Genomic DNA, 115,343 nt, shown 5'->3' with positions numbered 1-115,343 from the left:
TGTAAAAAGTGGAAGGCCAGGGGCACGATATCATCCTTGCGCTCTCTCAGCGGCGGAATGATGGAGGTGATGGCATTGATACGCCAGTAGAGGTCATCCCGGAATTTCTTTTCCTCAATGAGGTGCTCCAGATCCTGGTTGGTGGCGCTGATGATGCGCACGTCGACTTCGATATATTTTTCTGAACCGATGGGCAGAAATTTCCCGGTTTCCAGCACAAACAGGATTTTGGCCTGGAGGGACAGCGGCAGATCGCCGATCTCATCGAGGAACAGGGTGCCGTGGTTGGCAAGCTGAAACAGGCCTTTCTTTCCCTTTGGGTTCGCCCCGGTAAAGGCGTGGGGCACATAGCCGAACAGCTCGGATTCCAAAAGGTTTTCGGGGATGGCCGCGCAGTTAATCTCAAGAAAAGGCTGATCCTTCCGCTTGCTGCAGTTATGAACATAGTGTGCGGCCAGAGATTTGCCGGTTCCCGATTCGCCTAAAATCAAAATGGAGGTTTTTGACTTGGCGGCGCGGCGGAGGGTCAGAAGCTCCTGGAGGTAGAGCTTGCTCTCCCCGATGATATCCTTAAAATTACTCTTGGTGTTTTCGGTACTCTGGTAGTAAATTTCATCATAGCTGCGGTCAAACTTTACAATGTTGTCCTGGGTGATGCCGAGAAGCAGGTCAATATCGTGATTTTCATCCAGAACAGGAATCGCGATGGTGGTGAGAATCTCTTTGGAAAAAAAGTGCATCTGGCGGTAAAAAAGGGTCCGTTTTTTTTCAAAGACCTCCTTATAAGCCGGCGGCGAGACAATGCCCTGCCAGATCCCCCAGTTTGAATAGGTTACAAGCTCCTCGGGCCTTTTACCATAGTGGCGTGTGATGGCAGGGTTTGCGTAGACGGTGTTGCCGTCGCGGTCGCTGACATAGATGCCCAGATAAAGGTGCTCCAGAACCCTTAAAAAAAATTCCTTTGGCAGACGGTCCAGATACTCCAGGTATTCCGGGCTGTGGTTAAAAGGGTTTTCCATGAAATCATCAGCCTCCTTTTGTCTAAAAATAAATACTGTCTATGTTTCTTTTTTATTTTTAGATAATTTTTTTATAATTATATCACAGATTCGGGTAAAAATGCGGGGATTTTGTTTTTCTCAAATTGGCACGATACTTGCGTTTATTAATAGCATCGAAACCATTACCGGTAATTACGAACAAGGAGAGAGAAATGGTAAAACTAACGGAATACGAAAAGCGGATGCTTGACGGTGAGTTTGGGGAGTTCAAACAGATCGCGCTGCAAAAGATCATTGAATACGCCCAGTCCCTCGGAGCACAGGAATTATGTGAGGTATCAAAAGCGACGCTTTATTTTGGCGCACACCCTTATCTGGAATCCCTGGGTTCGGAGGATTATGATGAAATATTTTCTAAGATGTACCTGTGCGCGGATAAAACGATCCCCATGGGTGAAATGGAAAAGGGGTGCTTCTGCCAGACCTGTGTCGCGCCCTGTGACCAGTATGTTTACGAGCCGCTGCACCTGGATAAGGCGCTGTTTGAAAAAAACAGAGAATTTCTTGAAATCACCAAGAAAGCAGGCGTGTCCATCACAGGCAGCTGCACCCCCTATCTGATCGGATGGATTCCTTTAAAGGGAGAACATTTTGTAACCACCGAATCCAGCAATGTGGTCATGTGCAACTCGGTCTTTGGCGCCTGCGGCAATTCGGACGGCATCGAGGCCGCGGCGTGGAGCGCGGTCTGCGGCAGAACGCCGCTCTGGGGAAATCATACCAAAGAAGCCCGCGTCGGCACCATTGTCTTTGAGATTGAATGCCCCTCGGAAACAGAGGTAGACTGGGACATCATCGGCTATACGGTTGGCCGCAAGCTGCCACCGCACGGTGTGCCGGTCATTGACGGCCCCTTCAAAAAGCCCAACCTCATTAAGCTCAAACAGTGCTTTGCGGCCATGGCCACCACCAGCGGCGCGGAAATGTGCCACATCGTGGACTTTACACCCGAAGCGCCGACCCGTGAGGCCGCCCTCGGCGGTAAAAAGGACGCGCCGGTCATAAAGATTACGCAGCAGGATTACGATGAGTCCTTTGCCATGCTGTGCGATAAGGGTGAGCACACCGTTGATTTCATCGCCCTGGGCTGTCCCCATTACACGCTGGAAGAAATCCGGGACGCAGCGCTGTATATCGAAGGAAAAAAAATCGCGGAGAATGTCGAGTTTGCGCTCTGGACAGACTACGCCACCAGAGAAATGGCGGTTCAGAATGGCTACTGCAAAATGATCGAGGACGCCGGGGGCTATATCATGACCAGCGGATGCCCTCTGGTCATTGGCAGCAAGTACTTTGGACACGCCCAGGGAATGGCAACAGATGGGGCCAAGCAGGCGCATTATATCCGTTCAGAGTTTACAAATCCGGTATATTACGGCGATAAATACGCCTGTATTGATGCGGCGGTAGCCGGAAAATGGTTGGAGGGAAAATAAATGGAAATTCTAACAATGTATGGACGCGGCGCGTATCACGGAGTCGCCGAAGGCGAGGCTTTGGTATGCAGGGAAAGTATTCAGGGCTGGGCCGGCGTCAGCGACACCACCGGAGAAATCATTGAAAAGGGCCACGCGGAGGAAGGGCAGAATATTAACGGGAAAATTCTGGTTCTGCCCTGCAGCAAAGGCTCTAACGGGTGGTCCTGCCACTTCCATTCGGCGATGATCTCCGGGTTTAAGCCGGCGGGCTGGATTTTCAGCAAGATGGATTCCCGCGCCGGTGTGGCAACGGTGGTCATCGGGTCACCTGCGGTGGCGGACATTGTCTCAGCCGACCCATGTGATGTGATCGAGACCGGCGATTGGGTTAAAATCAATGGCTTCGAGGGAATCGTAGAAGTCTATAAGAAGGAAAAATAATGCCGAGAGTCACCATACACGGGATTCCCTGCCAGTCTGCAAAAGCATTGGCGGAATCTGTCAGGGAGATTATTGTGGAGGTCGCTGAGACAAAGCCGGAGTATATCCACGTTTTATTTCAGCAGACCGTCCATTTGGATAAGATGGAAGAAGAAACGTGGATGCCCATTGCGGATATTTTATGGCTGGGGCGCTCTCAGGAAATCCAGGACCGGACCGCCAAAGCGCTGACAGCGCTGTTCAGGGATAATGGATTCAGGGAGGCGCAGGTGACCTTTACCGATCTGCCGGCCAGCTGCTTTTATGACAATGGGGAGCACTATTGAGTCTCAATGAAAAATTGAGCAGAAGGGGGAAGTTATGAATTCTAAAGCGCGTAAGTATGATTATATTGTTATCGGGATATCAGCCGTTATCTTCACGATCATTTTTGTGCTGAGCCAGATTGACCAGGAGGGCTTTGTCGCCGCGCTCAACAGCGTTGTCAATTTTCTGTGCGGCAATCTCGGGTGGTTTTTAAACCTCGCGACACTGTTGTGCATTGTTTTTGCACTCTATTTTATGTTTTCAAAATACGGAAAAATCCGGCTGGGCGGCAAGGACGCCAAGCCAGAGTTTAAGACCTTTACCTGGTGGGCCATGTCTCTGTGCGCCGGTATGGGCATGGGCATTGTGTTCTTCCCGCCCGCCGAGGTCATTGAGTATACCTTCAGGCCGGCCGTGGGTATTGGCCTCGAGGCAGGCAGCTACGGTGCCCTGAGCTGGGCCATGGAAAATACCATGATGCACTGGTCGCTGACCCTATACGGCGTCTACGTTATCGCGGGGCTTATCGCCGGTTATGTTTATCACAACATGAAGCAGCCCTTCAGTGTATCGGCTACCCTGTATCCGCTGTTTGGGGATAAGGTATACCGCTACCGCAGCTGGATTGACGGGGTGGTAACCTTTGCCATTGTCGGCGGTGTGGCCGGTTCCTTTGGCTATGGGATTCTGCAGGTTGCCAACGGCCTCAGCCAGGTGTTTGGCATTGGCGCAAATTATCTTTCCTATATTATTATCGGCATTGTCATCACCTTAATATACACGCTGTCAAGCGTCTCAGGCCTTAAGAAAGGCATTCAGTGGCTCGGCGACAACAACGCCAAGCTCTTTATCCTGATGCTTGTCTATGTGGTCATCTTTGGGCCGACAATTTTCTCCCTCTCGCTGGGCACAGAAACCACCGGCAGCATGATCACGCACTTCTTCTCAAACATGACCTTTAACGAGCCCATGGTGGGCGCAGACAAATGGTCGGTCTGGTGGAACTGGCTGTGGTACATTGATTTCTTTATCTTTGCGCCGACCACAGGCTTTTTCCTGGCGCGTCTGGGCAGGGGCAGAACCTTTAAGGAATTTATCGGCGTCAACATGATCGCACCCGGCCTGTTCGGCATGGTGTGGTGCTGGCTCTTCGGCGGACTGGCCGCCCACGAACAGTTCTTTGGCGGGCTGGACTTAAACGCCATTATGTTAAAAGACGGCACCGAAGCCGTTATGCTCACCCTGTTTGACAGCATGCCGCTTTCAAATGTCATGAAAGTTTTGATGATGATCATCATCGTGATTTCCTTTGTAACCCTGGCCAACGCAGTCACCTCAACGGTTTCTAAGATGAGCCTCAAGGGCCAGGATGACGAAGCGGAGGACAAGGACGCGCCAAAGGGCATTCAGATTTTCTGGGGCGTGCTCATGGGCGGTATCGCACTGCTGTTCCTGCTCTTAGGCGGTCTGGACGGCGCGAAAGCCGTCAAGCTGCTGGTCGGCTTTCCCATCGTATTTTTACAGGTGGTGGTAATCTTTGGCTTTGTCAAGATGTTCTGGTCCAAGCAGTATCTGGAAGTGGAAGAGATTGAAGGCAGAGACGTCGCCGAAGCGGCAGCCCTCAAGCGTGAAAAACGGGCTGAGGAAAAAAGACAGAAGAAAGAAATGAAAAAGAATAAAGCGAACAAAGGAGAATAGAAATTAAAATGAAGGATACTTTAGAGATAAGATGGCATGGCCGCGGCGGCCAGGGCGCAAAAACCGCGGCCCTGCTGCTGGCCGATGTTGCCTTTTCAACAGGAATGTACGTACAGGGCTTTCCAGAGTACGGCCCAGAGAGAATGGGCGCGCCGATCACCGCCTATAACCGGCTGAGTGAAAACCGGATTCGCGTCCACTCCAATATCTATGAACCCGACTACGTGGTCGTTGTCGACGAGACCCTGCTGGAATCGGTTGACGTCACAAAAGGGCTGAGCCCGGAGGGTGCGGTCATCATCAATACCAGCAGAGACAAAGCCGAGCTGGCGCCGCACCTCAAAGGTTATACCGGCAGCGTTTATACCATTGACGCCCGCAGGGTATCCATCCAGGCCCTCGGTAAATATTTTCCAAACACCCCCATGCTCGCCTCCATTGTAAAGGTGAGCGGGGTCATGGAAAAGGAAGCGTTTCTTAATGAAATGCGGCATTCCTTTGAACATAAATTCGCGTCGAAGCCAGAGGTTATCGAGGGGAACATGAAAGCCCTGTCCCTGGCGCTTGAGGAGGTAAAATAAATGGCATCCGATATTTCTAAATTAAACGAGAGCGTTAAATGGCAGGACCTCACAACTGGCTGCACGGTTGCCGGAAGCAAGACCTCAGAGGCCTTTAACACCGGCGAGTGGCGGGTGGATTCGCCAGAATACCTCCGGGATAAATGCAGGCAGTGCCTGCTCTGCGTGCCGGTCTGCCCGGACAGCGCCATCCCGGTAAAGGATGAAAAGCGGCAGGGTTTTGATATGGAGCACTGCAAGGGCTGCGGGATCTGCGCGAAGGTCTGCCCCTTTGAGGCGATTATCATGAAGGAGGGAGAATGAAAATGAGAGAACGCTTATCAGGAAACGAGGCCATTGCCATCGCGATGCGCCAGATCAACCCAGATGTTATGCCGGCCTTCCCCATCACGCCGTCCACCGAGGTGCCCCAGTATTTTTCAAGCTTTGTCGCAGACGGAAAAGTCGACACGGTTTTTGTGCCGGTAGAGAGTGAACACAGCGCCATGAGCGCAGCCATCGGCTCAGAAGCCGCCGGCGCCAGAACGCTGACCGCCACCTCATCGTGCGGTATGGCTCTCATGTGGGAGATGCTTTACGTGGCCGCCTCCAACCGGCTGCCCATTGCCATGGCGCTGGTCAACCGCGCCCTGTCCGGCCCGATCAACATAAACTGTGACCATTCCGACGCCATGGGCGCAAGGGACTCTGGCTGGATTCAAATTTTTGCCGAAAACAATCAGGAGGCCTATGATAATTTTATCCAGGCCTACCGCATCGCAGAGCACCCGGATGTGCGCCTGCCCATCATGATCTGCCAGGATGGTTTTATCACAAGCCATGCGGTTGAAAACATCGACCTGCTTGAGGACAATGCTGCGAAGGATTTTGTCGGAGAGTACACCCCCGACGAGTACCTCTTAAAGGCCGGCGATCCGCTGGCGGTCGGCCCGTACGCGGTGAGTTCATACTATATGGAAGCCAAGAGAGCCCAGCTTGAAGGGCTTAAAAACGCCAAGAAGGTGATCCAGTCCGTGGCGGATGATTTTGAAAGCATCTCAGGCAGAAGCTATGGCCTGTTTGAGACCTACCAGCTGGAGGATGCGGAATATGTGATGATCATTATGGGGTCGGCAGCCGGCACCGCCAAGGATACCATCGACGCGCTCCGCGCTGCCGGTGTTAAGGCGGGCATGCTGAAAATACGGGTTTTCCGCCCCTTCCCCTCAGAAGAAATCGCCGAAGCGATCCGGCACGCAAGGGTTATCGCCTGTATGGACCGAACCGAGAGCTACAACGGTTACGCAGGCCCCATCGCGGAGGACGTGAAAAACGCGCTTTACAATATCGGCGTGAACATCCCGATGATCAATTACGTTTACGGGCTTGGCGGCCGGGATGTTACTACAGAAAGCCTGGCATCTGTTTTTGACGACATCATAGAAGTCGGCAAAACCGGTAAAACCGGTGAAAACTACCGTTATTTATCGGTTAGAGAATAGGAGGATTGAGAATGCCGTACAATTTTAAGCAAACAATGAATAAAGAGGAGCGCCTTGCGCCCGGCCACAGAATGTGCGCGGGCTGCGGCGGAACCATTGCAGTCAGAAATGTTCTGCGCGGACTGCACGAGGACGACGAGGCAGTCATAACCTGCGCCACCGGCTGTCTGGAGGTATCCTCCTTTATGTATCCCTTCACAGCCTGGAAGGATTCTTTTATCCACAATGCCTTCGAGAATGCAGCGGCTACCTGCAGCGGCGTTGAGTCCGCCTACCGGGCGCTCCATCAAAAGGGAAAGGTCAAAGAGAACTATAAGTTCATTACCTTTGGCGGCGACGGCGGCACCTACGATATCGGCTTCCAGTCCCTCTCCGGGGCCATGGAGCGAAACCACGATATGGTGTACGTCTGCTATGACAATGAAGCCTACATGAACACCGGGATTCAGCGCTCCTCCGCCACCCCCATGTACGCGGATACCACCACGAGCCCCATCGGCAGAGAATCCGCCGGAAAGGAGCAGAACCGCAAGGATTTGACAGAGGTCATCGCAGCCCATGATATCCCCTACGCTGCCCAGACCACCTTTATCAAAAACTTTAAAGACCTCCACACCAAAGCAGAGAAAGCCATCTACACCCAGGGCGCGGCTTTCCTGAACGTGCTCGCACCCTGTCCCAGAGGCTGGCGGTACAATACGCCGGACATTATGGAAATCTGCAGGCTGGCGGTGGAAACCTGCTACTGGCCGCTTTATGAAGTCGTTGAGGGCAAATGGATACTCAATTATGAGCCGAAGAAAAAGCTGCCCATCGAAGATTTCCTGAAGGTCCAGGGCCGCTTCAAGCATTTGTTTAAAAAAGAAAACGAAGGACTCATTGAGAAAATGCAGGAAGAAGTTGACCGTAAGTGGGCGGCGCTTCAGAAAAGATGTAACGCGTAGGCGTTTTGACTCGATCCATTTTGCACAATTGCCCTCTTTTTAATTCATATAAACAAAAGATCCCAGAACAAAATGTTCTGGGATCTTTTGTTTATATGAAATCAGGGGCTTTCCTGCTCCACTGCTACAGGTGCGGTTCCTGCGTTGCCGTGGATATCGGCGAGGTGGAGTGTATAGGTATCCCCGGAAATGGGAAAGACCATAGTGCCGCTGGAAAGGTCAACCGACAGAGGCGCCAGTCTTTCGCCAGACGGTGTGGTCACGTAAACCGCCTCATAATCAATCTCCGAAGAATCAATTAGCATTATGGTAAAGGTGTCTGCCGTGTTGCTTATGGAAACCACAGACGGCGGGCTCTGGTCAGCAGGGGTGGTAGAAATCTGGGCGGCGGATGGCTCAGGGGTTTTAGGCCTGTTGAGGACGATGGCCGGAGCCAGCAGGAGACCGAGAGCCGCGCAGAAAGACAGGACGGCCACGGTGGCTTTCCTGCTTCTGGTCATGGATTTTTGCGGTGAAATTTTGGATTTATCCCCTGTAGCTTTCAAAATATTACTGAGGAGCTGCTCCTGCTGGGATTTGGTCAGCAGAAAAGCAGGAGCCGCCAGGATGCCGTGAAGCTCGCGAGCGGTCAGGTAATTTGCCATTTTTTTCCGGGCGTCCCGGATCCGCCGTTTTACCGTACTCTCTGACAAAGCCATTTCCTCAGAGATTTTCCGTATATTTTTATTCTCATAGTAGTGCATGACAAAAGCGTAGCACTCCTCCTCACTCAAGCTCCTCAATCCCTTGGCCAGGCACTCGGACCGTTCAAGCTTCAGGGCGTTTTTTTCAGGAATGTGTGAGGCAGTGCCTTCCTCAAAGGCTGACAGCGCTTCATCGCCCACACAGCCCTCCGTCTGGTAGAAGCGCTGCCGTTTATACATCAGGCACTGGTTAAAGGTCATGCGGCTCACATAAGCCAAGAATTTTTCAGGTTCCTTAATCCGTCTAATGTTTTGATACAGTTTAATATAGACCTCCTGAACGATATCCTCTGCCAAAAAAGGGTCGTTCATGATCAGGCAGGCATAGTGGTACTGCTGCTGGGAGGACAGACGGAACAGGTCACTGAAGGCCTCCCTGTCTCCTTGCTGTGCGGCAGTCACCAGTTTGTAAAGCGATTGATTATTGATTGTTTGCGCCATTTTTTTACCTCTCCCTTATGTCATAACTTTAGAAGTTTTTGAGCTCAAAGTCAAGCTGAAAAATATCGTCTTAGAGAATAAAATAAGAGCAAAGATATTGCACTAAAAAAAATACAGAATATTTAAAAAAATTGTGACCCGGTTTTTAAAAAGCCGTCATCATCTAAAGTAGAAGGGTCTGCTCTAAATAAAGGAAATAAATTAAAAGCTAGAAAAGGTGAAAAGAATGTTTATAATAAAGTATGGATAAAAAAATATGATTGATGAAATAAGATAAGCGCTGTGAGGAATATGAGAGAATAAAAGGAAAGGAGAACAGGGCGCTTTTGCGATACAGAAGCGCTGTGACAGAGATGAGAGGGAAACGTTTTTTGACACTGTGTTTGTGCCTGGTGCTGATGGCAGGCGTGATGCCATGGGCAGGGGGCACAGTGCAGGCGGCGGAGGAAGATTGGGATACCTACACCGCCAGAATTTGGGATAATACTGTAGCAGAGTTTGAATCCTATGGTTTAAAAGGCTGGACGGTTACGGACGACACTGTTCCGAAATGGAGCGGGGAAAAATCCAACCTATCGGCCGGAGATGAAAATGGAAGGCCGGAGAATAACCCGATGGTTATGCCAGAAATAGTAGATAGTGTATATGAAATATACTATCCCGAACAGCTTCGGTATGCAATGGAAGCCGTTTCAGCAAAGGGTGGAACAATCAACATCAAAAATGATATGGATTTAGGCGGAACAGACACCGATGGGACTAACTCCATAGAAGCAAAAAAGTGGACGGCCATAATACTAAGTTATGGTACAGTCATAAATGGAGAAGGGCATACCATCTATAATTTAAATGCTATAAATGCCGCGGGATATAATGATTATGCTGGATTTATCGGAGCCAGTGGAAGGATAACCAAGATTTCTGGCCTGCATTTTGTTTCAGCTAAAATAAATGGTGGAAACAGCTCAGCTTTATTTGGCCGTTTTTCTACTAATGCCTCTTATTATGGAAGTATTAGTAATTGCAGTTTGGAACACGCATTGATGGAAGTCGGAGGTACATCTGGCGGTTTAGTAGCAGGAACAGCACAATCTAGTGGGTTTGTAAATATTGATAAAGCCTACACAAAAAATGTTTATATTAAGGGAACAGGATGTATCGGAAATCTTTCAGGACCCTCTTCAGGAACGATCACCAATAGTTACGCTGTCGATGGGATTGTTATTGGCGCAGGCGATGCGGGAGGATTTAAATCTTGCTCTTCTAAATCAACATTGAAAAATTGTTTCTCGAATATAGCAATGTATGGAAAGACTGCGGTTGGAGCTTTTACAGGTGACGATTATGGCAGCAATTCTTTCACAAATTGCTATACTTCTGGAATTGTAGAAGGACAAACTAATGTAGGAGGATTCACGGGCTTAAGTAGTGCAACAAAAGACCTTAAGAGCAATTACCAAAACTGTTACTCTACGGCGATTACTGGTATGGAGCACAGTACTGGTTGTTTGGGTGGGTTCATTGGTGCTGCAAATAGTTATGTAAATTTTAATCCATGCTATGCAGTTGGTGAAGTCGGGAAATTAACAGGTGCCACTACTTACACCGGTGGGTTTTCAGGAAATAATGCGGGCAACGTGGCTAATTGCTATTATGATAAACAAATGTCTGGCATGAGGGAAGTGGCTGGAAAAACGGGTGTTGCAGGGAAAACAACCAAAGAGCTCACCGGCAAAAACGTCACTTATTTTTCAACAAACAAAAATTGGGTCTGCAAAGACAGCCTCTACCCCCAGCTCAAAGTTTTTGCGGATCCCGAAACAGTCAAACAGAACTTTGGCGACGAGCAGGCCGACCTGGTTATGGCCTACTCCGAAGCGTCGGTATCCACCGCCTTTTTAAGGGACAACACTGCGGCAGATGCCACAGATTATGATACGGTCCGCGACATTGCGGACATCTTTGAGCTTACCAACAACAAAAACGCGCCGGACAACAATGCCGTCTACGAGTGGCAGCACGACAGCGTCCGCCACCCGGACAATATCAAGAGCCTGGTCTCCCCCGGGGAAGATATTCTGACCATTAACCGCGACGAAAATAACGACCGGGTCACCAACATGGCGCCGGGCATCGGCTGGGTGCAGGCAAGCGCAACGGTGGGCGGCGTGACCGGTAACCGTGCGCTGCGCTTCTGCCCTACGGTCTCCCTGTCCCTGTCCACAGCCAACCCGGATATGGGTATTGGCTGTGATGTGCGCCTGTACCCCGCCCTCACAGAGGTGGATAGTGAAAGGTCCTATGACCATAAAAAAGGTGTCAATTTTATCAAAGCTACTGCGGCGGATCTGGCCGCCTATAACCCGGACGATCCCGCCACGGCGCTGCCGTCAGTGACGTATCCAGGAGACAACTATAAAAAAGTGCCGGTAAGCATCGGTGGGAAGGTCATTGGAGAAGTCAGCGTCACCATTCAAAAAATGAGCCTGGACGGAAAAACCACCGTCAAGGATATTCTGGACACCGGCGACCCGGACTCAGGGAGAAATGTCCAGGATTATGAGGATTTATTTAATGGCAGCACTCCTTTTACCGACAAAGATTACGGCACCTACACCATCACCTACAACTGGCTCATTGACAAAAAGCCCATGACAGCCAGCAAAAAGCTCTATGTGCTGCCTGGCGTCACCCTGAACTACTGCTATAATGACAGCGACGATACCACCGGCAGTGCTGGAAACCCTGTGGATGATCTTTTTGCCCAGGATACCGTGCGCATTGACGCGAAGGTGGTGGACGCCCTGACCGAAAACCCGACGGTGCCGGGAATGGAATTCCTGCTGCCGGCGGCAGCACCCACCCGCGCGGGTTACACCTTTGCGGGCTGGTCATTAAAGGCGGATTCCACGCCGGAAGATTATACGGCGGGAACCAGCGCCTTTAAAAAAGACTGCCAGATTACAGAGGACATGGGCAGCAGCGTGAATATTTACGCCGTGTGGCAGCCTCGGAAATACGATCTCCAGTTTAATTATCCGGTTGGCAGCTTTGAGGACAAAGCCCCGCAGACCTTAAGGGATGTATCTTATGACAAAAGTGTTAAAACCGACAATAAGGCTTTCCCGCAGGAGTTAAAGGTCAATGACGTGGATACCGGAGCCAACAGGATTTTTCTGGGCTGGTCAACTATTGACCCTGCGAATCCGCCGGTCGATCCTGAATCTGGGAAAGCCGTGGAAGCTGCGGTCAACTTTGACGAGAATACCGTTATCAACAAAACACAGGATGCCTTTAAATACAGCAGCTATTTTGAGAATGAAGGCGACGTCAATACGGTCATACCGGTCTATCCTGTTCTGAACACGGCTTTTGGTACAGCCACCTTTTACCAGAATGATGGCAGCCAGGAGGAGGACGGTTCCGCAAAAATCTATGAGACTCAGCAGAAAAAATACAATGACGTGGTAGTTCGTCCGGCCATCGCCCCGAGCCGTCCCGGTTATATTTTCCGCGGCTGGTCGGATGAGGCCCTTGCCCCCATCGAAAAAAATGAGCGCTTTGAGGAGGTGCTAAAATCTGGTGAGAGCAGTATCTGGCTGGGTGAAAACCAGAGCTACTACGCAGTATGGGAACGCGTCCCCTACACGGTTGAATTTTACAAAAACGACGGCGCCACCGGGGTGCAGCCCTACCGCAGCCTGAGTAATAAAACCTATGGCGACAAGCTGTCCGCCGCCGAACTGGCAGGCCCCAGCCGCACTGGCTATGGCTTTGCGGGCTGGTCGGTGAATAAAGACGCCTCCGTGGCAGATTTCACGGCCGACACCGCCATCGCAGGCAATACCACCCTGTACGCGGTCTGGAAGATCAATGAATACACAGTCACCTTCTATGTGGGTGAGGAAACCACAGCGGCCATTTTTGGCGCGCCGGTGACGGGTGTGAAGTACAACGCCAGTATTGCGCTGCCCCAGAATAGTCCGACTCGTGCAGGCTACAGCTTTGCGGGCTGGAAATATAAAGAAAACGGCCTGGAAAAAGATTTTACCGATCAGGTATCCATTATGAGAGATACCAGAGTTTACGCAGCCTGGACAAAAGCGGTCTATGATCTAGATGTGTTTTTAACCCCGGATTCCAAAAATCCGCAGACGCCTGACAAGACCCTTGCCGGTATCCCCTATGGTGAAACCTTGGGGAACCGTCTGCCCGCTGCGCCTTCTTACTGGACAGATAAAAGCGGACAGAAATACCAGTTTACAGGCTATGTGGACAGCAAAGGAAATTCGGTGACCGGGGAAACCGTGTATCAGAAAGGTGATCTGCCAGAGGACAGAGGAACCCTTACCGCCACCTATACCCAGAAGGTCTACGACATCACCGCTGAAAAATCCGGTTATGGCAGCATTGTTGACGGAACCGGCACCTTTAAGGCCGGTGACAACACCGCAGTCTCCTGGGCCCCGGATAAAGGGTATCAGGTGGGCAGAGTGCTTGTGGATGGCAGAGTAAGAGATGACCTGCGAAACGGCGGCAAGGCCGGCAGTGTGACCTTTGACGCCATTAACCAGAACCACCATGTCAGCATTGTATTTGAAAAAGAAACAGAGGCGCCCGAACCGCAGAAATGGTATACCATTTATACAACCAAAAACGGCGGCGGCGATGACTCTACCCTTACCCAGACCGCCACAGTGGAAGCTGGAAAAAATTACGAGGTAAAATGGCAGGCTGGTGAAGGCTACCGTGTAACCGGCATTACCATGGACGGAATAGAGCAGTCTGTCAGCGACAGCGGCTCTATCAGCTTTGCCCAGGTGAGTGGTGACCATGAGGTGGTGGTGAATTTTAAACCGGTGGCACCGGAGTTGGATACGGGCAAGACGCCAGGCTTCTGGACCATCACCACCCGCCAAACCGGCGGCGATCCGGCCCAGACTACCCTTACGCCGACCATGGTTGTGGTAAAAAACAGCAGTCCAGTCATTCAATGGGGAGTGGCAGAAAACAGTGGCTACCAGATCAAGCGTATTATCCTTGATAAGGACACTGCGGATGAGCGGGTTTTAACACCAGAAGAAATGGCGGAGAACAGCTATACTTTTGAAAAGATCAGCGGAGACCATACCGTAGATGTTATTTTTGCCAACGACAACGGCGAAGTGATCGATCCTGAGAAGAAGCTGTATAAAGTTGAGACGATTTTGACCGGCGGCCCAGGCAGCATCACAGGCTCAGCCGTGGTGCCCGAAGGCGGCAGCTACGAAGTAGAGTGGGCCGGCCCTGAAGACGAGCGCTATATTGTGGAGGACATTAAGGTAAACGGCGAGCCTCAGGAAACCACCAAAACCCAGGAGGTGTTTGAGAATATTCAGGAGGACAGCCGGATCGAGGTTAAGCTCAAACCAAACCTGCGGCACATCGAGACCGATAAGGTGGGCAGCGGCTCTATCTCGCCCAGCAAAACGGTTTTCTATAAGGAAGACTACACCGTCGAGGCCAAACCCCAGGAGGGCTGGTATCTGCGCCGTGTCGAATTTGATGGAGAAGTTAAAGAATTTGACGATCCCACCGCGGCTCAGGCAAAGGCATTCGATTTCTTTAAAGAGCATGTCGTTCAGGCTGATGATCTGATTCAGATAAACGGCGACGAGATTACGGTGCCGCTTCAGAGCATTGTAGAGGACCACCAGATCAGGGTAACCTTTGTGAAAAATGGCGAGGAGGAAATTCCGGTTGATGCGCTTTGCGGTGTGCGAACCAGCATTGTGGGCGGCCCTGGCACCATTGAGGGCGGCGGTACCTTCCTGAAGGGTGAATCGACTTTGATCACCTGGAGGGATATTGAGGAGCCTTTTATGATTGACAGCATTGCCGTAACGGTAGACGGTGTTCTGGACAGGGATTTATCCCAGGCTGCACAAAACGGCCGGCTGGCCCTGCCGAACCTTCAGAATGATTACGAGGTTGTCATCACCCTGAAGCATGGCGATGACAGTGAAAGTGAAGTTCCTCCAGATCAGCCGAAAAATACGCATGATGTGGTTACGCGCATCAGCGGTGCGCCGGGTGCGAGTATTACAGCTTCACAGCTTGGTGTGAATGAGGGCAACGATGTTCTCATCGAATGGCAGTATGACAATAATTTGTATGAGATAAAAGACGTTAAAATTGACGGACAGAGCCATCCTGAGCTTGCCACAGCCAACGGCTATACCTTTGAAGGGCTGTCCGGCAGTCATCTGATCGAAGTGGTTCTTGATGAAAGAGGCACAGAGATGCCAGAGCCGGAACCCGGACAGTTTACTATTGCCACCAGTGTGGCCGGCGGTGTGGGCGGCGTGATTGACCCGTCTGTTATTGTAAATGAGGGGGACAGCCGGAGTATTGCCTGGAAGGCCCAGGAGGGCTACCGGGTAGCTGCGGTGATTGTGGACGGCATTATCCGGGACGACCTGAGAGGTCTTGGAAATGAAGGAAAAGCCAGTTTTGAGGATATTCATGAAAACCATAGTGTCACAGTAATTTTCAAGGAAGAAAACACCACGGTGAAGCCTGAGCATTTCGTGATAGAAACCAGTATAGAGGGATGCGGAACCATTACCCCGACCAAAACACTCGACGCAGGAGCCGACCATGAGGTTCGTTTTACCCCAGATTCAGGATATAGAGCAACACGAGTCGAGGTTGATGGTGTGGTCTGTAACCATTATCTTGAAACAGGCAGTATTTTCTTTAAAAGCCTGTCCGAAAACCATCGAGTCAACGTAATTTTTGAAAAGGAAAGCGGTACTGTGCTGCCGCCAGACGATAATGACAGCAGCGATGAGAGTACGAGTGACATTCCCGATACTGTTCCCGGGAATGATTATGGCAGTGCCGGCGGTATTACTCCAGGGTATCCCGAGGTAAAGAACAGCGGTCACCCTGTAGTGACAGTGGGCAGCGTGGCGCCCTACACGGGAATTGTCAGTGATAACGTCAGAAGAAGCAGCGCTGCAGCCGGCGGTTCGACAAAGGGCTATACCCCGCTGCTCCAGCGCCTGCTTAATAAGATATACGGAGAAGGAAAGGACGGACTGTCCGGTGACGCCACATCTATGGCGTTGATTGACCTTCTTTCAGCGGCTCTGTGCCTGGCTATGACCGTGTGCGCCTTCTTTTTTAAAAAGCATTCGAGATGGATGACGCTGCTCATTTCAGTGGCCGCGGTTTTACTCTTCTTTGGCACACAGCCTCTGGTACTCATGTTTACCCTTGCCGATCGATGGAGCCCGGTATTTCTGTTGATGCTGTGCGCTTCGGCTGTTGCGATGTTGATGATGGGAGAAGAGAAGGAGGAAGAGCGAGGAGAAGAAATAGAATAAGCTGAATGGTGTACGGTTTGAAAACGGATTTTGTCGGCAGACAGAATCCGTTTTTCTTAAGCCGCCTGTCCGGAAGTCTGTTTCTGAGTTTTTGTGGTATATATAAAAAAACAGTTTGTTTTAAAAACGTGAAATTTCAGCGGAAGCTGCTGATGGAGGTAATCATGAAAGCCATTATCGTATCATCCTTTGGTGATGAGGAAGTATTAAAATATCAGGAAACAGCAACACCGGTTCCAGCAGCGCACGAGGTGCGCGTGAAGATGGAAGCCGTGGGTGTGAACCCTGTGGAGACCTATATCCGCTCAGGGCATTATCCGGCTTTGCCGACGCTCCCCTACACCCCCGGAAATGACGGCGCGGGCATTGTGGACGCAGTTGGCGAAGATGTGGAGCGTCTGAAAGAGGGAGACCGGGTATTTGTGGCGGCAGCGCTGGCCCGGCATAATTCCGGGACCTATGCGGAATATGTGGTCTGTGACGCCGGCGCGGTGCGCCCTCTGCCCGAGAGCCTTTCTTTTTCGGAGGGTGCCGCCCTCGGCACACCGGGCCTTGCGGCGACCTATGCGCTGTACTCAAAGGCAAAGCTAAAGCCCGGCGAAACGGTTTTTATCCACGGCGCCAGCGGCGGCGTGGGCTCTCTGGCCGTACAGCTTGCCAGAAGGACCGGGGCTTATGTGCTGGGAACAGCCGGTAATCCTGAAGGGATGGCGCTGGTTAAAAAGCTTGGTGCACACCGGGCCTTTAACCATAACAGCCCGGATTATATAGAGGCGATAAAACAGGAAACCGGCGGGCAGGGACCAAACGTTATTATTGAAATGGTGGCGAATGTCAATCTGATGAAGGATATGGAGCTTCTGGCAAAATATGGGCGGGTGGTCATTGTTGGAAATCATGGAACCATTGAATTTGACCCGCGGGCCGCCATGACAAAGGACGCGGTGGTGATGGGGATGAATATTGGCAATATGCCAGAAAAAGCTTATACCGCCAACCTGTATGCGCTGTCAGCAGCCATGGAAAGCGGCCTGCACACAGTCATCGGAAAGGAATTACCCCTGTGCCGGGCCGCCCAGGCCCATCGTGAGGTCAGTGAAGGAAAAAGCGGAAAGGTGGTCTTAAGATAAGGCGGTATCACCGGTATTTTTGGAGCTCTGTGAGCTCCTCCAGTCTTTTTAAGGCCTCCTGTTTACCGGCGGCGCTGAGCTGCCGGTAAAACTTCAGCAGAACAACCTCCTGCCCGGTAATAAGCGGGGAGTTATTCTGGCTGCGCTCAATGGTGACGTCATAACCCATGAGCCAGGCTTCGTTGACGTTCAGGGCCTTTGCCAGCAAATAAAGATTTTGCTGCTTGGGTTCAAAATTGCCGGAAATGTACTGGTTAATGGAAGATGAGCTGATGCCGGTTTTCCGCGACAGGTCGCTCTGCCGCATGTGGTTTATTTCTAAAGCCAGCTTGATACGCTGGCCAACGGTCTCACGCATAAAGAATTCTCCTGATGATCTTTTTCATTTATTATATGCTATTTTTTTTAAAATTACACTAAATAAAATAAAATTTTATAAAAAGTTAAATTATTATTGTAATTCAAAAAGAAATGTGCTATTATATAATAAAACTTATTAAAGTTTGAAAATCTGAGGAGCGTCATGTGTTTTAATTACGACAGATTATTGGAAAGAGTGATGGAGGTCTTTCGGGATAAAAGTGTTTTCGCTGTTAAAATGCAGATGAGCGAAGCTGTCTTGATCAGTCGGATTGAGAACGAGACTCAGTTCAGAAAGGAGGAGATTGACCGTGCGGTGGTGCTGTTAAACATTGAACACGAAAAAATAGCGGATTATTTCTTTGCGGTTGAAAACGATAAAAGGAGTAAATTTGAAAAAATGTGATTATAAACTTTGTGGAAATTTTGACGAGCGCTTTGGCAATAACTGCCGGGCCCTGGCCAGGATCATCCCGAAAGAAGAATGTTTTGCCCGAATGAGCCGGGAAACGGCCAGACAGGTAGACGAGGAGATACGGGATGCTCTGGAGATGGAAACAGCCAGGACAAACCGGCGTTATTATGAAAAGAAGAATGAACTGAAAAAAAAAGAATGAATCGAAAAATAAGAGTGAAGAGAAAAAGGGGAAATGAGCATGTATTCAGAAAAAACAAAATTCTACACGCATCCGGAGCTTGGCGTTCAGACTGTTGCCTTAAAGGAGGGTCAGGCCTACTTTATTCCAAAGGACTTTACGGCGCGCTTTGGCTATAAATGCAATGACGCGCTGGTTCGGAGATTGTGCAGGGCCCAGCGGATGCTGATGGTGCCTGTGGGGCCGGACACCAAAAAAATGCGGAAGGTGCTGGGCGTCCCCTGTCACGAGGCTCTGGCCATCGTTAATGACATTGCCCGCTATATTACGGAAAAGGAAGCCTACCGCCTGTGGTTTGACGAAATTCTGGAGGACTTTATGAAGCCGGAATTTAATCTGAAGGAGGAGCTGCTCAAGTGTATCCACCGTTACCACAGCAATGGCGGCGCGACCTTTACGGATATGGAACGTAACTTCGACCGCTACGGGTATGATTATCACGGCGATTGCAGCCTGGTGTTTGAAGCCTTTAACCAGAAGCCAGTGTATTTCTGGTCGGGCTGGAGCCGGCAGGCCTTTGAGGCTCTGGCGCAGCTGGTTGAGGAGGGCCGCATACAGAGGCGGTACACGGGTCCCCTGCCCTACTACTACGAAGGACGGGGCCTGACCATGCCGGTCATCCATGATATTGACGGCATTGCCGGCGGCGGCTGGCTGCCCATCGGCTTTGCCATCACCCCGGCGGGTGAGGCGGAGCTGGAAGCGGCTTAAAATTGAGAGGATAAAGGTAAAGGCCCTGTTTGTCAATTTCAAACAGGGCCTTTTGTAAAGTTAAAAAGCGGTATCCTACAGGATTGGCAGGAGTACGCATTTATACTGAGATACTGTTATTCAGCGGCTTCGGCGGCTTTCTGGACACAGGTGATGGCGTTCAGGCTGCGGGGATAGCCAATGTAGGGAAGGCACTGTGACACAACCCTTATCAGGAAATCCGGACTGTTTCCAAGGCGCATGTTTCCGGCGGCGTGTGAGGTAAGCTGTGGTTCGCAGCCGCCCTGGGCGGCCAGAAAACAAAAGGTGATCATTTCTCTCTGGGCGAGGTTCAGCCCGGTTCGCGTATAATAATCGCCGAAGCAGTTTGCCGCGAGCCAGCGGTTGATGTGGCCGCCCTTCCAGAAGTCTTTCATACCTTCGCCAAAGATGTCGGCCTGTGCCTGCGCGCCTTTCTCCAACCGGTTCTCAAGGGTGGTAGTGGCCTGTCCCTCGAGCGGCAGCCGGACGCCGCGCGCCAGCAGAATATCGTTGGTCGCGGTCAGGAACGGCAGGCTGCGCCCCATGCCCAGGTAGTCGACGGACTGGTAGACGGCTTCTTTTACCATCACCGGCGTCAGTCCGGCTTCCAGAGCCTCTGGCAGCATTTCGCGGTATTCGTCGACGCCCTGGCACCCCATGAGGGCGGACAGGATGGCCAGATACCGGGTGGACGGATCCAGCTGCTGTCCCGCCTCGCCGGGCACCTCCTCAAAAGCGAAGTGCTCGTAACGCGCCATAAATTCCGGGTCTGTTTCGTGTAAATTCATTTTAAACCTCCTGCCGGGTCAGCCGGCCAGCGTTTTGGAAACCTGTTCCAGATGCTCTCTGATGGCAATGTGCTGCGGACACGCCTGCTCACATTCGCCGCACTGGATACACTCTGCGGCGGCGGATTTGCCGTGTCCGCCGACCAGCCAGTTTTCCTGGCTTTTGGCCGCCTCTTTATTGCCGTAGAGGGTCAGGTAATTCATGGCGGTGAAGGAACCGGAGATTCCGATGTTTTGCGGGCAGACCTTTGCGCAGTAGTCGCAGGTGGTGCAGGGAATCAGCGGGATGGCCTCCAGTGCCTTCCGCGCCTTTTCCAGGGTTTCCCGCTGCTCGGCGTTCAGGCCGGTAAAATCTTTCATGCAGGTCACGTTATCCCGCACCTGTCCGGCGCTGCTCATTCCGGAGAGCACGGTGATCACACCCTCCAGGTCGGCCGCAAAGCGCACGCCCCAGGAGGCGGCTGAGGCGTCCGGTTCAGCAGCTTTCAGAATGGCTTCCACGGCCTCGGGCGGGGTGGCCAGCATACCGCCCTTTACTGGCTCCATGACGATGACGGGCTTGCCGTGCTTGCGCGCGGTCTCGTAGCATGCGCGGGACTGGACGGCCGGGTTTTCCCAGTCGGCGTAGTTGATCTGGAGCTGGACAAACTCCATTTCGGGGTGTGCGGTCAGAAGGGCGTCCAGCTCCTCTGGTGTCGAGTGAAACGAGAATCCAATGTGCCGGATCAGACCCTCCTGTTTTTTCTCCTGTATCCAGCTCCACATGTCAAAATCGTCAAAATACTGGGTGCGGGCTTCACCCAGGTTGTGCAGCAGGTAAAAATCAAAGTAGCCGGCCCCGGTCTGCCGCAGCGAGGTGTCGAACTGCGCCGTGGCCTCCTCGCGGGTTTTACAGTTGATCCATGCGGCGTTTTTGGTGGCCAGCTGGTATTTTTCTCTGGGATAGCGCTCTACCAGCGCCTGACGGATGGCGTCCTCGCTGCCATTGTAGGCCCAGGCGGTGTCAAAATAGGTGAAGCCGGCCGTCAGATACAGGTCGACCATTTCCTTTACCTGTTCCACGTCGATGACGCCGTTTTCCTGGGGCAGCCGCATCAGGCCAAACCCCAGCTTTTTAATGTTTTCTCCGAGATATGTCATGTTCGATACTCCTTCTGTTATTCAAAGTTTTTCCGAAGCGGCCGGGTATGGCCGCGCGCATTATTTAAGGGTGCTGTAGTGGGCGTCGTCCACGGGCTCAAGCCATTCGTTTGAGGCGGCCTCGCCGGGGACCTCCACCGCCAGGTGGGTGAACCAGCTGTCCTTTGCCGCGCCGTGCCAGTGCTTGACGCCGGCGGGGATGACTACCACGTCGCCGGGGTGCAGCTCACGGGCTTCCTTTCCCCACTCCTGGTACCAGCCGCGGCCGTCGGTGCAGAGCAGGATCTGGCCGCCGCCCTGACGAGCCTGGTGGATGTGCCAGTTGTTGCGGCAGCCCGGCTCAAAGGTTACGTTTCCGATGGGAACGCCCTGGGTGGTCAGCATATTCAGATAGCTCTGGCCTGTAAAATACGGTGCAAAGGCCTCGTTGGCCCCGCCCAATGGAAAGACGGGCTGGTGATTGTTTTCTGGATTCATTTTCAGTGCTCCTTTAAATTAAATTTTTATTTTCCGCTTAACGCTGTCTGCCTTTATTCATCTCATGCCGGAGGTAGTCCAGCCGGCTCACCTGCTGTTCCCTGAAGTGGATCTCGTCCAGCGCGGTTCTGCGCTTTTCGTTGAGCATGCGCAGGCGCGCCTCCTCGGAGTTTTCCTCCTCCAGCAGCAGCTTCATGTACGCTTCGATCTCCTGGTTGGTAAAGCCGATGTCATGCAGGGTCATGATCATGCTCAGGCGCTCAATGTCGGTGTCGTCATACTGCCACGCGCCCATGACTTTTTTTACCTCGCCGCACAGCCCCCAACGCTCGTATTCCCGCAGAATTTTGATGGGAATGTTATATCGCTCGCTCGCTTCATCAATGGTCATTTCCGCACTCCTTCCCTGTGATGGTTTTAAACAAAACAAAAATAGGCGCCCCTTTCGGGAACACCTATATTTTATAGCGTATTTTCAGGTATGTCTAATGCTTGTTTTTCATTGCAGGCAATGCTTTTGACGTATTTCTTTGTGAAATCAATGAAGGCCGCTGTTGCGGGTGAGAAGGTCTGGGTTTTTTTCCAGGCCATGACCGAGCCGGAGTCCATTTTGGGAAAGACGGGAATAAAGCAGAGGCCGTCATAATGGCTGTCAAGCCTCAGGGTAAAGGCGACGCCCATCTTTTTCTGTACCAGGACCGCCAGGTTATACTGCAAATTGCCGGAGGCGACGATCTCGATCTGGTCGGCATACTCGCCGAACCAGTTGACCAGCTCATTCTGAACCAGCTCGCGCCTGGACGCGATGAGCGGAACATGGACCAGATCCCGGGGGGAGATAAACGCCTTTGACGAAAGCGCGCAGTCCTCGCGCATCAAAACGCCCCACTCTTCCCTGAGCGGCGTGCGGATAAACGCGTACTTCCGGATATCCACAGGCTCCAGCAAGAGGCCAAGGTCCAGGATGCCCTGTTCGATGCGCTCCTTGATGTTGTCCGCGTTTCCGCTGTAGATCTGAAACTGAACCATGGGATACTGCTCGTGGAAGGCGGTGATAAGCTCGGCAAGAAACTGGGTGCTGTGCAGCTCACCGCTCCCGATGGCGATCTCCCCGGTGAGGTGCTCCTCCTTGTGAAGAAATTCCCGCTTGGTTTTCTCGGAGAGCGACACGATTTCCTGGGCGCGGCGCTTCAGCAGCATGCCGTCGTCGGTCAGGACAATGTTGTGGTTGCTGCGCCTGAACAGCTTTACGCCGAGCTCGTCCTCCAGCTGCATGAGCTGTCTGGAGAGGGTGGGCTGGGTGATGTGGAGCAGGCTGGCTGCCCGGGTGATGTTTTCCTCACGGGCCACCATTAAAAAATAACTTAATACACGAAGTTCCATGGAGACACCCCTTTCTATATCTGAAATAATAGCACAGGAAAGGCGCCCTTTTCAAGAGGCGCCGGTTTTATAGTAATTGATTGACGACCAGGCCGGTCAGCAGGGCCCAGGAAATGACAAAAAGAAGATAGATGAGAAAACGCCGCAGGCCGAGGATGATCTTGAGCGCGCCGAGGTTGGTGATCTTGGTGGCAGGTCCGGTGATCATAAAGGCCGCCGCGCTGCCCAGGCTCATGCCGTCGTAAAGCCAGGCCTGCAAAAGCGGGATGGTGCCCCCGCCGCAGGCGTAAAGCGGCACGCCGATGGTGGCGGCCATGAGCACACCGAGGGCCTCACTGCCACCAAAGAGCCGCGTCAATATTTCAGGGGGAACATAGCGCTGAAACAGCGCGGAGAGCACCATGCCGAGCAGAAAGTACGGCCCGGTTGCCCGGAGGTTCCGGCCGAGATTCTTGAGAAAACGCCGCAAAATATCGGGGTCAGTATCCCGGCTTTTGGGCATGTCAAATCCGCTGAAGTTAAAAAACGGCCTGTCCGGATAGAAGCGGCGCAGAAGCAGCCCGGCAGCTGCGCCGCAGAGGAAGCAGGACACCAGGCGTATGGCCAGGGCGGCCCGACCCAGAGCCGCGCTGTAGATGATGAGCTGGGGGTTGAGCAGCACAGAGCTCATCATAAAGGCCGCGAGCCAGTCCTGCCGGACGCCGCCTTTGGCAAAGGAGGCCGCAATGGGGACAGTTCCGTACAGGCACAGCGGTGAGGCAATGCCCAGCGCGCTGGCGGCCAGAATACCGGGTATGCCCGGCGCCATTTTTCCGAGTGTGCTGAAAAGGCGGTGCATCGGGTCTTTCAGAAAAACGGAGATAAAGGAGCCGAGCAGCATGCCCAGCACCCAGTAGGGAAAAATCTGATAAAGCTGGAGACTGAAAAAGTACCAGAGGTACACAGCCTCACGCTGCAGGGTCTCAAGCATCAAGGCTGATGAGCTCATAGCTCCGGCTGCCGAGACCAATGGCCTCGGCGTGGGCCAGGGTCAGCAGACCGTTGCGCGACTCAATCCGGTTGATCAGGGACTGGCCGTCCGGGGCGCTGTACACCAGATCCACACAGGCCTGGTCCACGGCGACAGGGTCGTAGGAGGCCAGAATACCGATGTCGTGCATGTCTGGCTCGGCAGGGCTGGTGTCGCAGTCACAGTCCACAGAAAGCCGGTTCATGACATTGATGTACAGCAGCCGCCCGTCCAGGGCGTCGGTCACGGATTTTCCGGCCTCCGCCATGGATTCGAGAAAAGCGTCCTGGTCGCCGCTCCACATGCTGCCGCCAGTGCCCCCGCTGTGGATGTGGGCCTTGCCCTCGGCCGAGGCGATGCCGATGGAAATATTTTTGATGGCTCCGCCGTAACCGGCCATGGCGTGTCCCTTAAAGTGGGAGAGCACCACATAATCGGTGTAGTTTTCAAAGTTTTTGCCCACAAAGTTTTCACTCAGGTGACGGCCGCCTGTAACCGGCAGGGTCATCGAGCCGTTTTCGTCCAGAATGTCCACGTCGGCGATGGCCGTATAGCCGTGGTCCTCAGCCACCTGGTAGTGCATGGCCGTGCCGGCGCGGGCGCCGCCGTAAGCGGTGTTGCACTCCACGATGGTGCCGTTCAGGCTTTGGACGAGATCACCGATCAGGTCGGTGCGCAGGTAATTGCTGCCCGGCTCGCCGGTGGAGAGCTTGACCGCGATATTGCCGTCCGGGGAAGCCTCCAGGGCTTCGTAGACGGCCATCAGGCCCTCAGAAGTGATATCGGTTGTCATATAGACAGCCGGTGAATGACTGGTGTTTGGATTCATGGGGGATCGTTCTCCTTCATTTTGTGATTGGGCCGCTGGTTCGGTGCTGTTGTCTGGCTGTGTGTCCGGCGGGGTACAGCCGGCCAGCGCGGGACACAGCAGCAGCGCCGCGAGCAGAAAAATGCTTTTGGTTTTCATCTCTATCCTCTGCCCCGGGCTTAGAATTCAAAGCCGAGCTCCTGGATAAAGCTCTGAACCGCGCTGTCCGAGGTGTCAGCCTCTCCGCTTCTGACCGCGAGGCCGCCGCGCAGGTCTGCACCGGGAATGAGCGCGGCCATGTCCTGCTCGCTGCTGCCCAGTGCGCTGCCCCCGTGGGTGCAGAAGGGGATCACGGTTTTGCCGGAAAAGTCATATTCTTCCAGGAAGGTGGACATTGCCATGGGCATGGTGCCCCACCAGATGGGGTAGCCCACAAAGACAATATCGTAGCTTCCCATGTTATTCACATGGGTGGAAAGGGCCGGACGCGCGTTTTCATCCTGCTCCTGCTGTGCCCGGTCGGTCAGGGCGTCGTAATCCTCAGGGTAAGCCTCGGCGGTTTCCACCTGGAAAAGCGTGCCGCCGGTAAGGCCGGCGATTTTGTTTGCCACAGCTTCGGTGTTGCCGGTCTGGGTAAAATAGGCGATCAGCACACGGCTTCCGCCGTCCGCGTCCGCCTGCTCCTGCGAAGACGCGCTGGGCGAGGGGGTGCTTTCAGCCGTGTTCTGGCCGCCCGGGGTGCTGCTGCAGGCCGTCAGAGCCAGCAGTGTTATACCGGTGACGAGTAAAATCAGTAATTTTTTCATTTGAATACCTCCTGTTTGAATGCTTTAGCGCATTAACTTTCTACACTTTATCACTTGGAGTTCGCTTCAAGTCAAGGACCGGACGCGGCCGTCTAAAGTATTTTTTAAGAAAAAAGGGCTTCGCGCCGTCGCTGTCATTTTTCGATTTGAAGAAGCTCAATGCCCTCGTCCTGGCCCAGATTGCGGCTGTACTGCTTTTGCGCCGGGTTGTTCCAGTGCTCGTGGACGCCGAGGTTGGTGACGGGCTGGCCGTTTCCGTTGCGGTACACAGTGCCCGAGGGGGCTTCAGCTACCAGACCGGCCTCGTGCAGGTAGTTTTCCACATTGGGGTTATCCCTCAGAGCGCTGTTTCTTTCGGTGACGGTGGGTTCGTTTATCAGAAAGTCTGCGCCGACCGAGTCGATGGCCACCGGGTCCTGTGACAGAAAAACGCTGGCTGTGTAGCTGCCGTTAAAAGGCGCTTGCTGCCATTTCGAGTTGTCCCCGGTAATGGCGACGCTTTCGCCCGGCGCAGCGATGAGGGCGTCCAGCATATAGAGCATGGTTTTTTCGCCGGTCTGGTAATTGGCCATGAGGTCCACCAGCACGGTGTAGGCGTTCATCTGGCTGGCGGTCAGGTAGCGGTGAATGCCCGCCGCCTCCGGGGCGCGCATACGGTTGGCGTTCATGATGGTACCAAAATGGTTTTTGGCGCAGAGGGTAATACCATAGACATGGCCCTTCAGATTCGCCAGGTTGATGAGGTATCTGGCCTCAGTCACACAGGTGGGCAGGTAGTTGGTCTCGCCGCTCACCGGCGTCGACCAGACCACCGGGGCGCTTAAGTCCGCTTCGGCGTCATTTTCACCGAGAAGATCGCGGTACTGGAACCGGACGCCCTCCAGGACGCCGGAGCCGCACAGCTCCCGCATATAATCCGGAAAGGTACGCCCGGCGTCGTAGACCGTAATGTCCGCCGGGGATACACCGGCCTGGGTGACCAGCGAGGTGAGCAGCGCCCTCAACAGGACGGGATTGCAGTAGCTCTCCCGGGTTTCACCGCTGGTATCGTCGGCGTAGGCCCCGGAGCCATTCATATTGGCCTTGATGGCGAGCTTCTGGCCGGGCTGGTAGCCGCCGCTCTCGCCGCGGGCAGCATTGTGGGCGGTAAACAGCTTCTGCCAGCCGGCCTCCACGCTGGTCTCGCCGGCCAGGGAGGCGATGCCGTCATCCACCATGGTCTGGACAGCGTCGGTATCAAAGTGTCCGGGCTGCCACCAATAGCCCTCCCCGTCCCAGGTGACCGAATCCGGGTCATGAACCCAGGATACCCGGCCCGGCATGGCCCCGACGCCGGTGCCGTATGGGCTGTGCCGGGGGAAAACAGAATCGTGGTCAAAGGCCTCCCCGGCTTGGGAGGAAGGGGTGTCTGGCCTTACCGCGCTGCCAGAGGATGGAGCCTCGGCGCGCTGGCAGCCCGCGGTAAAAAGCAGCAGGGCGGCCAGGGCCAGAACGGTGCGTTTTTTCTTTTTGCAGTGCATGTGGGGTCTCCTTTCGGTGAAATGCCTGTCAGGCGGTATACTGGCCGTTACTCGCCCAGCTTTCGCAGCACTTTCGCGGGTACGCCGGCCGCGACGGCGTTGGCCGGAACATCCTTTGTCACGACAGCGCCGGCGGCGATCACCGCGTTATCCCCGATGGTCACACCCGGGACCACCGTGACATTTGCCCCGAGCCAGACGTTTTTTCCGATTGTGATCGGCGCGGGGTGCATGTCATGCCGTTTTTCAGGCGCAAAATCATGGTTCAGGGTGGCCAGCACAGCGTTATGGCCGATCAAGGCCCCGTCACCGATGGTAATGCCGCCCTGATCCTGAAAGCGGCAGCCGCTGTTGATAAAGACATTTTTCCCGACGGTGATGTTTTTGCCGCAGTCGGTATAGAAGGGCGGGAACAGGCCAAAGCTTTCATCCACAGGCTTGCCGATGAGCTTTGAAAACAGCGCCCGGAGCGCCTCGGGCTCATGGTAAGGGCCGTTGAGCTCGCTGGTGATCTCCAGGGCTTCCTGGCTCACCTTGTGCATGTACGCATGAGCCTCGGAGCCGCCTGTGATTGTTTCGCCGCGGTTCAGATGGTCTAAAAATTCTTTGAGATTCATGGAGTTACTCCTTTTCCAGTTGGTTTGATGGTTTTATTATATCGCCTCCTGGCTTGAAATAGCAAATACTTATAGTCTATATCCCTCCATACTTGACAAGCATATCTGGGCGCACTATACTGAAGCTATAAGGAGGTGTTTTTATGGAGGTAAGGGTTTTACGCTATTTTCTGGCCGTCGCGCGGGAGGAGACCATATCCGGCGCAGCAGAAGCGCTCCACGTGACGCAGCCCACGCTGTCCCGCCAGATGATGGAGCTGGAGGAGGAGCTTGGCAAAAAGCTTTTTATCCGGGGAAACCGGAGGATCATTTTGACAGATGAGGGCGTTTTTTTAAGGAAGCGCGCCCAGGAGATTGTCGATCTCGTGAACCGCACCGAGTCGGATTTCAGCGCACCGGATGAGATAATCAGCGGCGATGTGTACATTGGCGGCGGCGAGACCGACGCCATGCGCCTGATCGGCCGGGCGGTCCGGAAAATGCAGAGAGACTATCCCCATATCCGGTACCATCTCTTCAGCGGAAACGCCGACGATGTCGCCGAGCGTCTGGACAAGGGACTTCTGGACTTTGGTATTTTCATTGAGCCGGCGGACATAAAAAAATATGATTATATGCGCCTTCCGGCCGTTGACACCTGGGGGCTGCTCATGCGCAGGGACAGCCCGCTGGCCGCCCTGCCAAACATCCGGCCCGAGCATCTGAGGGGGATTCCCCTGCTCTGCTCAAGGCAGTCCCTCACCGAAAACGAGCTGTCCGGCTGGCTTGGCGGAAACGCTGAGAGTCTGGAGGTCGTTACAACCTATAATCTCATTTACAACGCGGCCATTCTGGTAGAAGAGGGCATCGGCTGTGCCCTGTGCCTGGACAAGCTGGTGAACACCAAAGGCAGCAGCCTCTGCTTTAAGCCGCTGGAGCCCCCAATGGAGGCCCGGCTGGATATTGTGTGGAAAAAATACCAGGTCTTTTCTAAAGCAGCCGAGAAATTCTTAAAGGTGCTTCAGGAAACGCTGGCGGCTGAAGAACAAAGCCTGTAAAGTCCTATCCGGTTTTAAGGAAACTCGCGGGAAAACGGCTGTTATGCAGAAAATGAATGGCTGGTCAGTCAATATAAGCATTTTACATTTAAAAAATACGCGCTATAATAAAAGTATCGCCAGTCAGGCCGCCCGGACGTTCTAAACAGGCGCCGGGCGGCAAAGGCGCAAAACAGGAAAAAGGAGAAAACAGAATATGAGCAAAATTTTAGTAGCATACTTTTCAGCAAGCGGCGTAACCGCAAAACTGGCAGAAAAACTCGCGGCCGCAGCAGGCGGAGACCTGCACGAAATCCAGCCGGAAACACCCTATACCACCGCGGATCTGGACTGGACCAATAAAAAAAGCCGGAGCAGCATTGAGATGAACGACAAGACCTTCCGCCCGGCCGTTGCCAACAGCGTGGCCGATATGGAAAGCTATGACGTGGTTTTTGTGGGCTTCCCCATCTGGTGGTATGTCGCCCCGACCATCATCAACACCTTTTTGGAGCAGTATAACCTCGAGGGCAAGACCATCGTGCCCTTTGCTACCTCCGGAAGCAGCGGAATGGGTAATACCAACGCAGAGCTGAAGGCCTCCTGCAAGGGAGCAGAGCTGAAAGCCGGCAAGCGCTTCAACGCGAACGCGGGTGAAAAAGAGCTCAGAGACTGGATCGGCAGCCTGGGGCTGTAAAGACCAGATGATCCGGTTGAAAATCCAGAGCAAACGGCAGACAATTTATTGAAACGGTAAAAGAGCCGATAACCCACAGGTTTTAACTCATGGGTATCGGCTCTTTTTATTTTAAGAAGTTTACCAGAATAATGGAAATCCCCAGCACCGAGAGCACCACGCCAGTGGCGCGGTTCAGGACAAGCGGGCTGGCCTTATTGGCGAACCTGGCCGCGATTCTGGCCCAGAGCAGAGTGGATAAAACACAGAAAACAAGACTCCAGACATCCGGCGCGCCGCCGATGGCAAAGTGGCTGACCGCGCCCGTAAAGGCAGTAAAGGCCATGACAAACACGCTGGTGCCCACTGCTGTTTTGAGCTCATAGCCCAGTACGCTGGTCAGGATCAGCAGCATCATCATACCGCCGCCCGCCCCCACAAAGCCGCAGATAAAACCAATGGCCGTGCCGCAGACCACCGACTGTACAAACCGTTTTTTCGGGCTTGTGTCCGTCATGGATTCCTTGGTAGTCATTACAGGCTTCACAATGAACTTAATGCCCAGCAGCAGCGTCATGAAAACCGAAAAGCCGCCCATGGCAGTGCTGGGAACAAGGCTGGAGACCCAGCTGCCCACCAGTGTAAAGCACAGCACAGCGGCCATCATGATCAGACCGTTTTTGATGTCCAGATTTTTATTTTTACCATAAGTGTACGCGCTTACCGCGCTTGCCAGAACATCGCTGGCGAGAGCAATGCCCACAGCCTCGTAGGCCGGCATGCCCAGAAAGGTGATGAGCATGGGACTGATAACCGCCGCCGCGCTCATGCCTGCAAAGCCTGTGCCCAGCCCCGCGCCGATACCAGCGATGAAACAGATCACAAATTTAAACAGCATGGACCTTCCCCCTCGTCTGTCTGAAAATTTGAATAATTATGCGTGTAACCTATATTTTATGCCTTAATCCTGGGTGTGTCAATGCAAAACTGCCCTCTTAATCCCTTTGCAAAAAGCCCTGGCAGGCCTTAAACTAAAATCACAGGCAGCGCGCAGACCTGAAAAAAACTTTTGGAGGCTGACAATGGCAGTAACAGCAAATGTAAAAAGCATTGGTTTGAAGATTGTTTCAAACTACGGAGAAAAAGACAGCAAAATCGTGAAAAAAACAAAAACCTACAACGATGTCAAAAGCGACGCGACCAATGAGGGCATTTACAATACCTATAAGTGGATCAAAAACATGCAGGAACCCATTGGTGAGTCCTGTACCAAGGTCATCGCCGAAGAGCTCATGGACATTGCATAAGGATAAGGGAGGAAAAGAAAAATGGCAGATGTTTCAAAAGATTTACAGTTGATTTATGAATTGGCCAACGGCAAAAACCATACCTTGACCATTCCGGATTACAAGGAAGGGATCACCGATACTGAGATCGCAGAAGGCGCGAACGGGATCCTGAACGAGGGGATCTTTGAGCCGGACGGCCAGCCGCTGGCCGCGCTGGTATCCGCAGTGCGCATTGATACCACCAAAACCGAAGTGGCCCTGGGTTAGGAAACAGAAAATGAAGGAAATCATCCGGGGCGCCGCCGCAGTGGCCGGCGGCACCCTCTCCTTTCTGTTCGGAGGGCTTGATGATTTGCTGGCCGTGCTTGCGGTCTTAGTCTGCCTGGACTATGTGTCCGGCGTTATCAAGGGAATTTACAGGCATGAGCTTTCCAGTGCGGTGGGCTTTTACGGAATACTGAAAAAACTGTTGATTTTTCTGGTGGTCAGCGCCGCCTTCATGGTCCAGCGGATCATAACGGCTGAGCTGCCCATCCGGGACATCACGGTGCTTTTCTACATTTCCAACGAAGGCATCTCACTGGTGGAAAACGCCGCAGAATTTATTCCCATTCCCGATAAGCTTAAGACCGTTTTGCAGGCATTTAAAGAGGATGAAGAGGAGAAAAAATGACCATTTTAGAGGTACAGAGAATTTTATCCCATCTGGGCTATGACCCGGGGGAGCACGATGGGCTGGACGGCCCGAATACCCAGACGGCCGTCAGAACCTTTCAGCGAAAAACAGGTATTGAGGCAGACGGCATTGTGGGGCCTGTCACCCGGGGGCATCTGGCAGAGGCCTATAAAAACAGCCCTGCCAGCGAACACTTTGCCATGAGTGAATACCAGTGTGACTGCGGCGGCATGTACTGCGCCGGTTTTCCTGAGCTCATGGAGCAGGCACTGCTGGCTCAGGTGGAAAACCTGAGAAACCGCCTGGGCCGCCCGGTTGTCATCACCTCCGGTGTCCGCTGTTCCCAGCGCAACCGTGAGGTGGGCGGCATCGAGCACTCAAAGCATAAGACCGGCTGCGCCGCAGACCTGTACTGCCCCGGCGTCCACTACTCCGAGGTGGCCGCCATCGCCAGAGACCTGGGCCTGGGCGTGATCGAGTATCCCGAGCAGTTATTTGTGCATGTGGAGGTATAGGGAAGAAAAAAACCGTGCATTGGAATCTCTTCCAATGCACGGGGTAAAAAACATAGACAAATTGCACAGAATTCTAATATTTTGTCCTGATTTCTATTGGGTGATGGAGATATATTGATTATTTGTGCTTGTAAAAGGGGTTGAACCTAATCGGGTTTCTGTATCTCCGACAAGCCAGTTGACGCGGCTGTTATTCGCAGGTTTTAATATTGTAGCTGTATCGACAACACAATTAGTGATAACAATCGCTTCATCGCTTCCTCCGACCAGCTGTCCGCCGATACCGCCTGTGCTGACAGTAAGAGTCGCTATATTAAAAGGCAGCGTCCCCTGGATCGTTCCACCCTGAACCGTACAGTTTGTAATTTCAGTGCCATAGAGCACAGTGCCCACAATACCGGCCACTTTGCGTACTCCTGAGACATTTACGTTAACAGCCTTACAGTTTTTAACAATTGTGGACCCGGTGTTTTCTCCGGCAAAGCCGAGAATGCCGCCTATGTTATCTCCGCTGTCTCTGTTAAAACCAGAAATTGAGGATTTGACAGTTGTATCTTCAACAGTACAGTCGGTTATTTTTACATAACCAGAACCGGCAATACCGCCTACAAAATTCGTGCCGGTAATGCTGGATTCCACAACGTGACAGTTTGTGATTCCCTTGGTGGTAAATGCGTTGCCGATTAGGCCGCCGACATACGAACCACCGGTGATATTGGCGCCACTGATTGTTACGTCTTTAAATTCAGGCTTTCCGGTAATATTTCCGAAGAGGCCGGCATTGTCAGAGCTTCCGGTAATTTTTAAGTTACTGATGGTTTTTTCATTGCCATCAAAGGTTCCGGCAAAGCCTTTGATCGGTGTCCAGCTTGAGTATGAAGATAAGTCAATGTCCGCGACAAGCTTAATGGTCTTACCTGCAAAGGTGTTTGCAGGTGTTCCTACAGATTGCTCGGAGACCCATTCCAGTTGAGCTGGTGTACTGATAAGGTAGGTGTTACTGTCATCAGAGTCGACCAACGGTTCGGTTCCTGCCGCCAAAGCGCCGAAAGGCACTGCCATACAGAGCAACGCGCTTATAATAAACGCAGCGAATACTTTCTTACCAAAACGTCTTGTTTTCATAATCTAAACCTCGTTTCTTTTATTTTGAAAAAGCGGCCTTTGGGTTTAAAATCAGGTTTTCATGGCCGCCTTGTTCAATCTAACCACACAATAACGCTCTAATTTGTCGGGGATTCCCAGCTTAAAACCGGATAATCGCTATTGAGGTTCCATATAATCGAAAAATCCCAGGAGCTCTCACTGTTATTTTGCAAATATTCAAAATTATTTTGGATTTTAAACGCATCAGCACTTAATACACTATAAAGAGAAGTAGTACTATTGATGGAATCTTCACCGATTCCAACTGCATTTTGTGGATTACTATCAAGACAATAGACACCATTAAGCGTAGTATGATCAGCAACACCAATGATGCCGCCGTTTACCACTTCATCTGTAGCATTTACGGTTCCATGATTGTGGCAGCATGAAATGTTGATCGACTTTGTATTTCCAGCAATACCGCCCAAACCGCCTAAGACTTGTTTTAGTATATCTATTCCTATGTTGGTTAACTCGTCTGATAGGGTCGGCTCCCCATATTTGATTTCACCTGTGTTATAGCTGTCTGACAAAGAGCCGCCTTGTGTGTACCCAATGATTCCGCCGCTGGCGATGCCGCTGATCGTCCCCCGATTAACAGACTGGGAGATTTTCCCACCAGAGCTAAAACCTGTAATACCACCTGCGCACCCGCCCGTGACGGTTGCTTCACTGGAACATTTTGTAATGCTGCCGTCATTGTTTCCACAGATACCGCCTGCGCCAAGCTTGAGGTCAGAGTCAACCAATTTTGCCTCTTGCTGAGTGACGGTTACTCCGGCGCCTACCGTGCAGTTTTCGATTGTGCCAGTATTAGTATTATACCCCGCGATCGCGCCGCCATAAATTTGGAAATGGCCGATCGTTCCAGAGTCAATTACAACATTTTGTATGGTGCCTGCATTGTAACCAAACAGGCCGGAGATACTGTCTAAGTCTGTATCGCTCGTAATATTCTTAATGGATTGGCTGTTACCATTAAAGGTTCCTTTGAATGGTTTGTCGCTGTTTCTCCCAATGGCAACCCAGCGCTTATCGGTTAAGTCTATTGGTTTATTTAAGGTAACGGTTTTACCGCTGAAGTCAGTGGTTCCATCGTTCACTAATTGGGCGAGACCTGCAAGTTCAGCCTCATTATTGACTGTAAAATCTGTTTGGCTTTCATGACCTGTGTACCAGCTTGTATCCGGCTCCCAGGTATAGATAATATTAGTAAAGACCTTGTCGTGATAGTTGGGGGCAATCTTCACCGTTGCGGTGTTACCCGTCGTTCCTTGAATTACAGAAGAGACGGGTATCTGATAGGTGTTTTCAATACCGTCCACTTTGGTTATGGATGTGTTTTCGGCCTCTTGATTCCACACAATTGCTGTTGGTTGTACGGGGCTGGTGATGTATACGACATTATCCGCTTTAATTTGGATGTCAGTCACCGGGCTTTCCGCTGGCGTTACAGTCAGCGTTCCGTTGGTGTAGGCCTTGAACACATAATTTGCCGCGCTTCCCCCTGAAGGCACAATTGGATATGCTCCGACTTCTGCGGTTACGGTTATTTTACCCGGATTAGTAGGATCATTCGGCACATCGCTTTGCCCTTCGCAAGTAAATGTTGGAGGTTTATAATCTTTCGCTGAAATTGCAGTTTCATTGTTCACAAAGCCCTCTATCGTTCCATGATATGCGTAGGCGACAAATTCTGAATGGTAAACAAATTCATAGTCGTCTGCCTTTACGGTCAATGGTGCTTTGTTAATGGTAACGGTTATGTTTTCCGGTTGTTTAAGCGTGTAGTTAGCATTGCCATCACCGGCTAAAGAGTAGCCTGTAATAACTGCTTTATTATCTCCCGCATCTGCATTCTCAACCGTTGCCGCAGGAGAGTCTGCCTGTAACGTGATGTTTTTCTTATCTACATCCACCAAACCATTCAACTGCGCTGTACCGGTTAAGGTCACTTCAGTTTTTCCATCATAGGTTTTGTCCTGCGCGGTAAGGCCTGTAATTGTAAGCTCTTTTTGTGTGATTTTTCCGTTATTTACGGTTTCTGGCGCAGGAACCGCGTAAAGCGCCGCAGCATCACCTTCGACTTTATAAGACACCGTAACAGTTTTGTTATTGCCTGCGTTTGCGTTGTCATAAACAGCTTCGGCGGTTACGGTCAGTTTATCCTGATCTTGGGTGTTTATACCGCTGACAGTCCCTTTGGTTACGGCGCAGTGAGTTGTGCCGTCATAGATTTTTTCGCTAGTGATTTGTGTGCCGCTGACGGTTAATTGATAGAGCTTATTTCCTTCAATGGTACCACTGCCGCTGTAAGCCCCTTTTTGATCGATGCTTCCAGTGTTGATGATCTTTCCATTGTTGATGATGGAGCCCTCGTTGGTTAATGTTATATTTTCGGGAATGGTCAGTGTCTGCCCTTCTGGGATGGTCAGTTCAACGCCTTCCGGTATGGTCGCGTTACCTGTCAGATTCATTGAGCCTGTCAGTTCAATAGCCGGTGTCTGTATAAAATCACCAAGTTTGGCGCTTGAAAGAACAGACGATAGGTAGCCGGCTGTCTTAACGATGGTACCGTCGACCTTATTACCTGAGTATTGTACTTTTTCGGGATTATTGTCAATATGGATAAGTCCTGCCGCTCCTGAGCTGTTCGAATTTATTGAATCGGGTGACTTTTGGGTAAGGATTCCTGTTGTCGTACAGTTTTCAACTTTTGACCCAGCGGCGCCTTTTATCCATGAGCCGATTCCGGCCAGTTCGGTACCGCTTATACTACCGGTATTGGTGCAGCCTGAAATTTCGATTGCTAATTTTTCATAGGTCTCAATCGTTCCAAAAATTCCCCCGAAATGCCATCCTCTTGTCTGATTAAAATAGGATTGCGTATCATCATCGTCTGGGAGAGTGTTAAATTGATCAGCTGCCCAGAGAATATCGGCGGCGTTACTACAATTACGCACTTTGACAGTGCCGTTTTCAAGATCTTTTTGTTCCAGAGCGCCGATGATGCCGGCGGCCCCTGTGTCCATTGCGTTGATCTGACCGGAAAGGACATGACAGTTTTCGATTGATACTGCGTCGTAGCCAAAGCCGACAATTCCGCCAACACCGTAGTATCCGTTGATATCGATGTTTTGAAGCTGAACGTTTTTAATGGCTGCGTTGCTCACGTTGCCAAAAAGGCCGACAGAACACATTTTTTGAACCGGCTGAGATAAATTTGATATTACTTTATTGCCTCCGTCAAAAGTTCCGTTGAAGTAACAGATGGTTACCTTGCCCGCGGTTTGACTATAGTAATCTTTTTTTGAAATGTCTTCGCCCATAGCTGTTTTGCCAATGGCGGTCCAGCTTTTGCCCGATAAATCAATATCATTTATCAGTGTAAAAGTCTTGCCAGCCATATTGTTGGGTGCCAGAGCGTTGTTGTTCTGGTCTTTTGCATCGCCGTTAACCAGCGCTGCCAGACCGGCCAGCTGGGCTGGGGTTTTGATTTCAAAGTTTGTTTCTTCAGCGTTAAACCATGTGGTATCCACTTTGCTGCCATCCCAGGCGCCCACAGCTACGGCGGAGGTGGTGACAGCCTTTGAAATCCCGACAATGTTGGGATCGGTACTGCTTACCTCTGCCTGAATGAACTTGCCGATATCATTGGCGGTTACCGTATAGCTCGCTTTGTCAGCCCCGTCAATTTTTGTATAGGTGCCGTCTTTTGTATCACTGGCAAACCACTGATATTGAGTATCGTTGTCTGTGGCGTTTTTCACGCTGATGGTTTCGTAAACCTTTGGTGTTGTTTTATCCAATTCAATCTGGGCAATGTCTTCCTTGACAGTCAGAACACAGGTAGCGGTTTTTTGGCCGTCTGTCGTGGTGACGGTAATGTCTGCGGTTCCTTTGCCAATTGCTTCTATCGTACCGTCGGCATTTACGGTGGCCACGGCTTCGTTGCTGCTGCTCCAGGTAATGGTTTTGTCTGCTGCGTAATCTGGTGTAACGGTGGCGGTTAAAGCCTGGGTGTCACCAGCCTTTAGCTCCAGCGTGTTTTTATCCAGGCTTACGCCGGTTACTTTATTATCTAAGATACCGCTGAGCCTTGTGCTTGGACTGTCCTTATAATCGCCGGTTCCAGTAACGGTCAGTTGAAGGACCTTGCCGATGTCGGCCGCACTCAGGGTGTACACCGCGCTGGTTTCACCGGGGATCGGCTCAAAGGTGGTGCCGTCGCCTCTCAGCCATAAGTATGTTACTGTGGCATTTTCAGGAACCGTAGTGGCTGTGACCTGATGCCCGACAACGGCCTGATTGCTTTCAATGGTCAGGTTAACGGCGGTGACAGAGGTTTTTAAGACCAGCTTAACCATTGCATTGCTGATAGCCTCTGTTTTTGCCACGATTTCTTCCTGTGTGGTTTCGGGCAGTGTTTTTGCCGCTTCATAGGCCTCCTGGAAGGACTGCCAGCTGGATGCGGTGTGATCGCTTTCCTGCTTGCCGTCGGCTGTTTTTTTCATTTCAGCTAGCTTATCGGCTCCGGCAAAGATTAACTGTGCCTTTGCGGCGGCCATTTCTCCGAGGGCGGCGCTCACCTGGTCGGTTGAGGCCAGGGCGTCCGCTTCCACACGGACAGCGGTGTTGACAGCTGCTTGATAGTTGCTCCAGGTGCTTGCCCTATAGTCGCTTTCCTTTAACTTATAGACAGGATTTTGATGATTATCACCAATTTCGGCGGTGATGGCGGCGGTTAAAGCAGTTTTATTGGCGGTAACGGCCATGGTGGCCTCGCTTGTAACACTGCCGGTATAGTGTCCTCCGTCTTTTGCGCTTGCGGTAAGGGTAAGTTTTTTTCCGATATCGCTCTCACGAACCGTATAGGTGATGCTGTTTCCAACCTCCTGGCCGTCGGCTTTCCAGCTGAACAGGACATCGGATGCTGCGCCTTCTGGATTAACCGCGGTAAGGGAAAGAATTTCTCCGACGGTGACGGTTTTTCCGCTGCCGCTCATCGTAACATCTTTTAAGGGGGCGGTCACGCGGAGTGTGATGGTTGCCATAACGGAAGCGTCAGCGGGATTTTCCGGGATGGCCATGATGACTGTGTCACCCGGTGACTTCGCGGTAACCACGCCGTCTTTATCGACAGTGGCGATATTTTCGGATGAACTGCGCCACTTAATGTTTTTATTCGTGACGTTGTCCGGCTTGACAGTAACGGTTAAGGGCAGCCTGCTGCCGATCTCAATACTGTCGGCTGTTTTCTGAATAGCAATGCTGTCAACCGGAATGCTTTCCGGTTCTTTTTGATGGATGTTAACAGTGCAGGTAGCCTTGTGGTCCCCGTCCTTTGTCACAACGGTAATCTTGGTCTGTCCTTCTGCCTGGGCTGTGACCTTTCCATTCCCGTCAACACTCGCAATTTTGCTGTCCTCAGCATACCATGCGATGGTCTTATCTGTCGCGTTATCCGGAGCGATCTTCGCGGTGAGTACAGCACTGTCGCCAACGGTCATGTTCAGCTGGCTTTGATCCAGTGTGACACCGGTAACGTGAATCACCGCGGGCGTGGGTGTCGGTTCGGGCGTCGGCTGTGGCGTGGGTGTCGGTTCGGGTGTCGGCTGTGGCGTGGGTGTCGGTTCGGGCGTCGGCCGTGGTGTTGGCGTTGGGGTCGGCTGTGGTGCCGGTTCGGGCTGCGGGGCTGGTGGATTTACCTGGCCGCCGCCATTATTGCCATTGTCGGTGCCGGTGCTGCCGGACGTGTTATTGTTATTGCGGCTGCCGTTGTCGCTGCTGCTGCTGTTGCTGGTATTGGTGTTATCAGCCGGGGTACCAGTGGTGTCTGTGTTTTTGGCGGTATCCGTTGTACTGTTCACGTCGTTTCCGTTCGGGCTTTTGGCGATGGGATTGGCCGAAACTTTAACGTTCGCGGGCGTGATATTGCCCTGAATATTTTCTTCCCGGTTGGTAATGACATTCTCGACAATGCCCTCACCGTTAAGGTTCAGTGGGGTTTCTGTGGCCAATGTGCCGACTTTGGCGTCCTTCGCGATGTTTACCGTGCTGTCTTTGGCTTTATCGGTTACGATCAGCTTTCCAACTTCGGCGCCGCCGTTAAGGTGAATTTCTGATTTGGCGTTTACGTCAAGCTTGTCCACCTTAGCGTTGATGTCGAGTTTGGCGTCTTTGGCATTTTCCCCGATGACCAGTGTCTTAAGCGGGCTGTCAACAGTCATTTCGGCTTTGCCGTCCAGCTTGACATTTTCGACTTTGGCTTCCCTGGCGATGGCAATTGTACTGCCCTCTCCATTTTTGGCGATGGACAGTGTGCTCACCTGTCCGCTGAGCTCCAGCTTTGCGGGCTGGGCAACATTCAGTTCTGCTGCTTCAGATTCCCTGTCCAGGATAATTCGGACGTCTTTTTTGTTGACATTGATCTTCTTCAAAACGGTTTTTTCAAAATGGACGGAATTTGCGCCGCCGCCTTCAATGTCGGTGTCTTTGGAAATGCGGCTGTTGCGGATCATAACTGTGCCCTCACCGACGGCTTTGTCAATGGTCAGTGTGCCGGTGATGGTCGCGTTCTCTAAAACAACGCCATCCGCTTTGATCTGCACATCGCCGTAGGTGGCTGAATCGCTGTAGGTCCCGGCGGTGTCAAAGACCTTGGCTTCTGCCTGAGTGCTGTTTTTCCGGCCGCAGCCAAAGAACAGCAAAAAGACTGTAAGCACAGCCAGAAGGACGATTGCGATGTTTTTCTTTTTCATCTTTTTACCTCTCCTATAGGATTATTTTATCTATAAATTATGGGGCGATGCCCTTTATCAAAAAATATTGGGTTAACACTGCGCGTTTCTTTGAGAATACTTCTGTTTTTTTACGAAGGACTTCAGTTTTTTATTCCAGACCGCTTTTTCTTCAGGCGCGTCGAAGCCATAAAACCGCTGAAGGGTGTGGCGGTCAAGGCGTAACCAGAGGGATTCCTTTTCGCCGCGGGATATTTTTTCCGGCCCGCCGGCCAGCTGCTTATAAAGGATTTCTGGCCGCCATTCACAGGCGCTCGAATAATGCCGGTATTTTTGTGTCTCCCGCTCAAAGGCTTTGGGAGATTTTTCATAAAAAAGCTTCTTAATAATCAGTGTGGTTTCACCAAAATGGCAGGACTTCAAGCCGCACTTGTCCGTTATTACAGGAGAAGCGCCTAAATTTACCAGCACCTTATCCGCGGCTGGAAGGGCTTCGTCCCTCAGAAAGAGCTCGATTTTTTCGCAGGGGCGTATGTCCGGATAAGGGTACAGGTGCTTCAGGGAAAGGTCTTTGCCTAAAAGGCACGCGACGCCCTGCGTATCGAAGCGGTGAAGAACCTTTGCCAGTAAATGCTGCTGCGCCGCTTCTGCCAGAATGCTTTTAATTTTGCATTTACGTATTTCGGCCATTACAGAAGTCGGTGGTTGATCGTTTTCACTCAGGCGTTCCACACCATAGCCAATGAATGGCAGCATGGACAGGCGCTTTGCTGTCTGCCATAAAAGCTCCCAGTTTAAGCCTGCGGGCGGCGGATCTGGCGGCCGCGCGGCAAGCACCGAATCGGCCAGTTCGCGCAGATACCGCATTTCTGTTGCGTTCTCTTTCATACTGTCTCCTTAGTCCAAAATCGATTAAATATTTCTTTAACCTTGTTTGTTTATAATATTAGCTGTTTCCATAGATAATACGGGTGCAGCTCGTTTTTTATTCGTGGAATAATGTAATTCCACGAACTTGGCTGTCCCAGCCCTGTAACTATGGGGTTTTTCTGTTTTTTGACCAGAATTTGACCAGAATTTCAGAGGCTTTCGATTTTTGACATTTCGATGCGGTCCTGTTCATCAACAGCGTGTACATAAATTTGAAGGGTTATGCTGGGATTTGAATGTCCGAGGATTCTGCTCAGTGTTGAAATCTGCATGTTCCGGCTGGCCGCAATGGTGGCAAAGGTATGCCGAAGTGCGTGAAAATTGACACAACGGATTCCAGCTTGCTTCAGAACTTCTGAAAAATAGTTTTGGTAAGCTCTCGGGTCAAGATAAGAGCCCTGACGGTTGCTGAAAACAAAGCTTCCCTGAGAGATGCCACCGCTTTTTTCAAGGTTTTTCCGATATGAATATAACAGCGTGTAAATGCTGTCGTTCATGGGAATATCTCTTTCCGAACTGGCGGATTTTGTCCGGCCAAACACGATTTCGGTTTTTGCCCTTTCAGGCGATTCGGCCTTAACGCGCTGAAGCGAATGGCGGATATGGACGGTTCTTGACTCCAGATCAATGTCAGTCCAGCGCAGGGCAGCCAGCTCGCCCAGACGGATCCCTGTTTTTAACGCCAATAAGATGGCGCTGGCTCTTTTATCATGAAGCTTGTCCTCAAGCGTTTTTTCTAATTTCTGATATTCGTTCTGCTTTAAAAAATCGGGCTTTTTCTTCTGCCGGGGCGGGATCTGCACATTTTTACAGGGGTTTTTCTGGACCAGCTCCATTTCAAGCATTTTTTCAAAGAAAGATGACAGCAGCACAAGATGGATTTTTATGGTCGCGGGCGCCAGTCCTTTGTGGTGGTTTGCGTCGGTGCAGAGATAATGAATATAATCCTGGACCGTCTCCGCAGTCACTTCATTGACAGGGCAGTCGCCGAGCCGCGGTAAAATATGTTTATAAACGATGCTGCAATAGCGCGTGTAGGAGGAAGCTTTCACCGAAAACTTTTTGGACTCTTCCAGCCACTGCACAAGGCACTGCCGCAGCGGTGTGCTGCCCTGGGCCAATTTATCCAGCGAATAATTTTCTGCCATACTCTCTAAGCTTTCTACAGGCAGGTTTTTTCTTTTTTGTTTACGGATCAGGCGTTCAAGCGCTACTTTTTCTGAAACACTTTTTTCTGCTTCTTCCAAAAGCGCTACAATCTCCCGGTAAGTATCGGCGTAGATCGACCGGTAAATCGCCTTTCCATGAATTCCTTTATATCCAGTAATATAACGCCCCTCATAACGGTGATCGGAACGCTTGTATACATTTTTACGATGTTTTTTCATTACGATTCCTCCTCATACCATTTTTTTGACCAGATATACAATAATTATAAAACTTTAATAGCCATAAAAGCGCTACTCTTAAAGGCAAATTTCTGTGCCAAAAAGATTTTTACTGCAAATTTTTAAAATTAATGTACATTATTAATGAGAAAAGTGATATAATAAAAACAATATTTAATATTTTCTCTAAAGAGTGCCGTGTTTTTCGTTCGTGGAATTACATTATTCCACGAGCTTTTTATATCTCTGAGCGATAATTTCCCGTAAAAGGATGCGCCGAAAAAACAAAAAAATAAAAACCACAGCTGTATGATGACAACTGTGGTTTTTTATATTCAGAAGATTTTAGTCGTACTTTACAGCTCCTCCGCTGCGCCGGTTTTATTCAGAACAACCACAGCAGCGATAACCACTGCAATCCCCAGAATCTGAATCCAGGAAATGACCTGCCCAAACATAAAGTAGCCTAAAACCGCGGCGGTAATAGGTGAGAAGGCAGCCATCATATTGGTGATGGCCGGGTCCACCAGCGAGAAGGACTTGACCCAGACGTACTGGGTTAAAATCTGAGTGAAAATACCGTAGGCGGCAATGGTCGCCACGAGCAGTGCGATGTTCTGCACGGCGGCAATCTCACCGACAACAGCCCAGGGTGGGCACATTGTCCAGTAAATCAGGGCTGCGCCAAGGTTATAATAAGTGATCAGCACATCGTTATCGATTCCATTGTTAAGGGCCCATTTAAGCAGCAGGGCAATGGCGCAGTTGCAGAACCAGTCTACCGCGATCCAGAGAAGCCCCATGGGACTTATGAAAGCGTCGGGCGAGAAAACATTCAGAACCATGACCATCCCCACAACGGCCAGAGAGAGAGAAAAAAGCTTCCCTTTGGTGATCTTATATTTGAAGATAAAAGAGGACAGCAGCATTAAAATAAAGACATGTGAAAAATCCAGAGCTGAGAAAACCCCGGCGCCCATATAGTTTAGGCACATGGCATAGGAATAGTAGGTTAAAGCATTGACAATTCCGCCGCCAACCAATACGATTAATAGATGTTTCCAGCTGATTTTAAAAGCCTTTGGATTTTTAATCAGCGTTTTGATGCCATAAAAAACAATGATGATCATAGGGCCCAGTGAGGACACGGCAATGTCGCTCATGCCGAAATTTTTGAGCAGTGAGATAAAAATGCTCAGGGTTCCCCAGATAATCCCAGCCAACCCGCCGTACAAAATCCCTTTTGTCAGATTACTTCTGTTATCGTTCATTTTATCGTTCCCCCTACATAATTAAACTGATGATAAACGTCTCGAATTCTTTTTCCGAAAGGGACAGGCTCTCCCGGATCAACGCCTGGTATTCCTCAGGATACGCCTGTATTAACGCTTCAAAGCTTTTGGTTTCTTCAGACATGTGTGTTCTCCCCCTTAATATTTTCCATATTCTCGAACAAAGTGCAGAACGGCTTTCATTTTTTCGGGTGCCGCCTCGTTTATGTGAAAAGGCGCCTTGTTAAAGCCAAAATAGAATTGCCCATGCCCCATACCAATGTCCATGAGCTCCTTTGCCTTATCCAGACATTCCTGAAGAGAAGCGTGTGTCAGATAATCCAGAGGATAGGCGCAGGATATCATGTTTTTTCCTTCGAAAATTTTGAGCGTTCTGGCGAAGTCCTGCTTCTCAAAGGAAAGGATCACTTTGTGCTGCGGCAGCTCGGCGTAATAATCCAGGTATCGTCCGTCGGTGTAATCGCCCTGGAACTGCAGATAAAGGGTGTGCCCTTTCTCCGTAAGGGTGTCGCAGACTTTCTTAAAGGTCGGCCAGAAAAATTTTTCAAAATTGCCGGGGCTGATCATGGGCGGCAGATGCACAAAGGCGCAGGCGCAGGACAAGCCGTCCTCGTCTACGGGAAGGGTGTTTTCGATATAGCGGATCATTACAGGCGCCAGCGCTTCGCAGGCAGCCGCCAGCGCTTCCTTTTTACGCCGCATGTCCAGGGAAATCTGGGTGAGTCCCCTGAGATGATCCCCGATCAAATCAAAGGGGGCATAAAACATGGAGCCGTAATAGATGGGAACCGCATGCTCATAGGTGATGGCAAAGAGCTGGTTGTAAAAATCTGTCATTTGGCTTTTTTCAAAAAGCATGGCCTGGGCAATGGCTTTTAGGGCATGCTCTTTGTTTTCTCCAAGGGCGCTGTACATTCTGGGCAGAACATTTTTTACAATACACGCCACAGGATCTGCGATGAGCTCGGGATATTCCGAATTACTCAGCGCCATCACCTCGGGGTGCTGCATCGTACCGTTTTCATGGTTTTGAACCCAGGTTCGGCTGCCCAGCAGAATACTTTTCTGAGGCGGTATCCAGCCGAGACCAAAGGTCGCGTCAATTTCAAAATCCTCCAGCACTTTTTCGTAGGCTTTTAAAATATCCGGATAGTGCCAGCTGGCTTTCATAAAATCCAGCTGGGCATATTCGCAGGCATAGCTTGTCTCAAAGTCCGCCAGTATGGGGACGTGTGTGGCGGCTTCGCCACGCATGGCATTCCTGATATTTTGAATGCGTTCTTCATAAATCATTTTAATCTCTCCCTGTAATTATATGCATATAATTTTATATGCATATAATATTATATCCTTCTGATATTTTTGTCAAGGGATTTTTATTTTTTATTTTTTTTACAAAAAAAGCATGCTATAATAAGCCAGAGGTGTATTATGGCCAATTACAAAAAAGGAACAGAAACAAAAACAGCGCTGTATAACAGCGCAAAGAAATTTTTTTATACAAAGGGTTACCACGAGACGACCATCAAGGAAATGGTCGTGGACGCTGAATCGAACCCTGGTTTATTTGTCTATTATTTCGAGGGCAAAGAGTCGGTGGCAATGGGGATTTTCCGGGAGTTTGCAGATGCGATTACCCTGGCCCTTAAGGATATCCTGGAGCCGCTGAAAGACGCGGGAAAGGACCTGCTTGTGGATATGGTGGAGTACCGGGCTTATTTTGAGTGCATTAACGCCAATCCGGAGATCATAAGGTTTTATAATGGTATTTCTGAGCTCGGCAGTTTTCCGAAGCTGGTCATCGGCTGGATGGATTTCTTTACTCACAAACGCTATGAGGACGGATTAAAATATGAGACAAATCCCATGATCTGTGACAAAACCTATTTTGACGCGGTCGCCTCGCTGACGGCCGGTATGCAGATTCAGTTTTTCAGGGATATTATCCAAAAAAATATCGACATCCCCTACGAGGACGCCATTGATATGTTTTTAACCGAATGCTACCGCTTTCTGGTGCCGGATAAAAATCAGGTTCAGGAAAATGTGCGGAACTCGCGGAAGGTAACAGAAGGTTTGAAATTTGAGGTGAGCGAATACTTCAAGGTAACGGTCACTGAAAAAAACAAAAAATAAAAACCACAGCTGTGATTTTTTCGCAGCTGTGGTTTTTTATGTAAAACCTTATTTCACAAAGGACTTCCCATAGAGGTCGATATTTTCTCCGGATGCGTAGAGCACGCTTTTGCCGACGGGCTCGTCCTTCATGGTGTAATAATAGGTGGTAAAACAAAATACCGGGTCGTTCTTATCCACCAGCAGCTTGTTCTGGATAAAGCGGTTCGGCGTATCCATGGTGATCTCAAGGACTTTTTTGATCTCGAAGCCATCGAGGATTTTGTTGATGGTCAGGAGGTTCTTCTCGGTCATATCTGCCATGCTCTCCGGGTTATAGCGTCCGTTTAAAAGCAGCGCGGTAATGATATAGCAGATCGGGAGAGTGTCGGAATACAGAATCTGGCGCAGCTCCACGGCTTTCATTTCCTGTCGGATCTCCCGCATTTTTATGAGGGACAGGCTGATATCCTCAACGCTGATCTCGGTGATCTCCTCGTTAATGTTGGCCTGTGGGGCAAAGCTGATAAGGTACTGCTCCTTTTCGCATTCCCGCACAAAGGTCCCTACCCGCTCCACAGCGCTCAGATAGCCCTTATTGATTAAGGAAGAAATGCTCTTGCGGACAGTGACGATGCTGGTGTTGTACTTTTTAGCCAGCTCGGCATAGGTGGGGAGCTTTTCTCCGGGCTTCAGGTTGCCGTAGTGGATGTCATCCATGATATCGTTGATGATCTGGTCGTATATTTTTACTTTCATTGGTGTCACCTGCTTTGGCCTTTAGGGAAGATAGGTAATGCCGGTCAGTTTACAGCATTCTTTTCTTATATAGAGCTTGCGCATGCCCAGGGGATCGTCGTTATCCATGAGGTTTTGGGTAACCTGCATGACGGGCGTGTCCTCGGGGATGTTGAGCTTTTCCGCGGCCTGGGCATCACAGCCCACAGCCTCAATGTGGATACGTTCCTGGGTGATATAGAGATGATTGCGCTGGTTGACGATTTCGCTGAAGCTGTTGTACTCAAAATCGTCGTTCCAGGGTGAAATGCCGGGAAAATAAGGGATAAACTGGTTGTCGTAAATGACGGGCAGATCGTCCTTGAACAAAAGCCAGTTGATGAGCACAATGCGGGAATCGGGCGCGACCCGCAGATGATAGACGAGCTCAATGGTGGGCTTGATAATCTCTGAGCCCAGCAGCTCCACGCGGTTGTAGGGCTCCTTTAAAATATTCTCGGGCTTCAGGGAGAGGACAAACTTGTCGTTGGTTTTTGCCAGCACATAGTTGCCCTTGCCGGGAATGGTGTACACATAGCCCTCCTCGATGAGGTTGCGCAGGGCGTTGCGGATGGTGATCCGGCTGACCTTAAACTCCTCGGCCAGGGTGTTCTCCGGCGGCAGCGGCGTATCGGGCAGATAAATGCGCTGCTTGATTTTGTTTTTTATTTTATCGCAGATTTCGTCGTATTTATAGCTTATGGGAAACGCCCCCTTCCATCCATTCCCGGCAGAGGTTTACGCCCTCGTAAACATCCTTGGTAAAAGCGTCGGCGCCCACATACGCCACAGCGTCCTTGTGGGTTGACAGGCCGCCGAGGATGATCTTTACCTCATCCCGCAGGTTTTCCTTTACCAGAAGCTCGTTGGTCTCTTTCATGTATTTTACGCCGTTGGCCATGATCGAGCTGATGGCAATGACGTCGGGATGGGATTTTTTGGTTTCCGCCACGATTTTTTCCGGTGAGATGTCAATGCCCAGGTCGATGACCTTAAAGCCGGACATCAGCGCCGCGCTTTTAAAAATGGATTTGCCAATGTCGTGGAGGTCGCATTCGATGGTGCACAGCAGAATGGTGCCGATGGCCTCCTCGGGGTTTTCCTTCTCGAGCTTCAGGCAGTCGAGCTTCAGGATTTCCTCAAAGATAATGCCAGCCATCATGAGGTCGGTGACGCCGTAGCGGCCGGTCTCAAAATATTTGCCTACCTCGTCCAGACCGGCCTGGACGGATTCGATGATCTGCATCTGGGAGGCACCCTCCTTTACGGCGTAGCGTACCAGCTTGATGACCTTTTTTTCTTCGAGCTTTTTAACAGCGGTTACGATGGATTCTAGCAATGGAAATGCCTCCTTTTTAATCAATGAATTCTCTGGGCAGGCAGCCTTCAATGAGCTTTTGCTGGGCCTGTGTCAGCGGCGGCGCGGTATAATTTTCAAGCCGTTCATGGACAATGGCGTCGCTGGCTTCTAAAATGGTGTGTTCACTTTCCGTGTTCTTAAAGGGATAGGGATGGTAATGCTTCCGGATAAGGCGCAGGTTGCTCATATTGATATAATTATCGGTGCACCCTGTCTCCTTGATGGCGTCTTTCATCAGGGTGACGGCGTTGACCTCAAAGCCGTTCAGGTAATGCGTCACCGTATCGTATAAGGCCTCGTCCAGAATGTACTTATTGTAGTTGATGGTGTTGAGCGCGTCCTCCATGCCAAAGGCGTGCATGATGCAGTCGACGCCTGAAAACAGACAGGAAAAAAGATTCATGAAGCTCTCGGCGCCGCTCTGGTAATCCAGATATCTGGAATCGGTAAAGACCCCGCCGGACCGGGTGGGAATCTCGTAGAACCGGCCCATTTCTGCCGCGGCCATGGTGAAGAGCGCAGTGGTCGGCTCGCCGGGTGAGGCGTCTGCGTTAAAGGGATTGACGCCAAAAAGCGGAAAGCCGTAGACGATGGGGAGCCCGGGCCGCACCATCTGGGCCAGCACAATACCGGCCAGCACAGCGGCGTTGCTGATCAGAAAGTTGGACGTGGGCAGCGGCGGCGCGGTCAGGCCGCTCAGGCCGCTGCCGCAGGCCACCATCAGAGGCTGGTTTTCCTCGCCGTGCACCAGAATGACGTCCGCGGTGCCCTCGCCCATGATCAGCGGCGCCGAGATGTTGATGTTTCCGATGAGCAGATGGCTGTCCTGACAGTCCCAGAATTTCTGCGCGAAACGAATACTCTCCCGGGCTGACCGGCCGTCCTGGGTCATGGAAAAGGTAGGCTTGTCGGAGTATTTCAGGCACATGGCCATTTTGTAATTTTCTCTGAAGTCGATGGGAACATCCATGGGCTCAAGCACATAGGGGCAGGCCATGCTCATCTGCCCGCTTTCCTGGCTGAGCTTTGTGAAATTGATAAAATCCTCGCGTCCGGCCAGATGGCTGATGTTATTCTTCTTTGCATAGGTCGCACCGTAGGGCGGCATGGTGCAGGTCGTGCCGCCGCCCACCGTTACACGGTGTCCGGGCGTATTAAAGGTAAAGGAGGAGGGCACGTCGACAAGACGGTCTTCCACTATTTTAGGCGGGAGATAGACTTTTTTGCCTTCGAGCTTTGCGCCGTTTCTCTTAAAGGTGCTTCTTGCTTTTTCAGAATGAACAACAATACCTGTATTTTCCAAAATGTCCAGAGAATACTCATGAATTTGCTGGCATTCTTCTTTTTCAGAAAATGAATAGCGTAGTTTCATGGATGACCTTCCTTTTAGTATAACCGAAAAACAAAAAATAAAATCTGATACCACTAATGATATCAGATTTTATCCGAAAAATGAATACTAATAGAAGTTTAATTAAAATTTTTCGTCTTCAGGCAGATAGCGGTTCAGGATATCCTTCTGAGTCTTGGTTAAGTCAGGTAATGTATAGCCTGCGACACGTTCTTCAACTTCTTTGCTGGCACGTTCGCGGAGATCGCCGATTTCATCGAAGATCGGCTGCGGATTGCCGGCCTGGCGGTTAAAGAGCTTGGTTATCCAATGTTCCTGGCGGTATTCCTTCGGCGTTCTGCCGGACAGGTAGTTGCCCAGAGGACCGGCCTTCTTGATGGCGTCAAATACTTTTTCAGCCTTGACATCGGAGATGTCGATGCCTTTGTTGAGACGCAGTAAGATACGGTTGACTTCTTCGTCGAGAACAAATTTTTCGTAGCTGCCCAGCGCGTAGGACTGGAGGATACCGGCATGGTTCAGGACAAAGTCGGATTTTCCGAGATAAGTGGTCATAAGGATCATGAAGCTTTCAACGCCAGCCTGGTAGTCTGGTTTCAAGGAGTCGGTACCGGCGATACCGGTTCTTACAGGCAGCTGGTAGTAGCGGCCAAGGGCCAGAGAGGCCATCTGGATCAGCTGGGCTTCTGGTGCGCCGATGGAGCAGGCGACACTGCGCATATCGGTAGCCGTAGAAACGGTTCCGTAGATAACAGGGTTGCCAGGATTGATCAGCTGGGTTAAGATGATGCCGGCCAGAATGGTAGCGTTGTTCTGGATAACAGAACCGAGCAGAGCGGCCGGAGCGGTCAGGTTGGTCATGGAGCAGGTAATGATGGTAACCGGCTGTCCTTCTTCAACCAGACCCATGATGTTGTCAAGAACTTCATAGGAATAGCCAAGCGGTGACAGTGCGCAGGTGTTGGTTAAGAGCACCGGGCGGTCCCAGATGTCGTAGAATTCTTTATAAAGATTTGCGATGTCCTTGGCTTCCTGTTTTAAGCTTTTGCCCCGGACGTTCATGCTGTTGGCCACATTGCCGTAGGTTGGCTTCTGGGAGTATTTCAGGCACATGGCGACCTGCGGCAGATAGAAATCTTCCTTGGTCTTGTCCAGATCCGGTGTGTCGTAAGCGGAGTTGTTGACAAAGTCAGTGACTTCGCTGGTATCCATTAATTTCAGGAATTTAACCATATCGTCTTTTTGTGCAACGCGGTATTCATCGTCTTCAAATAAGAATTTCGGCGGACCGTAGCATCCGACAGTTTTTGGTTTATAGCGTTCGCCGATTTTGGTTTCGCCGGCCGCGGTATAAATCGTAAAGGTTTTTGGTGCGGTTTCAAGGGCTTTGTTCAAAAGATCTTCATCAATCTTTACAATACTGCCTTCAACGGTTGCGCCGTGTTTTTTAAAGATTTCCAGTGCTTCTGGACAATCGAAGGAAACCCCTACTTCCTTCAAAACGCGCAGCGAATATTCGTGTAATAATTCAACATCTCTGGTAGAAACATATTTGTCATAAAATCTTCTGTTAACGTACATAATACACCTCCAAATTTAATAAATACATGTATTTCACAAGCACAATATATCACGATATGGAAAGGTTGTCAATACTAAAAAATGGAAAAAACTAAAAATTATCGGTAATTTTCAGGGGCATTATTTCGTTATTTAGTAAAAAGCAAGGGTTTCTTCTATAGAAGTCCAGAAAGGGGCCCAGAAGAAGTGTCGTAAAAAATCTAAAATAATTATTTTTTTAGTTGACGGCTTAGATGAAAACGTGTTATACTTCGTTTATAAAAGACATGTATTTCACAAAAGCGTGTTTTTCTGCCCAACGCTTTGACCGACGTTGTTGTTTATCTCAGAATGGAGGCAATTATGAAAAAAATATTTGAGTCTGTAGATAAAACAATTTTTTTGGTAGCCGGAAGTATCACATTGTTACTTGCCATTGTCAGCATTGTTTTTACAGAACAGGTCGCAAGCATATTTTCTGGTATTTTTAATTTTTTTACTAACACATTGGGCTTTGCCTATATTGGCTTTGCACTCTTTGTAATTGTCGCCTGCCTGTTCGTCTCGTTCAGCAAATATGGAAAAATCCGGCTTGGCGGAGATGATGAAAAGCCTGAGTACAGCAATATCAGCTGGTTTTCGATGATTTTTGCGGCCGGTATGGGTATCGGCCTGGTATTCTGGAGTGTGGCGGAGCCCATGAACCATTTTATGGTGCCGCCCTTTGCGGATCCGCAGACGCCTCAGGCGGCTGTGCAGTCGCTCCAGTATACTTTTCTGCACTGGGGCGTGCATCCCTGGGCGTTATACGCGGCCGTTGCACTGCCCATGGCCTACTTTCATTTCAGAAAGGGCCTGCCCCTGCTGGTCAGCTCATCCTTTTATCCATTCCTTGGCGATAAGGCGCTGAAAGGTGGGTTTTCAAAGGGCATTGATACCTTTACGGTTATTTTGATTCTGATCGGTGTGGCGACCTCCTTTGGACTGGGGGCGCTGCAGATCCAGAGCGGCCTGGAATTTGTTTTCCATCTTTCGGGCGGTACGCTGCTGGCGGTAATTATTGTCATTATCTGTACGGTTTTGTTTGTGATTTCTTCGACGGCAGGTATCGACCGGGGAATGAAGCTGCTGAGCAATACCAACACGGTTATTGTGTTTGCGGTCATGCTGTTTGTCCTTTTGGCAGGACCTACACTGTATATTTTTAATATTACACTGGAGAGTGTAGGCGATTATATCTTTAACTTTGTGCCCATGAGCTTTTTCACAGACGCCAACGGTCTGGTGGCAGCACATACGGGCGAAAACTGGATTGGTAACTGGACGGTCTTTTACTGGGCCTGGTGGATTACCTGGACACCCTTTGTGGGCAGCTTTATCGCTAAGATTTCAAAAGGACGCAGCATACGGGAATTTGTGCTCGCCATTCTGGGCGTGCCGACGGTCATGAGCTGTATCTGGTTTGGTATTATGGGCGGCACCGGTCTGAGCATGGAGCTCACAAATCCTGGAAGCGTGGTTCAGAACGGCGTTGTGGACACCAACAGCTCGGTATTTCAGATGCTCAGCAATCTGCCGTTTTCCAGTATTATTTCTGTCCTTGTCATGCTGTCGCTGCTGGTCTTTTTCCTGACCTCGGCAGACGCCGGAGTACAGGTGGTGAGCACCATGAGCTCAAGAGGCAGAGAAAATTCTCAGAAGCTGATCAAGGTCATCTGGGGTGTGATCCTGGGTCTGCTGGCCATTATGTTTATTGTGACTGGAGGGCTCTCAGCAGTGCAGTCATTGTCCTTTGCGTTCAGCTTCCCGTTTTTGATTATTATCTGCGTGATGATGGCCGGATTTTTCAAGTACCTTAAGAAAGAGGAGTTGAAAAAGTAAGGCTGCCGTCAACGGAGCTTGAGCGGAGCTGACTGTTTGTTAAATTTGGAGGGATAATTATGGAATTAGATAAAAAGAAAAGAAATATTGTGCTTGTTGTTCTGAGTATGATCGCGGGGATCGCTTACCTGACGCCGCTGATCCGTTTTTCCTTTTATGATCAGATGATCGCAGCTTTGAACATTACCGATGTGCAGCTGGGGACCATCGCCGGAGTTTACGGACTCTTCAATGTTATCGGCTATGTGCCCAGCGGGATTCTGGCTGAAAAGTTCAACACGAAAAAGCTGCTGATCCTGTCCTGCGGGGCCATGTGCCTGATCACGCTGTGGTATTCAAGCTTTCCGGGCTACACCGCGCTGATCATCATTCACGCCCTTTACGGTGTCTTTAGTGTCGGGACCTTCTGGTCGCCTTACCTCAAGGCCATCCGAAACCTGGGCAGTGAAAATGAACAGGGACGTCTTTTCGGGATCAGTGAAGGGCTGCGCGGCATCGGACAGACTGCGGTCGCCTTCCTCTGCCTATGGGCCATGGGGCTTTTCGCCACTCAGGCGGCTGGCTTCAGAGCGGTCCTCTTAATCAACGCGGCGGCCTTTGCCCTGCTGACTGTTTTAGTGGTCGTTCTGGTACCGGATTTTGATAAGGGCAAAAAAGAACAGAACGCCAAGGCGGAAAAAAAGGAAAGCATGTGGAAAGCCTTTGGCATGTCCTCCACCTGGCTGTGTATTTTTGTGATCATGTGCGGCTATACCCTGTGGAACACCGCCAACGGCTACATGGGCACTTACTGTACCCGTGTACTGAACATTTCACCGGAGCTATCAAGTACCCTGTCCATTATCCGGAGCTATATCATCGTCTTTGTGGCCGGGGTTTCCGGCGGGATCATCATGGACAAGTTCAGCTATAAGGGCAAAGGCATGTTCTGGACCTTCCTGGCCACAGGCATCTGTGTGCTGGCGATTCTGTTTACCTCAAAGATCGTGGCGGTCTGTGTGGTCATCACCGTTATTCTGGCTTATCTGGTCAACGTGCTGAAATCCACCTACTGGTCTATCCTGGGTGAAGCAGGTGTGCCTTTGGCCATGACCGGTATCGCGACTGGGATTATCTCCTTTATCGCCCTGACGCCGGATATCTTTGTAGCGCCGATCATCAGCCGTTTCCTGGCCTATGGCGAAGCGGGCGGCAATGTAGAGCTGGGCTTTAACATGATGCTGATCTGGATGGTGGTCTGGGCAGTGCTCGGTGTGGTTTCCGCCATTTTACTCAAGAGACGCGGTGTTAAGACCAAACAGCTTGAGCAGGCACAGCCGGCAGAAAACGTGTAAAAGTATTTTGTGTGAGTCACTCTGAACCGGCCCGTGCAGGGACAAAGGAGGCTGTGAAAATGAACGAAAAAATAATCCGTCTGATTACGGAATATACTAAAGCCTATCCGGGAGTACGGCACACGGAAACAGCCTGGCGTGAGCCGGTCATTGGCTTTGCAGACGCGGACGATCCGCTGTTTGCAGAGCTCAAGAACATCATCGGGCCAAACCATGCCCTGCCCTCAGACATTGTCCCGGGCGCGAAATCTGTCATTGTCTTTTTTCTGCCCTTTGCAAAGGACATTGTAAAGAGCAACATTCCGGAGGAGGAAAGCTCCAGGGCATGGGACTACGCTTACATTGAGACCAACCAGCTCATCAATGACCTGAGTCAATACCTGTTTGATGCGATTACCGGAATGGGTTATCAGGCTTCCCTGCTGCCGCCCACCTATAACTATGACGCCGAAAAGCTCGTCAGCGACTGGTCGCACCGGAGTGTGGCCTACATTGCGGGCATCGGGAAGTTTGGCATTAACAATATGTTTATTACAGAAAACGGCTGCTGCGGCCGGCTGGGCAGCGTGATTACCGACCTGGCCTTAACGCCTGCGGCAAGGCCAGAGGAGGAATACTGTCTTTACAAAAAAGACGGCAGCTGCAAAAAATGCCTTGAAAGGTGTGTGAATCATGCTTTCGGCCTGGATAACGGCAGGGTGAGCTTTGACCGTTACAAGTGTAATGAACAGATTTATGAAAAAATCATACCGGAATACCCCATCGGTCTGGGCGATACCTGCGGAAAATGTATGTGCGGGGTTCCCTGTTCCTTTGGAATACCGGGAAAAAAATAAGACATAACCAATTTTACCTAGAAAAGGCCCCGGAATAACGCCCCGGGGTCTTTTGTATATTAGCGCTTTACACACCTCGTCCGTTATGCTTTAATAGAATGAGAGAAAACGATTGTAACAGGAGGGAAAAATGAACCGAGAAATCATCATCGGCGACTGGAAAATGCCGGAATGCGATACAGAAGCGTCCATGAACATGTGGGACGCAAGGGCCCATGAGTTTGCGAAGCAGAAAAGCGCAGAGGACAGCGACTGGGTGGCGGCTCTGGTTAAACGGCATGGCATGCTGCCAGAGGACGGCGCCTTTTTGGATGTGGGCTGCGGCGCGGGAAAATATACAGTCTATTTTGCAAGAAAATGCGCTGAGGCCTGCGGCACTGATTTTTCAGAGGAAATGGTTAAGAGCGCCGGGCAGCGGGCCAGAGAATCCGGCGTGGACAACGCCTTTTTCTCCCAGGATAACTGGCACACGCTGGAGCTGGCCCAAAAAGGCTGGCAGGGCAAGTTTGACTTTGTGCTGGCCAACATGACCCCGGCCATCCAGTCGGCAGAGACCTTTGAAAAGCTGAGCGAAGCCAGCTGTGGCTGGTGCCTTTACATTCATCCGGTTTTGAGAACCGGCTCGGTGGCAGACCGGCTTAAAAAGAAGATTTTCGGCAAGAAGCCAGATGCCCGATATCCCCAGCTTCAGTATGCCTTTAACCTGCTCTGGGAAAAGGGCCTCTTTCCCGCTGTGGAATACCGGGAACACAACTGGATTCGCAGCTTTGAGCTGGACAAAGCCATTGATATTTTCAAGAATGACCTGAGAAGCAAGAGAGCCCTGACCAGCGATGAGGAAGCCGCCATCGAAAAATACCTGATCGAGCACGCGGTCAACGGCATTGTGGAGGAAGAGGTAAGGACAACACAGTTTGCTTTGTATTGGGAGGTATAAAAACAGAAAAGGGCCGGTCCTTTAAGCGGGACCGGCCTTTTTGATAAAAAGATATAAAAATCAGGAGGATTTTTATAGAAATCTAAATTAAACCAATGAGCATCCAGTAAGGAACAGCAATAGCAAGGACAAAGACAAAGCTCAAAACCATCTTCGTTCCCCAAATTCTGGTAAAGTCTTTGCCACTGGTCAGATTATAGCCCATGAAAATAAGGACAAGGGCCCATTGATAGGGGAACAGGATTTCGGTGGTGGCGACATTTATTGTATAATAAATAACCAATGGACTAATCCCGAGACTGATGGCGATTTGTGTCAGGGGAACGGTAAGTGTTGCATAAGTTGCAAGTGGTGTCAAAAAAATCTTAGTGATAATGCAGACAACCCAAACGGCGCCAATGACGAAAAAGGCATTTTTACCCTGCAGCATTGGAAGGACAGCATTGGCCATAATCTGGCCTACGCCGAGAGAATTGGCCGCATATCCGATAGAAAGGCAGGCTGTGGTGAAAATAATCATTGTGAAATTGATCTTTCCAATATCCACGGGTTTACCTACATTAATACCAGGGAAGAAAAACAATAATGGGATGAGAGCAAATCCCCACCCGACGTCAATCTTATGAAAATCACTGGTCAGGAGAAAGATAAAAAGAATCGCAACGACAATAAGTGATTTTTTTTCATCCTTGGTTACTTTTCCAAGTTTTGCATATTCATCTTTTGCATAATCCTTGATATTGATGATTGTTTTAGGTTTACAGAGCTTAATCACCATAAAGATACACAGAACCAGCCAGAGAACAAAAGGAAGGTTGTTTAAAAAGTATTGAATCCAGGTAATATGGACTGGAGCAATTTCTTTTCCAAGAGATGGGATGATGGCAAAGGTCGGATTATAGAGAAAGAAGGTTGGAAACCATGAGGCAAAGAACCCTCCCATCATAATGCCGGCGCTTTCCCTTGATTTTTCAAAATTAAGCGCTTTGCAGATGCCAAAGCAAAGGGCGGCCATAGGGATATATGCCTGACCTGGAGCAATTAGATTTAAAATAACGCCAACAACGGCAAGCCCCCAAAGGATACCGCTGTATGTCCCGCCAGTTTTAATAATACTCCAATAGGCTATACGATTCAGCAGGCCTACCCGTTCCAGAACATTGGCAAGCAAGAAACCACCCATGAACATCCATGGGATATTGCTGAACCATGCTGCAAGGGCTACATTTGCTGCGGCGACACCGAGAAGAATGTAGGAAACAGGCAGGATAATGGCCACAACAAAGTTGGGCAAGATGTTGAAGGCGAAAAGCAGAATAGCGGTAAGGGTAATTGCTGAAAAAGTACGGAGCTGAGGCGTAAAGATCCCTTGTACTGGTATCAACATAACAATAATGGGTGCCGCAACAACGAAGATCCACATGACTAAAGTTTTACGATCCATTTTCGATGGAGCAGTATCGTTCATAATAATACCTCCGGGTTTAAATAATCGTAAAGATCATTCGATATAGCATGTCTTCATAGGATTGGAGCGTCGGAGTGATCGTATCTGCCAATTTGTCTTCTACTTCATTTTTTTTCACATTTTTCCAATTAGTATAAAGTGGAGAGTCAAAGGATCCGACAGTGGTATCTGGTTTAGGGTAATTATCTGCATTGACTGTTTTAACGGATTCTCCTGCATTTGGATACCAAGTATTTTCCGCAATATATTGAATTATAGCGGCATAATTTTCGATGTTGACTGTATCTAAAGACAGAGCGCTTTTATCGAAATCAAAAATATATCTTCCGCCTGGAGCAAGGATATCCACCATCTCTTTGGCTTTATCAATGCACTCTTGTTTAGTTCCTGTTTTGGTAAGCGTGATGGGGTATAAACCCGAAATAATAAATTTTTTTCCGAGCTTTTCTTTTATAATTTTGGGATCGCCGTATTCAAATTGAATCCTTGTATTTTCTGGAAGATCTTGAAGTAAATCCAGATAGCGCATCCAGTCATGCTCACAAAATAGTGAAGCGGTTTGTCCGTGTTCGGCCATGATATGAATAAATTTCGAGAAAGTAGGCCAGTATATTTTTTCAAAATCTTTTTTTCTTAAATACGTTCCAAGGTGCAAAGGCATGAAGACCTCGCCCAGCTTATTGACTTTTGCGGGAAGGCCCCTTTTTATCTGCATCGGGAGCATTGCTTCACAGGCCGCCATGATTTTTTCGGGTCGTTGTCGAACATCCATATAAATACCTTTAACGCCTCTCAGAAAATCTCCGATAAGATCAAAGGATGCCTGGCATAGCGTGCAGGAATCTGCAGGCGGCGTGTAGTAACCATATTTTTTGAAAACAGGCGCTTTTATAGAATTGAATTTTATCTGATGATCATAAAAGGCTTTCATTGCTTCAGCTAAAGCCATACCGGCACGCGGAGAGTCAGTATCTAAATTTTTGAAAATACGTGGCAGAGATTTTGTAATAATAAAAGTATAAGGATCCTCTATAAAAGCATCATATTCATCTGCTTTTAATGTTTCGAGATCAATATGCTGCATACAACCAGTTTGGCCCATTGAGTAGCCCTTTGAGCCAAGAAGCTTAAAGACAGCGGGATTTTTTAAAATGCCGCCCACCGCCGGCGTGTCGGATGGGATAAATGCACAGACACGGTCCATAGCCTTGGCTACACTTTCAGGATCGAGATCCCAAAGTGTTTTACCAACGGGGAATCCGGAATACTCTAATGCGGCTTCAAGCGTCATCGAAGCTTTGATGGGCACGCGCTTTGGGATTATTCCGCTATATACATCTTCAAATAATTTTGTTCTTTCCGCTTTTTTTGCCTGGGCATTTGTCATTGTTTGATCACTCATTTTGTTATCCTCGCATATTCAAATATTTTTTGTTTAAACTTGTTTTCCATTGCAATGGCTTGAGAGAATTATATATTATCTTTTAATTACGAATCAACGGGTTTGGGCGACTTGTCAATTTACAGCAGTTGACACTTAATTGACAGCGTATTCAAAAATATTAAGTCCGGTCGATTGGATGTCAATACGGGATAGAAAACAAAAGAAAATATAAAGAGCAGACTTGTAGATTCGTAAGAAAAAACACCTGGCGCGGGGTTGATACATTTGAAATAAACGGTTAGAGTGTTAAATCCAATTAATTGAGTACCTATACACAGGGAATAATGTGCCACCCATAAACATCCACGGTACCGTGCTTGTCCAGGGAGAAAATACCACCTCTGTGGGGGCAAGATTTGTGATATTATAAAATATAGGTAAAATGAGCCCGGTAATGAGCTGCGGAATATAACCAAAGGCAAAGATAAAAATCGCCGCCAAAGTAATGGCTGAGAAGGTCTTTATCTCATGAGTAAACACTTCATTTTGAGGTATCAGCATTATAAGCGTTGGAACAAGAAGCGTCACAAACCAGGACCATTTTTCTTTGTTAACAGCTGTGAAATGTTTTTTTAACGTAAATAGCGTATTCATTTACCTCTCCTTAAAATGGCATATAGCAGGCTGCCGCATATTCGTACTTTAATTTGATTTTACAAAGAAGCTTAAAAATCGTCAATGTACAGGATGGAATTGTCAATTTCTAAAAATTGACAGTTTGTGGACAAATTGACAGTGCACCAGAGCAAAGGAGGACTAATGGAAACGAATCAGGAATTATCGCGCTTGGGTTATTTGATGGACATATTTCATGTAAAAGGAATGGAGTTAGCCAATTATCTTCATGTGGATACCTCATTAATCAGCAAGTTGAAAACAGGAAAGCGAAAGCTTAATACAAATTCTGAAATATGTGATGAAATTATTGAGTTTTTTATCATGTTGGACAAAAGGTCAAATTACGCTTCGGTTAAAAGTGTGCTCCTGGAAGCGGGCCAGACAACAGAAATGACAGAAGCAGACGGATTGCCTGTGCTCCTTAAGCGTTGGCTTGTTGAAGAAAATGATACGAACAGCAGCTTTACAGATAAGACGGTCTACACAACAAAGGTTAAGATTTTTCAGGGGAAAACAGGCCGCAGAAAGGCGGCACAGGAATTGATTCAGTCCGTTTTATTGGAAAAAACAGCACAAGATGTTTTTGTACTGGACTGGACAGAGCATTACAGCTGGCAGTCAGAAGATACCGAGTTCTTTAAAGAATGGAAAAAGCAATATCTGAAAATTGCAGAAAAGGGCCACCGGATTGTTTTTTTAATTTCGCTGAATCACAGCATTGACTATCTGATTAACACCCTGCTTTACCGTCTCCCGATGCTGCTTACCGGCAATGTTCAGTATCTGTATTATCCGGTGTACTCGCAGCTTTTATATAAACATAACATTGTCGTTTTAAAGAATAAGATGGCGCTGGTAAAAATCACTGCAGACGAGATCACCCAGAAGGATATCACGCATATGTATACGGATTATCCAACCGTCAGGCATTATGAAGAATTGATTAAATCGGCCTATATGCTTTGCAAAAAATCCCATGAAGTGATCCACCATCAGGAGATCAGGGAACTGCTTAAAAAGCTTCCTTATAAATTGGGCAATACCTATGTCAAGACCAAGATGCCGTTTTCGCTTATTACAACCAGTCGGAATTTTCAGCAGCTTTTAACAAAAAATAATATAGAAGAAAGAGAAAAGAGAGCGTTATATGAAATTTATAAAACACATCATAAAAAATTCTCTGATGATCTTGGCAATTTTAAATATTGCATGTTAATTAATAAAGAAGCTTTAATACAGGGACTGCACAGCGAAGGGACAGAATTTCACGAAATGACATTGATAACGGGAAGAAAAATTGTTGTGGATAAACAGGACGTTTACAGACAAATTGAGTATTTAATATGGCTGCTGGTTACTTTCCCCAACTTTAAAGCAGCTTTTTATCGAAGCGGCCAGGAAAATCTTCTTGATGGTTTGAACCTGTGGCTGAATGAAAATGGACCGGTCATTATCAATCAGGAGATAGATGACGACTCGTCTGTTATTATGGATGAACCCTCCATTTGCACAGCTTTTTATGTTTATGCTGAAAAGTACTGGTATTCGATACCGGCGGTTGAAAGAGAAAAAGAATCTGTTATCAGACAGCTGAAAAATATGTTGCTGAGCGAGAGAAAGACGAATAGAATTTTGCCAGTCATTGACTTACAATAGGACTTCCGATATACTTGAAGTTATCAGATAACAAGATTGGAAAAACGAGGCGTTAGGATGAAAGACAAGCACAAGCATTCCGGGAAGCTGATCAATGGTATCATTGCCATCGTGACGGTTCTGGCTGTCATTGGCGTTTCTTTTACATATGTGAAATCCGTTGAGAAAAAGGTCTCGGAGGAAACAGGCCAGTATCTGGAGGAGGTTGGAATCCAGAGCGCGGCCCTGATCAAGCAGAAATTTGACGATGATCTCGAAAATCTCAAGTCGGCGGCGGCAGTCATTGGCGCGACGGATCTGGCCTTGAACGACGATGCGATTATGACGTCTCTGCGGCAGATCGATGAAGCCCTTGATTTCAGAAATGTGGCGGTAGTCGAGCCGGATGGAACGGCCTATGAGATCATGGACAATGAGGTTTATACCTTTGAGGTAATGGATAAAGAGCATTTCCGGTATGCCATAGTCGGGGTGCCGTTTATCTCAAACCCGACAGTGCCGGAGGATCATTCGGAGGAGTCAATCGCCTTGGCTGTCCCGATTTACCGGGATAACGCGGTCATTGGCGTGATCATGGGGCGGTACTATCTGACCGACCTGACAGAGCTTTTGAACGTCGACACCTTTGACGGCAAGGGCTACGCCTACCTGACCAGGCGTAACGGCGAGGTTTTTGTCACCTCAAATAATGAGAACGCGGACCGGACATTGAAAGATATAAACACCGATTTCGAGGATTCCTACTTTGAGGATCCCTTTGCCCTTCAGACCATGCAGATCAATATGCTGGAGGGAAAAAGCGGCAGTGTTGACTATGTGTGGAACGGTACTAAGCGCATCATGCGTTACCTGCCGGTGGGCATCAATGACTGGTATCTGCTTTCAGTGGTGCCAAACGAGGTGATCGAGAGCAAGGCGACCGGGCTGGTCATGCAGGCGGCGGTTTTCTGCTGCATTCTCTTTGGTGTATTTATCGTGCTCAGCCTCTACGTTCTTGGAATCCAGAAACGCAAAAATGAGGAGCTCCGGAAAACCCACCGGGAGCTCGAAACCAATGAACGCCGTTATGAAATCGTGATGGCCCAGTCGAAAGATATTATTTTTGAGTGGGATATAAAAACCGGGCACATTTACCACTCGGATATGTTCAGGCAGAAGTTTGGCTTTGAGTCTCCTGTGGAGCGTTTCCCCGAGGCGGTCGTCGAGTGTCAGGGCATACCTGAAAGTGATGTGGAAGTGTTTTTGCAGACCTACAGGAAAATTGCCGATGGCGAGCCCTATGCTGAGGGTGAGTTCCGGGTGTATGACAGCCGCCGCTGCCCAATGTGGTGCCGGTCACGGGTCAGCCTGATTGTTGACGAAAACGGAGAGCCCAGCAGAGGGGTCGGTATCCTCATGGATATCGATGAGGAGATGCAGGAAAAGGAAAAGATGATGGCGGCGGCTGAAAAAGATTTTCTGACCCAGACCTTCAATAAGGGAGCGGCAGAAAGCCGTATTCAGCAGTGGATGAAGGAAAACGAAGGCAAACAGAAGGCCGGGCTGCTGATGATCGACGTGGATGATTTCAAGCAGGTCAACGATACCTTTGGGCATATCTCCGGCGACCGTGTGCTGCGGGAGGTTACCAAAAAAATCTCCGGTATTTTCAGAGAAAGCGATATTGTGGGGAGAATCGGCGGCGACGAGTTTGTCGTGCTGATGAAGAATATTCAGGATACAGAGGCGGTGACCAGAAAGGCGCAGGAGATCATCCAAATCTTTGAGAACTGCCGTGTCGGGGTGCAGAAAAAGTACAGCATTTCCGGCAGCATCGGTATTGCCCTGTTCCCGGAAAACGGAACGACCTATAAAGAGCTTCTGGGCAACGCCGATCAGGCGCTGTACTTTGCAAAGGCCCACGGAAAGAACCAGTTCATTTATTTTAAAAAGGAATAAAATAAAAAGCTTCGCGGTCAGGCGGAGCTTTTTTTATTGGCTAAAAATCATGTTCAATGGGGCCTGTATGGTTGATCTGGCTGTAAGTAATCTGTATGTGGCACTGCGGCGGCGCTGTGGAAATACTGCCTGGCCACCGGAAGTGGTTCGCATCCTCAAAGGGCAGGTTGTTTAAAAGCGCGTTGACTGTATCCAGATAGTAAGAGAAATTTCCGGAAATGGTCAGAGACTTTTCAGGATAGTCACCGTAGGTCCAGTCTGCTTTTAAGCTGTCACGTCCTTCCAGCACTCTGCCGCTGTTTTGCAGAAAGGGGCTGTAAAAGTCCTCGCTTTTTACGGTACGCTCAAGGGTAACCGGTTTTGAAGCGTTGACGGGGCTGGGCTCGGGCATCAGGATTGTTTTTCCATAGGCTTTAAAAAACTCAGGATCATTTAAAAACAGGATACCGTCAATGGCGTGCAGCGTTTCTGGATCATTGGTTTGCAGTGTATTGTAGCTGCCGTCCCCCTGAGGCAGACTGAACAAGACCTGACCGTCCTTAATGGACAGAAACCGGTATTCTCCGCCGCTGTTGAAGGCGGCGGTTTTATGCAGCCGGTCCACTGCGATGTCAAGGGAAGCGCTATTGCCTTTTGCCACAACATTCACCCAGTTCCAGAAGGGCAGCGCCTCCAAAGAAGAAAAGTCCAGAGTGTTTTCAGGAAAGCCGTCAGGCAGATAGAGGCGGATAGAATAATTTTTGCTGCTGTACAGGCTGTCCTTCATCCAGGACATAAAGGTGTCCTCTGCGTCTGCTGAAGCCTGCTGAGGCGCGTCGCCTTTGTCCTCTAAAGCTACCTGATAGACGAAATAGATAAAAAATGCTGTGAGAATCACAGCCAGGATAAGCCGCGTGATAAGCATCCGTTTTTTCATTTTTTTAGTGTCATAGCTCATGTCACACCTCCGTATGAAAAGCATATCATAAAGAAAAGCGGCTGACAATGGCAGAGTACGAAGAAATAAGAAGAAAGATTGTTAAAAACAAAACATAATTATTTTTAAGAAAAATAATTTTTTATGTAAAATGATTTACTTTTATTCTATCCTGTGCTAAGATTAAACCATTACAAAAGCAAGGGGATTTAAGATGTTCACAGAAGCGGAAACAAGAAGATTTTTATGGGAAATCGGGCGGGGATACCGGTATGAAAGGATTCCTGAAAAAGCCATTGATATCTGGTACCCAGTCTGGATCGAGGCAGTATCTGAAAACAGAAATATGAAGCAGCATAATTTTTCGGCCTGTTTTCGAAGATCTGTCGAATTGGGGCCATATATTAATCCCAGAAACTGGATTGTCGATTTTGAGGAGGTTTTTTTATATTCAAAGGCGAAAAGGGCGGATGAGAGGTTTCATTTTTGTACAACCATGTTAGAGCGCTTTTGCGGCAGGCCCAACCCTGTAAAAGCCGTACAGTACCAGCGCAATTTAGCTGAGCTTTTTTACTGTACCGGGGACAGCCGTAAAGGCGAGGCGCTTTATCAGAAGATTATAAAAAAAGAAAAAACAAATGTCTGGAATTGGTCGGACTATGCTTCTCATTACTGCTCCGGGCCTTTCAGGGATTACGGAAAAGCCCTGTCGATTTGCGCCCAGGGGATTGACGCCATTGACATGATAGACGAAAAGCCCGCCTGCTTTTTTGCGAGGGAGACCCTCTATAAAAAAACAGAGGAAATTTATACGCTTTTGGGAAGAGAAAAAGAAGCCAGTGAATGGAGAGAAAAATATACGGCAGAGCGACAGAAAGAAGCGGTCTTTTGTTTGAGAATGGAAGAAGAAAAGAACATCAGAAGCTTTCTGAAAAAGCCAGCGGCAAAACCGCGTGTGCAGTGGGAGGAGCCATCCCCTGCCCTGCTGGCGGCGGGAAGCAGTATCTGAGACGCGTACTGTTGTTAAGTTGTGCAAAACAGGAATTAAAAGTAAGGAGAGAAAAATGTTTACAAAAACGGAGACTGAAGCATTAATTGGGGAAATGGAAAAAGGCTATTATTATGAGGATCATGATGTTGATAAGGCGCTGGATATCTGGTTTCCGGTCTGGAAAAGAGCTGTTGAAAAAAACAGGAAAATGCGAAGCCGGAAGTTTTTAGACTGCTTTAATCCTGAGTTTGGACTGGAGGATTACTCCTATATCCATAATTGGATCGGTGATTTGGAATGCGCTTTTTTAGGCACCGGGAAGGAGTGGGCGGAAGAACGGATTGAATTTTGTACCACCATGATGGAAAAATTTGAGCAGGTGGGGAGCATGGGAAGCCTTCAGAGCAATCTGGCCGATCTTTATTACAAATCTCTGGATAAAAAAACAGAAGCGGACGCTCTCTATGAGGAGATCGTCAGGGAAAATCCTATAGACGTTTTTGGCTGGGCCAATTATGCCCGACTGTATGCTGAAGGAAATACACTGGATAAGGAAAAAGCCTACACGATTTATAAAAGAGGAATTGAAACGATTCAGGATATTAATGACATATATGAAAATCGTTTTGAGTCTGAAAAAGGAAATTTATGTTTTACAAATATTGACATACTGTATGGTGAAATTGCCAGCGTCTGCAAATCCCTTGGCAGAGAGGAAGAGGCAGATGAATGGTCAGAAAAGAGAAGAGCTCTTATCGAGAGCGGTCGAGAACGGTTAGCCGCCCAGGAGCCCGGCGAGCAGGAATTTATACAGCCAAAGCAGCCAGAGCAAAAGAAGGTTGCCAATGTGCCAAAGGTCGGCCGGAACGCGCCATGCCCCTGCGGCAGCGGGAAAAAGTATAAAAAGTGCTGTTTAAATAAAACGGATTAAATGATTTTTTACAAAAGCAGACCTGCTTTTGTATGGAGAAAACGCTCTGCAAGAAAATGAAGTGAAAGCGGCGGGAACGGTATCTGAGATTAAGCGACCATAGGATGAAGGGCAGCCTGCTGGGTGGCAGGCTGCTTTTTACAGGCTATTTATTTTTAATCTGAAGGTCCTTGGGAATATATTGATCAATAATCTTTTGCTGTATCCGGTCAAAGTCACCGGGCTGATATTCCGCTATGCGCTCAAGGTATTTTTTTCGTGCTTCTGCTTCAAGCGTTGGGCGTCCCTGAGCCATCCATTCCGCGGAGCTTTCCTTAAAGTATAAAGATGAGCGGTAGAAATCTTCCCGGTAGGCCCGGTCGGTTCTCGCCAGGTAATTCCCCGAGGGGCCTGCTTTTAGAATTTTATCGATTTTCATGCGTTTTTCATCAACTGCCACAGGTGCCAGCAATTTTAGAACAGATTGGACATTTTCCTCATCCATGATGAATTTTTCATAGCTGATGGTGTTGTAGGAATCCAGCACCCCCAGGGACTGGGCGACCAGATCCGGACTTGAATGGTAGGCAAAATAAAACATCATAAAGGCCTCTGCCCCACACTGATAATCAAGCTCCTTGGCGTCTGCCAGCCCGGTTGTGCCAAGGCTTGGCAGGCCATAGAAATCGGCCATATCCTTTTCCGCCATCATGCGATAGGGCGATTCGGGGGTGGCCACAACGCAGGAGGTATAGCGCAGGTCGGAAAGCATGGAAATCAGGCTGTACATAACAGGATTTCCTGGGTTGATGGTCTGGGAAAGGGTGATGATTCCGAGCTTTTCGGCATTGCCCTGAAGCAGGGTGCCTGCGAGGGTCGGCGGTGTTGTTAAGCCGGGCATTCCGGAGCCCTGTGCCCAGAGGAGCTGGTTGCAGCGGCAAAACGACAGCAGGGTTTCACATGTATCCTGGGTCAAACGAAAGGGTGACGCAGTGCTGATACAGATCATGGCGTAGACGTCCTCGTCACTGGCGCCGCCGTAAAACTGTTTGATCAGTTCAAAGCTCTTGTCCGAGATTTCGCCGCCTTCACAAAAGGTTTGAACGGGTTTGGTAGAGTAAGCCAGGGTGATTGCCAAACGCGTCATGGCATTGTCGAGGGGGGACAGCGGCAGGTCGCGCGGCCTCAGCATATTTGCCCCTACGGTCCGCATTAAGTCGCTGGTTTCATGCAGTATTGTGAAATCCACCATGTCCTTCATGGTCGTTGGCCGGTAGTGACCGTCCTCCAGGACATTCATAGGCCCAAGGGCCGGGGCGAGCTTTGTTCCGTCATCCCGGATACTGAAAGTCTTTCGCCCATCCCGACCATGAAGCTTAAAATCTTTGGGCGCCTGTTTTAAAGCGGCTTCAACCTTTTCGCGGGGGTAGTAAACACGCTGACCCTCAACGCGAAATCCTGCGTTTTTACATATTTCCAGGATTTCATCACTCTCGATGATTTCACCGTTATTTTCCAGCAGGTAAAGTGATTTTTCATGGATTAATTCCATTTCTGTTTTTGATAATACCGGTTGATATTTTGCGATTTGCATTTTTTCCTCCATAAAGTGATACTATTGGTGATTGCTTGTTTTTGTTTTTAGGATTGATTTTTTCAGAACAAAGGTTGCGGCGATTCCGACAACACAGGAAACCAGACACAGAATAAAGATCTGCTGATAGCCCGAAAAACCATTGGCGTCAATCATGCCGCCGCCGACCTTATAGAACCAGATGTCGCTGGAGTATCCCACACAGGAGACAAAGCCGGAGATGGTGCCAGTATATTTAGCGGAAATACCCGCCTCCGAAATCGGAATAAAGCTGCAGGTGACAGAAATATTATACAGCGCAGATACCAGGCATAATGAGGTAACAATAACCCAGGCAAGCGCTGGATTCAGCGGTGTGAAGAGAACCATCGCAAAGGCCAGGATTCCGATGACAAAGGCGATCCGTATGACGATCGACGATGCGCCGATTTTATCGCGGAGCCAGCCGGCCAGCGGGTTAGCCACCAGGCGCACCACCTGCTGCCGGAAAATGGCAATGACTGAAATCCAGGCCACAGGAACAGCAAAGTATTCGCTCATATAGGGCTGGAAATAGCTCTGGGAAGATTTTGGAATGTAGGCGCACAAAACAACAATGGCCATAATCCAGACAATGGGCATTTTTAATACCTTGCCAAGATCACGGAGATTGACTTTGCTTTCCTCAGTGCCTGTATCCGGCAGGGCTTCCTTTTCTTTGAAAATCGCAAAGAAGATAAGTGTCGGGACAGCAACGACCAGCGCAAAAAAGAGAATCAAAGCTTTAAAAGCTGTCACATTTTCGCCCAGTCCGCTGTATAAAGCGGTTGCGGCAAAGCCCTCCAGTGCGCCAAAGATACCGGAAAAGGCAAAGAATAATCCGTAGAGTTTTCCCTGCTCACTGTCATCCCCCATAATGCGGATAAATTTGATGATTGCACCCCAAAAAGTAAAAATGGTAGTGACGGCAAAGCCAAACTGAATAACAAGCATAATTGGAAGCGGAGGAATCAGCAGCATGCAGAACCCAAGGGCGGCTGTTCCTAAATAAGAGACTGTTATCAGGGTTTTAACACTAAATTTGTCTGAGAGATACCCGCCGGGAAAGTATAAAATAACGGATACAATCCCAAAAACAGTCATCATTGAGCCGATCTGTTCATTGGTAAAGCCAAAGGCCTGCTGTACAGGAATATAGTACGTTTCCAGCATATACGGGAACTGCCAGACGGCCCCGTAGCTGATGGTCACTAACAGAATGATGATCCACCTTTTCTTTTTAAAATCCATTTTCAGTGCTCCTCAATAAAAATATTTAACCGGTTATGCTGGTTATAATAATGCAAGTTGTGTGCCAAGCTTGTTTTTGGTAAATACATCATTAAAAGCTTTGCAAAACGAAAAAATAAAAATCAAAATGAAGGAATGAGCAGACTAAGCGGTATGCTCTTTTGTATTTTCGTACCGTTTATGGTACAATATGTTCCTATAATGGACATAGAGGTGCATGGAAAATGGATAAAAAATATAAACCGAGCAAAGAATATCTGGCCTATCTGGATTCATTGCCCAAGAGTTTTTTTGTAACGGTGCTTGAAAACAGTTATAATGAGCACATTGTTTACGATGCCGATGGAAAAATCCTTTATGTAAACCCCGCCTGCATAAGGCATTATGGCCTGAAACCAGAAGAGATGATCAACCGCAATAACGCGGATGTGTACCAGGGTTACTGGACGCCTCCGGGGCTTGATGTTTTTCACTCGAAAAAAGACACGGCGTTTCTGCGGCAGTACTTTATCCCTTCTGACTCTGTTTTTTATACGATTGGTGTCCCGGTTCTCAATGAAGAACATGGTATTGAGATGATTATCGGAACAGTGCAGGAGGAACCGGTAAAGGAATGGGATGTTGATTATAATAAAAAAATCCGGGCCTCTAAGAGTCATTTTAAATCGGAAGAGATTCCGTTGATCAGTGTTTCATATCAATATTGGAAGATTGTCAGTGAATTAAAAGAAGTATCAGAATCGGCCATTCCCATTATGCTTTTGGGAGAGTCCGGTACGGGTAAGACCTATATGGCAAAATATATTCATGAAAACAGCCACAAGGAAGGCCTCTTTATGGCTTTGAACTGTGCCGCTATACCGGAAGCGCTTCTCGAGTCAGAACTGTTCGGCTATGCCGGGGGTGCTTTTACCGGCGCCAGTAAAGCCGGTAAAGTGGGATTAATTGAAATGGCCAATGAGGGAACTTTGTTTTTAGATGAGATTGGGGATATGCCTTTGTCCATACAGGCAAAACTCCTGGATGTCATTGAAAATAAACGTTATCTGCCTGTGGGCAGTACAAAAATGAAATATGTAAACACGCGGATCATAACAGCCACCAACAAGGATATTGACCAGCTGGTCGCTGAGGGTCAATTCCGGGAGGACCTCTATTGGCGAATCTGTACCTTTAAAGCCATTATCCCGCCGCTGAGAGAACGGGTGAAGGATATCCTCCCTCTGGCGACTTTTTTCCTGAAGAATTTTAATCTGAGCTATAACAAGTCGAAAAGATTTTCAAAAGAGATCATTAATTTTTTCCAGGAATACCCGTGGCCTGGCAATATCCGGCAGCTTAAAAATCTGATCGAGCGCCTGGTGGTCACAGGACGGGGAAATGAGATTACCCTGAGGAACCTTCCAGACTATCTTTTAGAGGAAACAAAGCAGCTTCCGGACTACCAAAAATCCGGTATGGGTTTTAACAAACGGGTGGACGCCTTTAAAAAGGCGCTTGTACAAAAAGCGTATGAACAGTCCCCCACCATTAGAAAGCTCGCGCAGGCCCTGGAGGTAAGCCCGACAACGGCTCAAAGATTAATTGAGAAGTATTGTAAAGAGGCTCCTGCAAGCCCGCCGAAAAAATAAAAAAAGCAGCCGTGACGGGCTGCTTTTTTTATTTTTGGGCTTCTGGTATATCCTCAATCGGGTCAAAGAGCATCGTAGCGGATGATATTTTGAGTCTGCTGAAGAAGGAGTTCAGGCTTTTAATGGATATTTTAAAGATACTTATCCCTGATGGCATCCAGCTTTTCCAGCTTATCCTTGTCGATCGCGGGCTTTTCATAGGCTTCAAGACGTTCTTTTAGAATTTTATCCAGGCGGTCGTTAATACTCAGGTGCTCTTTTACATAATCGGCGTGAGACATGCGGTGTGAAAATTTCGGGAAGTGGTGCTCCTTCCGGTAGTTTTTGAGGGTGTCCTTATTTTTGACATAGGTCCCGTGGTGCCCCACGCTGGTGATCAGGTCAGCGGTGGTCGTTCTCAGATCGTCAACTGGCTTTACATAGGCCTGGACGTTCCGGACGGTTTCCTCATCCAGAATAAATTTGCGGTAATTGGCGCTGTTAAAGGTGTCCAGACTTCCAAACATAAAGGTGCAGGTGTCGGTTTGGGTGGCAAAGGCGTTTACAATTCCCAGGGTGCTTTCCATTGGCGCCTGAACGTCAAAGGCCTTGGCGTCAGAGCTGCCGGACGGCATCTCAAAGGGAATATCATAGTATTTTGCCATTTCGCGGCACATTGCCAGCATCTTAAAGGTTTCCGGCGCCCCGGTTGACAGCTGCAGCGTCCGCATGTCGGTGATGGCAGAATAGACCGAATAAATCATGGGCAGGCCTGGCGCCATAAGCTGCACCAGTGTGATCAGGGCCAGGTTTTCCGCGTTGGATAAAACCGTATCATCAATGGCCTTGAGCGGGCCGGTCATTCCGGCGGAGGAACAGGGAACACACTCGATGGGCTGCCTGAATTCGATGGCCTTGATCAGGGTATTTAGCAGGCTTTCCTCGAACCGCAGGGGCGAAATCGGACAAAGGGAGACGTACATTTTATTCACATCCTTCTGCTCGATTAAGACATCCAGAATTTCCTGAGCCATGCAGACATTTTCGACACAGGCGTTGGACAAGCCCATGGCTTTTGTGCAATGGGTAAAGTAGTCATAAACCGGCCGCATGATGCTTTCGTGCTGGGTTGCGTTTTCCACGGGAAAAATAAGGAGGGTGGAGCCCAGCTCGCAGACGTCGCTGGTCTGTGCCAGCTTGAAAAAGTTTTTCAGATCGTCAAAGGTCGCGTTCCGTCTGGTAAAATCGTCGTCGATTATAAAGGGTGAACAGGTATTCGGCGCCATGACCGGGTGATCATTATGGCCGATTTTTACTGAATGCTTCGGGTCAACGCCTTCCAGAATAAAGGCGCCGGGAGCAGACTGGATGGCCTTCTCAACAAGACTCGCAGGGATTTTGACAATATTTCCATCGACGGCTGCTCCGTGCTTTTTAAAAATCTCCAGGATCTCCGGATGGTTCATTTCAGCGCCGCAGTGCCACAATACATCCAGTGTTGCCTGATGGACGGCTTCAATCTGTTTTTTTGTTAATGGTTCGTATGTAAAATTCATGGTTTTTCCTCCCTATAGTGTTTCGCGGTATGGATGTGGAATATATTGGTTGACCAGCCGCTCCTGCTCGGCCGACAGCTTCGGCGGCTCATATGAAGCGATTCTTTTGGTGCGTTCTGCCGACAGGGTCTCGGTCAACGGCCGGCTGCCGGAATTCTGCCACTGGTTGGGGTCCTCTTTATTTAAAACCTTCGGCGAAAAGAATTCTTCCTTAAACATTTTGGGCGTCCTTCCGTGCAGGAAGTTTCCGCGGGGGCCGATCTCTGAAAGAAGGTCAAAGCAGGATTTTTCCTCAGCGGTATCGATGCCCCTCAAAAATCTGGCGGCCATTCGGTAGGCCTCCTCGTCCATCAGAAACTTGTCAAAGCTCATGACATTAAAGCTCCCGATTGTGCCGCAGCCATGAAGAATATAATCCGGCTTTATCTCGAGGGTGGCCATGCACATCAGCATGGACTCAAGCCCGGCCTGGGCGTCGCAGCTTTTGGCGTCGCTCAGCCCTCCGGCGGTTCGGAAGGGAACCTCGTAAAAATCTGCCAGCCCGGCGAGGGCATAGCTCACAAGGGCGGTTTCGGGCGAGCCGATGGATAGCTGCACCGTCCGGAGATTGGTCGAGGCTGAGGTGTTGCCGAAAACCATGGGATGGCCCGGCCGGATAAGCTGTGTGAGAACTGCACCGGCAAGAACCTCTGCGTTGGTCATGGCGATCATGGAGTAAACAGAGTAAGGGGCTGTCAGCATGGGCATGGCACAGGGCGCCAGCATCATGGGAATCCCGTGCTTTGCCATGATCATGAGTTTTTGCAGGGGATCGGTATCATAGCACAGGGGTGACAGCGGGTTAACAAGGTAGATGCCATGAGGTGTATCGTTTCCATAAAAACGGTTGATCAGCTCAAAGCTTCGGCAGTACATTGCCTCAAAATCGTAATCATGAGGCAGGCCCAGCGGGCAGGGATAAATCTCGAGGGTGGCTTTGTTTGAGTATTTGAGCATCATGGCGGTCTGGTAAAAGAGACGCTCGTCCTCGGTCATACTGTTTTCGTCTGAGAAGTAGTTGAGGTAATTGCTGGTAATAATATCGCTGGTATCCGCGAGTTTAAACATGTCGATGGTGTCGTCATTGGTGGTGCGGCGGATTTTTTTGCCGTCGTTGATATAGATATTTCCGCTGACGGGTTCCATGAGCATACTGCCTCCGCCAACGACGGTGGGGCCTGCCTGCGTGTACAGTTCGAAAGAAGCAGGAATTTTTTTCAGGGTTTCCTCGATAATGGACCGGTCAAAGAAAACTCTTTGCCCCTCAACACGGCAGCCGTTTGCCTTCAGGATTTCCAGTGCTTTTGGATGCTCGAACTGGATGCCGATGGCGTCCAGTATTTTTAAGGACAGCGCATGAATATTTTCGATGTCTGTTTTTGATAGGATGCGTTCGTAACTTTTCATGATTAAATTTCCTTTACGCGATCAATTTTCTGCTTTTTAACGCGTTTATAGAGAATAAACGCGGCCACGGTTCCGATGACAGCAAAGACAAGCATATAGATGAAAAGAATGTGGTAGCCCTGCGTGCCGGGATAGGTATCCAGCCATTTGCCGACCAGTGTATAGGCAAAGGCCTCGGGCATAAAGCCAATGACGGAGGCAAAGCCGATGGCAGCGCCGGTCAGGTGCATGGGGATGTTGAGTTCATCAATGGTGGCAAAGTAAATCCCGCGTGACATAAAGATGCCGATGGCCACAATAAACAGGGCCATGATGACCATTATCAGGTTGGCTTCACCTGTGGGAACCACTAAAAATCCAATTAAGCCCACGATGGCAATGACAAAGACAATGGCAATGACACGCGCGTTTGAGCCGGTTTTGTCCGCGATGAACCCGGATGCAATGCCGCCCACCACGCCGATGGCATAAAAGCGGATGAGATAAAGGGTCGCGCCCATCGAATCGCTCAGCCCAAAGAATTCGGTCATATAGGGCGTGAGATAGCTGAAGCAGGCGTACATGTTGTAGGATGAAAAGATGACCAGGGCAACGAGCCACATACCAGGCATCTTTATGATTTGGAGAACTTCCTTTCCCGACGCGCCTTTCTGACGCTCTCCGTCCTCCTTTTCGTATTTGATGAATAAAAAGGCGACCAGAGCGCCGATAAAGCATAAAACAGAGTAGGCGATAAAGACACCGCGCATTGCCCCCAGAGCAGCGCCCAGTTTATTGAAGATCCAGACAATGATCAAACCGTAAAAGACCGGAAAGAGCCCGCGCCCGGCTTCGAGAATGCCGAACAGACGGCCCTGCTCGGTGCTGTCCCCCAGCTGTCTTGTGGCCTTAAGCATGGCGGCCCAGAAAGGAAGGGTTATGGAGATACCCCAGAGGATATAGATTAACAGAAGAATCGGATAAGATGGAAAAGTGCTGATCCACAGCCCCAGCAGGCCGGTGGTGATGAGTGAGATAATCATTAAGATTTTTGCCGGATATTTGTCCGCAAGCCATCCCCCCGGAAAATAAGCGAGCATTGCTACCAGGCCGTAAGCGCTCATCAGCGTTCCCATCTGAGTGTTGTCGATTGAAAAAGCCTTGAGCATCAGATCATAATAACCATAGCTTAGATAAGGCAGCTCATAGACAACCGCACCGGTCAGGCAGAGTGCAAACAGCGTAAAATACTTTTTAAGATTTTGTTCCTTTTGCATGACGATTTCCCCTTATGAAATTTTTGTGTTGATCAACTGACTAAAGAATAACATATATTTAGCATTTAGTCAATAATAGATTGATTAAATAGTTTATATATTATTTTGCATATGATCAAATATATATTAATCAAAAAGCAAATATGCTATTGAGTTTTAGGATGGTTTCGATTATAATGAGAGTAGAATAACCTATACCTGATCATTACACACGATTTGGAACATGTGAGTGAGCGGTAGCAAGGAGAAGCCCAAATGCCACTGAGTAATTATTACGATACAAATATTCGAAAAGAAGAGCGGGTCACCGCGTCCTTTTATATTGATCCGATTTTTGAGATGTCATTTTTTCTGCATATTCTGACCAACGAGACCCACCATGTTTACAATAAAACCCTTTTTAAACGGCTGCGGAAAAAAATAACGCCGGAATTTTTAGAAGAAGTGCTGGCGCTGGATAAGGTCACCTGGAGCTGGACCTTTCCGCCGGAGATGATGCATTATCTGACCATTGATGAAGAGAATGAGCCCTTTGAGGTGATGATTGAAAAGATGGATCAGCTGTCAGACGCAAGCTACTGCGCTGTGGCGTTTCCCTATAATAAGGTCAGCCGGTCCACGCTGCACAGATGGATGAAGGAGCCTGAGCTTATCCTTGAAGTAGAGGACAGCTATCTCCCGGAATATGTTGATAAACAGACCTCCTATGATTTTCTGTGCCACATTGACAGCTACAGAAAACGCATCTCCAGTGTGCTTCGGGAGCTTTGGGAAAATGTTTTTAAGGAGGAATGGCCGGAGATTTCTGAGCTGCTGGCCCAGGAGCTGGACCAGAAAAAAGCGCTGTTTGAAAGAGCAGACCTTTCCACATTTATCAGTGCCATCCACCCCTGTATTTCCTTTCAAAACAGAAAGTATATCTACTCAGACAAGAATGAAAAGTATCCCGGTTACAACCATGTTTTTGAGGATTTTTTCATCAATATCAAGGTTTATGCTTCCCTGTTCTGCGCACCGCATTACTTTTTCACCAATGATCGGTTTAATCTGGTGCTGTGCTCAAATATTATTTTGGAAAACGAGGAGCTGGATAAAATTGTCCGAGAGCTTGTCCCCTATTTCAAGGCCTTTGCCGATGAGACCCGCCTGAAAATCATCTGCATGATTGCAGAAAAGCCGATGACGACCAAGATGCTGTCAGACGAACTCATGGTGTCTCCGGGGGCGGTATCACGCCATCTGAAGCAGTTGACCGGCCTTTCAATGACTGAGGTTCACAAGGTCCGCCAGGAAGCCTTTTACTCAATCAGTAAGAAGAAGCTGGACGATATTTTAAACCAGATTACGCTGGGGATAAAGTAAAGAAGACCGTCTGAATTAACCAGAAAATGTTAATTCAGACGGTCTTTTAAAGCAGCCTTTTATAAGAAGAGTAATCCAAAAATACCAATAATAAAAATTGTCAGGACAACCCTTATAAACCATAATATAATCAATTCATGTAATTTGATTGGAATTTCCGTGGATAGAATACAGGGAATAAAACCAGAAAAAAATACAATCATGGAAACAGGCAGTACGGCTAAAAAGTACCTTGTGGTCATTGCTAGCATAATTCCGTCTTGCAGTGCATTAGCGCCTACTGCGGCGGCTAGCATGGAATCAAGGATAGAAATACCACAGGCATCAATGGCTATAGCCATATCGGGCATTTTGACAAGGGACAGGAAGGGCCAGAATAGATAGCCGATCCATGTGAAAATTTCAGTATGTTCTTTAATAATTAATGCACCAGCCATAAAGAACATCCCGCTTGTTAACATGCCCCCAAGAACAAAAAGTGTGTCTTTTACCTGAAGCGCTATATTTTCAATCAGTGGTGTTGCAGTTTCAGCGGATTTAATACCTTCGAGAAACGCATTTTTAAAAACATTTGTTTTATACTCGGGTTCGGGATCGGGCGTCACTTTTGGATAGTAAGTGTTTTTTATATGGCGGAGCGGATAGATTCGGCATGTTATTGCGGTAATGCCAAAAGTGCAGATGACCGTCAGAATAAAATAAAGATTCCATTGATCCATAATGCCAACCATGTTGGCAAATACCATAAAGGTAACGATAGAAGCCGTTGCAAATCCGGTTCCTACGATTGCGGATTCTTTACCAGTACACTGCCCCTGCTTATACATTTTTTCAATGCCAATATGGCCAAGAGCAAAATTCCCGAAAAAGGCTGTTACTGCAACGATAGCTGTTCTACCCGGGATTTTAAAAACCGGACGCATGATGGGTCGCAGGAGTACGCCCAAAGCATCGGCAAGACCATATTCCAGTAAAAGCGGTAAGAATAATGAACCAATTAAAATCGTGATACCAACAGGACCGCCAAGTAAATTGACAGTGTACGGACCAATTTCAGGCTTGATTAAAAAATATGGACCAAATTGAAATACTGATGCCACGATCATTAAAAAGCCTAGAATCTTACAAATTGTCATAGCAACAGCTGTTTTGCTGCCTTTATAAGTTTTTCGAATGAGAAAAATATCAATCATACCAAAAAGTCCAATAAGTAATACAAAATAAGGTAAGAAATTACCAAAGAATTGACGGATAACCGTAATGATGATGTCGATTGGTATTTTTCTCCCGTTTCCAAAAGGAACTTGAATAAAGAAAAGAAAAATGCCTATCAGACTGAAACCAATAAATCGAACAGCGCCTTTTTTTTCGTTAAAATATTTTTTCGCTGCCATTTGCTCTCCTCCATGGTATTATCCTGGATAGCTGATTATGTAAGCTATCCAGGATTTTTAATTTTATACGTTAGAAAAATAACCAAACGAAAGAACCGATTAACAGGATGGTTAGAACAACTCTTATAAACCAAAGCATGATTAACTGATAAAATTTAATGGGAACTTCTGTGGACAAAAGGCATGGAACAAATCCAGAAAGAAAAACGATCATGCAGGGTGGAATTGCAGCGATGAGAAAACGAGTAGCAATGTCGATATTCTGACCGACCGCAACAACGACGGTAAACATGCTGTCTAGAATAGACATACCGCATGATTGCATAGCGACGGTGATATCCGGAATCTGTATAAGGGAAAGGAATGGCCAGAAAAGGTATCCGATCCAAGTTACAATAGGAGTATAAGTTTTTAAAATAAGGCCACCGGCCATAAAAAACATACCGGTAGTCATCATACCGCCAAGCATAGGAAGAATATTTTTTAACTGTGTAAGTTCTATTTTCCCGAGAGAAGGGGCGTTGTCTGCCTTTTTAACACCTTCAGCCCAAAAGTTTTTAAACAAGTTCGTTTTATATACTTTTTCTTCAATGGGTGTCACGCCGGGATAATAATCATTTTTAATATTTCGCAGTGGATAGATGCGGATTGTAATAAATGTTATGATTGTAACAGCTAAAGTGACAACAAGAAAATAGATATTCCAATAATTCATAATCTCCATCATATTGGCAAATACCATAAAAGTCACCAAAGAAGGAGTCGCCCATCCAGTTGCTATTATTGCAGCTTCTTTTCCAGTCACTTCACCATTTTTGTACATTTTATTAATCGCGATGTGGCCGAGTGAAAAGTTTCCAATATACTCAGTTACAGCAACAACGCCTGATTTACCGGGAACTTTGAAAAGCGGACGCATAAGAGGCCTGAGAAAAACGCCAATGGCGTCTGCCAAACCAAATTCCAGCAAAAGAGGAAGGAAGAAAGCGCCGATTGCAGCGACTAAAGCGACAGAGCCTCCAAGTATTTTCACGGTAGAAGGGCCAATATCTGGAGCCATCAAAAAGGAAGGCCCAATGTTAAACACGACCAAAACAATCATCAAAAAGCCAAGCGCTTTACAGATTGACATAATGATATTGGAGACTCCTCCTTTGTAGGATTTTTGTTTTATAAAAACATCATACATTCCGTAGATACCGATAGCCAGAACCAGATAGGGAAGAACCGGTGCCAGTGCTGTTTTGGCAATACCGACAATCATATCAATAGGAACGGTGCTTGTTTCACCAAAGGGAAGTTTTACAAAGAAAACAACAAGTCCGATCAAACTGAAAAGAACAAATTTAATCTTTCCGGTATTATTACGTTCAATGTTTTCATTCATTTTTTTCTCCTTATCTTGCCAGGAGCATGTACAATATTTTCAGGATCATTGCTTCTCGTGCTTCTTCGTTTGGCAAATCAATAAAATAGTCATTTTCCAGTGTTTCAAAAATAGTACCGTTAATTGAATCAAGCATGGTATAAACCTCCTCTAATAAATTCCATATTCAGTGACAAAATTATTAACCGCCCTTAAATTATCTGGGTTGCAATCCTGTAAGGACAGCAGTGAGCGATCAACACTAAAGATATATCCACCGCCGGGGGCACAGGTATCAATAACATGTTTAGCATAATCAATGCACTCCAGCTTGGTTTTATGGTTTAATATATTGGTGGGCATTCCGCCGATAACACACATTTTATTCCCGATAGACTTTTTGATTTCACTCAGATCGCCATGCTCAAACAAACCCGCGATTTTTCCATCAGGAAGGTCCTGAAGCATTTCAAGATAGGGTTCCCAGTTGTTTTCCATGAACAGAAATTGTGTATATCCTTTTGCAGTTAAAGTCTCAACCATTTTAATCAGATGCGGCAAATAGTATTTTTCAAAGTCTTTTGGTTTCAGATAGGTGGGGAGATGTAAAGGGCTGAAAATAAATCGGCCATCCTCAGGTGTTGTGTAAAATTCTGTTACAAGCTTTATTGTCCAGTCAAAAAGTGCGTCGCAGGCTTTATAAAACTCATCGGGATGTCTGCGGATATCGTTAATCGTTCCGACAAAATCACGGAGGTGATCAAGCATAATGTCAGGTGTTACATAGCAGGCAGCTCCAGTTAAAACGGGTATTCCCAATTCATTTTTCAGCCGATTAGTAACAGTGCCATTGAGCTCTGCGAATTTTTTGAATTCATCCATTGCGTCACACAGATTTTTGTAAGAAGTATTAAAATCCTGATTTAAAGCTGAATACTTTCTAGGAGCAATTGTTTTTGCGACAAAACCAAGAGGATCTTCTATTAAATCAGGGTATTCGTCAGGAGTCATAACCTCAGCCTTGCTTCCGATAACCTGCAAACCATTTTCGTTAGCGATGTAAGTGCCGCCAGTCCCAAGTCGGTCAATCATTTTAATAGGAAAAACATTTCCAAGACCATGTTGGCCGTCAAAGTAAATATCATCCTGATATTTTTGAAAAGCCTTGAAGTATAGGTCTGGACTCTCAATGAACGCTTTTTCTACGCTTATCCCAGCGTAATTTAAGTGCCAGGTTTCAGACATTGATAATATGGGGACACGATCGGGTTCTTTTCTTGAAAAAGCCATGTTTAACCGCGTCATTCGTTCTTCATAAATCATTTGCTCACCTCGTTTAGGATTTTTTAAAAATAAACTAATTAGTTTTATTTGATTATAGACTATTTTAAAGTAAATGTCAACGATTTCCTTAAAGCTTTTATATTTTGCGAAATGTTGTGTGGTTTGTTATAATTGTTTGCGTGAGGTGAGATATTTGAAAAAGGGCGAAGAAACAAAAAATAAAATTCTAAGCACGGCAAAAAAATTTTTTCATGAAAAGGGATATAAAAAAACATCGATGAAAGAAATTGCTGAGACCGTTGGTATTGCTCAGGGAAATTTGACCTATTATTTTCCGACAAAGGATTATCTGGTATCTGTAATATTCAACGATTATTTTTTAAGAATCAAGGATTATGCGGTTGAAAATATTCCTAAATGCAGAAATGCTTATTACAAGCATTTTTATGTTTCCATGATTTTTAATATCAATATCTTTGATGACCCTATCACAACGTCTTTTTATTATGAGACGCTGAAAAAGCAATCGGTTGATTTTCTTATGCATAGTAGCATCGATCTTGTTTATAGTGACTTTATTGAAATTTTTAATTTACCAATTACAAAAAAACAGTTTAAATACCTTACGGCTGCTGATTATGGAGCAAGAAGAGAAGTATTATTAAAATATATTGAAGATGATGCAAAAATGCCGCCAAAGGATCTGGTAGTTTTAATTTTGACAAATACCAGCCGTCTCTTGGGAATTCGGGACGTCGACCTTTTCCGTGCATCTTATGAGGCTTATAGACAGATTGACAGGTATTCCTTTTCGCATATACAGCTTCTTAAATAAAACACCTGTAAGTCAGGATAATTCCTGACTTACAGGTGTTTTAAATTTAACATTACTGTGTAAAGCTGCTGCGTCAGTGAACTGACCACATTAGCAGTTAATGTCAGCCAAAATCCGGATTGCGCTCCAGATCATAGGGGGTTGCCTGATAAACATAATAATTGAGCCAGTTGAAAAACAACAGGTTAGAATGGCCGCGCCAGCGCACCACCGGCTTTCTGGCGGGGTCATCGTCCGGGTAATAGTTGTTGGGGACATTGATGGGCCTGCCCTGGGAGATATCCCGGTCATATTCCTTTTTCAGGGTATCCCAGTCGTACTCGCTGTGGCCGGTGATAAATATCTGCCGCCCTTCTTTAGCGGTCACGATGTATACGCCCGCTTCGTCGGACATGGCCATCATGGAAAGCTCCGGTACCTTTTCGATGTCTTCACGGCGCACCTCGGAATGACGGGAATGGGGCACATAGAAAATATCGTCAAAGCCGCGGAACAGCGGAATATATTTTTCCTCGAGGTGGTGTTCAAAAACGCCGAAGAGCTTGTGGTCCAGATGGTGCTTTGGCACGCCGTAGTGGTGGTATAAAGCGGCCTGAGCGCCCCAGCAGATATGAAGCGTGGAGTACACATGGGTCAGGCTCCAGTCCATAATATCCACCAGCTCATCCCAGTAATCGACCTCCTCAAAGGGAAGGGTTTCGATAGGAGCGCCGGTGATGATAAGACCGTCAAAATATTCGTGGCGCACATCACTGAAGGTTTTGTAAAAAGTATCCAGGTGCGCCTGATCCGTGTTTTTGCAGTCGTGGGTATCGGACTGCAGAAGGGTGACGTCCACCTGAATGGGGGTATTGCCGATGAGCCGCAGCAGCTGGGTCTCGGTAACGACCTTGGTGGGCATGAGATTCATGATGGCGATTTTCAGAGGGCGGATATCCTGTGTAGTCGCCCGGTCCTGGTCCATGACAAAGATGTTTTCATTTTCAAGAATCTGAAAAGCAGGCAGGTCGCCTGGAATTTTGATGGGCATAGAGTCACTTCCTTTTTGTTTGATGTCGATTAAAACCGGGCTGCCGTGCCTTGCAGTCCGGCTCTTTTCGGATTCGCTTTAATTAAAAAGCGGTGTGGATAAATAACGTTCTCCGGTATCCGGCAGCAGGATCACAATGTTCTTTCCGGCGTTTTCCGGGCGTCTGGCAAGCTGGATGGCCGCCCAGGCCACAGCGCCGGAGGAGATACCGACCAAAAGCCCCTCGGTTTTGGTTAAGACGCGGGCATAGGCATAGGCATCCTCGTCCTTGACCGGGAGGATCTCGTCGATGATGTCACGGTCCAGAACGGCGGGCACAAAGTTTGCGCCGATGCCCTGAATGGCGTGGAATCCGGCGGGCTTCCCTTTTAACACCTGTGAGCCAAAGGGCTCTACGGCAATGATCTGGACATCCGGATTTTTTTCCTTTAAGCCTTTTCCAACCCCGCCGAGGGTACCGCCTGTACCGACACCAGCTACAAAGATATCCACCCTGCCGTCGAGATCGTCCCAAATTTCCAACGCGGTGGTTTTTTCATGGGCGATGGGATTGGCGGGATTTTCAAACTGTTCCAGAATAATAGAGTTTTTGATTTCGCGGTTAAGCTCACGGGCCTTATCGATGGAGCCCTGCATGGCCATGTCGCCGTCGGTCAGGACGATTTCCGCGCCAAAGGCTTTAAGCAGACTTCTCCGTTCGATGCTCATGGTCTCTGGCATGGTCAGAATGAGGTGGTAGCCCCGGAGGGTTGCCACCAGGGCCAGGCCGATGCCCGTGTTGCCGCTGGTGGGCTCAATGATGGTGCCGCCAGGCGCGAGAAGCCCCTTTTCCTCAGCGTCAAGGACCATGGACAGGGCGATGCGGTCCTTGACACTGCCGCCGGGATTAAAAAATTCCAGCTTGCCGAAAAGGCTGGCCTTCAACTCCTCCTTTTCCATCAGGTGGTTTAGTTTCAGCAGCGGAGTACCGCCGATGAGCTCGGTTAATTCTTCATAGACTTTCATATGCTTACACACTCCTGTTTTTATTCCTGTGAAAGTTTCAACGCGTCGTCAAGGGCCTCGATCAGGTCATCGGCGTTTTCCAGGCCGATGGACACACGGATCATGTCCTCGGTAATACCGGCCGCCAGCAGGGCATCGCCGGAAAGCTGCTGATGGGTTGTTGTTGCCGGATGGATAACCAGAGACTTGGCGTCGGCCACGTTGGCAAGATGGGTGAAAATCTGGATATGATCAATGAACCTGCGGGCAGCCTCAATGCCGCCTTTAATGCCAAAGGTGAAGATGGAGCCTGTGCCGCGGGGGAAATATTTTTGCGCCAGGGCATGGTATTTGTTGTCTGCCTGGTCGGGATAATTCACCCAGGTCACCGCTGCGTGGCCGGATAAAAAGTCGATGACCCTGCGGGTGTTTTCCACATGGCGATCCAGCCGCAGCGACAGGGTCTCAAGGCCCTGAAGCAGCAAAAAGGAATTAAACGGGCTGATGCAGGCCCCGGTGTCCCGGAGCATCTGGACGCGGGCTTTGGTGATAAAGGCGGCGTCTCCGGCGTCCCGGGTGTAGACAATGCCGTGGTAGCTTTCGTCCGGCTCTGTAAATTCTGGGAATTTTCCGCTTCCTGCCCAGTCAAAGGTGCCGCCGTCCACAATTATGCCCCCGATGGTGGTTCCATGGCCGCCGATGAACTTTGTCGCAGAGTAAACCACAATGTCTGCCCCGAAATCCAGGGCTTTAAAAAGATAAGGCGTGGCAAAGGTGTTGTCCATGATCAGCGGGATTTTATGCTCATGGGCAATTTGAGCGACAGCCTCAACATCGACGATGTTAATGCTGGGGTTGCCGAGGGATTCAATGTAGATGGCCTTGGTGTTTTCATTGACCGCGGCTTCAAAGTTTGCCGGATCGTCCGGGTCCACAAAGGTGGTTTTAATGCCAAATTTTGGCAGTGTTGCGTCAAGCAGGTTGAAGGTGCCGCCGTAGAGGGTCGAGGCCGCCACGATTTCGTCGCCGGCCTGGGCGATGGTCATGAGCGTCAGGGTGATAGCCGCAGAGCCGGAGGCGACCGCAAGAGCGCCCACCCCGCCTTCGAGGGCGGCCATGCGCTTTTCCAGCACATCGGAGGTCGGGTTCATGATACGGGTATAGATATTGCCGCTTTCCTTTAAGCCGAAGAGGTTTTCCGCGTGTTCGGTGCTGTCAAAGGCATAGGACGTGGTCTGGTAGATCGGCACGGCCACCGAATGGGTTACCGGGTCCGGGGTTTGTCCGGCATGAAGCTGAAGGGTTTCAAATTTCAAGTTTTTATCCATGATTTATCTCCTTAAGGAATGAAAACATATTAATTTAATAAGAATTATATGTAATATACCATTATTCAATATCCTTGTCAATGTAAATAATGCTTTACGGGTTTTTAAAAGTGCTGTATAATAAAATTTAAGGAAGCATTTGGACCTGAGGAATCCATTTGTGGAAGAAAGCCCGACGGAAAGCCCGGAGGGCTTTTTTTAGAATTTACGGAAAGAAGGTGACAGGAAATGATCAATACGCAGGGAAGGCTGGCCCGGGTAGCGACTGTTCCAGGCTCAGAAAAATGGGAGGCTGCCACTGCCAGGCAGCACACGCTGTATCAGAAGGAGGGCGATATCCGCACGCCCTTTGGGAGAGACTTTACCCGCATCCTTCACAGCACAGCCTACAGGCGTCTCAAGCATAAAACCCAGGTGTTCTTCTCGCCCGGGAATGACCACATCAGCACCCGTATCGAGCATGTGAACTATGTGGAATCCGTAGCGTCCACCATCTGTGAATACATGGGGCTTAACGTGGAACTGGCAAGAGCCATTGCCATCGGCCACGATCTGGGGCATCCGCCCTTCGGCCATCACGGCGAAAAGGTGCTCAACGATATTGTAAGGGATGAAAAGCTGTGGAGCGGCCAGAACGGCCAGTATTACTGGCATGAAAAAAACGGGCTGCATTTTGTGGATAATATTGAGCTGCTGGAAGGGCCGGACCGCAAAAAGTACAATCTGGACTTAACCTACGGGGTTCGAGACGGTATTATCGCCCACTGCGGCGAGGTCAGCGAAGCGGCGCTGTACCCGAGAGAAGAAGCCATTGACCTGTCAACCTTTAAACGTGTCAATCAGTTTTCACCCTTTACCTGGGAGGGCTGCGTGGTTAAGCTGGCCGACAAAATATCCTATCTGGGCCGCGATATTGAGGACGCCCAGACGCTGGATATCCTGAGCCGGGACCAGCTTGAGACCCTTGACGGTATTGTGGCAGAATATTTTGAACAGCAGGGCCAGTCCAGAGGAAATGTCAACAACACCACGGTCATCCATCTTTTGATCCTGGACCTCGGGAAAAACAGCTCCGTGGAGAACGGTCTGCGTTTTTCGGATGAGGGGTTTGAGGTTTTAAAGAATATCCAGGATTTTAATGTAAAAAACATCTACCACCATGAACGGCTAAACGGTTATAAGGACTATGGCGAGCTGATTATACACCGGGTATACGATGCGCTGAAGGAGCTCTACAATCAAGGCGAGATTGCAGGAAAGCTTCCTTATTTTAAAAAGCAGTTTCCCCTGTTGACCACAAACTTTCTGGACTGGATCAGCGACTACTGGAACCAGACCGACCGGCAGGCGTCCGGCTGCCTTCTGCAAAACAGAATCATCTACCATATCCCTGAGGAACCCCAGGATTTTTACCGGGCCATCATCGACTATATCTCCGGTATGACCGACCAGTTTATTGAAAAGATTTACCAGGAGCTGATTCGGTTTTGATGGAGGAATTTCCCAGGCGATAAAAAACGCCTAAAACCGGGAAGTCTGATGGCAGAAGGGGATTAGCCTCTGGATAAAAAGAAAATCTAAATCAAGCCAGAGTCTGGGAAAACACCGAGAAAATGGCCTGTTCAGACGGTTTACGCGAAATTGGATTATTAAGAATGACTTAGATGCTATGATGAAGGTTTAACATGAGATGTATTTAAATTGATTTTATCTCCCTTAAAAAATAATATTCATTAATATGAAGGTTTAACATGAGATGTATTTAAATTTGTGATTATGACCAAGCGCCAAGCGGCACATTACCGATGAAGGTTTAACATGAGATGTATTTAAATTCGACCTGGGCTTCGTAATAGGCAATCTGGTGTGCTTATAATATAGGGTAGCATTCAAAGCCAAGTGTAACAAGCAATTTGAGACGTTTAAAAGGTTAAAAAATAAATAAACATACTCACATTAAAAGAACTCACAGTATTCTGAAAAGTAATAAAAGTTATATTTATCAATTTAAAACAAAAACCGCCAGCTTCCACTGGCGGTTTTAAAAGCTTTTATTCTTCCTCGTGATGTTCTAACAAAGCTTCCTCCTGCTCGGCATAGAGGTCATCCAGCTCCTCATTAAGCAGCTGGTTTGCGAGGATAACTTCTTTAATTTTCTGAACGAGGCCAGAGGCGGTTAAGAGGCAGGCTGGGATGATGATGAACCAGAACATATGGAACATGCTGACTTCCCCGCCGGTAAAGAAGGTGTATATCAGTCCGCCAAAGCATCCGAGCATCAGGACAACGGTCACGATGAGGGTAGCGTTAAAGGACATATCCATAGTCAGAGCTACAAAAATGCACAGGATAAAAAGAATCAAGTAATCCAGAGCGATAAAACGTCCTGAGGACAGGGCGGTAAAGATGCCCATGCCCAGCATGGCGACAACAAATAGAATCAGACGCAGGGATACGGCGGAATACTTAAAGGCACCGAGGGATACGGCATCGACGTTTTCGTAGGTGACGTCATCCAGATTGTTGTCGGAGTATTCTTCGTCCGGGGCTTCATCCAGCGGACGTTCATCAAAGAAATCTTCCTTGGCGGCTTCCGTGGTATCTTCAAAAAAATCGGCAAAGGGATGGTTAGATTCCTCATCGGGAACCGCGTCCTCAGCGGTTTCCTGAAAAATTTCTTCATCTTCATCTGGAAGGGAATCTTCCCCGAAGTCTTTATCCTCTGGGAAATCCTCGGGCTCATCTTCTTCAAAAAGAACTTCCTCATCGGAGTGATCTTCTGAAAAGAAGTCTTCATCCTCAAAATCCTCATCGTCTTCAAAGTCATCGTCTTCAAAAAGTGCATCGTACTCGTCGCTTTCCGTTTCAGAGGAATCTGTATTATGGGTGGAATCTTCCTCGAAAGGCTCCTCGGCTTCGTCGACACCTTCAAAATCGGAGGCTTCTTCAATTTCGGGTGCTTCCAGTGGATTATCGTCAAGAACTTCCTTGTCGACGGCGGCCCTTGCGGCCATATAGCGGCTGTAGGGGATGTCCTCCATTAATTCTTCGGCTTCCTGCAGAAGCTCGTCGATTTCGGCCAGATCCGGCTCATCAACGCCAAGGGGACGTTCCATCGGCCCTTCATTCTGCTGGGATGTTTCTTCTTTTGCGAGAGGAGCAGAGCTGTCAGGAAGTTCGGCAGGTGCGGGCGGATCGGTGAACGCGGGCTCAGTGTCCGTAAGGGCCGGGGCACTGGCCTCGGGTGATTCTGGCTCGAAAATTTCCGGCTGGGAAGTCTCGATTGGCTCAGCCTGTGTCAGGACTACTGGTTCTTCAGGTGCTTCAAAGATTTCCGCCGGAGCTTCCGCTTCTTCTTCTGCGGGCTTTGTTTCCGGGGCCTTGAAGTTTTCGGCCTTTTTCATTTCGGACAAGGCTTCCTCCACGCCAAGAATTTCTTCGGTGTGGAAGCCGACAATACCGCTTTCGTGGGGCTTCTGCTGGCTTTTTAACACAGCCTGTTCAAAGAGATCCTCGGCAGGGTCCTCTAAATGATGTTCGGAAGGTTCCACGATTTTCTGTTTGATGGATTCTACGGGGATTTCCGTGGAATCGGTGAGATGGGATATTTTATGATCGATCCGGTCCTCAAAGGCGGAGAAAAGGGAAAAAAGATCTTTCTTTTTTTCCAGAAGCTCTTCGACTTCTCGGCTCTCTGGATTGCGTTTATCCATAGTCGATACCATGCTTTCGTTTATAGTTAAATTTATTATAACAAAAAGCTGAGCCAGAATAAAGTAAATTTACGAAAAAGTGACATCATTCGTATTTAAACTGTGAATAACTTATGGTATAGTAGTAGAAAATTGTACACAAAAACACTTGTTTTGCTCGGAAAAGAAAAGCCCTGAAATAAAGGAATTGAGGATTCGTCCACAGAACGCACACAAAAAACTGTGGAAATGTGGATAACTTTATAAAAAAGTAATAAACAGGCAGGCCTGAAAATGAAAAGCGGTGGATCACTCAATACAACGGTCTTTTTGTTAAAATTAGGACAATCTTACACAGGGTTATCCACAATAAGTGCATAAAATCGGGTAAATTGTGGATAACTTTTGTGGAAAACGGGTGTTTTTCAAAATATTGTGGTGTAGAAAGTGTAATGGAGCATAAATTGTGGATAACTTTATAAAAGAGAACGAGCGTTTAGAAGATTTGGGAATTAAGGGGCTCAGGATTATCCAGAACCCGGATTATTTTTGTTTTGGCATTGATGCGGTCCTTTTGGCATGGTTTGCGTCGGGCGCGGTGCGTAGAAAGAGCCGGGTGATTGACCTGGGAACCGGGACCGGGATCATTCCGCTGCTCTTATACGGAAGAACAGGCGTTGAGAAGATTCAGGCGCTTGAGATTCAGGAAAATATGGTGGAGATGGCGGGCCGAAGTGTGGCCTGTAATGGTCTTGAAGAAAAAATTGAGATTATTCACGGCGATATCAAGCATCCCGGTGAGCGAGTGCGACCGACCAGCTACGATGTGGTGGTCAGCAATCCACCCTATATGAAGGCAGGGCACGGGCTTAAGAATCCCATGGAAACCAAGGCCATTGCCCGCCATGAGATTTTATGCGGCATTGAGGATGTGGTGGTTTTTGCCAAACGGATGCTGAAGGACCGCGGGAAGCTGTTTTTAATCCACCGGGCGGACCGCCTGGCGGATGTTATGAGCGCGATGCGGGATCACAGAGTAGAGCCCAAACGCCTGCAGTTTATCCACCCCTATGTGGATAAGCCGGCCAATCTGGTTCTGGTGGAGGGTATGAAGGCGGGAAAGCCTTATCTCATTACAGAGGCGCCCATCGTGGTCTACGAAAAGGATGGGCGGTATACGCAGACGATCAACGCGATCTATGGAACGCCTGAGCCCTATGACCGGATCATCAAAAATAAAACAGCACCGGCCCAATAAAGCCCGGTGCTGTTTTTTATCCCAAACGTTTTTTGATCAGCCGGATATCGTCGCCGGCGAAGACAATGTTCAGGAAATTGCCGCGGATTCTGGAGGTCAGGCGTTCGTCGTAGTTCTCAAGGATCTGGGGCATGGTGAGGTTGGTGGATAAAATAATTTTTTTATGCTCCTGCAGCCGGGTGTTGATGACCTCGAAAAGCTGCTTTTTACTGAAATCCGAGTAAAACTCTGCCCCGAAATCGTCGATAATCAACAAATCAGCGGTAAAAAGTGGAGAATATATTTCATTAATGGGTATATTATCATTGAAAATTTTACTCTGAATATCCTGGACCAGGTGGGCGGCGGTGATATAGATAACATTATAGCCCTGGCTGATGAGGGCGTTGGCCACACAGTTGGACATAAAGGTTTTGCCCACGCCGGGTTTGCCGGTAAACAGGTAATTGTCGTTTTGAGCGTCGAAGTGAGTGCAGTAATGCTGCATTTTTTCCTTGAGACGGCACATTTTTTCCCGGGATGACCCATTCTGGGCTTCGACCGCTTCGTCGGCGTAATAATCCGGGTTAAAGGTGTCGAAATTCTCTGCCTGTGCATGGATGTTTAAATCATAGTTATTAAAGGCGGCCCGGATGAGTTCCTGTTTTAAACAGGAACAGACCTGTCCGTTTACGTAGCCAGTATCCTTGCAGACCGGGCAGTCGTAGCGGGGAGTCAGATAATCCAGGGGATAGCCGTTTTCGCGCAGCAGGGCTTCTTTTTGCTTTTTTAAGGCCTCGACGCTTTTGCGGAAGTCGGAGATGGCATTAGGATTTTTGCGGGAGACCTCGCGGGTCATGCGGATTCCCTGGAGGTTAATGGCATGGTCGAGCTCTGCGAGTCTTGGAATGGCCGCATAAAGCGCCTCCTGCTTTCTCTTAAGCTCAAGCTTACTGCGGAACTGCTTCTGCTCAAAGGCATCGTAGACTTTTTTGGTACGTTCATTCATTGTCGTCACTCCATAACCAGGCTTCGTCTAGTTGATCCAGCTCCTCATAGACCTTTTTGCGGTCTTCGCTGATCACGACGTCGCCCTTTGACTGATGATAGCCCTTTTTAGGCTCTGCGTTGATTTCTTCCAGGCTGGTATACCCCTTTTGGGACCAGCGTTTTAAAATGGCGTCAATGTAGCGGATATCCTGTTTGCTGGAACGCTGCATGGCCGCGGTGATAATGTCTGTGCCAAAGTGGTAGTCGTCCTCCCAGCCGATGATCATTTCCTTTTCCCAGGCGATGGGCGCCCGGCGGAGGCCGAGATATTTAAAAACATCATAGACCAGCTTCTGCTCACCCGCGCTTTTCCGGATATAGGCGTCGGCTTCGGCGGCCTCCCGGATGCCGGCCTTGTGCCAGCCCTCGGCCACGGATTTCAGGTAGCTGATGATCTGCTTTGCTGTGAAAGGCTTTTCCTTTTTGCCGATGAGGTTCATGGAATACTCTACCAGAAGAATGACGGTCTCGGGTGTAAAATGATAATCGGTGATCCAGTTTTTAAACAGCTGGGTTTCCTTCTGGGTAATGGTCCGGCTGCCGTACATCTGCTGTATTTTGGTGTACATGTGCGCAACGCGGGCTTCCATGCTGTCGGGGTCCTGGTTTTGAGGTGCCTCGGTCTTTTTCGTCTCCGCCTCTGCCTTGGTGTGGTGTGACATCAGCTTGGCGGAAATATTGTAATACGTTACGATAACGTCCTTTGTTCCAACGTATTCCAGGGAAAGGATACCCTCCTTTTCCCAATATTCCCAGGCCTTGATGACATCGCCCTCGGTCAGGTCAAAGAGCTTGCTGAGGGCCAGATTGTCAATGGGTTCGAGGGACTGGTTAAAGCAGTGCTTCAGCCCAAAGAGATACACCTTTACATAATCGCCCCGGGCACGGGGCATGTAATGGTTGATAAATATATTTTCGACCGGCGTCATGGCCATATTGTCGTTGTCGATGATAAACTTGAACTGATTCATTTGGAAAACACATCCTTGATCAAAGAGTGCTCTTATTATAGCACAAACTCCCACATTTTTTTATCCCAATTGTATACGAGTTGTAAATTCTTTCATTTATTGGCTTAAAAACGGGCGCTTTGGGTTGCCAATCAGTTTAGGTATGATATAATAACAAAGTTAAATGCGTGTGCGAAAGGAAGACTATTATATGGATACTTTTATCATTGAAGGAGGTCACCCGCTAAACGGTGAGGTGGCAATCTCCGGAGCAAAAAATGCAGTATTGGGAATTATCCCCGCAGCCATCCTTTGTTCCTGCTCAAGCAAAATCGATAATGTGCCCGACATTAAGGATGTCAACAAGATCGTTGCAATCCTGGAAAAAATGGGGGCAGAAATATATAGAGAAAATGATACTTTAATCATAAATACCGACAAACCGATCAATTACGATTGTTCAGAATATGAAGAAGAAACAGGAAAGATGCGCGCGTCTTACTATCTGCTGGGAGCGCTGCTCGGGCGTTACCACAAGGCCATTGTTCCGCTGCCGGGGGGCTGTAATATTGGAGACCGCCCCATCGACCAGCACATCAAGGGGTTTGAGGCCCTTGGGGCAAAGGTGCTCATTGAGCACGGCCAGGTTAAGATAACCGCGGACCGCCTGATCGGGGCAGATATCTATCTGGATGTGGTCAGTGTTGGCGCGACCATCAACATCATGCTGGCGGCAACCCGCGCAGAAGGGATGACCATCATCGAAAACGCGGCCAAAGAACCACACATTGTGGATGTGGCCAACTTCCTGAACCTGATGGGAGCAAATATCAAGGGTGCGGGAACAGATACCATTAAAATCAAAGGTGTGGATGAAATGCATGGCTGTGAATATTCCGTTGTACCGGATCAGATCACAGCGGGTACCTATATGATGGCAGCGGCCGCAACCTGCGGAAATGTCCTCGTGAAAAATGTCATTCCGAAGCACATGGAAGCTGTCACTGCAAAAATGCGTGAAATGGGCGTTGAAATCATTGAAGAGGACAATGGAATCCGCGTCATTGGAAAAGAAAATATCAAAGGCTGCAAGGTGAAAACATTGCCTTATCCAGGCTTTCCGACTGACCTGCAGCAGCCCATGGCCGTGCTCATGAGTATCGCCAGTGGGCAGAGTGTTATTACTGAGAGTATTTTTGAGAACCGTTTTAAATATGTTGATGAACTGCGCAAAATGGGCGCAGAAATCGCCATTAACGGCCGTGTCGCCAATATTACCGGCGTTCCGACCCTGTCCGGAACCAAGATTAAGGCAACCGACCTTCGCGCTGGCGCTGCCATGGTGATTGCCGGGCTTGTCGCCGAAGGAGAAACCCGCATCACCGATATCCAGTATATTGACCGCGGCTATGAGAAATTAGAAAGTAATATCCGGAGTCTCGGAGGGATTATCCGCCGCGAAGCCATCGAAAAGAAAGTCGAAGACTAAAAAATGAAAACACGAAAAAGACGCCGCATCCGGTTTAAACCGCGGTTTTACGTGTGGGTGGCGGCGCTTGCTGCCGTGCTCATGACGTCGGTCTTTTTCATAGCCACCCATCCGGCAAAGAAACTTGAGAAAAATTCTCAGGAAGCGCTTCAGGCAGTGGAAACCCTCCAGACTGCGCTGTCAAACGCGGCGGAGAAGGGCTCAAACGCCTTGCAGACGGAAGAAAATAAGGAGCTGGAGAGCATTAAGGAGCGTATCCGAAATGACGATACCGACGGATTAAAGGTCGTCTTTATGACCTTTGACGATGGTCCCGGCGAACATACCAATGAAGTGCTCGATATTTTGAAGAAATACCACATTAAGGCCACCTTTTTTACAAATGGCCGGGATAACGAAGTGGCCAGGGCCGCGTATAAGAGGATTGTGGATGAAGGCCACACCCTTGGAAACCACAGCTGGAGCCATAAATACGACCTTTATAAAAATCCTCCCGCCTTTTATGAGGATGTCGAAAAGCTGGATAAGTTTCAGCTTGAGGTGACGGGAATGGCCGGGATATCCCATATGTTCAGGTTTCCGGGCGGTTCGCTCAACGCCAACGCTACCTGTGTGCAGGGGATTCTGGACAGAGGCTACAACTATGTGGACTGGAACGCCTCAGCCGGTGACGGCGGCGGTAATCCTGCCAGCACTGATGTGGTTGTTAATAAAATTATGAGCGAGGTGCACCAGCACAATGTGAGCACGGTTCTCTGCCACGCAGAGCTGCGGGATACCACCCGGGCCGCTCTTCCACAGCTTTTTGATACGCTTAAAGCGGAAGGATATACTTTTTTACCGATGGAATCGGATCTCTCATATCCCAGACAGGTATAGAAAAAGAAAAGTTGAAAAGTTCTCCCGGACCGCTAAAGTCCGGGGTTTTTTGCTGTTTTTTAAAGGCAGTTGCGTTAAGTAAAGATTAAGTAAGATTCGATAACATGTAAGCAGCGACGCTTCTGCCTTAAAGCGCAGAAGAAGTTCTATTACCGATCGAATTTTCGATAGTAGGAGATTCGCATGAAATTTTGTAGTTTATATAGTGGAAGTTCTGGAAACAGCCTTTTTGTTTCACACAGCAAAACCAAGCTTTTGATTGACGCAGGCCTTAGCGGAAAGCGGATTGAGCAGGCGCTCTGTTCCATTGATGAACTGCCTGCCCAGCTCGGCGGCATACTGGTAACACATGAGCACCGGGACCATATTCATGGTGTCGGCGTGCTCTCCAGACGGTATGACCTGCCAGTCTACGCCAACTTTGCCACCTGGGAAAGCATGAGGGACTGCCTTGGAAAGATCGCAGAGCACAATGTCCGGGTTTTTGAAACCGGAAGGGCCTTTGTCATCGGCGATTTACAGATCGAAGCCTTCAACACCTCCCACGATGCAGTGGAATCGGTGGGCTTTACCATTGACAGCGGATGCAGCAGCGTGGGCATTGCCACGGATACGGGCGTCATCACGCCGGGGATTATGGAATCCCTGAAGGGCAGAGACCTCGTGGTGCTGGAATCCAATCACGATCCGGCCATGCTGGAAGCAGGACGTTACCCTTTTCCGCTGAAGCAGCGGATCAAGGGAAATCATGGGCATCTCTCCAATGAAATATGCGGCGAGACAGTCTGCACTCTGGTCAAGGAAGGCCTTGACAAGGTGGTGTTAGCCCATCTCAGCGAAGAAAACAATTATCCCCTTCTGGCTTACCAGACCACTGCGCGGATACTGGAGGCAGAAGGCATACAGCCCGGAGAGGATTTGTCACTGGTGGTGGCAGGCCGTAAAAACAGCAGTGAAATTTATGAACTGTAAAAGGACTTTCATCCAAAATCAAACGAGGTGAAAGAGAAATGTACGAAAATAATGAAAGACCAAAGAGAGGGTCGCATGTGCCGGCCGCCATCGCAGGCGGTGTGATCGGCGGGATCATCGTGGCGGTTATTCTCGTGGCGGTTCTGTACTTAACAGGTACCTTCGGCGGGGGGACCCGCACCGAGACTGTCGCAGGCCAGAAGGTCATTGTCAACGATGTGAATGTGGACTCTCAGGTAGAAGCCGTGGCGCAGGTGGTCCCGGAATCTGTAGCCGGAATTGAGACGACTATGACAGAGAACACCGTGATGGGCGCTCAGGAAGCGGTTGGCGTGGGCTCAGGCTTTATTGTGACATCCGACGGTTATATTGTCACTAACCAGCACGTTATCAGCGATAACCCAAAGGACATCAAGGTGTCGCTGGCCGATGGCAATAACTATACGGCTCAGAAGATTTGGGCGGACTCCAGCCTGGATCTGGCCATCATCAAAATTGACGCCAAGAATCTTCCGGCAGTTACGCTGGGAGATTCGGATAATCTCAAGGTCGGAGAGGTCGCCATTGCCATTGGGAATCCTCTGGGGCTGCAATTTGAACGAAGTGTAACAGCAGGGATCATCTCAGCCTTAAACCGCAGCCTGGTGGTTGACAGCAGCCTGGTGGCCGAGGACTTGATCCAGACAGACGCTACCATCAATAAGGGCAACAGCGGCGGACCGCTTGTCAACGCCAGCGGCGAGGTTATTGGTATCAACACCTATAAAAACGCCCAGGGCGAGGGCATGGGCTTTGCCATACCCATCAATGTTGTCAAGCCGATTCTTAACCAGGTGGTGACGAGCGGCAGCTTTACACCGACGGTGATTGGGATCAGTGGTTATGACAAACAGCAGGCCGCCTATTTCAGCGATGCTGAGCCCATTGATAAGGGAATCTACGTTGCCTCTGTACAGGCTGGCGGCGGTGCTGCCAATGCCGGTATCCAGAAAGGCGATATTCTTTTAACCATTGACGGAAAAGACGTCAACACCATGCTGAAGATGAAGGAGATTCTCTACGGACATAAGCCGGGAGATACGGTCAAGATCACCTATGAACGCGGTGGACAGACAAAAGAAGCCGATGTTACACTGCAATCTGGAAGCTGATGAAAAATTTATATATTAATTCCGGGGAACTGCCGCTTAACGCGGCAGTTCTTTTGTTTAACAGAAAAACAGGAGGAGACACATTATCAGGCCTTCGATTCGTTTGAGACAGGGCAGACCGTAAAAAAGCGGAAAACCACCACGGCGCGGGCTTTTTGTGCTGCTTGTTTCAGGGAAAGGGCAGGATAATCCGGCCTTTTTGCGTATCGGCAGAACCCTGGAAAACAGAAAGCTTGTTTCAAAATAAAGCCCGTTGTATTTAAGGGCAAAAAAGGCTATAATGGAGAAAATTTACAGTCAGGGTCGGCGCCAGGAGCCGGTCCGTTGTCAAATACCAGAGAAAGAAGGTATCTGGCCTGGCGGATAAAAACAATGATGAAATTTTCTTTTGTAACCATTCACGTCAATCATCTGGAGGAATCCATCCGGTTTTATGAGGAGGTTCTCGGCCTTGAGGTTTTACGCCGTTTTGAGGCTGGCCCGGGAAATGAAATCGCCTTTATGGGCAGCGGGGGAGCAGAGCTTGAGCTTATCGGAGACGCTCAGGAAAGCGAAGTCGGCGTCAATGAAAAGATTTCGCTGGGCTTTGAGATTGCCTCGGTGGATAAATGTATGGAAGCGCTCCGTGAAAAGGGTATTCCGGTTTTCAGCGGTCCCTTTCAGCCAAACCCCAAAACCCGGTTTTTCTTTATTCAGGATCCGGATGGCGTGATGGTTGAGCTCATTGAACAAAATTAATTTTTTAATCATGACACAGGATGTCAGGGTTTGTCTGGTATGATAGAGACAAATACAGAACATCAGGAGGAAGAGATGGAAAAATTTTGTCAGTCCTGTGGGATGCCCATGAGCGAAGACGTGTGCGGCACCAATGCCGACGGCAGCAAAAATGGCGATTACTGCCAGTACTGTTATGAAAAAGGCGCTTTTACAGCGCCGGATATGAGCATGGAAGAAATGATCGGGATCTGCGTTGGACCGATGGTAGAAAGCAACGCCGAAATGACAGAGGAACAGGCGCGTGAAATGATGAGTGCGTTTTTCCCGAGTTTGAAGCGCTGGAAAGCGTAACCCCAAAAGAATGCTGCATAAACCGGCGGCATTCTTTTTTATTTTTTGAAAACCCCTTTTCATTTGACAAAAGCGCAGCAACGCCATAAAATTAAGGTAATGCCAGAAATTTAAAGGAGACACCAATATGGAGCTGCCCACCCAGGATGAAATATTAAAGCTGATTTCCATTATTCAGCGCAAGACCCAGATGTATCTCAATAAGCAAACCAGTGAGCTGGGACTGACCAGCGGGCAGGCGCCCTTTATCATGATTACCTGTGAAAACGGGAAAATTCCGCAGAACCGTTTTGTCGAGCTGCTGGACATGAACAAAAGCACCGTGACCAAAATGGTGGCAAAGCTTGAGGAAAACGGCTACCTGACCCGGGAGGCAAACACCTGCGACAGCCGTTCCTTTGACGTTTACCCCACCGAAAAAGCCTATGAGGTTCTGCCGGAGCTGCAGCGTATCGGTAAGGAGTGGGTTGATGAGATCACAACGGGTATGACCGAAATCGAGAAAGCGGTTTTTTTCGATTTGTTGCGAAAAAGCGCCGAGCGCGCAGGGCGTTACTTTGACGATCACTAAAAAGCCAACACCGCGTTGGCTTTTTTTTATGTCCGGAATCAGTCCGCCTGCTTCAGCTGACGCTGGTATTGCCGGACAGCGGTGGACAGGGCAAAACAGAGGATAAAATACAGCAATGCCATGGTGCCCCAGAGATAGGAGGTATCCTTGACGGTTGTGACGGTCTGGGATAAAAGCGCGGGCACCATGTTTCGGAAGGCCTGGGGGCAGCGGGATACATTGGAAAAAGAAAAGCCGGCCATCCTAAAGGATGCCGGCCTTCTGAGACAGGAAACCTGTGGTAAACTCTGCCCAGCTGTAGTTGCTCATATACTCACCCGCGTAGCTGTTGATGGCGTGGGTATCGCCCTTTAGAAAATTATAATAATCGCAGTCCAGCTTTTCGGGGTCCACAGACAGGTAGTTGCGCTTTTTAATCAGAATTTCCTCGGCGTTGACAGCCTTGAACGTTTTTGTCATATCGGCCGCGACGGTCTGGAACTGGCTCTGCAGGGAGTGGGAAAGATCCCGGTCCTCCCAGAGGACAGAGATCAGCTCTGCCGTGGTGGAGCCAGAGCCCTTGCGGTCGATAAGGTAGGCGAAAAGTTCCTTGGACTTTGTGCGCCCAAAGCGCAGCGGCGCTCCGTCCACAAAAACCTCAAAATTGCCAAAGGTCTGTATCCGTACCCGTTTCGAGCTGTCGGCGGGCGGCAGGGCCAGATTGTCAATCTCGGCCTTTACAGCATCGACGGTGGGCGGCTTCAGCAGATAGCCGCTGGCGTGTACCGAAAAGGCGTCCAGGGCGTAGTCGGGAAAACCAGTAGCAAAGATGATTTTAACCGCGGGTGCGGCTTCCTTGAACCGCTTGGCCAGCTCAATGCCGTTCAGGCCATACATCTCAATATCCAGAAAGGCAATGTCTGCCGGATGGTCTTTCAGATAATCCAGCGCGGCAAAGGGGTCATCAAAGCCCTTGAGATGGCTGCCCGGCACAGCTTCCTTTAAAATTTTGAGCATATAGCCCAGGGCCAGGGCTTCGTCGTCAACTGCGATGATATTCATGTGGTGTTTCCTCCTTTTTGGGCAGAATAATGGTGGCGGTGGTGCCGCTGCCCGGTTCAGTGGTGATGGTCAGGCGTCCGCCGCACTGGCTTTCCAGACGGCTGCGGACATTGTCGATTCCAATATGGCTGCGGCCGTCCTCTTTTTTGACGGAAGGGTCAAAGCCCACGCCGTCGTCAGAAATACGCAGGATAACGGCGTCCTCTGTCTCCCGGGTCGACAGGGTGACCGTGCCGCCGGAAGGCTTTTTTGTCACGCCGTAGCGCACGGCGTTTTCGACTAAGGGCTGTACGGTCAGAGGCGGCAGGGAAAAGCTGCTGACGCCGATATCGTAGGCGATGTTTAGCCGTTTGCCGAAACGCATTTTCTCCAGGGACAGGTAGTTTTCGATATGGGTCAGTTCTTTTTCAAAAGGAATGACGCCTGTGTGGGAGAGTGAATCCAGATTGCCCCGGAGAAATCCCGCGAACTGCCCGACCGCCATCTCGGCCTGCGCCGGATCAATGGCGCAGAGCTGTTTGATGGCAGTCAGCGCGTTGAACAGAAAATGGGGCTGGATCTGGCTCAGCATGATGGCGATGCGGTTCTGTACCAGCTCTTTCTCCAGCGCCTGCGTTTTGCGGGCAGCGGCCAGAGTGCTTCTGGCATAGCGGACCATGTAGGAAAGCTGGGTGAGAATAAAGAGGGTAAAGCCGAGCTTGAAGAACAGGTTAAAGGGCAGAAAGCCCAGATAGTAATTCAGAATATCGCCGAATCCGATAAAGCAGATGCCACAGGAAAACAGAATAAAGCGGGTATCGCGCTGTGGATTATGGGCGTTTTCATAGATCAGGCTGAACAGGATGACAAGCACGGCCGCCGCGTCGAGCAGCGTCAGCGGGGTGAGCAGCTCATAGCCGTCCCAGATTCCCAGCGACTGGACCAGCAGAAAAAACAGCGTAAAGGAAAGCCCGGCATAAACGCAGGCCGAAATGGCGTAGCGGGCCCTGCTCTCTACAAAATCCAGCAGGTAAAGGCCGAGAAAGGGCATGATGAGGCTCAGGCTCAGAATATCCAGAATGTTGGTAAAAACATTGGTGGTGACCAGCAGCGAGATGATATGAAAATCCAGAAAAATCCACAGGCCGCTGGCGATGATAAACAGGGACAGGTGGAAAGGCGCCCAGCTTATCGGCGTTTTGATGATCTTCAAAATTATAATGGCGGCCAGCAGGCTCAGACCCATGAGCAGGATAAAACCGCCCAGCAGCAGGGAAGAGCCTGAGGTGGAGACCAGATCTCTGAACAGCACGCCCGAATCCCCCATAAAAAGGTTTTCAAGAAAAAGGTTAAAGGCCTGCTCGCTGTTGTTGCTGTAGACATTCTCCAGACGGATGGTAATCGTGTCGCTGGTGCTGATATTATCGGGCGCGAGGAGCACATCCCACTGGTTGCCAGGGGATTTTGAAAAGGACGGGTAAGTGCCGGGCTGGCCAAAGCTGTAAATCTCACGGCCGTTTTGATAAAACTGGACCCGGATATTGCTCACGCGCAGCAGAATGGGAGAACCGTCGTTAATGTCCTGGCTGAAGTGGCCGGTGAGTATAACCGAAGGGTTTGTGTCAGAGTTGATTTTCGTATCAGCCGTCAGAGGCTGCGGCGCGGCGGTATCGCTGGCTTGCCAGGTGCCGGTAAAGGTCAGTGGGTCCAGCACGGTGTTCAGCTCATCGGTCCGCTGCTCCTCCATGATGGCATAGGTTAACAGCGCGGCAGAGAACAGCGCGATGACCAGTGACAGGATTTTAAGTAAGGTGTTGGATTGCATAGAGTGTTCCCTTATCCCTTCTGTATTTACAGTGACGCCTGAAATGAAAGTTAAAAAGCAGTGCCCGAAATGCTCAGACACTGCTTTCTTCTAATCCGCGTAATTGTCAAAGTATCCCTGGATTAAAACAATGGGGGTTCCCTTGTCGCCGCTGCCGGTGGTTAAGTCGCACAGGCTGCCGAGCAGGTCGGTCAGGCGGCGCGGCGTTGTGCCCTGGGTCTCCATTTTTCCCACGAGGGATTCCTTGGGCTTGTTGGCAATGTATTCGGAAATCGCTGATTTAAGGGCGTCGCCGGATAAATCAGCAAAGTTATTGTCTGCCAGATATTTTAACTTGACTTCGTTGGGCGTCCCGTTTAAGCCGTCGGTGTAAGCCGGGCTGACAACCGGGTCTGCCAGCTCCCAGATTTTGCCGACCGGGTCCTTGAAGGCGCCGTCGCCAAAAACCATGACCTCAATGTTCTTGCCGGTAGCCTGGTGCAGTCTCGCCTGTACCTCGTGGACAAAATGCGCGCATTCCTTTGGAAAGAGCTTGACCTTTTCCTCGGTGGCCTTGTTTGAGCCCAGAAGGCCGTAGTCGGCATTGTAGCCGCTGCCGTCCACCGGTTCAGTCAGCAGATCATCCAGGCCCAGAACCGTTTGGGCGCCCGCGGCCTTTAACAGCCGTTTGGAGCGTTCACGGGTATGGATATCGCAGGTGAGTACGTGCTTTTCATAGGGCAGAATGCTGCGGCAGTCATTGGCAAAAATAAACCGGACCTCGGCGTTTTCCTCCTCGCAGAGCGCTCTATAATAAGAAACGTAATCGACGCCGGTAAAGGTGTGCGGGTTGCTTCCGAAAAGCTCACGGTAGCGGGCTTCGTCCAGCACGTCTGTCCAGGGGTTTACGCCCTTTTCGTCGAGCTGGTCAAGGTCGACCAGATGATTGCCCACCTCGTCGGAGGGATAGCTCATCATAATGGTCAGCTTTTCAGCGCCACGGGCAATCCCGCGCAGACAGATGGCGAAACGGTTGCGGCTCATGATTGGGAAAATCACGCCGAACTCGCCGTCTGGAAATTTAGCCTTTACATCCTTGGCGATGGCGTCGACACTGGCATAATTGCCCTGCGCCCGGGCGACCACGGCTTCAGTAATACCCACGACATCACGGTCGTTTAAATCAAAGCCCTCGTTCTGAGATGCTTCCAATACAGAATCGACCACGATGCCCGCGAGATCGTCGCCCTCTCGAATGATCGGTGCCCGTACGCCTCTGGATACGGTGCCGGTTGCTCTTGTCATATTGTACCTCCCGCGGCAATGCCGCTTTTTTATCAGAATAAATTAAAGGGAAAGCAGTGTCATATCCCCGATGCTCATACGCTTTCAAAAAGAATTATATTATAAAACTTCCGGCGTGTAAAACAATTATTGCGCCCAATTTAAAAAAGCGGCTCAACGGCCGCTTTTATTTTGTCTTTTATCTTCATACATTTGCCTGTCGATCTGATCGAAAAAAACCGCGGCGTCCATTTCGCCGGGATGGTATTCCTGAATGCCCATGCTGGCGTTGATGGAGAAACAGGCGTCACCCTTGTAAAAGAGATGCTCTTTGATATCGCGTGACAGGGCAGACAGAATGGGTCCGGTCTGCTCAAGGACGAGCCCCGGAAAAATCAGGATAAACTCATCACCGCCGATGCGGGCGGCCCAGCCGTTGCCGTTCGCCGCGGCGTCTGTGAGCATGGAGGACAGCTCACGCAGGACAACGTCGCCTGTCTGGTGCCCGTAGGTGTCGTTGATGATTTTAAAGTCGTCGATGTCCAGCATGGCGGCGGTGAAGGGCTGCTCGGCATTGACGCAGCGCGAGACCTCGCGCTCCGCGTAGTTTTTGTTGTAGAGGCCGGTGTAGAGATCACGGACAGACAGGTTGTTGAGCTCGGCGATCACGTCGGTGATGATCGTGTTGTCGCAGTGGCCTTCATCATTGATCATGAGGCTGGTCGTGACATCCCTGGCAAGCTCGAGAACGCAGCGGCGTCCGTCAACCGTGTATGGGGTAGAAAGGATCAGGAACACTTTGTTTTCCAGATACTCCAGCTTCACGACGGGCTCCTCAAGGCTGAGTGCGCGGATGGAGGAGCAGTTGTGGCAGGGGGTATTGCGTTGCCAGATGGCATAGCATGGCGTGTCCTGGGGCTCAAGGCAGGCATTTTTGCAGTTATAAACACAATAGTCCACGGGTGTAACAAAGCGGTAGTGGTCAAAAAAAGCCGCAGCGGACTGGTCGATCAGCTCGTGCAGCGTGGCATCGGAGTCTTTTATTTCAAACATGATCTTCTCACCTCGTGCCCGTCTATGACAGACGGACTGTTTTTTATCTGTGCATATAGTATCAGTGCGGCCGGTGAATGTCAATTAAAATCATTCTAAAAATTAAAGAATTCAGGCAACAGGTGTTTTACCAAAACCGGTATGTTTTTACCAAAATGTTTGCGGTCATCGTTGGTTTTCGTGATAGGATAAATAAAAGCTTATTATTCAGGAGGAAAAGAAATGGAACCTAAAGGAAAAACCCTCTTAAAGGGCGCGGGTATTATTTTTATGATATGGGGGATTCTCATCACGATTTTTGGGGTCGTGCTGTTTTCGACTGCTGCGATGCTCCAGCAGCTGGGAGACAGCCATGAAATCCAGCAGATTGCCACAGAGGGTGGACTCACAATGGAAGGACTCGTGCATACCGTCAATATGATGTCGGTATCGCTGATCGCCAATGGCGCCTGTATCATTATTCTGGGCATTCTGGGCATTATGTTCTGCAAAAGCATTGGAAAGGCGCGGTTTCTGCGGTTTTTAAGTATCCTGGTTATTGTGTTCAGCGCTGTAAATCTGGGGATGAGCATTCTCTACGGCTTAACCGCCATGATACCGCATATGGTCAGCATTGTTTTAGGCATTATCTATTTTATCGGCGCAGACCGGAATGTCAAAACCGTTGATCTGGGCACAGAGGCCATTGATCCTGAGGACGCCGACACGCTGGCAGAGCAGGAGCAGGAAACAGAAGAGACAGAGGAAGCGTAAGCCTTTGAAAAGATAAAGGGCGTCCGGGAATGCTGGCTGTATTTTACAGCCGGCATTATTTTATTGCGGTCAATTCTGTTAAAAAAGACAAGATCATGGTAAAATATAAGACAACAGCTTTCAGTGTGATATTTATATAATGGAGAAAGCTTTTCCAATAAAGGATGAGGATGCCAATGAGTTTATTACCGATGGATCAAAACCAGGAATTTCGGAGTCTGGCGGATGAGCTCTTCAGCCGCCAGTTTGAGCTGGACCCGCAGCTGGGCAGAGAGCTGGATGCGACAGCCAGAAAGAAAATGTACCAGAATGATGTGTATACCGTGGGAATGCTCTGCACAGCCCTGGCGCTTGAGGATGGAAAAATTTTTGAATCCTATGCCCAGTGGTTCTACCAGCTGCTATGTCCGCTGATTCCCTGTTATACAAGGGAAAGAATAAGAGATCTGCTGCTGGACAGCTATGCGCTGATGGAGGAATGTATGGAGCGGGTGGCCGCGCCTGAAAAGGGACCAGCGCTTAAGGAGATGCTTGATCGTGCGTCGCGCGCAACGGCGGAGGCATGTGAAAGGGACGGAAAAACGGTTGAGGCGACGCCCAGAAAATATGAAGCGGAAATTCAGCAGTATCTGGACAGCATCTTGAAAGCGGATACCAGGAATGCGGTATTTTTGATTCCAGAATATGTAAAGAAGGGAATTCCTCTGCCTGATGTCTATGTGGATATTGTGGGGGAATGTATGCGTGAGGTGGGCGAGCTGTGGCACCGCCATACAATTGAGGTTGATCAGGAGCATTACTGCACCTCGACGACCCAGATGGCGCTGGCTCAGCTGTATCCGGTCATTTTCAGTCAGGTGCGCAGGCCAAAAAAGATTCTGGTGGCCTGTGTCGGCAGCGAGCTGCACGAGCTGGCAGGGCGCATGGTAGCCGACCTCTTTGAATACAATGGCTGGGACAGTGTCTATCTCGGGGCGGCAGTGCCGGCGGAGTCCATCCTGTCGGCGGTCGAAGCGCACCGGCCAGACCTGGTTGCCCTCTCAGTGACAATGCCCCAGCATCTGCCAGTCTGTAAGGAAACAGTGGAGCGGCTGCGGAGCGCATGTCCGGATATTAAAATTGCGGTGGGCGGAAAAGCCTTTGAATGGACAAATGAAATCTGGAAGAACTGGAGAGTAGATGTATACACTCAGGATGCCAAAACTTTTGTAGCATGGGCAGTGGATACACTGCAATAAAAAAGATGATAGGATATTTTGCGTTATGTGATACACAGGGAAACGTCAACAAAGTCATACGGAGCGTACCGATGCATTTTGTCAATGAGGGGCAGAATATACGGCAGCTTTTTTCGGAGGATGAAAGCCTGGAGGCGCTGCTGAACCCAACGGCGGGCCAGGTGGTGTCCGCGAGCCTCAGAATACGCGGAGGTGAAGGCCGGTGTGTGTGGGCAGCTTCGAAGAGAAAAGGTGAGCAGCTGCTTTTTGCGATGTGGCGCGTCGAGGATGTCTCAGAGGTGCCCGGACTGATGAAGCTGTATGTCTCCATGACCGATGATCTGGAGCTGGTTCAGCAGGAGCCCTATGAAAGCAGCTACTACGAGATACAAAAGGTCAATAACCAGCTGATCAATTACCAGCGGGCGCTGACAAAAGCCAATGAAAGGCTGAGGATGCTGCTGGAGGAAGTGCGCGCGGCTAAGAGCACCATTGAGCTGCTGGAGCGCGACCCGGTTACCAGCCTTTACACGCAGAATGCTTTTTTTGACAGGGCGGCTGCGTTTCTGGAAGAAAACCCCCAAATGGATTTTGATATTATTGCGGTGGATATCGAGCGCTTTAAAATGGTGAACGATGCCTTTGGCAATGCTGCCGGCGATAAGCTCCTGACAGAGGTGGCCCTTTGTCTGCTGAACGCGGGAGAGGGAGAGCCGGCGCTGTTTGCCAGAGCCAGGGCAGACAAGTTTTACGCGCTTGTGCCCCGCTGCGAAAAAATCTATGACGCGCTGGACTGGCATCTGGGGTTTCTGGAGCAAAATCATCCCCTGCCCATGCGCCTTCAGGTTAAGCTGGGCATTTACCACATAGAGGACCGGACTCTTGGCGTTCCCAGAATGTGTGACCGCGCCGTGCTGGCGGCTGGCAGCATCAAAGGCTTCTTTGACAAAAGATGCGCCTTTTATGATGACTCGATCCGGGAGAAGATGATCATGGAGCAAAACATCATTGACACCATGACCGATGCCCTGGAGGAGGAAACGTTTCAGGTCTATCTCCAGCCAAAAGTAGAGATTGGCACCGGCAGGCTTATGGGGGCAGAGGCGCTGGTGCGCTGGCAGCACCCGCGGCTTGGAATGATCTCACCGGGAGACTTTATCCCGGTGTTTGAAAAGAACGGCTTTATTTATGCCCTTGACCAGTTTGTCTGGCGGAAAACCTGTGAGATCATGGGGCAGTGGAAAAGGGATGGAGGAAATTTCATTCCCATATCAGTCAATGTGTCCAGGGTGGACATCTATCACAGCGATCTGCCTGAAATTTTGGTAAAAATGGTTGAAGAAAATGGTCTGAAGCCAGAAGACCTGCACCTGGAGATTACCGAGTCGGCCTATGTGTCCGATTCAAAACAGCTGCTTTCGGTGATTGAGCAGCTGAAGGCCCGCGGCTTTGTCATTGAGATGGACGATTTTGGCAATGGGTATTCTTCGCTCAATACGCTTTCAGAGCTGCCCATTGATGTGCTGAAAATCGATCTGGAATTTTTGAGAATGCGTAAAAATGTCATGCGCCGGAAACAGATCATGCGCTTTGTCATCAATCTGGCCAGTGAGCTCAGGCTGCAGGTGATCGCGGAAGGCGCGGAAACCGAGGAGCAGATTGCCCTGCTGCGGGAAATGGGCTGCGAATACGCCCAGGGATATTTTTATGGAAGGCCCATGCCCCAGGAGGATTTTCAGGATTATCTCTCAAAACAGGAGATCAGCGAAGCCTTTGTGCCACGCCTGGAATAATGGAGCTCAATAAACAAAACGAAAGCCGTCTGCCCGGACTCGGTATCTGGGCAGACGGCTTTTTTAAAAACAGGAAAAAAATCGATACTTTTACAAAAGAAAAAATGTAAATATTTTCAGAAAGAAATATCCGTAAAATTTACTGAAAATTAGAAAAAATACAAAAATTTTGTTAAGATAATGCGTGTTTGATGTTGACATTCATTATAGAAGTTATATAATGACATTAAACAATGATTGACAATATTTCAGATACAAACAAAAGTAAAAGTCACAAAGGTTTGGAGGGATAAAAGATGAAAAAGGTCATTGATGACGAGCGGCTGATGGTTAAGATCTGCGATATGTATTACAATCAGGATTTAAATCAGAAAGTCATTTCAGCGCAGCTTGGCTTGTCCAGGCCAACAGTTTCCCGAATCATCAGTAATGGCAAGGAGCGGGGGATTGTAAAAATCATCATCGATAACCTGGAAGGCACCGACTATGTGGAGCTGGAAAGAGAAATCGAAAACCTGTATGGCCTGCGTGAGGTCATTGTCGTTGACACCAAGAAGGACATCGAAGATCAGAAAAATGAAATCGGCCGGGCAGCAGCCCAATATCTGGAGCGCGTGGTCAAGGACGGCAATGTCGTGGGCGTATCCATGGGGACGACCCTGGGATATATTGCCAGGCATGTTGTGGGAAACGCGACCAAAAACATCACCTTTGTACCGCTGATCGGCGGCATGGGCCATCTTCGGATGGAGCTCCATTCCAACTACATTGTAGAGGATCTGGCCAAGGTGTTTGGCGGAGAGTTCATGCTTATGCACGCGCCGGCAAGAGTTTCCGGCAAACAGATTAAAGAAGAACTTCTGAAGGAGGACGGCATCAGCAAAATTATCCGCATGGGTGACAAGCTGGATGTGGCACTGGTGGGAATCGGGGTTCCCAACAGCACCTCTGCCATTATGGCCACCGGCTACTATGACCGGGTGGAAATGAACAAAATGCGCGAAAAGCATGTCGCGGGTGACATCTGCATGCAGTTTTATGACATTAACGGCAGCACAACCCCCTTCAAGATTGATAATAACGTGGTCGGCATTGAAATTAAAAAGCTGCGCCGCGTACCGCATTCCATCGGTGTGGCCTGCGGCATTGAAAAGGTCGATGCCATCAAGGGCGCCATCAACGGCAAGTATATCAATACTCTGGTCACCGATGTGGAGAGCGCCAGAAAGCTGATTGAAGAATAGCCGTATTTTACGGTCATTATACTTTTAGATTTTTAAAATTAAAAGGAGAACCTAACAATGAATGAAATCCTGAACCTGGCCATTAACGAAATGGCAAATACTGAATTCGACTGCTCCTGTGGGAGACATCACAATTTTTCAATCCATGACATTGCTATCGGGAAGGGAGCGATTAAGGAACTGCCGCGTGTAGCCGAACCCTTTAAAGAAGGAAAAGTCCTCATCGTTTACGATGACAACACCTATAAAGCCGCCGGCAGGGAAGCAAAACAACTTTTGGACGACGCAGGCTTTAATGTCAAGGAATTATTGTTCGACCGTGGCGGAGAATTACTGATCCCGGATGAAAGTGTTGTCGGACGTATTCTTGAAGAACAGGAATTAGATGTCAGCCTGATGGTGGCCGTAGGTTCGGGGTCACTCAATGACTCGGTCAAGTATGTATCCTCCCGCACAAAGGTGCCTTACATTATTGTGTGTACCGCCCCCTCCATGGATGGCTATGTTGCCGATGGCGCGCCGCTGATCTGCAACGGTTATAAATACTCCTACCCGGCATGTCTGGCTTACGGCGTTGTCGGCGATACCGACATTATGAAGGAAGCGCCAATGGAATTAATCCATGCGGGCTTTGGCGACGTTGTCGGAAAGATTACCGCCCTGGCAGACTGGGATTTATCCGTTAAGGTCAATGACGAATACCGCTGCGAAACCTGCGTAGAGCTTGTACAGCGTGCCCTGGACAAATGCTTCAGCCAGGCAGAAGCGTTAAAAGAACGCAACGACGAAGCAACTTTATATTTAATCGAAGCCTTAACCCTGACGGGTGTGGCCATGGGGCTTGTCAATATCTCCCGTCCAGCCTCCGGCGCAGAACACATGCTGTCCCACTACTGGGAAATGGATTATATCGCAAGAGGCCTGACACCGATTCATCACGGCACCCAGGTTGGTGTTGCGACACCGGTTATCGCCATGTTCTTTGAAGAAATGGCAGATTTACTGCCCGAAGGAACCGGAGCGCTGTGTCCGCCGCACCAGGAAATCGAAGAGCTTCTGCGCAAAGCTGGATGCCCGGTAACACCAAAAGATATCGGCATTGACAGAGACTTGTTCCACAGAAGCCTGATTGAAGGCTACAAGGTGCGTCCGCGCTATTCTGTTATGGAATTTGCAAAAACCCACGGCCGTCTGGAAGAAATTGCAGACAAAATTACAAATACAATTTACGGAGAATAAGCATGCGATTTGAAAAAGACCAGGCATTAAATGATGTCAAACTGTTCGTACTGGATATGGATGGCACCGTCTATTTAGGCAACAACCTGATCGAAGGATCTCTTGACTTCATCCATAAGGTTAAAGATACAGGAAGAAGCTTTATCTTCTTTACCAATAATGCGTCCCGTGTGCCGTCTTTTTACAAAGACAAGCTGGCGAAAATGGGACTGGAGGTAGAAGAAAGCGATGTGGTCACCGCTGGTGACGTCACCGCAGAGTTTTTGAAAACCTACTACCCCGGCAAGCGTGTTTATCTGAATGGTACACCGCTTTTGGAAAACAGCTTTAAGGAAAAGGGCATCAACCTGGTTGATGACGAGCCGGATGTGGCGGTTCAGAGCTTTGACACGACCCTGACCTATGAAAAGCTGGACAAAATCTGCCGTTTTGTCCGCAACGGCGTCCCCTTTGTGGCTACTCATATGGACACCAACTGCCCGACAGAGGACGGCTTTATGCCGGACTGCGGCGCAATGTGCGACTTAATCACCTCATCCACCGGCGTTAAGCCCCGTTTCCTGGGCAAGCCTTTCAAGGAAACCGTGGACATGGTGCTGGAAATTACCGGCTTCAAGCGCGACGAGGTTGCCTTCGTCGGTGACCGCATCTATACAGATGTGGCGACCGGTGTTAAAAACGGCGCAAAGGGCTTCCTGGTACTCACCGGCGAAGCGGATATGCAGACCGTTGCCGAGTCCGAGGTTGAACCGGACTGCATCTACGATTCCTTATATGAAATGAGCAAGTATTTATAATGCTGAAGCCGGATTTCACCGAAGTCTGGCAGGAAGCACAGAACGTTAACGGGCGTTCGGCAACAGGGATGAGGAGTCTTCGAGAAGGATTTATCCTGAAAGGGTATAAAAACTTTCTTTAGAAGATACGGACTTTTCAAATCTTTATTGTCGAACTTCCCTTATCGTTATATAATAGGATATAGGATTATTAGTAAAGAAAACGGAGAGTGTCCAGATGAACGATGGCTTAAAGTATTTTATTTTTCTGGCTTTTGCCATGATGGTTCTGCAGAGTTTTTTATCCTATCTTCAGTACAGAAGCTACCAGAAAGCTGTGAGCGCCCTTCAGGGAAGGGGCTGGATCCTGGGCATTGGTATGCGCAAGGGGGGCTTCCATATAAAGGGCGGCGCCATTGTTGTGCTGGCCTGGGACCGGAAGACCAATCGGGTCATGGCCTGTAAAAGACTACAGGGCATTACCATGTGGAAGCGTTTTGAAGATGTGGAGGATTATAATGGCCTGACACTCAATGAAGTGCGCAAAATCGGGATCGAGGACGATCTTGCCGTCAACTCCCGGCTGCGCGAAAAAGAACCCTATAGTCCGCTGTTAGTTGATAAGCGCCGTAAAAAAGGCGCTCTCATACAGGCTATCGAAGCCATAGACAGGCGTCTCGCAAAAGAGATGGAAAAAGAGGAACAAAAAAAGGTCGTGCAGGATGACGGATTAGAACGGCAGGAGTTACAGGCACGGCTGCGCGCAAGACAGCGTGAAATCAGAGAAGAGCAGTCCGGCAAAGGCTGAGGGGCCTTTTACGGCTGTGTGAGGGGGCGGTTCATCTTCAGGTGAAGAACGAGTACAGAGAACGTGTAAACGTTGGCCGTAACGCATACGGCAGGTTTAATGGTTTTATTTATATGAGTATTTATTAATTTTTAGAAGGAGTGATTTTATGGAAGCTTTACAGACTTTCGGACAAGGCTTTATGGGCCTGTTCCAGAATGGCGCGAACTACTTTATCCAACTTTATGTCTTACAGTTACTGCCCTGGGTTATTATCATGATAACCTTTATGCATATTCTGTTTAAATTAATCGGACTGGAACGAATCGAAAAGCTTGTCCAGCTGTGCAACAAATTTTTCTTAACCCGCTGGATTCTGTCACCGGTGATCGCCATGGTATTCTCAGGCAATCCGATGACTTATCCCTATGCCCGTTTCTTACCGGAAAACCAGAAGGTAGCTTTCTTTGACCCTGGTATTTCTTTCTGCCACCCGGTTACCGGCTTATTCCCGCACGCCAATCCAGGCGAGCTTTTCGTATGGCTGGGGATCGCCAGCGGTGTCTACGTACAGGGCCTGCAGTTTGGTATCGGCATCGAATCCCTCGGTGGTCTGGCAGTGGAATATTTCCTGCTTGGTATGGTAATGGTACTGCTTCGCAGCATTTTCACCCAGGTTATTTACAATGCTAAGTACAAAGCAAAATACGGCCATGCACAGGGCTCAGAAACGGAGGCATAAACCATGTATAATGCAGTAAGAATCGAAAAAGGACATGGCGGATGGGGCGGACCGCTCGTTATCCAGCCAACGGAAAAGAAAAACAAAATTGTCTCCATCACTGGCGGCGGCATTGACCCGTTAAGCCGTAAGATCGCCAAGCTTACCGGCGCAGAAGCCATTGACGGCTTTTCAAACGGCGTGCCGGACGATGAAATGGCTTGCGTTATCATCAACTGCGGCGGTACCCTGAGATGCGGTGTATACCCGAAAAAAGGCGTTATGACCGTTAACATTACCCCGGTTGGCCAGTCAGGCCCTCTGGCAGAATTTATTAAAGAAGATATTTACGTCTCCGGCGTTGTCGAAAGCGGCATCACACCGGCCGACGGTTCAGAAGTCCCGGTTGAAGAGGACACGGCTGAAGAAGAAGTGGTTGAAGAAGCCGCTCCGGCAGCAGACGCTCCAAAAGAAAACTGGGTAGCACGCGGCGGTAAAGCCCTTGCTGGTTTTGCAACCAAATGCGTCCAGGGCGGTAAGGAAGCCATTGACATTACCATCAAAGACATCCTTCCGTTCATGGCTTTCTATTCACTGCTCATCGGCCTGATCGAGTTTACCGGCTTAGGCGCTTTGATGGGACAGTATGTTTATCCGTATTTAGGAACCCTTCCAGGTCTTTTGATACTGGTAATTATTTGCGCACTTCCTATGATTTCTCCGCTGGTAGGTTCCGGCGCGTTAATCGGCCAGGTATTATCCGTTTTGGTCGGCTACGGAATCATGATCGGCGCATTCCCAGTTGTTTTAGCACTTCCGGCTCTCTTTGCCGTCGATGCACAGGTAGGCTGCGACTTTATCCCGGTTGGTTTATCCATGGGAGACGCCGCGAGCGATACAGTAGACATCGGGGTACCATCTGTGTTATTATCTAGATTGTTCACAGGACCGATCATGGTGCTTATCGCATATTTTGTAGCAACAATGCTCTAGAATAGATTTTAAGGAGGAAGAATCATGGGATATAAATCAACCGTAACCGAAATCGGACCAATGGTGCAGGACTTTATCGGTGAAAAAATGATTATCGTCTTTAACGATAACGCACCCGCAGCCCTCAGAGAAATGGCTGTTCTCCATTCAATCGAAGAAATGGAAAAGGATATTGCCGTGAACGATATCATCGCCATTGGCGGACAGGAATTCGTGGTGACAGCTGTCGGCAGTGAAGCCAACGAAACATTCAGAACGATGGGACACTGTACTTTCTGCTTCAACGGAGGGGATACGGCGAAGATCCCAGGACACATCGAACTCCTTGGCGAAGGTATGCCGGAAATCACTGTAGGCTGTACCATCGAAATCATTCACACCTAAGAAAACGGAGAGGTAAATATGTATTCAAAAGAAACGGTTATTATCAATAAAACCGGTCTTCATGCAAGACCAGCGTCAGACTTTACCAAAAAGGCCAGCGGCTTTAAATCAGCCATCAATGTAAAAAACCTGGACGAGGATAAAGAAGGAAACGCAAAATCCATCATCGCGGTTATGGCAATGTGCCTGTCAAAGGGAACACGCGTTGCAGTAAGCGCTGAAGGCGACGACGAACAGCAGGCAGTCGACACATTGGTTGAGCTGATCGATTCCGGCTTCGGCGAAGAAGAGTAATCAATAGAAGAGTGCACGAAAGGGCTGGTAAAGCCCAGCGTGGCACTCTTTTTTTATTGCCCCAAAAACCCTGCGCCGCTTGTTTTTTTTTCGCCTTAAGCTTATAATGGATACATTAATATAAGGAATTCAAAAAGGAGTTAACATAAAATGCAAATATCCAAGCGTGTAATGGGCATGGGAGAGCCCGCCCTTTTGAAATATTATCCCCTGGTGGATAAAGCCGAGGCTGAAGGGAAAAAGGTTTATTACCTGAATATCGGGCAGCCCGATATCTGTACCCCGCCCAGCTTCATGAAAAAAGTTAATGAAATGAAGGAAAACGTTCTGGCCTACGCCGCTCCCGAAGGCGAAAACGCATTGCGGGAGGAAGCCTGCAAATATTACAGGAAATACGGCTTAACCTATCATAAGGGGGATATGCTCATCACGAACGGCGGCAGCGAAGCCCTGCTGTTCACCTTTCTGACCATCTGTAACCCAGGCGACCAGATTCTGACCCCGGAACCGCTTTACAGCATTTACAAAGAGATGGCCTCTGCCACCAGTGTTGATTTAAAAGGCATCAAAACCTACGCCGAGGAAGGCTTTGCCCTGCCAGGCAAAGAAGCCATTGAGGCGGCCATCACCCCGGCAACCCGGGCGATACTGATCACAAACCCCGGTAATCCGACCGGCAAAGTGTTCAGCAGAGAGGAAATCGAACGCGTGCGGGACATCGCCCTTGCCCATGAACTCTATGTCATTGCCGATGAAGTCTACCGCGAGTTTATTTATGACGGGTTAGAATATGTGAGCCCTGGCCATTATTCCGAGCTGGACCAGAACTGCATCATTATCGACAGCATATCCAAGCGCTACAGCGCCTGCGGCGCGCGCATCGGCTTCATCCTGTCAAAAAATCGTACCTTCATGAACCAGATCAAGAAACTCTGCCAGATGCGTCTGGCGGTCTCCAGCGTTGACCAGCTCGGCGCCGCCGAGCTTTTTAAGCTGGACACCAGCTTTTTTGACGACGTACTCAAAGAATATACCCATCGCCGGGACATCGTCTATGACTGTTTGAAAACCATCGACGGCGTGGTCTGCAAAAAGCCGACCGGAGCGTTTTACTATGTCGCCAAGCTCCCGACCAGGGATGCCTGCGATTTTATCGAATGGATGATCACCGACTTTGATTACGAGGGCAAAACCGTGCTGCTGTCTCCGGCCAATGATTTTTATATCCATCCTGAAGACGGCGCGGACGAAGTGCGCATTGCTTATGTTTTAAAGGATACGGATATGGCTGCTGCCGTAGAAACTCTGAAGCAGGGGCTCAATACCTATAAAGAAAAATTCCCGGAACGCTGTAAATAGGAGAAAATAATGGAAATCAAAAATCTACAAAAGGGACAGCCGTTTCTAGGCTATCTTTTCATCAAATCACAGGTAACCAAAACCGCTGCCAATGGCAGCCGCTATTTTAATATGAAGCTCACCGACACCAATTTTGACGAGATTGACGGAAAAATGTGGGATGTCAAGGAAGCCGACGAGGAGGAATTTGTCACTGGCAAGCTGGTGAAAATCAAAGGCGCTGTCCAGGAATACAACGGCCATCTTCAGCTCATTGCCAATCGTATGCGTCTGGCCAATGAAGGCGATGACGTCAGCATTGACGACTTTGTAGAGTGTGCCCCCAAAAATGTCAGCGACATGATTGAAGAAATCAACGCGGCCATTGACGCCTTTACAAATGAAGACATTAAAAATCTGACAAAAGCCATTTTTGAGGATAAGACCAAGGTGTTGTCCTATTTCCCGGCAGCCAAGTCCAATCACCATGCCCTGAAAGGCGGACTGCTCTATCACACCTACTCCATGCTGCAGATCGGGAAAAGCCTGACGCCGCTTTATCCGTTCCTCAACGCAGATTTACTGTATTCAGGGATCATCCTGCACGACATTGGCAAGATTACCGAGATGGAATCCGATGAAAACGGCTCAGTAAGCGACTATACTGAGGAAGGCAAGCTGCTGGGGCATATTGTTACAGAAATCGTAGAGATCGACGAATATGGACAAAAACTCGGCGTCAGCGAGGAAGTTCTGCTGCTCTTAAAACACATGATCCTGTCACATCATTACGAAGCCGAATACGGAAGTCCCAAGAAGCCGATGTTCCCAGAAGCCGAGCTGCTTCACCACATTGACATCATCGACGCCCGCATGAATACCATGGAAAAAGTCCAGAACAGCCTAGAACCCGGAACCTTCTCCGAAAAAATCTGGGGACTGGATGGCATCCAGCTCTATCGAAATAAACTGTGAGCACGTTATGCTATATAATGTAGAAAAAAGCAGATGACACCGCACGTCTGCTTTTTTTACGCCCAGGTTAAAAATAAATCAAAAAAGATTAAAATAATGGTCAAAAGCGCTTGACAAAGGGTAGCGACCGGGTTATACTAATTAAGCTGTCTCGGAGAGCACAGCACCGCAGGGTTTTCAGCCCAGCGCCAGAGAAATTTAAAAATAAATTTTAAAAAAGCGCTTGACAGGGAGAAAACAACGCGGTATAATAAAGAAGTTCGCTTGAGAAAGCCGAACATAAACTTTAATTTTTCTGAAGAGAATCAGCGGAGTGCAAGGCGCACGTTTGAACGCGTGAGGGAGCATACCGATGTATGTGACCGAACAAGAGAAAACGGGTAACGCAGCAATCGGGTGATTGTCGAAAGAAAAAAGGGGTCATAGAAAAGAGAATAGTACCATAAAACCTGAAATTCCAGCTGATGGAAATCAGCAAAGGATAAAAACGCAAGTGCGATGAACACTTCAAAAAAATCATCACATGAACCAGATCAAGAAGTCGAAAGGCTAACGATAAACTTTTATTGAGAGTTTGATCCTGGCTCAGGACGAACGCTGGCGGTATGCTTAACACATG

At 49.0% G+C, this 115,343-nt stretch carries 102 protein-coding genes and 1 pseudogene (1 of these 103 running past the window's edge); 53 read left to right on the top strand and 50 right to left on the bottom strand.

Annotation, left to right across the window (positions count from 1 at the left end; all coding sequences use genetic code 11):
• Positions 1-1,019: the 5' portion of a sigma 54-interacting transcriptional regulator gene (locus I2B62_RS13310; protein WP_195269564.1), read on the bottom strand. 367 nt of this gene lie to the left of the window's left edge; 1,019 of the gene's 1,386 nt are visible here — the first part of the coding sequence; it begins with the start codon at positions 1,017-1,019; the stop codon falls past the left edge of the window.
• 194 nt (positions 1,020-1,213) lie between these two features.
• Here I2B62_RS13310 and I2B62_RS13305 point away from each other — a divergent pair, with 194 nt between their 5' ends.
• Genes I2B62_RS13305 through I2B62_RS13270 form a run of 8 tightly spaced genes read left to right on the top strand, consistent with a single transcriptional unit; the run spans position 1,214 to position 7,930 of the window.
• Entirely contained in the window at positions 1,214-2,497 is a 1,284-nt protein-coding gene (locus I2B62_RS13305) for an aconitase X catalytic domain-containing protein (RefSeq protein WP_195269563.1), read from the top strand.
• Positions 2,498-2,920: a DUF126 domain-containing protein gene (locus tag I2B62_RS13300; RefSeq protein WP_195269562.1), complete on the top strand. Its 423-nt coding sequence runs from the start codon at positions 2,498-2,500 to the stop codon at positions 2,918-2,920.
• Positions 2,920-3,246: a DUF1904 family protein gene (locus tag I2B62_RS13295; RefSeq protein WP_195269561.1), complete on the top strand. Its 327-nt coding sequence runs from the start codon at positions 2,920-2,922 to the stop codon at positions 3,244-3,246. The genes I2B62_RS13300 and I2B62_RS13295 overlap by 1 nt, the downstream gene beginning before the upstream one ends.
• Positions 3,247-3,280: 34 nt before the next feature.
• Positions 3,281-4,924: a BCCT family transporter gene (locus tag I2B62_RS13290; protein ID WP_195269560.1), complete on the top strand. Its 1,644-nt coding sequence runs from the start codon at positions 3,281-3,283 to the stop codon at positions 4,922-4,924.
• An 8-nt stretch (positions 4,925-4,932) separates the two neighbouring features.
• Positions 4,933-5,505: a 2-oxoacid:acceptor oxidoreductase family protein gene (locus tag I2B62_RS13285; RefSeq protein WP_195269559.1), complete on the top strand. Its 573-nt coding sequence runs from the start codon at positions 4,933-4,935 to the stop codon at positions 5,503-5,505.
• A complete protein-coding gene (locus tag I2B62_RS13280) occupies positions 5,506-5,808 on the top strand; it encodes a 4Fe-4S binding protein (RefSeq protein WP_195269558.1) in 303 nt (100 codons plus the stop codon).
• The gene (porA, locus tag I2B62_RS13275; protein ID WP_195269557.1) at positions 5,805-6,986 is read left to right on the top strand and encodes a pyruvate ferredoxin oxidoreductase; all 1,182 of its coding nucleotides are present in this window, start codon (positions 5,805-5,807) and stop codon (positions 6,984-6,986) included. The genes I2B62_RS13280 and porA overlap by 4 nt, the downstream gene beginning before the upstream one ends.
• Before the next feature lie 11 nt (positions 6,987-6,997).
• Complete coding sequence (locus tag I2B62_RS13270) at positions 6,998-7,930, top strand: thiamine pyrophosphate-dependent enzyme (protein WP_195269556.1); 933 nt, start codon at positions 6,998-7,000, stop codon at positions 7,928-7,930.
• A gap of 101 nt (positions 7,931-8,031) precedes the next feature.
• Here the strand turns inward: I2B62_RS13270 and I2B62_RS13265 are convergent, their stop codons facing one another.
• Complete coding sequence (locus I2B62_RS13265) at positions 8,032-9,114, bottom strand: RNA polymerase sigma factor (RefSeq protein WP_195269555.1); 1,083 nt, start codon at positions 9,112-9,114, stop codon at positions 8,032-8,034.
• 371 nt (positions 9,115-9,485) lie between these two features.
• Between I2B62_RS13265 and I2B62_RS13260 the strand changes: the two genes are divergently transcribed.
• Both I2B62_RS13260 and I2B62_RS13255 read left to right on the top strand, forming a co-directional pair.
• Positions 9,486-16,484, top strand: a complete 6,999-nt coding sequence (locus I2B62_RS13260; protein WP_195269554.1) for an InlB B-repeat-containing protein — start codon at positions 9,486-9,488, stop codon at positions 16,482-16,484.
• A 164-nt stretch (positions 16,485-16,648) separates the two neighbouring features.
• Positions 16,649-17,614, top strand: coding sequence for an NADPH:quinone reductase (locus tag I2B62_RS13255; RefSeq protein WP_195269553.1), 966 nt, complete (start codon positions 16,649-16,651; stop codon positions 17,612-17,614).
• 7 nt (positions 17,615-17,621) lie between these two features.
• Here the strand turns inward: I2B62_RS13255 and I2B62_RS13250 are convergent, their stop codons facing one another.
• Positions 17,622-17,972, bottom strand: a complete 351-nt coding sequence (locus I2B62_RS13250) for a helix-turn-helix transcriptional regulator (RefSeq protein WP_195269552.1) — start codon at positions 17,970-17,972, stop codon at positions 17,622-17,624.
• A gap of 165 nt (positions 17,973-18,137) precedes the next feature.
• Here I2B62_RS13250 and I2B62_RS13245 point away from each other — a divergent pair, with 165 nt between their 5' ends.
• The 3 genes from I2B62_RS13245 to I2B62_RS13235 are packed head-to-tail and all read left to right on the top strand — an operon-like array spanning position 18,138 to position 19,341.
• Entirely contained in the window at positions 18,138-18,380 is a 243-nt protein-coding gene (locus tag I2B62_RS13245) for a DUF739 family protein (protein WP_195269551.1), read from the top strand.
• A complete protein-coding gene (locus I2B62_RS13240) occupies positions 18,367-18,591 on the top strand; it encodes a hypothetical protein (protein WP_195269550.1) in 225 nt (74 codons plus the stop codon). Before I2B62_RS13245 ends, I2B62_RS13240 begins: the two co-directional genes overlap by 14 nt.
• Positions 18,592-18,630: 39 nt before the next feature.
• A complete protein-coding gene (locus I2B62_RS13235; RefSeq protein WP_195269549.1) occupies positions 18,631-19,341 on the top strand; it encodes a hypothetical protein in 711 nt (236 codons plus the stop codon).
• A 116-nt stretch (positions 19,342-19,457) separates the two neighbouring features.
• On the opposite strand, the gene I2B62_RS13230 is transcribed toward I2B62_RS13235, so the two are convergent.
• From I2B62_RS13230 to I2B62_RS13185, 10 genes are all read right to left on the bottom strand, one after another.
• Positions 19,458-20,150 (bottom strand): carboxymuconolactone decarboxylase family protein, encoded by a 693-nt coding sequence (locus tag I2B62_RS13230; protein ID WP_195269548.1) that lies wholly within the window; start codon positions 20,148-20,150, stop codon positions 19,458-19,460.
• Between the two features lie 18 nt (positions 20,151-20,168).
• Positions 20,169-21,290 (bottom strand): aldo/keto reductase, encoded by a 1,122-nt coding sequence (locus I2B62_RS13225; protein ID WP_195269547.1) that lies wholly within the window; start codon positions 21,288-21,290, stop codon positions 20,169-20,171.
• 60 nt (positions 21,291-21,350) lie between these two features.
• Positions 21,351-21,767, bottom strand: a complete 417-nt coding sequence (locus tag I2B62_RS13220; protein ID WP_195269546.1) for a cupin domain-containing protein — start codon at positions 21,765-21,767, stop codon at positions 21,351-21,353.
• A 37-nt stretch (positions 21,768-21,804) separates the two neighbouring features.
• Positions 21,805-22,158: a helix-turn-helix domain-containing protein gene (locus tag I2B62_RS13215; protein WP_195269545.1), complete on the bottom strand. Its 354-nt coding sequence runs from the start codon at positions 22,156-22,158 to the stop codon at positions 21,805-21,807.
• A gap of 71 nt (positions 22,159-22,229) precedes the next feature.
• Complete coding sequence (locus tag I2B62_RS13210) at positions 22,230-23,150, bottom strand: LysR family transcriptional regulator (protein ID WP_195269544.1); 921 nt, start codon at positions 23,148-23,150, stop codon at positions 22,230-22,232.
• Positions 23,151-23,217: 67 nt separating this feature from the next.
• The gene (locus I2B62_RS13205; RefSeq protein ID WP_347707821.1) at positions 23,218-24,138 is read right to left on the bottom strand and encodes a permease; all 921 of its coding nucleotides are present in this window, start codon (positions 24,136-24,138) and stop codon (positions 23,218-23,220) included.
• Positions 24,113-25,126 (bottom strand): DUF362 domain-containing protein, encoded by a 1,014-nt coding sequence (locus tag I2B62_RS13200; RefSeq protein WP_195269543.1) that lies wholly within the window; start codon positions 25,124-25,126, stop codon positions 24,113-24,115. Before I2B62_RS13200 ends, I2B62_RS13205 begins: the two co-directional genes overlap by 26 nt.
• Before the next feature lie 20 nt (positions 25,127-25,146).
• Positions 25,147-25,773 (bottom strand): flavodoxin, encoded by a 627-nt coding sequence (locus I2B62_RS13195; protein WP_195269542.1) that lies wholly within the window; start codon positions 25,771-25,773, stop codon positions 25,147-25,149.
• Between the two features lie 134 nt (positions 25,774-25,907).
• On the bottom strand, positions 25,908-27,293 hold the full coding sequence (locus I2B62_RS13190) for a DUF362 domain-containing protein (protein ID WP_195269541.1): 1,386 nt from the start codon (positions 27,291-27,293) through the stop codon (positions 25,908-25,910).
• 47 nt (positions 27,294-27,340) lie between these two features.
• Positions 27,341-27,910, bottom strand: a complete 570-nt coding sequence (locus I2B62_RS13185; protein ID WP_195269540.1) for a sugar O-acetyltransferase — start codon at positions 27,908-27,910, stop codon at positions 27,341-27,343.
• A gap of 143 nt (positions 27,911-28,053) precedes the next feature.
• On the opposite strand from I2B62_RS13185, the gene I2B62_RS13180 reads away from it, so the two are divergent.
• Together I2B62_RS13180 and I2B62_RS13175 are read left to right on the top strand one after the other, a co-directional pair.
• Positions 28,054-28,947 (top strand): LysR family transcriptional regulator, encoded by an 894-nt coding sequence (locus I2B62_RS13180; RefSeq protein ID WP_195269539.1) that lies wholly within the window; start codon positions 28,054-28,056, stop codon positions 28,945-28,947.
• 196 nt (positions 28,948-29,143) lie between these two features.
• Positions 29,144-29,623, top strand: a complete 480-nt coding sequence (locus tag I2B62_RS13175; protein ID WP_195269538.1) for a flavodoxin — start codon at positions 29,144-29,146, stop codon at positions 29,621-29,623.
• Positions 29,624-29,729: 106 nt separating this feature from the next.
• Here I2B62_RS13175 and I2B62_RS13170 read toward each other — a convergent pair whose 3' ends face one another.
• Positions 29,730-30,500, bottom strand: a complete 771-nt coding sequence (locus I2B62_RS13170; RefSeq protein WP_195269537.1) for a sulfite exporter TauE/SafE family protein — start codon at positions 30,498-30,500, stop codon at positions 29,730-29,732.
• 184 nt (positions 30,501-30,684) lie between these two features.
• Here I2B62_RS13170 and I2B62_RS13165 point away from each other — a divergent pair, with 184 nt between their 5' ends.
• Genes I2B62_RS13165 through I2B62_RS13150 form a run of 4 tightly spaced genes read left to right on the top strand, consistent with a single transcriptional unit; the run spans position 30,685 to position 32,082 of the window.
• Positions 30,685-30,909, top strand: a complete 225-nt coding sequence (locus I2B62_RS13165; protein WP_195269536.1) for a DUF1659 domain-containing protein — start codon at positions 30,685-30,687, stop codon at positions 30,907-30,909.
• Between the two features lie 21 nt (positions 30,910-30,930).
• Entirely contained in the window at positions 30,931-31,158 is a 228-nt protein-coding gene (locus I2B62_RS13160; RefSeq protein ID WP_195269535.1) for a DUF2922 domain-containing protein, read from the top strand.
• 10 nt (positions 31,159-31,168) lie between these two features.
• On the top strand, positions 31,169-31,564 hold the full coding sequence (locus I2B62_RS13155) for a phage holin family protein (protein ID WP_195269534.1): 396 nt from the start codon (positions 31,169-31,171) through the stop codon (positions 31,562-31,564).
• Entirely contained in the window at positions 31,561-32,082 is a 522-nt protein-coding gene (locus I2B62_RS13150; RefSeq protein ID WP_195269533.1) for a D-Ala-D-Ala carboxypeptidase family metallohydrolase, read from the top strand. Before I2B62_RS13155 ends, I2B62_RS13150 begins: the two co-directional genes overlap by 4 nt.
• A gap of 93 nt (positions 32,083-32,175) precedes the next feature.
• Here the strand turns inward: I2B62_RS13150 and I2B62_RS13145 are convergent, their stop codons facing one another.
• From I2B62_RS13145 to I2B62_RS13120, 7 genes are all read right to left on the bottom strand, one after another.
• Positions 32,176-33,207: a GLUG motif-containing protein gene (locus I2B62_RS13145; RefSeq protein WP_195269532.1), complete on the bottom strand. Its 1,032-nt coding sequence runs from the start codon at positions 33,205-33,207 to the stop codon at positions 32,176-32,178.
• A 98-nt stretch (positions 33,208-33,305) separates the two neighbouring features.
• Positions 33,306-39,992, bottom strand: a complete 6,687-nt coding sequence (locus tag I2B62_RS13140; protein ID WP_195269531.1) for an Ig-like domain-containing protein — start codon at positions 39,990-39,992, stop codon at positions 33,306-33,308.
• Between the two features lie 72 nt (positions 39,993-40,064).
• Complete coding sequence (locus I2B62_RS13135) at positions 40,065-40,859, bottom strand: nucleotidyltransferase family protein (RefSeq protein WP_195269530.1); 795 nt, start codon at positions 40,857-40,859, stop codon at positions 40,065-40,067.
• A gap of 191 nt (positions 40,860-41,050) precedes the next feature.
• Positions 41,051-42,289 (bottom strand): tyrosine-type recombinase/integrase, encoded by a 1,239-nt coding sequence (locus tag I2B62_RS13130; RefSeq protein ID WP_195269529.1) that lies wholly within the window; start codon positions 42,287-42,289, stop codon positions 41,051-41,053.
• Between the two features lie 356 nt (positions 42,290-42,645).
• Positions 42,646-43,560 (bottom strand): DMT family transporter, encoded by a 915-nt coding sequence (locus I2B62_RS13125; RefSeq protein WP_195269528.1) that lies wholly within the window; start codon positions 43,558-43,560, stop codon positions 42,646-42,648.
• Positions 43,561-43,573: 13 nt separating this feature from the next.
• Positions 43,574-43,705 carry a hypothetical protein gene (locus I2B62_RS20675; protein WP_279354795.1) on the bottom strand — a complete coding sequence of 44 codons (132 nt, stop codon included), beginning with the start codon at positions 43,703-43,705 and terminating at the stop codon, positions 43,574-43,576.
• A gap of 14 nt (positions 43,706-43,719) precedes the next feature.
• Entirely contained in the window at positions 43,720-44,874 is a 1,155-nt protein-coding gene (locus I2B62_RS13120; protein WP_195269527.1) for a uroporphyrinogen decarboxylase family protein, read from the bottom strand.
• 138 nt (positions 44,875-45,012) lie between these two features.
• Between I2B62_RS13120 and I2B62_RS13115 the strand changes: the two genes are divergently transcribed.
• Positions 45,013-45,717, top strand: coding sequence for a TetR/AcrR family transcriptional regulator (locus I2B62_RS13115; protein ID WP_195269526.1), 705 nt, complete (start codon positions 45,013-45,015; stop codon positions 45,715-45,717).
• Between the two features lie 48 nt (positions 45,718-45,765).
• Here I2B62_RS13115 and I2B62_RS13110 read toward each other — a convergent pair whose 3' ends face one another.
• From I2B62_RS13110 to I2B62_RS13090, 5 genes are all read right to left on the bottom strand, one after another.
• Positions 45,766-46,455 (bottom strand): GntR family transcriptional regulator, encoded by a 690-nt coding sequence (locus I2B62_RS13110; RefSeq protein ID WP_195269525.1) that lies wholly within the window; start codon positions 46,453-46,455, stop codon positions 45,766-45,768.
• Positions 46,456-46,476: 21 nt separating this feature from the next.
• On the bottom strand, positions 46,477-47,154 hold the full coding sequence (locus I2B62_RS20805) for a GntR family transcriptional regulator (RefSeq protein WP_347707826.1): 678 nt from the start codon (positions 47,152-47,154) through the stop codon (positions 46,477-46,479).
• A gap of 10 nt (positions 47,155-47,164) precedes the next feature.
• On the bottom strand, positions 47,165-47,812 hold the full coding sequence (locus I2B62_RS13100) for a cobalamin-dependent protein (RefSeq protein WP_195269523.1): 648 nt from the start codon (positions 47,810-47,812) through the stop codon (positions 47,165-47,167).
• A gap of 16 nt (positions 47,813-47,828) precedes the next feature.
• On the bottom strand, positions 47,829-49,205 hold the full coding sequence (locus tag I2B62_RS13095) for a trimethylamine methyltransferase family protein (protein WP_195269522.1): 1,377 nt from the start codon (positions 49,203-49,205) through the stop codon (positions 47,829-47,831).
• 102 nt (positions 49,206-49,307) lie between these two features.
• Positions 49,308-50,765 carry a trimethylamine methyltransferase family protein gene (locus tag I2B62_RS13090; RefSeq protein ID WP_195269521.1) on the bottom strand — a complete coding sequence of 486 codons (1,458 nt, stop codon included), beginning with the start codon at positions 50,763-50,765 and terminating at the stop codon, positions 49,308-49,310.
• Between the two features lie 342 nt (positions 50,766-51,107).
• On the opposite strand from I2B62_RS13090, the gene I2B62_RS13085 reads away from it, so the two are divergent.
• The 4 genes from I2B62_RS13085 (at position 51,108) to I2B62_RS13070 (ending at position 55,732) form a co-directional block, all read left to right on the top strand.
• Positions 51,108-52,625 (top strand): BCCT family transporter, encoded by a 1,518-nt coding sequence (locus I2B62_RS13085; protein WP_195269520.1) that lies wholly within the window; start codon positions 51,108-51,110, stop codon positions 52,623-52,625.
• A 59-nt stretch (positions 52,626-52,684) separates the two neighbouring features.
• Positions 52,685-53,959, top strand: a complete 1,275-nt coding sequence (locus tag I2B62_RS13080) for an MFS transporter (RefSeq protein WP_195269519.1) — start codon at positions 52,685-52,687, stop codon at positions 53,957-53,959.
• A 59-nt stretch (positions 53,960-54,018) separates the two neighbouring features.
• Complete coding sequence (locus I2B62_RS13075) at positions 54,019-54,795, top strand: epoxyqueuosine reductase (RefSeq protein WP_195269518.1); 777 nt, start codon at positions 54,019-54,021, stop codon at positions 54,793-54,795.
• A 130-nt stretch (positions 54,796-54,925) separates the two neighbouring features.
• Positions 54,926-55,732, top strand: coding sequence for a class I SAM-dependent methyltransferase (locus tag I2B62_RS13070; protein WP_195269517.1), 807 nt, complete (start codon positions 54,926-54,928; stop codon positions 55,730-55,732).
• Positions 55,733-55,814: 82 nt separating this feature from the next.
• Here the strand turns inward: I2B62_RS13070 and I2B62_RS13065 are convergent, their stop codons facing one another.
• The 3 genes from I2B62_RS13065 to I2B62_RS13055 all read right to left on the bottom strand — a co-directional run bounded on the left by I2B62_RS13065 (position 55,815) and on the right by I2B62_RS13055 (position 59,238).
• Positions 55,815-57,200: an SLC13 family permease gene (locus I2B62_RS13065; RefSeq protein ID WP_195269516.1), complete on the bottom strand. Its 1,386-nt coding sequence runs from the start codon at positions 57,198-57,200 to the stop codon at positions 55,815-55,817.
• Between the two features lie 16 nt (positions 57,201-57,216).
• A complete protein-coding gene (locus I2B62_RS13060; protein WP_195269515.1) occupies positions 57,217-58,602 on the bottom strand; it encodes a uroporphyrinogen decarboxylase in 1,386 nt (461 codons plus the stop codon).
• Positions 58,603-58,890: 288 nt separating this feature from the next.
• Complete coding sequence (locus I2B62_RS13055) at positions 58,891-59,238, bottom strand: hypothetical protein (protein WP_195269514.1); 348 nt, start codon at positions 59,236-59,238, stop codon at positions 58,891-58,893.
• Between the two features lie 141 nt (positions 59,239-59,379).
• On the opposite strand from I2B62_RS13055, the gene I2B62_RS13050 reads away from it, so the two are divergent.
• Positions 59,380-60,918, top strand: a complete 1,539-nt coding sequence (locus tag I2B62_RS13050) for a hypothetical protein (RefSeq protein ID WP_195269513.1) — start codon at positions 59,380-59,382, stop codon at positions 60,916-60,918.
• Positions 60,919-60,975: 57 nt separating this feature from the next.
• Entirely contained in the window at positions 60,976-62,856 is a 1,881-nt protein-coding gene (locus I2B62_RS13045; protein WP_195269512.1) for a diguanylate cyclase, read from the top strand.
• Positions 62,857-62,896: 40 nt separating this feature from the next.
• On the opposite strand, the gene I2B62_RS13040 is transcribed toward I2B62_RS13045, so the two are convergent.
• Complete coding sequence (locus tag I2B62_RS13040; protein ID WP_195269511.1) at positions 62,897-63,793, bottom strand: hypothetical protein; 897 nt, start codon at positions 63,791-63,793, stop codon at positions 62,897-62,899.
• A 193-nt stretch (positions 63,794-63,986) separates the two neighbouring features.
• On the opposite strand from I2B62_RS13040, the gene I2B62_RS13035 reads away from it, so the two are divergent.
• Together I2B62_RS13035 and I2B62_RS13030 are read left to right on the top strand one after the other, a co-directional pair.
• The gene (locus tag I2B62_RS13035; protein ID WP_195269510.1) at positions 63,987-64,781 is read left to right on the top strand and encodes a hypothetical protein; all 795 of its coding nucleotides are present in this window, start codon (positions 63,987-63,989) and stop codon (positions 64,779-64,781) included.
• Positions 64,782-65,598: 817 nt separating this feature from the next.
• A pseudogene (locus tag I2B62_RS13030) lies at positions 65,599-65,694 on the top strand (SEC-C metal-binding domain-containing protein); the annotation flags it as partial.
• 145 nt (positions 65,695-65,839) lie between these two features.
• Here I2B62_RS13030 and I2B62_RS13025 read toward each other — a convergent pair.
• Together I2B62_RS13025 and I2B62_RS13020 are read right to left on the bottom strand one after the other, a co-directional pair.
• On the bottom strand, positions 65,840-67,267 hold the full coding sequence (locus I2B62_RS13025) for a trimethylamine methyltransferase family protein (RefSeq protein ID WP_195269509.1): 1,428 nt from the start codon (positions 67,265-67,267) through the stop codon (positions 65,840-65,842).
• Between the two features lie 21 nt (positions 67,268-67,288).
• Positions 67,289-68,536: an MFS transporter gene (locus I2B62_RS13020; protein WP_195269508.1), complete on the bottom strand. Its 1,248-nt coding sequence runs from the start codon at positions 68,534-68,536 to the stop codon at positions 67,289-67,291.
• A 224-nt stretch (positions 68,537-68,760) separates the two neighbouring features.
• Between I2B62_RS13020 and I2B62_RS13015 the strand changes: the two genes are divergently transcribed.
• A complete protein-coding gene (locus tag I2B62_RS13015) occupies positions 68,761-70,167 on the top strand; it encodes a sigma 54-interacting transcriptional regulator (protein WP_195269507.1) in 1,407 nt (468 codons plus the stop codon).
• 131 nt (positions 70,168-70,298) lie between these two features.
• Here the strand turns inward: I2B62_RS13015 and I2B62_RS13010 are convergent, their stop codons facing one another.
• Genes I2B62_RS13010 through I2B62_RS13000 form a run of 3 tightly spaced genes read right to left on the bottom strand, consistent with a single transcriptional unit; the run spans position 70,299 to position 74,404 of the window.
• Positions 70,299-71,702 carry a trimethylamine methyltransferase family protein gene (locus I2B62_RS13010; protein ID WP_195269506.1) on the bottom strand — a complete coding sequence of 468 codons (1,404 nt, stop codon included), beginning with the start codon at positions 71,700-71,702 and terminating at the stop codon, positions 70,299-70,301.
• 12 nt (positions 71,703-71,714) lie between these two features.
• The gene (locus I2B62_RS13005; protein WP_195269505.1) at positions 71,715-73,148 is read right to left on the bottom strand and encodes a trimethylamine methyltransferase family protein; all 1,434 of its coding nucleotides are present in this window, start codon (positions 73,146-73,148) and stop codon (positions 71,715-71,717) included.
• A gap of 2 nt (positions 73,149-73,150) precedes the next feature.
• Positions 73,151-74,404 (bottom strand): MFS transporter, encoded by a 1,254-nt coding sequence (locus I2B62_RS13000; protein WP_195269504.1) that lies wholly within the window; start codon positions 74,402-74,404, stop codon positions 73,151-73,153.
• Positions 74,405-74,659: 255 nt separating this feature from the next.
• Between I2B62_RS13000 and I2B62_RS12995 the strand changes: the two genes are divergently transcribed.
• Entirely contained in the window at positions 74,660-75,766 is a 1,107-nt protein-coding gene (locus I2B62_RS12995; protein WP_195269503.1) for a metalloregulator ArsR/SmtB family transcription factor, read from the top strand.
• Between the two features lie 59 nt (positions 75,767-75,825).
• Here the strand turns inward: I2B62_RS12995 and I2B62_RS12990 are convergent, their stop codons facing one another.
• From I2B62_RS12990 to I2B62_RS12980, 4 genes are all read right to left on the bottom strand, one after another.
• Complete coding sequence (locus I2B62_RS12990) at positions 75,826-77,160, bottom strand: YjiH family protein (protein ID WP_195269502.1); 1,335 nt, start codon at positions 77,158-77,160, stop codon at positions 75,826-75,828.
• Between the two features lie 70 nt (positions 77,161-77,230).
• Positions 77,231-78,547: a YjiH family protein gene (locus I2B62_RS12985; protein ID WP_195269501.1), complete on the bottom strand. Its 1,317-nt coding sequence runs from the start codon at positions 78,545-78,547 to the stop codon at positions 77,231-77,233.
• Between the two features lie 10 nt (positions 78,548-78,557).
• Positions 78,558-78,683: a hypothetical protein gene (locus I2B62_RS20665; RefSeq protein ID WP_279354794.1), complete on the bottom strand. Its 126-nt coding sequence runs from the start codon at positions 78,681-78,683 to the stop codon at positions 78,558-78,560.
• Between the two features lie 14 nt (positions 78,684-78,697).
• Positions 78,698-79,849 (bottom strand): uroporphyrinogen decarboxylase family protein, encoded by a 1,152-nt coding sequence (locus I2B62_RS12980; RefSeq protein WP_195269500.1) that lies wholly within the window; start codon positions 79,847-79,849, stop codon positions 78,698-78,700.
• 154 nt (positions 79,850-80,003) lie between these two features.
• On the opposite strand from I2B62_RS12980, the gene I2B62_RS12975 reads away from it, so the two are divergent.
• Positions 80,004-80,645 (top strand): TetR/AcrR family transcriptional regulator, encoded by a 642-nt coding sequence (locus tag I2B62_RS12975; RefSeq protein ID WP_195269499.1) that lies wholly within the window; start codon positions 80,004-80,006, stop codon positions 80,643-80,645.
• 103 nt (positions 80,646-80,748) lie between these two features.
• On the opposite strand, the gene metA is transcribed toward I2B62_RS12975, so the two are convergent.
• The 3 genes from metA to I2B62_RS12960 all read right to left on the bottom strand — a co-directional run bounded on the left by metA (position 80,749) and on the right by I2B62_RS12960 (position 83,990).
• A complete protein-coding gene (gene metA, locus I2B62_RS12970; protein ID WP_195269498.1) occupies positions 80,749-81,675 on the bottom strand; it encodes a homoserine O-succinyltransferase in 927 nt (308 codons plus the stop codon).
• 78 nt (positions 81,676-81,753) lie between these two features.
• Positions 81,754-82,680: a cysteine synthase A gene (gene cysK, locus I2B62_RS12965; protein WP_195269497.1), complete on the bottom strand. Its 927-nt coding sequence runs from the start codon at positions 82,678-82,680 to the stop codon at positions 81,754-81,756.
• A 20-nt stretch (positions 82,681-82,700) separates the two neighbouring features.
• Positions 82,701-83,990, bottom strand: a complete 1,290-nt coding sequence (locus I2B62_RS12960) for an O-acetylhomoserine aminocarboxypropyltransferase/cysteine synthase family protein (protein WP_195269808.1) — start codon at positions 83,988-83,990, stop codon at positions 82,701-82,703.
• A 225-nt stretch (positions 83,991-84,215) separates the two neighbouring features.
• Between I2B62_RS12960 and I2B62_RS12955 the strand changes: the two genes are divergently transcribed.
• A complete protein-coding gene (locus tag I2B62_RS12955; protein WP_195269496.1) occupies positions 84,216-85,478 on the top strand; it encodes an HD domain-containing protein in 1,263 nt (420 codons plus the stop codon).
• Between the two features lie 560 nt (positions 85,479-86,038).
• Here I2B62_RS12955 and I2B62_RS12950 read toward each other — a convergent pair.
• Positions 86,039-87,700, bottom strand: coding sequence for a hypothetical protein (locus I2B62_RS12950; protein ID WP_195269495.1), 1,662 nt, complete (start codon positions 87,698-87,700; stop codon positions 86,039-86,041).
• A gap of 445 nt (positions 87,701-88,145) precedes the next feature.
• Between I2B62_RS12950 and I2B62_RS12945 the strand changes: the two genes are divergently transcribed.
• Positions 88,146-88,937 (top strand): tRNA1(Val) (adenine(37)-N6)-methyltransferase, encoded by a 792-nt coding sequence (locus I2B62_RS12945; RefSeq protein WP_195269494.1) that lies wholly within the window; start codon positions 88,146-88,148, stop codon positions 88,935-88,937.
• A gap of 16 nt (positions 88,938-88,953) precedes the next feature.
• Here I2B62_RS12945 and I2B62_RS12940 read toward each other — a convergent pair whose 3' ends face one another.
• Together I2B62_RS12940 and I2B62_RS12935 are read right to left on the bottom strand one after the other, a co-directional pair.
• The gene (locus I2B62_RS12940) at positions 88,954-89,925 is read right to left on the bottom strand and encodes an ATP-binding protein (RefSeq protein ID WP_195269493.1); all 972 of its coding nucleotides are present in this window, start codon (positions 89,923-89,925) and stop codon (positions 88,954-88,956) included.
• Positions 89,918-90,937, bottom strand: a complete 1,020-nt coding sequence (locus I2B62_RS12935; protein ID WP_195269492.1) for a DnaD domain protein — start codon at positions 90,935-90,937, stop codon at positions 89,918-89,920. The genes I2B62_RS12940 and I2B62_RS12935 overlap by 8 nt, the downstream gene beginning before the upstream one ends.
• Positions 90,938-91,127: 190 nt before the next feature.
• Here I2B62_RS12935 and I2B62_RS12930 point away from each other — a divergent pair, with 190 nt between their 5' ends.
• The 7 genes from I2B62_RS12930 to I2B62_RS12900 all read left to right on the top strand — a co-directional run bounded on the left by I2B62_RS12930 (position 91,128) and on the right by I2B62_RS12900 (position 97,049).
• Entirely contained in the window at positions 91,128-92,405 is a 1,278-nt protein-coding gene (locus I2B62_RS12930) for a UDP-N-acetylglucosamine 1-carboxyvinyltransferase (protein WP_195269491.1), read from the top strand.
• A gap of 3 nt (positions 92,406-92,408) precedes the next feature.
• Positions 92,409-93,284: a polysaccharide deacetylase family protein gene (locus tag I2B62_RS12925; protein WP_195269490.1), complete on the top strand. Its 876-nt coding sequence runs from the start codon at positions 92,409-92,411 to the stop codon at positions 93,282-93,284.
• Between the two features lie 183 nt (positions 93,285-93,467).
• Entirely contained in the window at positions 93,468-94,256 is a 789-nt protein-coding gene (locus I2B62_RS12920) for an MBL fold metallo-hydrolase (protein WP_195269489.1), read from the top strand.
• A 38-nt stretch (positions 94,257-94,294) separates the two neighbouring features.
• Positions 94,295-95,407, top strand: a complete 1,113-nt coding sequence (locus I2B62_RS12915) for a trypsin-like peptidase domain-containing protein (protein WP_195269488.1) — start codon at positions 94,295-94,297, stop codon at positions 95,405-95,407.
• Between the two features lie 324 nt (positions 95,408-95,731).
• A complete protein-coding gene (locus I2B62_RS12910; RefSeq protein WP_347707820.1) occupies positions 95,732-96,145 on the top strand; it encodes a VOC family protein in 414 nt (137 codons plus the stop codon).
• Between the two features lie 75 nt (positions 96,146-96,220).
• A complete protein-coding gene (locus tag I2B62_RS12905) occupies positions 96,221-96,478 on the top strand; it encodes a zinc ribbon domain-containing protein (protein ID WP_195269487.1) in 258 nt (85 codons plus the stop codon).
• A 127-nt stretch (positions 96,479-96,605) separates the two neighbouring features.
• Complete coding sequence (locus I2B62_RS12900; protein ID WP_195269486.1) at positions 96,606-97,049, top strand: MarR family winged helix-turn-helix transcriptional regulator; 444 nt, start codon at positions 96,606-96,608, stop codon at positions 97,047-97,049.
• A gap of 38 nt (positions 97,050-97,087) precedes the next feature.
• Here I2B62_RS12900 and I2B62_RS12895 read toward each other — a convergent pair whose 3' ends face one another.
• The 5 genes from I2B62_RS12895 to I2B62_RS12875 all read right to left on the bottom strand — a co-directional run bounded on the left by I2B62_RS12895 (position 97,088) and on the right by I2B62_RS12875 (position 102,210).
• Positions 97,088-97,291 (bottom strand): hypothetical protein, encoded by a 204-nt coding sequence (locus I2B62_RS12895; protein ID WP_207736012.1) that lies wholly within the window; start codon positions 97,289-97,291, stop codon positions 97,088-97,090.
• 1 nt (position 97,292) lies between these two features.
• The gene (locus tag I2B62_RS12890; RefSeq protein WP_195269485.1) at positions 97,293-98,090 is read right to left on the bottom strand and encodes a response regulator; all 798 of its coding nucleotides are present in this window, start codon (positions 98,088-98,090) and stop codon (positions 97,293-97,295) included.
• Complete coding sequence (locus tag I2B62_RS12885) at positions 98,071-99,894, bottom strand: histidine kinase (protein ID WP_243259530.1); 1,824 nt, start codon at positions 99,892-99,894, stop codon at positions 98,071-98,073. The genes I2B62_RS12890 and I2B62_RS12885 overlap by 20 nt, the downstream gene beginning before the upstream one ends.
• Before the next feature lie 90 nt (positions 99,895-99,984).
• Positions 99,985-101,178 (bottom strand): coenzyme F420-0:L-glutamate ligase, encoded by a 1,194-nt coding sequence (locus I2B62_RS12880; RefSeq protein WP_195269484.1) that lies wholly within the window; start codon positions 101,176-101,178, stop codon positions 99,985-99,987.
• Positions 101,179-101,331: 153 nt separating this feature from the next.
• Positions 101,332-102,210, bottom strand: a complete 879-nt coding sequence (locus I2B62_RS12875) for a GGDEF domain-containing protein (protein WP_195269483.1) — start codon at positions 102,208-102,210, stop codon at positions 101,332-101,334.
• Positions 102,211-102,432: 222 nt separating this feature from the next.
• Between I2B62_RS12875 and I2B62_RS12870 the strand changes: the two genes are divergently transcribed.
• The 13 genes from I2B62_RS12870 to I2B62_RS12810 all read left to right on the top strand — a co-directional run bounded on the left by I2B62_RS12870 (position 102,433) and on the right by I2B62_RS12810 (position 114,724).
• On the top strand, positions 102,433-102,963 hold the full coding sequence (locus I2B62_RS12870; RefSeq protein ID WP_195269482.1) for a hypothetical protein: 531 nt from the start codon (positions 102,433-102,435) through the stop codon (positions 102,961-102,963).
• Between the two features lie 176 nt (positions 102,964-103,139).
• Positions 103,140-104,201: a cobalamin-dependent protein gene (locus I2B62_RS12865; RefSeq protein WP_195269481.1), complete on the top strand. Its 1,062-nt coding sequence runs from the start codon at positions 103,140-103,142 to the stop codon at positions 104,199-104,201.
• A gap of 71 nt (positions 104,202-104,272) precedes the next feature.
• On the top strand, positions 104,273-105,973 hold the full coding sequence (locus tag I2B62_RS12860) for a GGDEF domain-containing phosphodiesterase (protein WP_195269480.1): 1,701 nt from the start codon (positions 104,273-104,275) through the stop codon (positions 105,971-105,973).
• A 296-nt stretch (positions 105,974-106,269) separates the two neighbouring features.
• Positions 106,270-107,217, top strand: coding sequence for a sugar-binding transcriptional regulator (locus tag I2B62_RS12855; protein ID WP_195269479.1), 948 nt, complete (start codon positions 106,270-106,272; stop codon positions 107,215-107,217).
• A gap of 57 nt (positions 107,218-107,274) precedes the next feature.
• Entirely contained in the window at positions 107,275-108,456 is a 1,182-nt protein-coding gene (locus I2B62_RS12850) for a sn-glycerol-1-phosphate dehydrogenase (protein WP_195269478.1), read from the top strand.
• Between the two features lie 2 nt (positions 108,457-108,458).
• Positions 108,459-109,253: an HAD-IIA family hydrolase gene (locus I2B62_RS12845; protein WP_195269477.1), complete on the top strand. Its 795-nt coding sequence runs from the start codon at positions 108,459-108,461 to the stop codon at positions 109,251-109,253.
• Between the two features lie 217 nt (positions 109,254-109,470).
• A complete protein-coding gene (locus tag I2B62_RS12840) occupies positions 109,471-110,040 on the top strand; it encodes a transcriptional regulator GutM (RefSeq protein WP_195269476.1) in 570 nt (189 codons plus the stop codon).
• A gap of 148 nt (positions 110,041-110,188) precedes the next feature.
• Positions 110,189-110,761 carry a PTS glucitol/sorbitol transporter subunit IIC gene (locus I2B62_RS12835; protein ID WP_058693111.1) on the top strand — a complete coding sequence of 191 codons (573 nt, stop codon included), beginning with the start codon at positions 110,189-110,191 and terminating at the stop codon, positions 110,759-110,761.
• Between the two features lie 3 nt (positions 110,762-110,764).
• The gene (locus I2B62_RS12830) at positions 110,765-111,733 is read left to right on the top strand and encodes a PTS glucitol/sorbitol transporter subunit IIB (protein WP_195269475.1); all 969 of its coding nucleotides are present in this window, start codon (positions 110,765-110,767) and stop codon (positions 111,731-111,733) included.
• Positions 111,734-111,757: 24 nt separating this feature from the next.
• Positions 111,758-112,117, top strand: coding sequence for a PTS glucitol/sorbitol transporter subunit IIA (locus tag I2B62_RS12825; protein ID WP_013378528.1), 360 nt, complete (start codon positions 111,758-111,760; stop codon positions 112,115-112,117).
• Positions 112,118-112,135: 18 nt separating this feature from the next.
• Complete coding sequence (locus tag I2B62_RS12820; protein ID WP_195269474.1) at positions 112,136-112,411, top strand: HPr family phosphocarrier protein; 276 nt, start codon at positions 112,136-112,138, stop codon at positions 112,409-112,411.
• 150 nt (positions 112,412-112,561) lie between these two features.
• Positions 112,562-113,770: a pyridoxal phosphate-dependent aminotransferase gene (locus I2B62_RS12815; RefSeq protein WP_195269473.1), complete on the top strand. Its 1,209-nt coding sequence runs from the start codon at positions 112,562-112,564 to the stop codon at positions 113,768-113,770.
• A gap of 9 nt (positions 113,771-113,779) precedes the next feature.
• Positions 113,780-114,724, top strand: a complete 945-nt coding sequence (locus tag I2B62_RS12810) for an HD domain-containing protein (RefSeq protein WP_195269472.1) — start codon at positions 113,780-113,782, stop codon at positions 114,722-114,724.
• The last annotated feature ends 619 nt before the right edge of the window (positions 114,725-115,343 follow it).

The organism is Eubacterium sp. 1001713B170207_170306_E7, from assembly GCF_015547515.1.
Lineage (GTDB): Bacteria > Bacillota > Clostridia > Eubacteriales > Eubacteriaceae > Eubacterium.
Note: the sequence above shows the minus strand (reverse complement) of the source record. Positions and strands in the feature narration are given on the sequence as shown.

Bases quoted from the DNA above. Each gene is read 5' to 3' on its own strand.
- I2B62_RS13305 (WP_195269563.1), top strand. From the start codon at position 1,214: ATGGTAAAACTAACGGAATACGAAAAGCGGATGCTTGACGGTGAGTTT.
- I2B62_RS13300 (WP_195269562.1), top strand. From the start codon at position 2,498: ATGGAAATTCTAACAATGTATGGACGCGGCGCGTATCACGGAGTCGCC.
- I2B62_RS13295 (WP_195269561.1), top strand. From the start codon at position 2,920: ATGCCGAGAGTCACCATACACGGGATTCCCTGCCAGTCTGCAAAAGCA.
- I2B62_RS13290 (WP_195269560.1), top strand. From the start codon at position 3,281: ATGAATTCTAAAGCGCGTAAGTATGATTATATTGTTATCGGGATATCA.
- I2B62_RS13285 (WP_195269559.1), top strand. From the start codon at position 4,933: ATGAAGGATACTTTAGAGATAAGATGGCATGGCCGCGGCGGCCAGGGC.
- I2B62_RS13280 (WP_195269558.1), top strand. From the start codon at position 5,506: ATGGCATCCGATATTTCTAAATTAAACGAGAGCGTTAAATGGCAGGAC.
- porA (WP_195269557.1), top strand. From the start codon at position 5,805: ATGAAAATGAGAGAACGCTTATCAGGAAACGAGGCCATTGCCATCGCG.
- I2B62_RS13270 (WP_195269556.1), top strand. From the start codon at position 6,998: ATGCCGTACAATTTTAAGCAAACAATGAATAAAGAGGAGCGCCTTGCG.
- I2B62_RS13265 (WP_195269555.1), bottom strand. From the start codon at position 9,114: ATGGCGCAAACAATCAATAATCAATCGCTTTACAAACTGGTGACTGCC.
- I2B62_RS13255 (WP_195269553.1), top strand. From the start codon at position 16,649: ATGAAAGCCATTATCGTATCATCCTTTGGTGATGAGGAAGTATTAAAA.
- I2B62_RS13250 (WP_195269552.1), bottom strand. From the start codon at position 17,972: ATGCGTGAGACCGTTGGCCAGCGTATCAAGCTGGCTTTAGAAATAAAC.
- I2B62_RS13245 (WP_195269551.1), top strand. From the start codon at position 18,138: ATGTGTTTTAATTACGACAGATTATTGGAAAGAGTGATGGAGGTCTTT.
- I2B62_RS13235 (WP_195269549.1), top strand. From the start codon at position 18,631: ATGTATTCAGAAAAAACAAAATTCTACACGCATCCGGAGCTTGGCGTT.
- I2B62_RS13230 (WP_195269548.1), bottom strand. From the start codon at position 20,150: ATGAATTTACACGAAACAGACCCGGAATTTATGGCGCGTTACGAGCAC.
- I2B62_RS13225 (WP_195269547.1), bottom strand. From the start codon at position 21,290: ATGACATATCTCGGAGAAAACATTAAAAAGCTGGGGTTTGGCCTGATG.
- I2B62_RS13220 (WP_195269546.1), bottom strand. From the start codon at position 21,767: ATGAATCCAGAAAACAATCACCAGCCCGTCTTTCCATTGGGCGGGGCC.
- I2B62_RS13215 (WP_195269545.1), bottom strand. From the start codon at position 22,158: ATGACCATTGATGAAGCGAGCGAGCGATATAACATTCCCATCAAAATT.
- I2B62_RS13210 (WP_195269544.1), bottom strand. From the start codon at position 23,150: ATGGAACTTCGTGTATTAAGTTATTTTTTAATGGTGGCCCGTGAGGAA.
- I2B62_RS13205 (WP_347707821.1), bottom strand. From the start codon at position 24,138: ATGAGCTCATCAGCCTTGATGCTTGAGACCCTGCAGCGTGAGGCTGTG.
- I2B62_RS13200 (WP_195269543.1), bottom strand. From the start codon at position 25,126: ATGAAAACCAAAAGCATTTTTCTGCTCGCGGCGCTGCTGCTGTGTCCC.
- I2B62_RS13195 (WP_195269542.1), bottom strand. From the start codon at position 25,773: ATGAAAAAATTACTGATTTTACTCGTCACCGGTATAACACTGCTGGCT.
- I2B62_RS13190 (WP_195269541.1), bottom strand. From the start codon at position 27,293: ATGCACTGCAAAAAGAAAAAACGCACCGTTCTGGCCCTGGCCGCCCTG.
- I2B62_RS13185 (WP_195269540.1), bottom strand. From the start codon at position 27,910: ATGAATCTCAAAGAATTTTTAGACCATCTGAACCGCGGCGAAACAATC.
- I2B62_RS13180 (WP_195269539.1), top strand. From the start codon at position 28,054: ATGGAGGTAAGGGTTTTACGCTATTTTCTGGCCGTCGCGCGGGAGGAG.
- I2B62_RS13175 (WP_195269538.1), top strand. From the start codon at position 29,144: ATGAGCAAAATTTTAGTAGCATACTTTTCAGCAAGCGGCGTAACCGCA.
- I2B62_RS13170 (WP_195269537.1), bottom strand. From the start codon at position 30,500: ATGCTGTTTAAATTTGTGATCTGTTTCATCGCTGGTATCGGCGCGGGG.
- I2B62_RS13165 (WP_195269536.1), top strand. From the start codon at position 30,685: ATGGCAGTAACAGCAAATGTAAAAAGCATTGGTTTGAAGATTGTTTCA.
- I2B62_RS13160 (WP_195269535.1), top strand. From the start codon at position 30,931: ATGGCAGATGTTTCAAAAGATTTACAGTTGATTTATGAATTGGCCAAC.
- I2B62_RS13155 (WP_195269534.1), top strand. From the start codon at position 31,169: ATGAAGGAAATCATCCGGGGCGCCGCCGCAGTGGCCGGCGGCACCCTC.
- I2B62_RS13150 (WP_195269533.1), top strand. From the start codon at position 31,561: ATGACCATTTTAGAGGTACAGAGAATTTTATCCCATCTGGGCTATGAC.
- I2B62_RS13145 (WP_195269532.1), bottom strand. From the start codon at position 33,207: ATGAAAACAAGACGTTTTGGTAAGAAAGTATTCGCTGCGTTTATTATA.
- I2B62_RS13140 (WP_195269531.1), bottom strand. From the start codon at position 39,992: ATGAAAAAGAAAAACATCGCAATCGTCCTTCTGGCTGTGCTTACAGTC.
- I2B62_RS13135 (WP_195269530.1), bottom strand. From the start codon at position 40,859: ATGAAAGAGAACGCAACAGAAATGCGGTATCTGCGCGAACTGGCCGAT.
- I2B62_RS13130 (WP_195269529.1), bottom strand. From the start codon at position 42,289: ATGAAAAAACATCGTAAAAATGTATACAAGCGTTCCGATCACCGTTAT.
- I2B62_RS13125 (WP_195269528.1), bottom strand. From the start codon at position 43,560: ATGAACGATAACAGAAGTAATCTGACAAAAGGGATTTTGTACGGCGGG.
- I2B62_RS20675 (WP_279354795.1), bottom strand. From the start codon at position 43,705: ATGTCTGAAGAAACCAAAAGCTTTGAAGCGTTAATACAGGCGTATCCT.
- I2B62_RS13120 (WP_195269527.1), bottom strand. From the start codon at position 44,874: ATGATTTATGAAGAACGCATTCAAAATATCAGGAATGCCATGCGTGGC.
- I2B62_RS13115 (WP_195269526.1), top strand. From the start codon at position 45,013: ATGGCCAATTACAAAAAAGGAACAGAAACAAAAACAGCGCTGTATAAC.
- I2B62_RS13110 (WP_195269525.1), bottom strand. From the start codon at position 46,455: ATGAAAGTAAAAATATACGACCAGATCATCAACGATATCATGGATGAC.
- I2B62_RS13095 (WP_195269522.1), bottom strand. From the start codon at position 49,205: ATGAAACTACGCTATTCATTTTCTGAAAAAGAAGAATGCCAGCAAATT.
- I2B62_RS13090 (WP_195269521.1), bottom strand. From the start codon at position 50,765: ATGTACGTTAACAGAAGATTTTATGACAAATATGTTTCTACCAGAGAT.
- I2B62_RS13085 (WP_195269520.1), top strand. From the start codon at position 51,108: ATGAAAAAAATATTTGAGTCTGTAGATAAAACAATTTTTTTGGTAGCC.
- I2B62_RS13080 (WP_195269519.1), top strand. From the start codon at position 52,685: ATGGAATTAGATAAAAAGAAAAGAAATATTGTGCTTGTTGTTCTGAGT.
- I2B62_RS13075 (WP_195269518.1), top strand. From the start codon at position 54,019: ATGAACGAAAAAATAATCCGTCTGATTACGGAATATACTAAAGCCTAT.
- I2B62_RS13070 (WP_195269517.1), top strand. From the start codon at position 54,926: ATGAACCGAGAAATCATCATCGGCGACTGGAAAATGCCGGAATGCGAT.
- I2B62_RS13065 (WP_195269516.1), bottom strand. From the start codon at position 57,200: ATGAACGATACTGCTCCATCGAAAATGGATCGTAAAACTTTAGTCATG.
- I2B62_RS13060 (WP_195269515.1), bottom strand. From the start codon at position 58,602: ATGAGTGATCAAACAATGACAAATGCCCAGGCAAAAAAAGCGGAAAGA.
- I2B62_RS13055 (WP_195269514.1), bottom strand. From the start codon at position 59,238: ATGAATACGCTATTTACGTTAAAAAAACATTTCACAGCTGTTAACAAA.
- I2B62_RS13045 (WP_195269512.1), top strand. From the start codon at position 60,976: ATGAAAGACAAGCACAAGCATTCCGGGAAGCTGATCAATGGTATCATT.
- I2B62_RS13040 (WP_195269511.1), bottom strand. From the start codon at position 63,793: ATGAGCTATGACACTAAAAAAATGAAAAAACGGATGCTTATCACGCGG.
- I2B62_RS13035 (WP_195269510.1), top strand. From the start codon at position 63,987: ATGTTCACAGAAGCGGAAACAAGAAGATTTTTATGGGAAATCGGGCGG.
- I2B62_RS13025 (WP_195269509.1), bottom strand. From the start codon at position 67,267: ATGCAAATCGCAAAATATCAACCGGTATTATCAAAAACAGAAATGGAA.
- I2B62_RS13020 (WP_195269508.1), bottom strand. From the start codon at position 68,536: ATGGATTTTAAAAAGAAAAGGTGGATCATCATTCTGTTAGTGACCATC.
- I2B62_RS13015 (WP_195269507.1), top strand. From the start codon at position 68,761: ATGGATAAAAAATATAAACCGAGCAAAGAATATCTGGCCTATCTGGAT.
- I2B62_RS13010 (WP_195269506.1), bottom strand. From the start codon at position 71,702: ATGAATTTTACATACGAACCATTAACAAAAAAACAGATTGAAGCCGTC.
- I2B62_RS13005 (WP_195269505.1), bottom strand. From the start codon at position 73,148: ATGAAAAGTTACGAACGCATCCTATCAAAAACAGACATCGAAAATATT.
- I2B62_RS13000 (WP_195269504.1), bottom strand. From the start codon at position 74,404: ATGCAAAAGGAACAAAATCTTAAAAAGTATTTTACGCTGTTTGCACTC.
- I2B62_RS12995 (WP_195269503.1), top strand. From the start codon at position 74,660: ATGCCACTGAGTAATTATTACGATACAAATATTCGAAAAGAAGAGCGG.
- I2B62_RS12990 (WP_195269502.1), bottom strand. From the start codon at position 77,160: ATGGCAGCGAAAAAATATTTTAACGAAAAAAAAGGCGCTGTTCGATTT.
- I2B62_RS12985 (WP_195269501.1), bottom strand. From the start codon at position 78,547: ATGAATGAAAACATTGAACGTAATAATACCGGAAAGATTAAATTTGTT.
- I2B62_RS20665 (WP_279354794.1), bottom strand. From the start codon at position 78,683: ATGCTTGATTCAATTAACGGTACTATTTTTGAAACACTGGAAAATGAC.
- I2B62_RS12980 (WP_195269500.1), bottom strand. From the start codon at position 79,849: ATGATTTATGAAGAACGAATGACGCGGTTAAACATGGCTTTTTCAAGA.
- metA (WP_195269498.1), bottom strand. From the start codon at position 81,675: ATGCCCATCAAAATTCCAGGCGACCTGCCTGCTTTTCAGATTCTTGAA.
- cysK (WP_195269497.1), bottom strand. From the start codon at position 82,680: ATGAAAGTCTATGAAGAATTAACCGAGCTCATCGGCGGTACTCCGCTG.
- I2B62_RS12955 (WP_195269496.1), top strand. From the start codon at position 84,216: ATGATCAATACGCAGGGAAGGCTGGCCCGGGTAGCGACTGTTCCAGGC.
- I2B62_RS12950 (WP_195269495.1), bottom strand. From the start codon at position 87,700: ATGGATAAACGCAATCCAGAGAGCCGAGAAGTCGAAGAGCTTCTGGAA.
- I2B62_RS12940 (WP_195269493.1), bottom strand. From the start codon at position 89,925: ATGAATGAACGTACCAAAAAAGTCTACGATGCCTTTGAGCAGAAGCAG.
- I2B62_RS12935 (WP_195269492.1), bottom strand. From the start codon at position 90,937: ATGAATCAGTTCAAGTTTATCATCGACAACGACAATATGGCCATGACG.
- I2B62_RS12930 (WP_195269491.1), top strand. From the start codon at position 91,128: ATGGATACTTTTATCATTGAAGGAGGTCACCCGCTAAACGGTGAGGTG.
- I2B62_RS12925 (WP_195269490.1), top strand. From the start codon at position 92,409: ATGAAAACACGAAAAAGACGCCGCATCCGGTTTAAACCGCGGTTTTAC.
- I2B62_RS12920 (WP_195269489.1), top strand. From the start codon at position 93,468: ATGAAATTTTGTAGTTTATATAGTGGAAGTTCTGGAAACAGCCTTTTT.
- I2B62_RS12915 (WP_195269488.1), top strand. From the start codon at position 94,295: ATGTACGAAAATAATGAAAGACCAAAGAGAGGGTCGCATGTGCCGGCC.
- I2B62_RS12905 (WP_195269487.1), top strand. From the start codon at position 96,221: ATGGAAAAATTTTGTCAGTCCTGTGGGATGCCCATGAGCGAAGACGTG.
- I2B62_RS12900 (WP_195269486.1), top strand. From the start codon at position 96,606: ATGGAGCTGCCCACCCAGGATGAAATATTAAAGCTGATTTCCATTATT.
- I2B62_RS12895 (WP_207736012.1), bottom strand. From the start codon at position 97,291: ATGGCCGGCTTTTCTTTTTCCAATGTATCCCGCTGCCCCCAGGCCTTC.
- I2B62_RS12890 (WP_195269485.1), bottom strand. From the start codon at position 98,090: ATGAATATCATCGCAGTTGACGACGAAGCCCTGGCCCTGGGCTATATG.
- I2B62_RS12885 (WP_243259530.1), bottom strand. From the start codon at position 99,894: ATGCAATCCAACACCTTACTTAAAATCCTGTCACTGGTCATCGCGCTG.
- I2B62_RS12880 (WP_195269484.1), bottom strand. From the start codon at position 101,178: ATGACAAGAGCAACCGGCACCGTATCCAGAGGCGTACGGGCACCGATC.
- I2B62_RS12875 (WP_195269483.1), bottom strand. From the start codon at position 102,210: ATGTTTGAAATAAAAGACTCCGATGCCACGCTGCACGAGCTGATCGAC.
- I2B62_RS12870 (WP_195269482.1), top strand. From the start codon at position 102,433: ATGGAACCTAAAGGAAAAACCCTCTTAAAGGGCGCGGGTATTATTTTT.
- I2B62_RS12865 (WP_195269481.1), top strand. From the start codon at position 103,140: ATGAGTTTATTACCGATGGATCAAAACCAGGAATTTCGGAGTCTGGCG.
- I2B62_RS12860 (WP_195269480.1), top strand. From the start codon at position 104,273: ATGCATTTTGTCAATGAGGGGCAGAATATACGGCAGCTTTTTTCGGAG.
- I2B62_RS12855 (WP_195269479.1), top strand. From the start codon at position 106,270: ATGAAAAAGGTCATTGATGACGAGCGGCTGATGGTTAAGATCTGCGAT.
- I2B62_RS12850 (WP_195269478.1), top strand. From the start codon at position 107,275: ATGAATGAAATCCTGAACCTGGCCATTAACGAAATGGCAAATACTGAA.
- I2B62_RS12845 (WP_195269477.1), top strand. From the start codon at position 108,459: ATGCGATTTGAAAAAGACCAGGCATTAAATGATGTCAAACTGTTCGTA.
- I2B62_RS12840 (WP_195269476.1), top strand. From the start codon at position 109,471: ATGAACGATGGCTTAAAGTATTTTATTTTTCTGGCTTTTGCCATGATG.
- I2B62_RS12835 (WP_058693111.1), top strand. From the start codon at position 110,189: ATGGAAGCTTTACAGACTTTCGGACAAGGCTTTATGGGCCTGTTCCAG.
- I2B62_RS12830 (WP_195269475.1), top strand. From the start codon at position 110,765: ATGTATAATGCAGTAAGAATCGAAAAAGGACATGGCGGATGGGGCGGA.
- I2B62_RS12825 (WP_013378528.1), top strand. From the start codon at position 111,758: ATGGGATATAAATCAACCGTAACCGAAATCGGACCAATGGTGCAGGAC.
- I2B62_RS12820 (WP_195269474.1), top strand. From the start codon at position 112,136: ATGTATTCAAAAGAAACGGTTATTATCAATAAAACCGGTCTTCATGCA.
- I2B62_RS12815 (WP_195269473.1), top strand. From the start codon at position 112,562: ATGCAAATATCCAAGCGTGTAATGGGCATGGGAGAGCCCGCCCTTTTG.
- I2B62_RS12810 (WP_195269472.1), top strand. From the start codon at position 113,780: ATGGAAATCAAAAATCTACAAAAGGGACAGCCGTTTCTAGGCTATCTT.